The organism is Dankookia sp. GCM10030260 (genome assembly GCF_042666655.1).
GTDB lineage: Bacteria > Pseudomonadota > Alphaproteobacteria > Acetobacterales > Acetobacteraceae > Paracraurococcus.
The window spans coordinates 55,481-166,617 of the sequence record NZ_JBHTDE010000004.1; the positions used below are offsets into that span (position 1 = coordinate 55,481).

Here is a 111,137-nt window from a genome sequence, read left to right on the forward strand (position 1 = left end):
TGCCCGGCCGCCTGGCCGCCGCCCTGCGCGCCGCCGGGCAGGCCGGGACGCCGCGCGTCGTCCTGCTCGAACGCGGTCCCGCGATCGGCGCCGGCATGGGCGCCGCGGCCCCGGCGATCCGCACGGCCCTGGCCGCGCTGGGCGTCGAGGTGCGGACCGGGGCCGCCTTGCGCGCGGTCGAGCCGGACGCGGTGGTGCTGGAGGACGGCGGGCGCATCCCGGCGGCGACCGTGGTCTGCGCCACCGGCATGCAGGCCAGCCCGCTGGCGGCCACGCTCGGCCTGCCGCGCGATGCGCTCGGCCGGCTGCCGGTGGATCCCTGGCTGGCGGTCGCCGGCGCGGACGCCATCTACGCCGCCGGCGACATCGCCGCGGCCGAGGCGGCGCCGGGCCATGCCACCGTCATGTCCTGCCAGCATGCAAGGCCGATGGGCCGGATCGCCGGCCACAACGCCGCCTGCGACCTGCTTGGGCGGCCGGCCGAGCGGGTCCGCTTCGCCGCGCCCGATTATGTCACCATCCTCGACCTCGGCCCCTGGGGGGCAGCCTATACCAGGGGCTGGGACCGCGCCGCCCTGGTGCTCGACGGGGCGGCGGCCAAGGCGGTGAAGCGGAGCATCAACGGGACGCGGATCTATCCGCCGCCGGGCGGCGACCGCGCGGCGATCCTGGCCGCCGCGGCGCCGGTCATCCAGGCGTCGCCTGCGCCGGCCCCGGGCTGAGCGCCGGCGGAACATCCGGGCCACACCTGCGGCATCGCCGCAACATCGCCCCCTGCTGCCGCTTTCCCCGGCCCCCCGCCGCCGCTAGGGTGCCGCCGACCCCATGACCCGGCTCGACAGTTACATCTTCCGCCAGCTGGCCGCCGCCCTCCTCGCCGTGACCATCGGGCTCGCGGCGCTGGTATGGCTGACCCAGTCGCTCCGCTTCATCGAGCTGGTGCTCGACCGCGGGCTGTCGTTCCTGGTCTTCATCGAGCTCACCGGCCTGCTGCTGCCGAGCTTCTTCGCCGTGATCCTGCCGATCACCACCTTCGTGGTCATCCTGTTCGTCTATGTCCGGCTTTCGGCCGACCGCGAGCTGGTGGTGATGCGGGCCGCCGGGATCTCGCAATGGGCGCTGGCCCGGCCGGCGCTCGGCCTGGCGGGACTCGCGGTGGTCACCTGCTACGCGCTGAACCTCTGGCTGGTGCCGGCCACCCAGGCCGCCTTCCGCGCCTGGCAGTACGAGATCCGCAACCAGCTCGCCGCCATCCTGGTGCAGGAAGGGGTGTTCTCCTCGGTCGGCGACGACCTCACCGTCTATGCCCGCTACCGCGACCGGGACGGCACGCTGCGCGGCATCCTGGTGCACGACGCGCGCGAGCGCGGCGCCCCGGTCACCATCCTGGCCGAGGCCGGCCGCATCACCCCCGGCCCGAACGGCCCGCGCGTCACGCTGGAGAACGGCGAGCGGCAGCAGGTCGAGCGCCTGCCCCCGCCGCCCGGCAGCCCGCCCGGCACCCCGGCCAGCACCCGGCTTTCGGTGCTGTCCTTCACCGAGAACAGCATCGACCTGGCGCGATCCGGCCGCGCCCCCGGCGATGGCGGCGACCGCTACCGCAACGCCCAGGAGCGGACCATCGACGAGCTGCTGAACCCCGACCCGGCCGACCATGTCCCCGACCGCGACCTGCGCCGCTTCAAGGCGGAGGCGCACCAGCGGCTCGCCTCGCCGCTGAATGCCCTCGGCTTCGGCTTGGTGGCGCTGGCCACCGCCCTGACCGGGCAGTTCCGCCGGCATGGCGGCGGCCTGCGGCTGTTCACCGGCATCGTCGTGGTGGTCGCGCTGCTGGCGATCGGGCTGATGACCAGCAACCTGGCGGCGCGGCAGAATGCCATGATCCCGCTGATCTGGGTGAATGCGCTGGTCCCCGGCCTGGTCGCCGCCTGGGCGATCGGCGGCCTGCCCGGCCTGCCGCACTGGCGCCGGCCGCGCCCGCCGCAGCCCGGCCCGGCGACCGCGGCATGACGCTGGCCACCACGCTCACGCTCTATGTCGCCCGCCGCTTCCTGGCGGCGACCTTCGCCATGCTGGCCGGGCTGACCCTGCTGGTGGCGCTGTTCGACTTCATCGAGCTGCTGCGCCGCGCCGCGACGCGCCCCGATGCCGGCTTCGCCCTGGTCGCCACCATCGCCGGCCTCCGGCTGCCCTTCGTCGCGCTGCAGATCCTGCCCTTCGCCATCCTGCTGGGCGGCATCCTGGCCTTCTGGCGGCTGACCCGCTCCTCCGAGCTCGTGGTGGCGCGGGCTGCCGGGATCTCCGCCTGGGGGTTCCTCTCCGGGCCGTTGCTGGTGTCCATGCTGTTCGGCGTCATCGGCACGGTGGCGGTCTCGCCGCTTTCCTCGGTCATGCTGGCGCGGGCCGAACGGCTGGATTACGCCTATCTGCGCGCCAGCGCCGGGCTCACCGCCATCGCCGGCGGCAGGCTCTGGCTGCGCCAGGCGGACCGCGAGCTGGACCCGCAGGGCGTCGCCATCCTGTCCGGCCGGCCGGCGGCCAGCCGCCCCGGCGAGAAGCCCGGCGACTTCGTCCTGACCGATGTCAGCCTCTGGCGGCTCGCCGCCAACGACCGCCCGCTGGCGCGGATCGAGGCGCCGCGCGCCCGGCTGCAGCCCGGCCGCTGGGCGCTGGAGGACAGCGTGACCTTCAACGCCGACCGCAGCGCCGGGCCGCGCGCGTTGATCTACTTCCCCACCGACCTGACGCCCGACCGGATCGAGAACAGCTTCGCCTCCCCGGACACGCTGTCCTTCTGGGCGCTGCCCGGCTTCATCGCGGTGCTGGAGGCGGCCGGGTTCTCCGCGGTGCGGCACCAGCTGCATTTCCAGAGCCTGCTGGCCCTGCCGGTGCTGGCCGCCGCCATGGCGCTGCTCTCGGCCGGTTTTTCCATGCGCACCTCCCGCCGCGGCGGGGTGGCGCAGATGATCGGCGCCGGCGTCGCCGCCGGCTTCCTGCTCTTCGTGCTCGACAAGATCACCAGCGAGTTCGGCGAGGCGGGCACCCTGCCGGTCGAGCTCGCCGCCTGGGCGCCGACCATCGCCGGCCTCATGCTTGCCCTCGCCTTGCTCCTCCATCTGGAGGACGGATGATGACCCTGGAGAACGGATGAGCCTCGCTCGCACCGCCATGCGCTGCGCCCGTGTCGTCCTGCTGGCCGGGCTGGTCGTTGGCCTGCCCGGCCTGGCTGCGGCGCAGTACGACCAGCCGAGCATCACCCCGCGCGACCCGACGCCGATGACCAGCGGCACCGCGCCCGCCGGCGGCGGCCCGCGCGTGACGCCCTTCGCCGGGATGGGCGGCGGCGGCGGCCCGCAGCAGGACCCCAACGCCCCGGTCACCTTCACCGCCGACGAGGTCGAGTACGACCGCGAGCGCGGCCTGGTCACCGCCCGCGGCAAGGTCGAGGCCTGGCAGGGCGAGCGGCTGCTGCGCGCCGACCTGTTCACCTACGACCGCAACACCGGCATCGTCACCGCCACCGGCAACGTGCAGCTGCTGGAGGCCGACGGCAGCGTGCTCTTCGCCGACCGCGCCGAGCTGAAGGACCGTTTCCGCGACGGCGTGCTGGAAGGCGTCCGCGCGCTGCTGGCGGCCAACGGCAAGATGGCGGCGAACGGCGCCCAGCGCACCGGCGGCACGGTGAACGAGCTGTCGCGCGTGGTCTATTCCTCCTGCGACCTCTGCAAGGACGACCCGACCGCGGCGCCGCTCTGGCAGGTGGAGGCGCGGCGGGCGACGCAGGACAAGGACGCGCTGCGGATCTCCTACCGCGACGCCAAGGTGCGGATGTTCGGCGTGCCGGTGCTGTACACGCCCTATCTGTCGCACCCGGATCCCTCGACCCCGCGGGCCTCGGGCTTCCTGTTCCCGACCTTCGGCTATACCCGCTTCCTCGGTGCCTTCTTCGAGACGCCGTATTTCTGGGCGATCGACCAGACCTCGGACCTGACGATCACCCCGATCGTCTCCACCCGGCAGTATCCCAACCTCGGGCTCGAATACCGCAAGCTGTTCAATTCGGGGGAGATCCTCGGCAGCGCCTCGATCGGCGGGCTGAACGGCAAGGATACCGGCGGCAAGGAGGAACTGGCCGGCCACATCTTCCTGAAGGGCCGCTTCACGGTCGACGAGAACTGGCGCGCCGGCTTCGACCTGAACCGCGCCACCTCCGAGATCTACCTGCGCACCTTCCGCTACGAATACCGCCGGGTGCTGACCAGCCAGGTCTTCACCGAAGGCTTCTGGGGCACCGAGGGCTATGCCCGGATGGACGCCCGCGCCTACCAGGGGCTGCGCAGCTCGGACGACACGCGGCAGGTGCCCTACGTGCTGCCGAACATCTTTGCCGAGAAGGCGCCGCGGGAGAAGGTGCTGGGCGGCCACCTGACGCTCGATGCCGGCCTGCTCGGCATCTACCGCGACATCGGCAGCCAGTCCCAGCGCATCGCCACCCGGGCCCGCTGGGAACGGCCGGAGGTCGGCCCGCTCGGCGATCTCTGGACCTTCAAGGTGGATGCCACGGCGATCGGCTACAACGCCCGCGGCCAGCAGGAGCCGCCGACCAACCTGCCGGACGCCAACGGCACGCGCGGCGTCGGCAATGTCCGCGCCGCGGTCGATTGGCGGATGCCCTTCATCCGCTACGCCGGCGAATACGGCAGCCAGACCATCGAGCCGCGCGTGCAGTTCGTCACCGGCCCGCGCATGGGGCCGCAGAGCAGCGTGCCGAACGAGGACAGCGTCGACTTCGAATTCACCGATGCCAATCTCTTTGCCCTGAACCGCTTCACCGGGCGCGACCGGCAGGAGGGCGGCAGCCGGGTCGACACCGCGATGCGCACCGCCTGGGACTTCCCCAATGGCGGCCAGGTCGAAGGCCTGGTCGGGCGGTCCTTCCGCTTCGACGACGACTTCAAGGATGCCAACCCCTATGCCGGCTCGGGACTCGACCGCCGCGCATCGGACTATGTCGCGCGGATGCGGGTGGCGCCGGTGCCCTGGCTGGAGACCATCGGCCGCGTCCGCACCGACGGCGAGCAGATCTTCCAGCGCAAGCTGGCCGACACGGTGGCGAACGTCACGGTCGCGGGCGTCACCGTCTCCGCCGGCTACCTCTATTCGGTGCCGCTGCCCTACCTCGTGCCGTCCCGCACGCGGGAGGAGGTCTCGGCCGGCATCGCCGGCCGGATCAACGATTTCTGGCGTGCCGGCGTGTCCACCAAGTACGACCTCGGGCTTGGCCGCCTGGTGCTGATCCAGGGCTTCGCCGGCTACGAGGACGAGTGCTTCATCCTCGAGGGCCGCTTCATCAAGCGCTTCGCCGAGGACCCGACCTCGCAGACGCTCTACCCGGCCAGCACGATCCTGCTGTTCCGGGTCGGCTTCAAGACGCTGGGCGAGTACTTCTTCCGCGCGCTGTAGCCTGGCGATCGCCGCGGGTGGAAACACGCGGGACCTGAACCGCCGGCGCGACGCGGCCCGGGGGTGGTTGCGCAACCCCGCCGGGTTGCGCAGTCTCCGGTGAAAGACCGGAGGAATCGCATCCATGAATTCGCTCATCGGCCGGCGCGGCGCATTGGCGCTCGGCGCCGCGGCCCTCGCCAGCCCCGCGCTCGCCCAGGCCGGATTCCCCAACCGTCCCATCCGCATGATCGTCCCCTGGCTGCCCGGCGGGTCGTCCGACACCCAGTTGCGGATGCTGTCGGACCTGGCGACGAAGACGCTCGGCCAGCCGGTGCTGGTGGAGAACAAGGCCGGCGCGACCGGCACGCTCGGCGCCCTCGCCATGTCGCAGGAACGCAGCGGGGATGGCTACCTCATCGGCCAGATGCCGATCAGCGTCTTCCGCCTGCCGGCCATGTCGCGCCGGCCGACCTTCGACCCGATCGCCGACTTCAGCTACATCCTGCACCTCACCGGCTACACCTTCGGGGTGGTGGTGCGGGCCGACCAGCCCTGGCAGACCTGGCAGGAATTCGTGGCCTACGCGAAGGCCAACCCGGGCAAGGTGACCTACGGCACGCCCGGCGTCGGCAGCACGCTGCACATCACCATGGAACGCATCGGCACGCAGCTCGGGATCGACTGGCTGCACGTGCCCTTCCGCGGCGGCGCCGACAACATCCAGGCGGTGCTGTCCGGCGCGACCGTGGCGAACACCGACAGCACCGGCTGGGCGCCCCTGGTGCAGGACGGCAAGCTGCGGCTGCTGGTGGTCTGGACCGCGGAGCGCACCAAGCGCTTCCCCGAGGTGCCGACGCTGCGCGAGATGGGCATCGATATCGTCGCCGACAGCCCCTATGGCCTGGCCGGGCCGAAGGGCATGGACCCCGGCGTGGTCCGCGTGCTGCACGACGCCTTCAAGGCGGCGCTGTTCGAGCCGCAGCACGTCTCGACGCTGGAGCGCTACGACATGCCGGTGCGCTACATGGGCACCGAGGAATACGCGGCCTTCGCCCGCAAGGTCTATGCGGAGGAGAGCGCGGTCATCCGCAAGCTGGGGCTGAAGATGGACTGAGAAGGCCGGGGAGGAGGCATCCTCCCCGGACCTCTCCGCTATTCTCGTGGGTTGGTGCCCGCCGCGCGGCGAGACCCGACTCTCAGGGCAGGATGAAGTCGCTGGCGCGCAGGTGGTGGACGCCGGCCAGTTCGATCTCGCCGCCCGGGCCTTCCGGCACCGCCGGCGGCGTGCCCGGCTCCGGGGTGCCGAGCGGGGCGAGGAACCGCACCACCGTGTCGCCCTCCTCGATGTCGTAGCGCACCTGCAGGGCGTTGCTGGCGACGAAGGGATCGGTGCCGAGGAAGCGCGGCGGCGGCAGGTCCGGCCCGCCGAGGAAATTGCGCAAGCCGCTGAGGTCGAGCACATCCCGCCCCTGGCGGAAATCCAGCACCAGGTCGCGCGTCCCCGGCCCGCTGCCGGTATCGATGCCGAGGTCGAAGGCGAAGGGCTCCAGCCCGCGGCCGAACAGGAAATGGTCCCGGCCCGGGCCGCCGCTCAGCGTATCGGCGCCGGTGCCGCCGACCACGGTGTCGTCGCCATGGCCGCCCAGCAGCACGTCGCGCCCGCCGCCGCCGCGCAACTCGTCGCGGCCCGCGCCGCCGAGCAGCAGGTCCGGCCCGTCGGCGTCGATGAAGAGGCCGGTGGCGCTCGGGCTGCCGCCGAACAGCCCATAGCCGATCAGCGTGTCGTCACCGCCGCCGCCGAGCACCGTGTCGGCGCCGAAGCCGGCCCGCACCGGGTCGTCCCCGCCGCCGGCGAGGATCAGGTTGTGCAGGTCGAGCGGCTGCGGCCCGCCCGGCCCGGTCGCCGGCAGCGGGCCGAAATCCGGGCCGTCATTGTCGCCGTCGATGGTGTCGGCCCCGGCGCCGCCGAGGATGACGTCGTCGCCCGCGCGGCCGACGACCCGGTCGTCCCCGCCGCGCGCGAGGATCAGCTCCGTCCCCGCCGTGCCGGTCAGCGAATCCGCCGCGGCGGTGCCCTGGATGATGGCCATGCCCGGGTTCCTCCCCAGTCCGGGAAGCCCGCGGCGGCAGGCCTGTCGCCCGGCCAGGTCACAAGCCTGCGCGACGTCGCTGCCGCCGGCGCCGTGCCCGGTTGGCCCGGGCCGGCGTCTCGGCTAACCCGCGCCGCAGAACCGGGAGAGAAAACACATGTCATATGCAATCGGCCGTCGTGCCGCGCTGGCGCTCGGCGCCGGCATGCTCGCCGCGCCCGCCATCGCCCAGGCCGGCTTCCCCAGCCGGCCGATCCGCATGTACGTCCCCTGGGGCGCCGGCGGCACCACCGACGTGCAGATGCGCGCGCTCTGCGACGCCGCCGGCCGCCGCCTCGGCCAGCCGGTGATCATCGAGAACAAGTCGGGTGCCGGCGGCATCCTCGGCGCCCAGGCGATGCTGACCGACAAGCCGGACGGCTATACGCTGGGGCAGATGCCGGTCAGCGTCTTCCGCACGCCGCTGATGTCGAGCCGGCCGCTGTTCGACCCGCTGGTCGACTTCACCTATGTCGTGCACCTGTGCGGCTACCTGTTCGGCGTGGTGGTCCGCGCCGATGCGCCGTGGAAGACCTTCCCGGAATTCCTCGATTACGCGAAGAAGAATCCCGGCAAGATCAATTACGGCACGCCGGGCATCGGCACGTCCCTGCACCTGACGATGGAGCGCATCGCCACCGAGCGGTCGCTCGACTGGACCCATGTGCCGTTCCGCGGCTTCGCCGAGAACATGAACGCCCTGCTCGGCGGCACCATCGACGTGCTGGCCGACAGCAGCGGCTGGTCGCAGCTGGTCGAGGACGGCAGGTGCCGGCTGCTGGTCACCTGGGGCGAGCAGCGGGCCAAGCGCTTCCCCGACGCGCCGACCCTGCGGGAAGTCGGCATCGATATCGTCAGCGCCTCGCCCTACGGCATCGGCGGGCCGAAGAACCTCGACCCCGGCGCGGCGAAGGCGATCCACGAGGCCTTCCGCGAGGCGCTGAACGACCCGGCCCATCTGGCGGTGCTGGACCGCTTCGACATGCCGCTGATGTACAAGGGGCCCGAGGAATACACCGCCTTCGTCCGCCAGCAGATCGAGGAGGACCGGGTGATGATCCAGCGGCTGGGGCTCAAGCTGAACTGAGCCCCTGGCGCCGGCCGGGCCGGCTGGCGCATGCTCCGCGGCAGACCGGCCCAAGCCGGCACGCCGCAGGAGGATCGTCCATGCCCCCCAGCCTTGCCCGCCGCACGCTGCTGGGCGCCACCCTGGCGCCGCTGGCCGCGCCCGCCCTTGGCCAGTCGCGCTTCCCGGACCGGCCCCTGCGCGTCTTCGTGCCCTGGACCCCGGGCGGGGCGACCGACATCCAGATGCGCTCGGCCTGCGAGATCGCGTCGCGGCACCTGGGCCAGCCGATCGTGGTGGAGAACCGCCCCGGCGCCAGCGGCTCGCTCGGCGCCGTCGCGCTGAAGGATGCCAAGCCGGACGGATACACGCTGTCGCAGATGCCCAACAGCGTCTTCCGCATGCCGGCGATGCAGGCGAAGCCGCAATGGGACCCGCTGCGCGACTTCACCTGGATCATCCGCCTGGTCGGCTACATGGGCGGCGTGGTGGTGCGGCCCGATGCGCCCTGGCAGACCCTGCCGGAGCTGATCGCATACGCCCGCGCCAATCCGGGGAAGATCAGCTACGGCACGCCCGGCGCCAACACCACGGAGGTGCAGATGCAGCGGCTGGCCAAGCTGGCCGGCATCGACTGGGTGCCGGTCGCCTTCCGCGGCGCCGCGCCCAACCTGCAGGCGCTGCTGTCGGGCGACATCCACTTCTCCGCCGAGACCAGTGCCTGGGCCGACATGGCGCTCGAAGGCCGGGTGCGGCCGCTGGCGGTCTGGATGTCGGGCCGCGTGGCGCGCTTCCCCACGGTGCCGACCTTCCGCGAGCTGGGCTGGGACGTGCTGGGCGAGAGCACCTACGGCATCGCCGGGCCGCGCGGCATGGACCCGGCGGTGGTGCGGACGATCCACGACGCCTTCCGCCTGGCGGTGCACGACCCCGCCCACCTGGCGGTGCTGGCGCGGTTCGACATGCCGGTGCGCTATCTCGGCCCGGAGGAATTCGCCACCGAGGCGGCGGCGCTGATGGCCGAGGCGCGGCGGATCGTCCAGGAACTCGGGCTGCAGCCGGTGTGAGCATCCTGCATCTCCGCTGCGGCGACGACCTGCGGGCGGCGCTGCCGCGGGCCGGCCTGGCGGGCGGCTATCTCTGCTTCGCCGATCCGGTCTGCCAGGGCCCGGCGCGGGACGATGGCGACCTGCTTGCCTGGCTCGGGCTGCGGGCGCGCTTCGTCGCGCAGCATGCAGGGATCGACGTGGCCGATGCGCGGCAGCGGCTGGGCCGCGAATATGCCGCCCTGCAGGCGCTGCACCGCTACGAGGCCGTGCATCTCTGGTTCGAGCACGACCTGTGGGACCAGGCGGCGCTGATCCGCGTGCTGTCGCTGCTGGCGGAGAAGCGGCTGCTGCGCGACCGGCTGTGGCTGATGCCGGCGGACGGGGTGCGCAGCTTCCCCGACCTGGCCGATGCGGAATTGGCCGCGCTGCTGCCGGCGCCGTTGAGCGCGCTACAGGTCCAGCAGGCGGCCGAGGCCTGGGCAGGCTTCGCCGCCGCCGACCCGCGCCCGCTGGATGCGCTGGCGCGGCGCGCCCTGGCGCTGCCCTTCCTGGGGGCGGCGATGCGGCGGCATCTGCGCGACCTGCCCTGGACCACGGATGGGCTGGGCGAGACGGAACGCCGCCTGCTGCGGGCGGTGGCGGCGGGGGCCGTGACGGAGCCCGAGGCGCTTGCGGTGCTGCGCGCCACCGACCCGATCTTCCATGTCACCGACCTGATCGTGCGGGACCTGGTGCGGCGGCTGCGGAGCGGCCCGCACCGGCCGCTGCATGCGGGCGACCCGCTACGGCTTTCGGCGCGCGGCGAGGCGCTGCTGGCAGGCGCGGCGCGGCATCGGCCCTTCCCGCGGGCGCATGCCGGGGTCGCCGTGCTGCCGGACCCGCCCTGGCTGTGGGATCCGGAGATGGGGGGGGTGGTGGAAGGGTAAGGCCGGGGAGGAAGCATCCTCCCCGGACCTGCCTTTATATCTGTGGGTTTCGGCCTGCCGCGCGGCAGGTGCCGGACTCGGAAACAGGAGGGATTGGGCCTGGGGAGGGGATACCTTCCCCTCCCCAGCCTTCCCTCAGCCGCCGACGCGCGCCGGCCGGCCGGCCAGCATGCCGGAGCCGCGTGCCTCACTCGGCGTGCGGTAGGCGATCTCGCGGTTGCCCGCCTCGCCGGTGATCTCGGCGATCAGGCCGGTCGGCGGCAGGGTGGCCGGGGTGCCGCCATAGGCGAGGCGCTGGTCGTTGGCGCCGCCGATGATGCGGGCAAGGCCGCCGCCGACGACATTGTCGCTCGGGGCGTCGTAGACCACCTGCGCGTCCGGACCGCCGCCGACCATGCGGGGGCCGCCCTGGGCATGGGCGGCGCCGGCCAGCGCGACGGCGAAGGTGGAAGCGAGGAGGATGGAGCGGAACATGATGCAAGGCGTCCTGTGTGTTGGGGCGGCGAGGTGCCGTCCTGTCCCAGCACCAGATGGCCCCATCCCCGGCATCATCCCAATACGGATCGTGGATAGACGTGATTTGCCGGGCTGATGCCCGCATGGGTGCCGTGCGTTGGGCGCGTGCGGGCGCAACGGCCGGATGGCGGCGCGGGGAGGGGCGATGCGAGGCTCCGCCCGCCACAGGAGCCCGCCGCATGCCGCCCTTCCGCTGTGTCGCCATCCCGACAGAAACCGCCATGCGCTGGCGCGCCACCGGCCAGGACGACCGCGGCCAGGCGCTGCACCGCCGCGTGGTGGACGGGCCGGGCTTCCCCTGCCGGCATTGCCTGCAATTGGGCGAGGCGGGGGAGGCGATGCTGCTCGGCAGCCATGACCTGCCGCATCCACGGGGCGTCTACTGGACACCGTCGCCGATCTTCGTGCACGCGCGCGACTGCGCCCGCTTCGCGGCGAGCGACGTGATCGCGCCCACGGTGCTGGCGAACGGCCTGGTGTCCGTGCGCAGCTACGACGCGGCGGAGCTGTGCCTCTATGACCTGGGCGCGGTCGGCGAGGGCCGCGACGTGGCGCCGCTGCTGGCCCGCGCGCTCGATGATCCACGCACGCGGTTCGTCAATATCCACACCGCCCGGCCGGGCTGCTGGCTGGCGGCGGTGGAGCGGCGCCAGGGCGGATCGCCATAGGGCGGCATCGCCCGGCGGCGCGACGCTGCGCCGCGGGCAACAGGCCGGCACGCCGCGCCCGCCCGAAGGCGGGGCGCGTCAGGCCGCCTCCAGCTTCTCCTGCAGCTCCAGCCACTCGGTCTCCAGCGTCGGCAGGATCCGGCCGATCACCGCGCGGCGGGTCGTCGCGCGGTTGATCAGCTCGGTCTTGTTGCCGGCATAGAGCCGCGGGTCGGCCAGCGCCTTGTCGATCGTCTTCGCCTCGTCCTGCAGCTTGGCCATCTGCGCCTCGATCTGCTTGGCGCGTTCGCGCAGCGGGGCGAGGGCCTGGCGGCTCTCCGCCTTGCCGCGGCGGTCGGCCTGGCGCGGCGCGGCGCCGGGCTCGGCGCGGTTGGCCGACTTGCGGTTGCCGCCGCCCAGCAGCGCCCGGTAGTCGTCGAGGTCGCCGTCGAAATTGGTGACCTTGCCGCCGCCGACCAGCCAGAGCCGGTCGGCGACCAGTTCGACCAGATGCGGGTCGTGGCTGATCAGGATGACCGCGCCGTTGTAGTCCGCCAGCGCCTTCACCAGCGCGTCGCGCGCATCGATATCCAGGTGGTTGGTCGGCTCGTCCAATATCAGCAGCTGCGGCGCCTCGCGGGTGCAGAGCGCCAGCAGCAGCCGCGCCTTCTCGCCGCCCGAACAGGCCGAGATCCGCGTCGTCGCCCGTTCCACGTCGAGCCCGAAGCGGGCGAGCTGGGAGCGGCACTGCGTGACGGTCGCCGCCGGCATCACCGCCTGCATGTGCGACAGCGGCGTGCCGTCCATGTCCAGCTCGTCGGTCTGGTGCTGGGCGAAGTAGCCGACCTTCAGCTTGGGCGAGCGGAACTGCGTGCCGCCCATCAGCCCCAGCCGCCCGGCGAACAGCTTTGCCAGCGTCGACTTGCCGTTGCCGTTGGCGCCGAGCAGGGCGATGCGGTCGTCCTGGTCCAGCCGCAGGTCGAGCCCCTTGAGCACCACCCGCTGGTCGTAGCCGATGCTGCCGCCCGAGATCGACAGCACCGGCGGCGCCAGTTCCGCCGGCTCGGGGAAGGCGAAGCGCGTCGCATGGTCCTCGACCACGCTCTCGATCGCCGGCATGCGCTCCAGCGCCTTGATCCGCGACTGCGCCTGGCGCGCCTTGCTGGCCTTGGCGCGGAAGCGGTCGACGAAGGACTGGATGTGGGCGCGCTCGGCCGAGAGCTTCTCGTTCTGCGCCGCCTGCTGCGCCTGGCGTTCTGTCCGCACGCGGACGAAATTGTCGAAGGCGCCGGGGTAGAGCGTCAGCTTCGAGCGGTCGAGGTGGACGATGGCATCGACGCAGCGTTCCAGCAGGCCGCGGTCGTGGCTGACCACGATGGCGGCGCCCGAGAAGCGCTGCAGCCAGCCCTCCAGCCACATCGTGGCCTCGAGGTCGAGGTGGTTGGTCGGCTCGTCCAGCAGCAGCAGGTCGGGTTCCAGGAACAGCACCCGGGCGAGGGCCACCCGCATCCGCCAGCCGCCGGAGAATTCCGTGCTCGGCCGCGCCTGGGCGGCGGCGTCGAAGCCGAGGCCGGCGAGGACGGTGGCCGCCCGCGACGGCGCGCTGTCTGCGCTGATGGCGATCAGCCGCTCGTGGATCTCGGCCATGCGGTGGCCGTCGGGGTGGTTCTCCGCCTCGGCCAGCAGGGCCGCGCGTTCGGTATCCGCCGCGAGGACCGTCTCCAGCAGGGATTCCGGCCCGCCGGGGACCTCCTGGGCGACATGGCCCATCCGGGCGCGGGCGGCCAGGCGGATCTCGCCGCCATCCGGCTGCAGCTCGCCGGTGATGGCCTTCAGCAGGGTGGACTTGCCGGCGCCGTTGCGCCCGACCAGGCCGACCTTGCGGCCGGGGTCGACCACCAGGTCGGCGGAGTCCAGCAGGGCGCGCCCGGCGATGCGGAGCGTGAGATCGCGGATGGTGAGGACGGTCATTGCCGCCTCTCCTACCGCCTGGCGGCCATCTTCGCTACTGCGGCATGAGCAGGGGAGGGCTCACCCCGGCGCGGGCTTGTCCTTCGGCGTGTCCCCGTCCGGGGCCGGCTCGGCGGCCCATTCGTCCGCGATCATGCCCTGCTGGCCGCTGACGAGGTCCACATCCGCCTGGCTCGGCGGGCGCGGGATGTAGCCCTGCTTCGGGGGCAGGTCTTCCGGGGGTGTGTCATCGCTCATCCCGGCCCAACGCGGCACGGCCCGCCGGGTTGGGCTTGCATCCGCCCGGAACCCCGCCTATCCGGCCCGCGACTCTTTCATTCGTTAAAGGACCGCCGCCATGGCCATCGAGCGCACCCTCTCCATCCTCAAGCCCGACGCGACCCGCCGCAACCTGACCGGCAAGATCAACGCCGTGTTCGAGGCCCAGGGCCTGCGCATCGTCGCCCAGAAGCGGCTGCAGCTGTCGGACGCCCAGGCCGGCGCCTTCTACGCCGCCCACGCCGCCCGCCCCTTCTACAAGGACCTGGTCTCCTTCATGACCTCCGGCCCGGTGGTCGTGCAGGTGCTGGAAGGCGAGGGCGCGGTGCTGAAGAACCGCGACATCATGGGCGCCACCAACCCGGCCAATGCCGCCCCGGGCACCATCCGCAAGGAATTCGCCGAGAGCATCGAGGCGAACAGCGTGCATGGCTCGGACAGCCCCGAGGCCGCCGCGGCCGAGATCGCCTTCTTCTTCGCCGGCACCGAGATCGTCGGCTAAGGCAAGCATGGCCGGGGAGAAGGTATTCTCCCCGGACCCCTCATCTGTTTCTGTGGGTTGGGACTCGCCGCGCGGCGAATGCCAAGCCCACGAAAAGGAAGGGTAGGGTTCGGGAAGGGAATACCTTTCCCTCCCCGGCCTGCCTCAGCCCAGCGCCGCGGTCCGGTACAGCGTCACCCGCAGCCCGCCATGCGGCACCGGCGCGCCGGGCGCGACGAAGGGCAGCCCGGTCGCCTGCGCCAGGCTTCCCTCGCTGGTCACCAGCCCGACCCGCCAACCTGAAAACCGCTGCCGCAGCACCTGGCCCAAGGCGCGGTACAGCGGGACCAGGTCGCCCTTGTCGCCCATCCGAGTCCCATAGGGCGGGTTGACCATCACCAGGCCGGGCGGGCCCTCCGGCGGGACCGCGTCGCTGATCGTGCATTGCCGGAAGGCGGTGTGCTCGGCCACGCCGGCGCGGACGGCATTGTCGCGGCTCATCGCCACCGCCCCGGCATCCCGGTCGCTGCCGTGACACAGGGCCGCAGGCGGGCGGCGGCTCTCCACCCCCCGCATCCGTGCCCAGGCCTCGGCATCGAAATTGGCGAATTGCTCGAAGGCGAAATGCCGCAGCCGGCCGGGGTTGAGCCGGGCCGCGATCTCCGCCGCCTCGATCACGAAGGTCCCGGCGCCGCACATCGGGTCGACCAGCGGCTCCCGCCCGTCATAGCCGCATTGTTGCAGGAACAGCGATGCCATGGTCTCCCGCAGCGGCGCCGGGTTGACCGCTTCCTTGTAGCCGCGCTTGTGCAGCGGCGCGCCCGAGGTATCCAGGCTGATGGTGCAGCGGTCATGCTCGATCCGCGCCATCACGGTGACGGCGTCCGGGATGCCGCCCGCCGGTGCCTCCGGCGCGCCCAGCGTCTCCCGGATCGCGGTGGCGATCCGCTGCTCCACCGCCCCGCTGTGATAGAGCTTGGAGGCGGCGCAGGTCGCCTCCACCCGGAAGGGGATGTCGGGCCGCAGCACATCGGCCCAGGGGACATGCCGGGCGCGGAGGTCGAGCTGCGCCAGGTGGGTGACGTGGAAATGGTCGAGCCGCGCCAGCACCCGGCCGGCGCCGCGGATCCAGAGATTGGCCCGCCAGACCTCCGGCCAGCCGCCCTCGATGACGACGCCGCCGGGGACGGCCTTCGGCTGGCGGAAGCCCTTGCCGCGCACCTCGGCGAGGAGCGTGGCCTCGAGGCCGGGGGCGGTGGTCAGGAAGATGTCGAAACGGGGCGGAGTGGTCATGCGGAGGGCATAGCAGGTCGCGCGGGGTCGCGGAGGTCAGGCCCATGCCCCGCGGTGCCATGCGCCGGTCGCCGGGAAAGGCCGGGGAGGCGGTATCCTCCCTGGACCCGCCTCTGTTTCCGTGGGTCGGCACCCGCCGCGCGGTGAGGGGAGGGAACGGTTTCCCCTCCCCGGCCTTGCCTCAGGCGGGCTGACCCACCGCGCCACCGGCCGGCCGCAGCCGCGGCAGCGGCGGGAAGCAGAAGGCGATCGCCACCGCCCCCAGCCCGATCGCCAGCGAGCTGAGATGCATCCCCGCATAGCTGCCGAAACGGTCGAAGATCCAGCCGCCCACCGCCGGCCCCGCCGCCATGCCGAGGCAGGAGACCATGGTCGCGGCGCCGAACACCGTGCCCATGATGCGCGGCCCGAAATACTCCCGCGTCAGCACCGCATAGAGCGGCATCACCCCGCCATAGGCCAGGCCGAAGACCGCGGCGACGGCATAGAACTCGCCGAGCGCGCTGGTCGGCAGGAAGGCGCCGATCGCCAGCGCCTGCAGCAGCAGGCCGCCGATCAGCACCGGCTTGGCGCCGTGCCGGTCGGCCAGCAGGCCCAGCAGCAGCCGCCCGCCCAGCCCCGCCAGCCCCTGCAGGCTGTAGACGCTGACCGCCGCCATGGCCGGCAGGCCGCAGACCATGGCGTAGCTGACGACATGGAAGATCGGCCCGGAATGCGCCAGGCAGCAGGCGAAGAAGGTCGCCGCCAGCACCAGGAATTGCCGCGACCCGAGCGCCTGCCGCGCGCTCATCGCCTCGCCCGCCGGCGCCGCGGCCAGGGCCGCCGCCACGGCCGCGGCCGGCGGCCGGCGCAGCAGCAGCGCGGCCGGCAGCAGCACCGCCCAGGCCACCAGCCCGAGCACGAATTGCGCGCTCCGCCAGTCGTGCCCCGACTGCAGCAGCCATTGCGCGAAGGGGGCGACGGTGACCGGCGCCATGCCGAGCCCGGCCGAGACCAGGGACACGGCCAGCGCCCGGTTGCGCTCGAACCAGGCGCTGGCCGTCGCCATCATCGGCGCGAAGAAGGCGCCGACCGCGGCGCCGAGGAACAGGCCATAGGCCAGCTGGAAGCCGGCCAGGCTGGTCGCCCGGCTGGCCAGCAGCAGCCCGGCGCCCAGCAGCAGCCCGCCGGCGAGGCCGACGATGCGCGGGCCATGCCGGTCGCTGACCCAGCCCCAGCCGAAGGAGCCGAGCCCCATCGCCAGGAAGGCGACGGTCATCGAGCCGGAGATGCCGGCGCGCGACCACCCGGTCCCGGCGGCGATGGGGTCGAGGAAGACGGCGAGGGAGAACAGCGACCCCATGCCGATGCAGCCCATCAGCGCGCCGACGGCGACGATGACCCAGCCATAATGCCTGTGCATGGTCGTTTCTTTCCTCCCGCCGGGCCGCGGCCGAAAGCCGGCGGCCCCGCCTTGGCCGGCATCGTCCCAGATCGGCGCCGCGACCGCCATGGCCGATCGCCGGCGAATCGACGGCGGAGCGCGCCACCCGGGCGGCATGCCGGCGTTGAGGCCCGGCCCCGCAACCGCGTCCTGCCGCAAGCGGCGACAAGGCCGCCATTTCTGGAGACTGCCGATGAGCCTCGCCTCCGGGCGTCATGCCGCGCGGGCGGCGCTGCTGGCGCTTGCCCTCCTGCTGCCCGCCCAGGGCAGCCGGGCGGATGCCCTCGCCGATCTCGACCAGGCCTTCAAGGCGACCTATCGCCAGGCCGCGACGCAGACGCTCGACCGGCTGCGGGCCAGCGTCCCGGTGCTGGTCAACCGCTTCGAGCAACTGGCGCTGTACCGGCCGGGCATCGCGCAGCCCGAGCTCTTCGCCATGGATACCGGGCTGTACCTGCAGGCCAGCGCCGTGTCGCACACCGCGGCGGCGCTCGACGCGCGGCTGCTGGCCGGGGGGCTGGGGCGGCTGGATGCCGAGGCGCTCGCCTGGCTGGCGCGGTACGCATCCCTGCTGGCCGCGGCCGAAGCCGAGATCGCCGGGCGGCAGGACATGCCGGAGGCGCTGCGGGTGGTGCAACGCGACATGCTGGCGGAGGTGCGGCGCTTCACCCAGCGCATCCAGCAGCAGGGCGCGGTCGACCAGGCCATGCTCGATGCGCTCGGTGCCGCGGTGCGGCCCGCCATCCAGCGGAACCTCACCGCCGCCGCGGTGTCGCAGCTCGACCAGTTCCGTGCCCAGCTGGCGCGCTGGCAGGCGGCCTATCCCGGGCTCGCCTGGGACCGCGCCCTGGCCGTCGTCATCGGCGTCCACCAGGCGCGCGACGGCAACCTGCAGCGGCAGTTCTTCGACCGGATGCTGGGCGACCGGCCGGACCGGCAGGACCGCGTGGTCTTCGCCGAGACGCTGGCCCCGCCCGCCCCGCTGGACCAGGCGCCGCCGACCGAGGCGCTGATGCTGCTGGCCAAGGTCGTGCTGGACAAGGGCCTCGCGGCCAGCCTGTTCGGCGATCCGCTTGCGCTGCAATCCGACGTGCTGGGCCCGGCCGCGGCGGCGGCCATCGCCGGCTGGCGTTAGCGTGCGATCGTCCGGGCCGGACTCAGCGAAGGAGGTGAATCGCACGACGGACCTCGGGGCCGCAACGCCCGAAGGCGTGAATCGGCCGCGCCGGCAGGCCCCTGGCGCAGCCCCGGGCTTTCCGGCAAGCCTTGGGCAGGCGCCGGCCATCCGGCAAGGGATGGCGGCGCCGGCGCCAGGGGGAGGGACCGCGATGCGGCGACGCAGGCTCGCAACATGTCTCGCCGGCTTGGCGGCGGCGCCCTTGCGTCCGGCTGCGGCGGCCCCGCCGGGCTTGCGCATCGGCGTGCTGAAATTCGGCACCGTGGCCTGGGAACTGGCCATCATCGCCCGGCACAACCTGGCGGAGGCGGCCGGCATCCGCATCGAGACGCTGGAATTCGCCTCCAGCGAGGCGACCCGCGTCGCCCTGCAGGCGCGGACCGTCGACGTGATCGTCGGCGACTGGCTCTTCGTCTCCCGCCTGCGCGCCGAGGGCCAGCCGCTGGTCTTCGCGCCCTTCTCCACCGCGGTGGCGGCGCTCATGGTGCCGCCGAACTCCCCGGTCACCTCGCTGGCCGAGCTGCGCGGCCGCCGCATCGGCGTCTCCGGCGGGCCGCTCGACAAGGCCTGGCTGCTGCTGGTCGCCGCGGCGCGGCGGCAGCGGATCGACCTGGCGACCGAAGCCCGGCCGGTCTACGGCGCGCCGCCTTTGCTGGCCGAGCAGCTGCGCCGCGGCGAACTCGACGCCGCGCTGCTGTTCTGGAATTTCGCCGCGGCGCTGGAGGCCGAGGGCCACCGCGAATTGCTGCCGATGGAGGCGGTCGAGACGGCGCTCGGCGCCAGCGCGCCGGTCGCCATGATCGGCCATGTCTTCGACGAGCGCTGGGCCCAGGCGAACCGCCCGGCGATCGACGGCTTCCTCCGCGCCAGCGCCGCCGCCAAGGCGATCCTGGCGACCGAGGACGCGCCCTGGGAGGCGGTGCGGCCGATGATGCGGGCGGAGTCGGAGGTGATGTTCACCCGGCTGCGCGACCGCTTCCGCGCCGGCATCCCGCGCCGGCCGGTCGCGGCGGAGGAGGCCGATGCGGCGCGGCTCTACGCCGTGGTCGCCGAGCTCGGCGGCGCGCGGCTGGTCGGCCGCGCCACCACGCTGTCGCCCGGCAGCTTCTGGCGCGGCTCGGAGTGAGCCGGCGCGGCCTCCATGCCGTGCGGGCGGTCTCGGCGCTCGGCTTCCTGGCCCTGTGGTGGCTGGCGGCGGCGCGCCTGGCCGACCGCATGCTGCCCGCCCCGCCCGCCGTGCTGGCGGCGCTGGCCGAGGAGCTGGCCGCCGGCGCCCTGCTGCCGGCGCTGCTGGTCACCCTGGCGCGGGTCGCCGCGGCCTTCTCCCTGGCGATGGCCTGCGGCGCCGCGCTCGGCTACGCCATGGGCCGGTCGCGCTTGGCCGATGCCGCCTGCGACCCCTGGGTGCTGCTGCTGCTGAACATCCCGGCCCTGGTCATCATCCTGCTGGCCTATGTCTGGTTCGGCCAGACCGAGGCGGCGGCGATCGGCGCGGTGGCGCTGGCCAAGCTGCCCAATGTCGTCGTCGTGGTGCGCGAGGGCGCCCGCACGCTCGACCCGCAGCTGGACGAGGTTGCGCGGGCCTACCGGCTCGGCCCCTGGGTCCGGCTGCGGGAGGTCGTGCTGCCGCAGCTCGGCCCCTTCCTGGTCGCCGCGGCGCGGTCGGGGCTGGCGATCGTCTGGAAGATCGTCCTGGTGGTCGAATTGCTCGGCCGGCCGAGCGGCGTCGGCTTCGAGCTGCACCTGCGCTTCCAGGTCTTCGACGTCGCCGGGCTGCTGGCCTATTCGCTGGCCTTCGCCGCGGTGATGCTGGCGGTCGAGGCCAGCCTCATGCGGCCGATCGAGCGGCGGGCCCGGGCCTGGCGCCATGCCGACGCTTGAGCTGGCGATCCGCCGCAAATCCTACCGCCGCCCCGGCGCCGCGGCGGTCGAGGCGGTGCGCGACCTGGCGCTGAGCTTCCCGCAGGGCTCGGTGACGGCGCTGCTCGGCCCGTCCGGCTGCGGCAAGACCACCGCGCTGCGCATCCTGATGGGGCTGGATGCCGATTTCGAGGGCGAGGTGCGGCACCGCCCGGCCCGGCTCGGCGTGGTGTTCCAGGAGCCGCGGCTGCTGCCCTGGCGCAGCCTGGGCGACAACCTCTGCATCGTCGCCCGGGCGGCAGGCCTGCCGCCGCCGCCGGTGGAGGCGCTGCTGGCCCGCGTCGGCCTGGCCGGCTGGGGCGCCCGGCTGCCGGGCGAGCTGTCGCTGGGGATGGCGCGGCGGGCGGCGCTGGCGCGGGCGCTGTCGGTGCAGCCGGACCTGCTGGTGCTGGACGAGCCCTTCGTGTCGCTCGATGCGGCGACGGCGGCGCAGCTGCGCGGCCTGGTCGGCGAGGTGCTGGCGGAATGCGGCGCGACCACGGTGCTGGTGACGCATGCGCTGGAGGATGCGGCGGCGCTGGCCGACCGCATCGCGGTGCTGACCCCGCGCCCGGCCGGGCTGGCGCGGCTGGTCGAATGGCCGTGCGACGGCCGGCCGCGGGACGTCGCCGCGCTGCAGGCGGCGCTGGACATCGGGCGCAGTTCGATATAGGATCAAATTCCTTGAAGGCCCGATCCTTGAACCGTGAATCCGCATCCCTCTTCCAACCGCCATCCCCTGGCCGGAGCCGGGCTTTGTCCGAAAGCCGCGGCTGCCGCGGACGCCTCAATCGCTGAAATCCTCAACCTGCGGCGCCGCCCGCCGGCGGAAAGCCCAGCCCGGCCAATCGCTTGCCGCCGGACCGCCGCTGGCCGGGCCCGAGATTTCCCGCGGGTTTAGCCGGCTCAAATCCTCAAGCTGCCGCCCCGGCCGGTTCCCCTCCGCCCGAATCCCTGCCACGCTGCCGCTTGCCAGAGGAACGCCGGTCCCAGCCTTCCAGGAGACCGCATGACCGTCATCTCCCGCCGCGCCCTTTTCGGCGCGGCCGCCGGCCTGTCGCTGGCCGCGCCCGCCCTGGCCGCCTATCCCGACCGGACGCTCCGCATCGTCTCGGGTTATGCCCCGGGGGGCCTGAACGACATCGTCAGCCGCGCCATGGCGCAGGCGTTGACCCCGATCCTCGGCCAGTCCGTGGTGGTGGAGAACCGCCCCGGCGCCAATGGCAGCCTGGGCGCCACCTTCGCCGCGCGCGCGGCGCCGGACGGCCACACGCTGTGGATGGGGATCGTCGACACCCAGGCGATCAACCCCTCCGTCTACCGGCAGCTCCAGTACGACCCGACGACCGACTTCGCGCCGATCAGCCTGGTCGCCAAATTCCCCTTCGCCCTGGTCGTCGGCCCGTCGCGGCCGGAGCTCGCCAGCTTCGAGGCGCTGATGGCGGCGGCCAAGGCCGCCCCCGGCAAGCTCACCTATGCGTCATGGGGCGTCGCCAGCACGCCGCATCTGGCGACGGAACGGATGCTGCGCGCCCGCGGCGTCGAGATGCTGCACGTCCCCTATACCAGCCAGGCGCCGGCGATGCAGGCGGTGATGGCTGGCCAGGTGGACTGCTTCGCGCTGCCGGCCGGCGGCGCCGAGAGCATGACCCGGGACGGCCGGACCCGCGCCGTCGCGGTGATGGCGCCAAGGCCGCTCGAGATCATCCCCGGCGCGCCGATGATGCGGGACATGGGCGTGGACCTGACCTCTGGCCTCTGGAAGGCGATCTACGCCCCGGCCAGGACCCCGCCGGCGATCCTCGAGCGGCTGAACCAGGCGGTGCGGGAGGCGATGGGCGCCCCGGCCTTCGTCGAGGTGGTCCGCCAGCAGGGCACGGTGCCCGAGCCGACCACGCCCGAGGCGCTGGCCGCCTTCGGCCGGGCGGAGCGGCTGGCCTGGGGCGAGGTGGTAAAGGCCACCGGAGCCACGCTGGACTGAACCGGTCGGCGGGGAACGAAGCCCCGCCCGCTGCGCTCGGCATGCTGCATACGCCAGCGCAGCGAAAATCCGGCCGGTGGATCGTCGGCCGGGCGCGTTGGCGACCTGCGACACCACGCAAGGAGACCAGCGGTATGGACGAAGATCGGATCGGCGGCACCGTGAAGCAGGCGGCCGGCAAGGTGCAGGGCGCCGCCGGCGACCTGCTCGGCGACAGCAAGACCCAGGTCGAAGGCGCGGCGCGGGAAGTCGCCGGCCGCGCCCAGGAGGCCTATGGCCAGGCCAAGGACGTGGCGCGCGGCGCGGCGGAACAGGTCGGCCGCGGGGTCGAGCAGCAGCCGGTGGTGGCGCTGCTGATCGCCGGCGTCATCGGCTATGCGCTCGGCCTGCTGACCAGCCGGCGCTGAGGGCGGATCGCGCCTGGGCCCGCGGGCCCGGCCGCGTCGGCCTGCGAGGAAGACGAGACCCCCGGGCGGCCCTTTGGCCGCCCGGGACGGGGTTTCAGGCGACGAAGAGCAGCAGCAGCAGCAGCACCACCACGACGCCGACGACGCCGTAGGTCAGGAACTGGGTGAAGCCTTCCCAGCCGCGCTCGTGGGTGGCGATGATGTCCTTCGCCTCGACCGCGGAGAATTCGTAGTGCGTCTGCTCGGCCACGGTTGCTGTCCCTCTGCGATCCGGTGCCAGGGTGTAGGAAGCGCCGGCCTTTCCGGCAAGGGTGTTTGGACCGGGGCGGTTAACCCAGGGACGTTCAAGGTTGGGGGTTGCGCAGGGCACCGTCCGGCGCGGCGGCGCCGTCCACCAGGGCCCGGCCGGCCGCGACGTGCACCCGGCCCGCCGCCAGCCAGCCGAGCGCCGCGGGGTAGAGCCGGTGCTCCTCCGCCAGCACCCGGGCGGCGAGCGTGGCCGGCGTGTCGCCCGGCAGCACCGGCACCGCCGCCTGCGCCAGGATCGGCCCCTCGTCCACCCCGGCGCTGACCAGGTGCACGGTGCAGCCGTGCAGCCGGACCCCGGCGGCGAGTGCCCGCTCATGCGTCTCGAGCCCCGGGAAGGCCGGCAGCAGGGAGGGGTGGATGTTGACCAGCCGGCCTTCCCACCGCCCGACGAAGCCGGCGGTCAGCACCCGCATGAAGCCGGCCAGGGCGATCAGCCGGATGCCGTGCCGCGCCAGCGCCGTTTCCATCGCCGCCTCGAAGCCCGGCCGGTCGCCGGGGAAGTGGCGGCTCTCGACCACCGCGGTCGGGATGCCGGCCGCCGCGGCGCGGGCCAGGCCCGCGGCATCGGCGCGGTTGGCCAGCACCAGGGCGATCTCGGCCGGGTAGGCCGGGTCGGCCGCGGCCGCCAGCAGCGCCGCCATGTTGGAGCCGCGGCCGGAGATCAGGATCGCGGTGCGGGCGCGGGGCATCTCAGCGGGGCCAGGCGGGGGCCAGGTTGTCGATGCGCAGGCCGGCCGGGCCCTGGCCGGCCTCGATCGCGCCGATGCGGAACACCGACTCGCCGGCCGCGGCGAGCTGCGCCATCGCCGCCGCCGCATCTCCGGCGGCGACCACCACGACCATGCCGATGCCGCAGTTGAAGACTCGCAGCATCTCATCGGCGGCGACGTTGCCGGCGGCCGCCAGCCAGGCGAAAACCGGCGGCACCGGCCAGGCGGCGCCGTCCAGCACCGCGGTGGTGCCGGCGGGGAGCACCCGCGGCAGGTTGCCCGGCAGGCCGCCGCCGGTGATGTGGGCGGCGGCCTTCAGCAGCCCGGCGCGGTGCAGCGCCAGCAGCGGCTTCACGTAGATCCGGGTCGGCGCCAGCAGCGCCTGCCCCAGCGTCGTCCCAGGCGCGAAGGGCGCCGGGTCGGCGAGCGTCAGCCCGGCCGCCGCCACCACCCGCCGCACCAGCGAGAAGCCGTTCGAATGCACGCCGGAGGAGCCGAGGCCGAGCAGCACGTCGCCGGCGCCGATCGCCTTCGGCAGCAGCGCGTCGCGTTCCGCCGCCCCCACCGAGAAGCCGGCTAGGTCGTAGTCCTCGGCGGCATACATGCCCGGCATCTCGGCGGTCTCGCCGCCGACCAGGGCGCAGCCGGCCTGGCGGCAGCCCTCGGCGATGCCGGCGATGACGTCGCGCGCCTGGTCCAGCCGCAGCTTGCCGCTGGCGAAGTAATCCAGGAAGAACAGCGGCTCGGCGCCCTGCACCACCAGGTCGTTGACGCACATGGCGACGAGGTCGATGCCGACCGTCGCATGGCTGCCGGCGTCGATGGCGACCCGCAGCTTGGTGCCGACGCCGTCGGTGGAGGAGACCAGGACCGGGTCGCGGAACCCCGCCGCCTTCAGGTCGAACAGCGCGCCGAAGCCGCCCAGGCCGCCCATGGTGCCGCTTCGGCTGGTGGATTTCGCCAGCGGCTTGATCGCCTCGACCAGCGCGTCGCCGGCGTCGATATCCACCCCGGCCTCGCGGTAGGTCAGGCTGGCGGGGGCTGGGATCGGGGCGGTGGGGTCGGGCGAGGTGGTCAAGGCGGCCTCCGATCGGCAAGGGGGGGCAGGGCAGTATGACGGCCGTGGACGCCGCGCCCTACGCGGGCGGCGCGCGCAAGTCCAGACCGGCGGGCTGTTGAAGCCGCTCCGCGGCGATGGGATTCGCCCAAACCCGCCGCTTCCTGCTAACCGTCCGGTACGATCTCCATGCCAGGCTCCGCGCGCGCCGGGACCTGACGGGAGACAGCGCAACGCCGGGTCCACCCGGAAGCAGGAGGGGCCGATGCCGGCAAGCAGCAGGGGTGCCAGGCTGGCGCTGACCTTGGGCCTGGTGCTCGCCATCCCTGCCGGGGCCCCGGCCTTCGCGCAACTCCCGCCGCCCTCCGCCGGCCAGCCTGCCGCCGCGGCGGCCGAGCCGCCCGCCGTCACCCTCAACCTCACCCAGCGCGGCGTCCCGGCCGAGGCCAGCGCCGAGAACGGCGTGCTGGCCAAGGAAAGGGCGCTCGCCGCCGGCCGCCGCGCCGCCTGGGCGAAGCTGCTGGCCGAGGCCGGGACCAGCGGCCCCAGCCTTTCCGACCAGCAGATCGACGACATGGTGAGTTCCATCGTCATCGAGGAGGAGCGGCCGTCCCCCACGCGCTACAGCGGGCGGATCACGGTGAACTTCAACGCCGGCCGGGTGCGCGGCGCGCTCGGCGGCCGGGTCCCCGGCCTGGCCCCGGTCGCCGCGGCATCCGGCGCGCCGGCGCCGGGCGTCCCGGCCTCGAATTGGGTCGAGGCCGTCGCCACCTATCGTTCCATGGCGGAATGGCTCGACCTGGTGCGGCGGCTGAAGGGGGCGGGGCAGGTGGCCTCGGTCGATGTCCAGGCCATCGCGGTGGATGCGGCGCGCATCCGGCTCGGCCTGCGCGGGCCGACGGACACCGTGATCGGCGACCTCGCGGGCCTCGGTATCGCGCTGGTGCCGGCGGTGGGGCCGCGGCCGGGCGAATCCTGGCGCGTCGGCCTTGCCGGGGGCGGCTGACCCGCCGCCGGCGGATGACGGACCGCCCCCCGAGGCGGATCCGCCCGCCGTGCTGGTTACCCTGCCCAACCTGATCACCCTCGCGCGGCTCTGCGCCGTGCCGGCCGCCATCTGGCTGATCCTGCAGCACCGGCTCGACCTCGCCTTCCTGGTCTTCGTCGGCGCCGGGATCTCCGACGGCGTCGATGGCTGGTTGGCCCGCGTCACCAATTCCCGCAGCGCGCTCGGCGCCATCCTCGACCCGGTGGCGGACAAGGCGCTGCTGGTCTCGGTCTACGTCACGCTCGCCGGCATCGGCGTGCTGCCGGATTGGCTGGCGATCCTGGTGGTGTTCCGCGACGTGGTCATCGTCGGCGGCATCCTGGTGCTCTGGGTGCTCGGCCAGCCGCCGGCGATCAAGCCGCTGCTGGTCTCGAAGCTCAATACCCTGCTGCAGATCGCGCTGGCCGCGCTGGCCCTGCTGCTGGCCGGCTTCGGCCTGGCGGCGGAGGGGCTGCTGGTGGCGATGATCTGGGCCGTCGCGCTCTCGACCCTGGCCTCCGGCGTGGCCTATGTGGCGGCGACGCTCCGCCGCCCCTGGTCGGCGCCGGATCCCGGGCCATGAGGCGCGCCGCATGAAGCTGCTGCCGTCCCGCCCCGTGGCCCCGCCGCCGGCGGCGAAGGCCGAGCCGCCGCTGCCGCCCCCCGCGCCGCGGCCGCCGCCGGCCGCGCCCCGCGTCGCCACGCGCGGGCAGCGCCTCGCGCTGTTCGCCGGCGTGGCCGGGGCGCTGCTGCTCGGCCTCTGGCTGTTCTCGCCGATCCTGACGCCCTTCGTGCTGGCCGGCGTCATCGCCTATTTCCTCGACCCGGTGGCGACCCGGCTTGCCCGCATCGGCCTGCCGCGCGGCCTTGCCGCGCTGCTGCTGGTGCTGGGCATGGTGGCGATGGCGCTGCTGGCGCTGCTGCTGCTGTATCCCTTGCTGATCTCGCAGGTCACCGTGCTGCTCCAGCGGCTGCCGAGCTACGTGCTCGGCGTCGGCCAGGCGATGCGGGATGCGCTGGTGGCGCTGTCGGAACGCCTCGGCCCGGATGTCTTCGACCAGCGGCTGCAGGACCTGGCGGTGGGCCAGGCGGGGGCGATCATCTCCTGGATCGGCACCTCGCTGGCCCGGCTGGTCGGCGGCGGCGTGGCGCTGTTCGCGGTGTTCACGCTGGTCACCGTGACGCCGGTGGTCGCCTTCTACCTGCTGCGCGACTGGCCGCGGATGCTGCTGCGGATGGATGCCTGGCTGCCGCGGCGCTCGGCCGCCACCCTCAGGCAATTGGCGCGCGACACCGACCGGCTGCTCTCGGCCTGGCTGCGCGGGCAGTTGCTCTGCTGCGCGCTGCTCGCGGTCTACTACGCCGCGGCGCTGTCGGCGATCGGGCTCGAGCTCGGCCTGACCGTCGGGCTGGTCTCCGGCATCCTGTCCTTCATCCCCTATATCGGCTCGATCACCGGGATGATCACCGCGCTCGGCCTCGCCCTGGCGCAGTTCGGCACCTGGAACGGGGTGCTGGTGGTGCTCGGGGTCTTCGTCACCGGCCAGGTGATCGAGGGCTACATCATCTACCCGCGGCTGCTCGGCGACCGGGTCGAGCTGCACGCGGTCTGGGTGATCTTCGCGCTGTTCGCCGGCGGCATCGCCTTCGGCTTCCTCGGCGTGCTGCTGGCGGTGCCGATCGCGGCGGTGATCGGCGTGGTCGCGCGCTACTGGCTGCGCCGGTACCTGGATAGCCCGCTCTACCTCGACCCGCCGCGCACGGGGCTCTGATGTCCGGCGCGGCGCCTTCCCGGCAGCTTGCCCTGCCGCTGCCGGTCGCCGCCGGCTTCGACCTCGGCGACCTGCTGGAGGATGCCAGCAATGCCGCGGCGCTGGCCTGGCTGCGCCGGCCGCCGGCCTGGCCGGGCGGCAGGCTGGCGCTCTATGGGCCGGCGGCGACCGGCAAGACCCACATGCTGCGCGGCCTGGCCGCGGCGCGGGCCTGGCCGGCGATCGACGGGCTGCTGCTGCGTGGCCTGCCCGAGCCCGCCGACGGCGCCGGGCTGGTGGTGGACGATGCCGATTGCGCGCCGGAGGAGGAGGCGCTGCTGCATCTGCTGAACCTGTGCGCCGAGCGCGGCCAGGCGGTGCTGCTGGCGGGGCGGGAGGCGCCGGCGCGCTGGCCGGTCGCGCTGCCCGACCTGCGCAGCCGGCTGCGGGCGATGACCGCGGTCGCGGTCCGCCCGCCCGGCGATGCGCTGCTGGCGGCGCTGCTGCGGCGGCATTTCCTGCTGCGGCAGCTGCGGGTGGACCGCGCCCTGCAGGACTGGCTGCTGACCCGCCTGCCGCGCGAGGCCGCGGCGATGGCCGAGGCGGCGGCCCGGCTGGACCGTGCGGCACTGGCCGCCGGCGGCCGGGTCACCCGCGCCCTGGCCCGCGCCGCTTTGGCCGAATTGCCCGGCTTCGGCGACGCGGCGGAGGATGACGATTCGATGGCGGACCGGGAAGCCGGTTGGCCGGAGGCCCCAACCCTGCTTTAGGCTGGCGGCAAATCCGCAGGAGGCCTTCGCCATGTCGCTCGTCGAGATGAAGCCGCCCGTCGAGGCCGCGCCGGAGGCCGGCATCGGCCTCGACCAGCCCGCGCGCTTCATCAACCGCGAGCTGTCCTGGCTGGATTTCAACACGCGGGTGCTGGAAGAGGCAGCGAACCCGCACCACCCGCTGCTGGAGCGGCTGCGCTTCATCGCCATCTCGGCCTCCAACCTCGACGAATTCTATTCGGTCCGGGTCGCCGGGCTGATCGGCCAGGAACGCGCCGGCATCGCCACCCTGTCGCCGGATGGCCGCACCCCGTCGCAGCAGCTGACCGACATCCTGGCCCGGGCCCAGTCGCTGATCGAGGGGCAGCAGCACGAATGGCGGGTGCTGCGCGGGCGGCTGGCGGAGGCCGGGATCGCCCTGGCAGGCGGCGAGGAGCTGAGCGACGCCGAGCGCGACTGGCTGGGCGCCTGGTTCATGGACCGGGTCTTCCCCGTCCTGACACCCTTGGCCGTGGACCCGGCGCATCCCTTCCCCTTCATCCAGAACCTGGCGCTCTGCATGGTGCTCAAGCTGGTGCGGGAGGAGGATGGCGGCACCATGCGGGCGCTGCTGCCGCTGCCGCCCCAGATCGACCGCTTCATCCGGCTGCCGGTGGCGGAGCCGGGCGCCGCGATCCGCTTCGTGCTGCTGGAGGACGCGATCAACCTCTCGCTCGGGCGGCTGTTCCCCGGCTTCATCCCGGCCGAGCACGGGCTGTTCCGGCTGATCCGCGACACCGACGTGGAATTCGAGGAGGAGGCCGAGGACCTGGTGCGGTCCTACGAGACCGCGCTGAAGCGCCGCCGCCGCGGCCGGCCGATCCACCTGACCGTCACCGCGGCGACGCCGGCCGACATGGTCGACTTCGTGGTCGAGGAGATGGACGCCTCGCCCGACAGCGTGGTGGTGGTGGACGGGCTGCTGGGCATCGCCGACCTGAAGCAGCTGATCGTCGACGACCGGCCGGACCTGCTGTTCACCCCGTACACGCCGCGTTTCCCGGAACGCATCCTCGATTTCGGCGGCGACTGCTTCGCCGCGATCCGCGCCAAGGACATCGTCGTCCACCACCCCTACGAATCCTTCGACGTGGTGGTGCAGTTCCTCCGCCAGGCGGCGCGCGACCCGAACGTGGTCGCCATCAAGCAGACGCTGTACCGGACCTCGCGCGACAGCCCGATCGCCCGCGCCCTGATCGAGGCGGCCGAGGCCGGCAAGAGCGTCACCGCGATGGTCGAGCTCAAGGCCCGGTTCGACGAGGAGCGCAACATCGCCCTGTCGCGCGAGCTGGAGGCCGCCGGCGTCCAGGTGGTCTTCGGCTTCGTCGAGCTGAAGACCCATGCCAAGGTGTCGCTGGTGGTGCGGCGGGAGGGCCAGGTGCTGCGCAGCTACGCGCATTTCGGCACCGGCAACTACCACCCGATCACCGCGCGGATCTACACCGACCTGTCCTTCTTCACCGCCGATCCGGGGCTGACGCGGGACGCCTCCAAGCTGTTCAACTACATGACAGGCTATGCGAGGCCGGAGGCGATGGACCTGCTCGCCTTCTCGCCGCTGACCACCCGGCCGACGCTGCTCGGGCTGATCGAGCAGGAGATCCGCTTCGCCCGGGACGGCAAGCCGGCGGCGATCTGGATCAAGATGAACAGCCTGGTCGACACCCAGCTGGTCGATGCGCTCTACCGCGCCAGCCAGGCCGGGGTGCGGATCGACTGCGTGATCCGCGGCATCTGCTGCCTGCGGCCCGGGGTGCCCGGCCTGTCGGACCATATCCGGGTCAAGTCGATCGTCGGGCGGTTCCTCGAACACTCCCGCATCATCGCCTTCGGCAACGGCCACCGGCTCCCCTCGCGCCGCGCGCGGGTCTATATCTCCTCGGCCGACTGGATGGCGCGGAACATGGACTGGCGGGTGGAGACCCTGGTGCCGATCGAGAACCCGACGGTGCACGCCCAGATCCTCGACCAGATCATGGTGACCAACCTGAAGGACACGGCGCAGAGCTGGCAGCTGCAGCCGGGCGGCGACTGGAAGCGGATCGGCCGCGGCGAGGCGCCGGTCTCGGCGCATGAATATTTCATGACCAACCCCTCGCTCTCCGGCCGGGGCAGCGCGTTGCGACGGACATCGTCGGCCAGCCGCCGCACCCGCCAGGACCGCGTGACACAGGACTGAACCGTTTGCACCTTACGGACCACACCCCTGCGGACGGCGCTTCGCCCTCCCCCTGCCGCAGCGGGATCGTCGATCTCGGCTCGAATTCCGTCCGCCTCGTCATCTTCGAGGGCCTGGGCCGCAACCCGCAGGCGATCTTCAACGAGAAGGCCGTGCTCGGGCTCGGCCGCGGCCTGCAATCGACCGGCCGGCTGAACGAGGAGGCGATCGCCCAGACCCTGACGGTGCTGGACCGCTACCATGCCGTGGCGCGGGCCATGCGGGCCGACCCACTGGAGGTGCTGGCGACGGCCGCGGTGCGGGATGCCGCCAACGGGCCGGATTTCGTCGCCGCGCTGGAGGCGCGGATGCCCGGCGTGCCGATCCGCATCCTGGCCGGCGAGACCGAGGCGGAACTGTCCGCCGACGGGGTGCTGCTGGGCTTCCCCGGGGCCGACGGCATCCTGGGCGACCTCGGCGGCGGCAGCCTCGAGGTCGTGCGGCTGGAGGCCGGGCGGGCGACGCGCGCCGCCTCGCTGCCGCTCGGCGTGATCCGGCTGGCGGAGCGCGCCAATGGCGACGTGGTCCGGGCGCGGGCCATCGCCGAGCAGGAACTGGCCCGCACCCCCTGGCTGGCCGAGGGGGCGGGGCGCGACCTGTACCTGGTCGGCGGCGCCTGGCGGGCCATGGCGCGGATGCACATCGCCCAGACCGGCTACCCGCTGGCGATCGTGCACCACTACGTGCTGCGGCGGGAGGAGGCGCGCGACCTCTGCGGCGTGGTCATGGCGGCGTCGCGCCGCACCCTGGAACGCATGGCCGGGGCGCCGCAGAAGCGGCTGGGCGACCTGCCCTTCGCCGCGGTGGCGCTGCGCCGGCTGCTGCGGGCGACCGGGGCGGGGCGGGTGGTGTTCTCCGCCAACGGGCTGCGCGAGGGCTGGTACGCCCGGCTGCTGTCGCCCGCGGTCCGCGCGCAGGAGCCGCTGCTGGCCGCCTCGCACGAGCTGGCCTTCCGCTGGGGCCGCGATCCCGGACTGCCGCCGGCGCTGCTGGCCTGGACCGACCCGGTCTTCGCCGACCAGGATTCCAACCAGCGGGCGCTGCGGGAAGCGGCCTGCTGGGTCTCCGACATCGGCAGCCACGACCATCCGGAATACCGCGCCGAACAGGCCTTCCTGCGGGTGCTGCGGCAGCATGGCGTGGGGCTGGACCACCATGCGCGGGCCTTCCTCGCGCTGGTGGCGGCGCTCCGCTACGAGGCCGAGCCGAACGCGCCCTACCTGGCGCCGACCCGGGTGCTGCTGGACGTTCCCACGATCCGCCGGGCGGAAGCGCTGGGGGCAGCGCTGCGGCTGGCCTACACGCTGTGCGGCGGGACGCCGGCGCTGCTGGCCGGCACCACGCTGCGGCGCGATGGCAGCCGGCTGGTGCTGCAGCTGGCCGAGGGGACCGGGGTATTCGCCGGGGAGAGCGTGCTGCGCCGGGTCGAGGCGCTGGGCGCGACCATGGGCCTGGAGGCGGTGGTCCAGGTGGCGGAGGGCTGATCGCTACCCGGAGATCAGCTAGCCGCCTTGTCGCACTGGCCGCCCGCCTGGGTGGCTTCGGGTAGAGTGATGCCGGGGCGAGGCCCCTCCGTCGTTCAGGGATAGTCTCGTCGACGCGGATCACCCTGCCGTCCGGCAAGGCTATCGCGATCCTGGGCGACGCCGCCGGCGCAGCCTCAGCCCGAGGGGCGGCAGGCCCGCTGCCACCTGCAGCGGCACGAACATCGGCGCGGGCTCGGCCACCAGCACGCCCTGCCGCGCCTGCTAGCGCCAGGCCCATGGCACGCCCCGGCTCACCTCATGCCGGCGGGCTACCTCGACGAAAGGCGCGCCGGGACGCCCAGCCCCCGCCACACTCCGCAGCTTGTCCGCCACCCGCCATTGCCGCCGGCGCTCAATGCCGCTGCTGATCTCAATGTCCCAAGCCGCCCCGTTCTTTGAGGCGGTTTTCACATCTACCTTTGGTGGGGTTGGTTCTCCCAGGTGCAGCCGTATGTGCATATCTGGCTGGCATCAAAGAACGGGCGTGCCCGGCTCCAAACCGAGCAGGACACGGCCTGCGGTTTCGAAGCCCGCACTCTGGATTTGGACGTGCTGTGACGCCGTATGTACGTCGCGGAAGCAGCGCTGCAGGGGGCAACTATCGTAGACCGAGCTGCCACCTCCAATGTCGTAGGCGATCTGGACGACCGCCTTCGCGGCCTCCCCGGCTTGTGCCAAGGCCAGCCGCACCGCGGCGCGCTGCTCCAGGGTTGCCGGGGCGCCATTCGAGGCAGCGCTCCAGGCCTCTTCGCAGGCCTCGAACAGGAAGGCCCGCGCCGCCCGCAACTGCGCCTCTGCCCGCCCGACCGCCGCCTGAACCACGGTCCTGTCCCGTAGCAGCGCCGCGCCGATCCGCGGGGTCTTGCCAGCGCTCATTTCCTTGACCGTGTCCAGAGCGGCCCGCGCGATGCCGAGCGGCACCGCTGCGATCGTGGTCCCAAGGACAGTAGGCGGCGGGAGGGCGTAGAGGGGGCCGGACACCACTGGATCTTGGCCCAGCGCGGCGGCATGGGACTCCGGCACGAAGAGGTCGGTCATACGGTAGTCGTGGCTTCCGGTTCCCCGGAGGCCGCCGACATGCCAGGTGTCAATGATCTCCACTGCGGTGGTCGGGACGAACAGGATGCGCGTTTCGGGCGTGCCATCCGGCTTTCGGCGAGGAGCGTCGCCGTCCATCACCATGCACCCCGAGGCGATCCACACGCTATGCATGATGCCACTGCCGAAGGGCCAGTGTCCGGTCACACGGTAGCCGCCAGGCACGGACACGGCTCGGCCGATCGGCCCGAGGTTTCCGGCCACCAGGGACCGGTCTTCCACGAAGATCCGACGCCCGACGGCTTCGGGCAGAAAGCCCGAGAGCCAAGGAGGGGCGCCGCCGCCGATGGTCACGCACCAGCCCACCGAACCGTCCAACCGGCTCACCGCCTCCACGACCTTGATGTAGTCGGCCAGGCTCAGTTCGAGTCCGCCGAAGCGCCGGGGCAGGAGGAGCGAGAAGAAGCCGAGATCCCGCAGCCGCTCGAAGAGGCTCGCGGGCAACTGGCGCTCGCGGTCGATCTCATCGCGCATGCCTACGATGGTCGGGCCGAGATGCCGCGCCGCCTCTATGAGCTTGGCCGCCTCAAGCCCGATAGTCGCTGCGGTAGACATGATCGCTCCCCCAACAGTCGCTTTCCCGTTGAGCATATGCTTCGCCGGCCAGCGCTTGAGTGGCAAAGAAAATCAGCAGCAACGGCCCCTTCGAAGTCATCACGGAAGCCCGTATTCTTGCTTCCCCGTCATTCGTGCGAAAGCGGGAGCGCCAGTGATGCATTGTGCCGGCGAACGCTCATGACCGCTTTTGGTTGAGGAGGATCAATCGGCGGTCCTGTGCTGCGGCTACCCATGTGTGTGGCAGCAGAAAGGGGCAGGCACTTCGGACTTCAGACTTCTGCACCTCATTGCCACGGTGATCGACGCCTGTGATCGCCCGCCGGATCGCGGCCCTGGCCACCCGCCGACCGAGACCATCCGAAGCGTGGCGACGCTGCGCCGCTTTCTGCGCGAGGGCACGCCCTGGCGCAGCCTGACCGCCACCGAGGAGCAGGCCAGCGGCTCGACCCTGCGCCGCTTTCTGGCACGCTGGTCCGAGACGGCCGTGCTGGCGAAGGTGCACGCCCTGCTGGTTGGCATGCTGCGTGGCCATCCCGACCTGATCCTCGACACCTGTTCCGTGAGGGCCAAACGCGGTGGCGACCTCACCGGCCCGAACCCAACGGACCGCGGCAAGCAGGGCAGCAAGTATCACAGCGCGGCCGACGGGAACGGTGTACCGGTGGCCTGTGCGGTGACCGCGGCCAACGTCAATGACACGCTCGTCTTCGAACTTCCATTCCTGGCCGCCTTCGCGGTCATGGCCCGGATCCGCACGGTGTTCGCAGACAAGGGCCACGATGCCGAGCATCATAGCGATCTCTGCCGCCAGTTTGACGCCGAACCCCATATCCACAAGCGCGGTCAGCCCCGCAGATCAGGGCCTGGCCAACGGCGCCGGCCGGTCGAGCGCAGCAATGCCTGGGTGCTCGAGAACAGGCGCCTCGCGCTGCGCTATGACCGCCTCGGCTTTGTCATCCAGTCGCTGCCACAGACTGCCTGCGTATTCCTGGTTGCAGGGCGGCTTGCCCACGAATTCTGAAAACCGCTTCTTAACAACGCTCCTGCGAGCGCCGACAGGATCAGCAGACAGGTTCAGCACCAGGCCGGAAGGCGGTCCTCACCGGAGGGGTACTGTTCACCAACGACCGTTGACCGGTGGCGAACAGGAGAGGCTGAGGTCCGATTTTGTTGTAGGCGGGCGACGGTCGCTTTCGGAGTTGGACCGAATACGGTCCCCCGCCGCCGCGCGCTGCTCGCCCGAGTTCGGCCGAACGCAAACGGGCGCCTTCAGAGATCAGTTGTTCTGCACGTCCAGCTTGCTCAGAATCGGCCGCCAGAGCCGGTCCTGGTCGCGCAGGAATTGGGCGAATTCCTCCGGCGTGCTGCCGACGATGAACTGGGCATCCCGCGTCAGCCGTTCCTGGATGCGCGGATCCTTCAGCGACCCTGCCGCGGCGTCGTGCAGCTGCTGCACCCGGGCGGGCGCGGTACGCGCGGGGGCGAGCAGGCCGAACCAGCTCAGCGCCTCGGTCCCCGGGGCGAATTCGGCCACCGTGGGCACATCGGGCGTGGTCGGCATGCGCTGCAGGCTGGTCCAGCCGATCAGTTGCCCCTGGCCATTGCGGAAGACCGGCACGGCGGTGCTCCCAGCGACCACCAGCACGTCGAGGTTGCCGGCGACGAAGTCGTTCAGTGCCGCCGAATCGCCGCGATAGGTAACGTCCTGCATGCGGATGCCCAAGCGCTCCATCACCAGCAGCATGGCGACGTTGGTCAGCGTGGTCGGGCCGTTGGTGCCGTAGGTGATCCCTCCAGGATCAGCCTTGGCCGCGGCGACGAGGGCCGGGATGTCGGCCGGGCCCTTATTCTGAGTGAGGATGCCGAAGGGGTAGGTGGTCGCCAGGGAGATCGGCGCGAAGTCCTCGAGCTTGTAGGGCAGGTTCTTCACCACGACGGGGTTGATGCTCAGCGTGGTGCCGGCCGCCATCAGCAGCGTGTTGCCGTCTGGCTGGGCACGGCTGACGTATTCAGCACCGACGATGGTGTTGCCGCCGGCCCGGTTCTCGACCAGCACCGTCTGCCCAAGGGTCTGCGTCATCCGCTCCGCCATCAGGCGCGAGAGTACGTCGGTGCTGCCGCCGGCGGCGAAGGGCACAACGATGGTGACGGGCCGCTGCTGCTGGGCACGCGCGATGGCGGGGGCGGCAAGCGTCGCGGCGAGCACGAGGCGGCGCGAGGTAAGGATCATGGCGTCCTCCAGGACTGGTTGGCGCCTCTTTGCCACCGGACGTCGGACGCAGCCACCCCCGTATCCGCGCTGCCGCTGTCGCGAAGAAGGCAGGTCCACCGCGCGAAGTCGGCCAGCCTCCCTGTTCGGCCGTTTGACCGGAATGGTCAGGCGGTCGCTCCGGGGGGGGGCGGGTCGATGGCGCTTACGGGCCTACGCATGGCGACGCAAACGTCGGTTGCCGATATCGCATCATGCTTCGGGTGGGCCGATCCAGCCCCTTCGCGCCTGCCGGCGTTGCGGCCACCGGGCCGCCTCAGCCGCGCCGCTGCGCCAGCCAGATCCCGCTGCCGATCAGCACAATCCCCAGGCCGTGATAGGCGCGCGGCACCTCGCCCAGCAGCAGCACCGCCAGCAGCGTGCCGAAGACCGGCACCAGGTGCACCGCCAGCCCCGCGGTATTCGCCCCCAGCAGCGCCACCGCCCGGTTGAAGCAGAGATAGGCCAGCACCGAGGCGAAGAGCGCGACATAGAGGACCGCCCCCGCCGCGACCGGGGTCAGCGGCAGCGGCCGGCCGGACAGCGTCTCCGCCAGGTAGAAGGGCAGCAGCAGCGCCGCGCCGGCCAGGAAGGTGGCGGCGACGAAGCTCAGCCCGTGCACCGCGGGGCGGCGCCGCAGCAGCGCGGTGTAGAAGGAATAGCTGACGATGCCGCCCAGCATCCAGACATCGCCGCGGTTGAGGTCCAGCCGCGCCAGCAGGCCGGGGTCGCCGCGCGTCACCAGCATCACCGCCCCGGCCATCGAGACCGCGATGCCGAGCGCCTGGCGCCCCGTCACCCGTTCCCGGAACAGCAGGAAGGAGGCGGCGACGATCAGCACCGGCATGGTCGATTGCAGCATGACGATGTTGAGCGCGGTGGTGCTCTGCGCCGCGATGTAGAGCGTGGAATTGAACACGGCGATGCCCAGCACCGACAGCGCCAGCATCACCCGCCAGGCCCGCAGCATGGGAAACAGGTCCCGCCGCAGATGCGGCCAGGCGAAGGGCAGGATGATCGCCGCGCCCACCACCCAGCGCCAGAAGGCCAGCGCGAGCGGCGGCACCTGCCCGGCCACGGCGCGGCCGAGGATGGCATTGCCGGCCCAGAACAGTGCGGTCAGCCCCATCAGCAGCCAGGGCAGGTCCTGGAGGCCGCGGCGGGGCGCGGCGCTATTCAAGCCAGGGCGCCTCGACGAACAGCGCCCCGTCGTAGTTGTTCGGCTGGCCAGGTGCCACCACCAGTTCCAGCATCAGGCCGGTCGCCTCGGCATGCGGCCAGAAGGCCCGGCGGACCAGCCGCCGGGTGCCGGGCGGGATTTCGATCAGCGGGGTGTCCAGCACATGGCCCTCGGCGGTGACCAGGCCGATCCGCAGCACCAGCGGCGGTGCCTCGGGCGCAGTCATCAGCATCGCCTGGAACAGCCGCCGGCCGGCCCGCAGCCGCGGCAGCCCGGCATAGACCAGCCGCAGCGCCGGCTCCCAGGGGGAATTGGGATGCAACTGCAGGCCGGCGGCCTTGGCATGCGTCCAGGGATTGGCATTGGTCAGCGTGACCGTGCCGCCGGCCGGCAAGGCCAGCGGGCCGTCCGGCGCCGGCGCGGCCTCCTGCCCGAAGGGCAGCAGCAGCGGCAGCGGGTCGGCCGGCGGCGCCGGATGCCCGGCCAGCCCGGCCCATGGCGCGGGATGCACCAGCCGCATCGGCAGCCCGGGCGCGGCATGCCGCAGCAGGGCCGCCTCCGCCGCGCTGCCGGCGCGGGCAAACAGCAGCGTGTTCTGCGCGTACCACCAATCCACCTCGGGGTGCAGCCAGAGCGCCGGGCGCAGCAGGTCGAAGCAGCGGAAGCCCTGGGCCGCGAACAGCGCGGCCCAATGGTCGGGCCACTGCTCGTTCACATGGTGCTCGCCGCCCTGGTGCGGGATGGCGGCGGAGAACAGCACCGCATCGGCGAGGCCCGCCAGCAGCCCGACGAAGCCGGCGGCCTGGTGCGGGTGCAGGTGCTCGGCGACCTCGAGGCTCATCGCCAGCCCGGCCGGCAGCGGCAGGCGCGCGGCGATCGCCGCCGGGTCGGGCGCGGCGAAATCGGCGGCGAGGAAGCGGTCGGCGGGGATCAGCAGCTGGTCGCGCGGCACCCAGTCGCCATCGAGGCCGAGGATGCCGCGCGTGCCGAGCTCCTGCGCCGCCTGCAGCCAGGCGCCGGTGCCGCAGCCGAGATCGACCACGCTGGCGGGCACGCCGAGCAGCGCGAAGGCCTGCGCCAGGACGCAGCGGGCGGAGCGCAGCGAGGCCTCTGCGTGCGATTCGTAGAAGGCGGCGGCATAGGGTTCCGCCATGATGGGGTCACCCCGCCGGGATCAGCTTGATGCGCCGGCCATCGACGCCGAGCGCCAGCCTGCCGGATTTCAGCGCGAGCGCCGCATCGCCGAAGACCTCGCGCCGCCAGCCATGCAGCGCCGGCAGGTCGGGATGCGCCTCGGTCGCCAGGCGTTCCAGGTCGTCGGAGCTGGCCAGCAGCTTCGGCGCCACGTTGTGCTCCTCGGACTTGGTCGCCAGCAGCACCTTCAGCAGCGCGACCAGGGCCGGGGAGGGGGAGGGGCCGCCGCGTTCCTTCGGCGGCTCCGGCAGGGCGCTGTCGGGCAGCGCCTTGGCCTCCTTGACCGCGGCCAGCAGCCCGGCGCCGCTGCGGCCCTTGGCGAAGCCCTCCGAGATCCCCCGCGCGCGGGCCAGGTCGGCCGCGGTCTCCGGCGCCGTCGCGGCCAGCTCCAGCAGGGTCTCGTCCTTCACCAGGCGCTGGCGGGGGATGTTGATGCGCTGCGCCTCCTTCTCCCGCCAGGCGGCGATGGCCTGCAGCATGCCGAGGAAGCGGCGGTTGGTGGTGCGCGGCTTGAGCCGTTCCCAGGCATTCCCGGGCTCGGTCCGATAGGTGCCGGGCTCGTTCAGCACGGCCATCTCCTCGGCCACCCAGTCCAGCCGGCCTTCCTTGGCCAGGCGGGCGGTCAGCGCTGTGTAGATCTTCCGCAGATGGGTGACGTCGGCCGCGGCATAGGCGATCTGCGAGGCCGAGAGGGGGCGCGCCGACCAGTCGGAGAAGCGGTGCGCCTTGTCGATCTGCGCATTGGCCAGGGCCCGGGCGAGGCCGTCGTAGCTCACCTGGTCGCCGAAGCCGGCGACCATGGCGGCGACCTGGGTGTCGAACAGCGGGGTCGGCACCGCGCCGTATTTCAGCAGGAAGATCTCCACGTCCTGGCGGGCGGCGTGGAAGACCTTGGTGACCTTCGGATCGGCCAGCAGGGTGCCGAGCGGGGCGAGGTCCAGCCCCTCCGCCTGGGCATCGACCACGGCGGTCTCATGCGTGCCGCCCAGCTGGACGACGCAGAGCTCGGGCCAGTAGGTCCGCTCCCGCATGAATTCGGTATCGACGGTGACGAACTCCTCCGCGCTCAGGCGCTCGCACAGGGCCGCCAGCTCGGCGGAGGTGGTGACGAGGGCGGGGGTATCGGCATCGGCAGGCGGGCGACGGCTCATGTCCATGCTTCTACCGCCGGGGGAGCCGGGGGGAAAGCCGGGGCGGCCGCGTCAGGCCTCGGCCGGGACCAGCGCCAGCCCGAGCGCCGCGGCAGCGGCCGCCTGGCGCTGGTCGACGCTCAACAGCGGCAGGCCGAGCCGGGCACAGGTGGCCAGGTGCAGCGCGTCCGGTGCCCGGAGGCCGAGCTCGAAGCGGCGGACATAGGCCGCGGCGGTGCGGTGGTCGGCGGCGTCGACCTCCAGGGTGGTGGCCTGGGCGGCGACCCAGGCATCGGCCTGCAACAGGATCGTGGCGGCCTGTCCGGCGGCCAACCGGCCGGCCCGGTCCCGGGTCGCGACCGTGGCGGCGAATTCCACCAGGCCAAAGGTGCTGACCGCGACGGCGGGCCGCCGGGCGCGCATCAGGCCACGGATGCGTCCGCTATGCGCATCCTCCACGAACAGCGACACGAAGGCGCTGGCGTCGAGGTAGATCAATCCTCGTCGTCCGCATCCCGCATGGCCCGGACATAGCTGCCGGCATCGACATCCTGGGACGGGAAGGCCCCGAGCACCCGCTCCAGCGCATCGATCGATTCCGGGCTGACCCGCTTCTCCGCCACCGGCTGCACCGGCTTGAATTCGACAATGGGCTTGCCGCGACGGGTGATGGTCACCGCCTCCCCGCGTTCCGCGGCGGCGAGCAAGGCGGGCAGGCGGTCCCTGGCTTCGGCGACGCTATAGCTGGCCATCCGGCCCACTCCGGCTGAGATGGCCATCGATATGGCCATCGGCGCGGCCGATGTCATCGCCGGACCATCGCGGGGTTGACAGGACGCATCCCCGGCGCCTCAAACCCGCCCATCCCAGATATTCCAGGTCCCCGCCCCATGCACGCCTACCGCACCCATACCTGCGGCGCCCTCCGCGCCTCCGATGCCGGCAAGACCGTGCGGATCTCCGGCTGGGTGCACCGCAAGCGCGACCATGGCGGGCTGCTCTTCCTCGACCTGCGCGACCACTACGGCCTGACCCAATGCGTCGTGGCCCAGGGGTCCCCGGTGTTCGAGGCGGCCGACCGGCTGCGCGCCGAGAGCGTGGTCACCGTGACCGGGGAGGTGGTGAACCGCGAGGCCGGGACGGTGAACGCCAAGCTGCCAACCGGCGAGGTCGAGCTGCGGGTGCGCGAGCTGGTGCTGCAATCGGCCGCCGAGGTGCTGCCCTTCCAGATCGCCGGCGAGCAGGAGGCGCCGGAGGAGATGCGGCTGCGCTACCGCTTCCTCGACCTGCGGCGCGAGCGGCTGCAGCGCAACATGATCCAGCGCGCGCAGATCATCCAGGACATCCGCGAACGGATGATCGCCGCCGGCTTCAACGAATTCCAGACGCCGATCCTGACGGTGAGCAGCCCCGAGGGCGCGCGCGACTTCCTGGTGCCGGCCCGGCTGCACCCCGGCAAGTTCTACGCCCTGCCGCAGGCGCCGCAGCAATACAAGCAGCTGACCATGGTGGCGGGCTTCGACCGCTACTTCCAGATCGCCCCCTGCTTCCGCGACGAGGCCGGCCGCGCGGATAGAACGCTCATGTTCTACCAGCTCGACGTCGAGATGAGCTTCGTGACGCAGGAGGACGTCTTCACCACCATGGAGCCGGTGATCCGCGGCACCTTCGAGCGCTTCGCCGCCGGCCGCCATGTCGATGCCGGCCCCTGGATCCGCATCCCCTATGCCCAGGCGATGCTGGACTATGGCTCGGACAAGCCGGACCTGCGCAACCCGCTGGTGATCCGCGACGTCACCGCGCAATTCGCCGGCTCGGGCTTCGGGCTGTTCGCCAAGATCGCCGCCTCCGGCGGCGTGGTGCGGGCCATCCCGGCGCCGGGGGCCGGCAAGAATCCCCGCAGCTTCTTCGACAAGATGAACGAATGGGCGCGCGAGCAGGGCGCCGGCGGGCTCGGCTACATCACCTTCGAGGCCGACGGCGCAAAGGGCCCGATCGCCCGCAACCTGGAAGCGGACCGCGCCGAGGCGATCCGCGCCGCCTGCGGCCTCGCCCCCGGCGACGCGGTGTTCTTTGCCGCCGGCAAGCCGGCCGAGGCCGCCAAGCTGGCCGGCCAGGCGCGGCTCAAGCTCGGCCACGACCTCGGGCTCTCGGAGAAGACCGGCTTCCGCTTCTGCTGGATCACCGACTTCCCCTTCTACGAGCTGAACGAGGAGACCGGGCAGGTCGACTTCAGCCACAATCCCTTCTCCATGCCGCAGGGCGAGATGGCGGCGCTGGAGGGCCAGGACCCGCTGACCATCGGGGCCTATCAGTACGACGTGGTCTGCAACGGCTACGAGATGGCCTCGGGGGCGATCCGCAACCACAAGGCGGAGATCATGGTGAAGGCCTTCGGCATCGCCGGCTACCCGCCGCAGGCGGTCGAGGACCGCTTCGGCGGCATGCTGAACGCCTTCCGCTACGGCGCCCCGCCGCACGGCGGCATGGCGGCCGGCATCGACCGCATCGTCATGCTGCTGGCGGAGGAGCCAAACCTGCGCGAGGTCAACCTCTTCCCGATGAACCAGCAGGGCGAGGAACTGATGATGGGTTCGCCTTCCGTGGTGGAGGAGGCGCGGACGCGCGAGCTGCATATCCGCACCGTGCTGCCGCCGGCCCGGCAAACCGGCGAAAAGCCGGCCGCGAAGGATGCGTCGCCGGCCAAGGCGCCCTAATTGCTGCGCATGCACCCAAGGACCCGCGCCATGCCGTTGCGCCGCCACCTGATCGCCGCCCTGGCCACCCTGGGCGCGGCGGTCGCCTTGCCGGCCCCCGCTGCGGAGCCGGGGGCGGAGGCCATGATCGGCCATCGCGCCGCCTATCGGCTGACGCTCGACAAGGTGCGGGACAATTCCGACATCGCCCGGGCCGAGGGCGTCATGCTGTACGAGGTGATCGACAGCTGCGACGGCTGGGCGACCCGGCAGCGCTTCCAGCTGCGGCTGACCGACCGCGACGGCCAGGATGTCGAGACCACCTCGGACTACTCGACCTTCGAGACCAAGGACGGCAGGTCCATCCGCTTCAGCCTGACCCAGACCAGCCAGGGGGCGGTCTCCCAGCGGATCGCCGGCGATGCGGATATTACGGATGCCGGCGGCACGGTGCGCTACACCGAGCCCGAGGCGAAGCAGGAGGAATTGCCGAAGGGCACCCTGCTGCCGATGCTGCACACCATCCGCAGCCTTGCCGCGGCCAAGGCGGGCACGCGGATGCTGGTGGTGCCGCTGTTCGACGGCACCAGCGCCGACGGCGCGCAGGACACCACCACGGTGATCTCCGCCTGGCAGCCGCCGGCGGCGAGCGGCAAATTCCCCGACCTCGCCAGGCTGGGCAGTGCGCGGATGCGGGTCGCCTTCTTCGACCGCAAGGACAGCGGCGCCGGCGGCGGCGCCAGCGCGCCCGACTACGAGGTGGGGCTGCGCTACTTCGAGAACGGCGTGGCCGACGAGCTGAAGATGGATTTCGGCGAGTTCAGCGTCGATGGCCGGCTGCAGGAACTGGCGCTGCTGCCCAACCCCTGCTGAACGGCGGCGGTCCCCGGCAAGGCCCCGGTCACCGCCGGGGCCTTTCTGCTGCCCGGCGGTTTGACCCGGCGGCGGCGGCCGTGATTAGCTTGGGTCAAGAACGCGCAAGCCGGCGCATGGCACCCGACCCCGCCCCGCCTCCCGCAGGAGAGCCGCCATGGCCGCCGACGCCACGCCCGCGATTCCGATCCTCGACCTCGGGCCCTATCTGGCCGGCGCGCCCGGCGCGCTGGAGGCGACGGCGGCGACGCTCCGCCACATCAATGAGACCATCGGCTTCCTGACCATCGTCAACCACGGCGTCCCCGCCGCGCTGGTCGAGGAGGCCTTCGCCGCCTGCGCCCGCTTCCACGCCCAGGGGCTGGACGAGAAGCTGGCGGTGAAGGCCAATCCGCAATTGCAGGGCTACGTGCCGCTGCGCGGCAGCACCACGCGGCATTCGCAGATCAACCCGAACAACAAGCCGAACGAGAACGAGGCCTTCTTCATGAAGCGCGCCGGCGGCGATGCCGGCGGCCCGGAGTGCTGGCCCGCCGGCCTTCCCGGCTTTCAGGACACCGCGCTGCGCTACTACGACGCGCTGGATGCGCTGGCCCAGGCGATGCTGCCGCTCTACGCCACGGCGTTGGATCTGCCGCCCGGATATTTCGGCCCGCTCTGCGACCGGCCGCTGACCAACCTGCGCTTCACCCACTACCCGCCGGCCAGCTACGGCGCCAACGAGTTCGGCATCGCGCCGCATTCCGACAGCAGCTTCTTCACCCTGCTGGCGCAGAACAAGGTGCCCGGCCTGCAGCTGCGCACCACCGACGGCACCTGGTTCGACGTCCCCGTCATCCCCGACAGCTTCGTGGTGAACACCGGGGACGTGCTGCACCGCTGGACCAATGGCCGCTTCCTCTCGACGCCGCACCGCGCCTTCAACACCTCGGGCGGCCCGCGCTACGCCATCCCCTATTTCTTCCACCCGAACCCGGACACGCTGATCGACGTGCTGCCGGGCTGCGACGCCGAGCCGCCGCGCTTCCCCGCCCTGACCACCGGCGACTACATGGCCTGGTTCCGCAACCAGAATTACGACCATGTCCGCCGCGCGAGCGCCGCGTGATGCGCGCGCCCTTCCTCGCCGCTGCGCTGCTGGCCGCCACGCTCGGCACCGCCGCGGCGCAGCCGAGGACGCTGCGCGTCTCGCTGAACACCGAACTCCAGGTGCTCGACCCGATCGTCACCACGATCAACGCGACCCGCGTCTTCGCCTACATGGTCTTCGACACCCTCGTCGGCATCGACAACCAGGGCAACCTGAAGCCGCAGATGCTGGAGGGCTGGGAGGTCTCCGACGACCGCCTGACCTGGCGCCTCACCTTGCGCGAAGGCCTGGAATTCTCCGACGGCACGCCGGTGACGGCCGCCGACGCCGTCGCCTCCATCCGCCGCTGGGGGAAGCGGGAGGCCTTGGGCGGCCAGCTCATGCGCTCGACCGCGGCGCTCGAGGCGGTGGACGACCGCCGCTTCACCCTGGTGCTGAACCGCCCCTTCGCCTTCGTCATCGAGGCACTGGGCAAGCCCGGCCACACCATCCCGGTGATGATGCCGGCGCGGCTGGCCAACCTGCCGGCCGACAAGGCGGTGCCGGAGATCGTGGGGTCCGGCCCCTTCCTGTTCCGCCGCGCCGAATGGCGGCCGGGCGACCGCGCCAGCTTCGACCGCAACCCGCGCTACCGGCCGCGGCCCGAACCGGCCGATGGGCTCGCGGGCGGCAAGCGCGTGCATCTCGACCGCGTCGAGCTCATCAGCATGCCGGACCAGGCGACGCGGGTCTCGGCCCTGCTGGCGGGCGAGATGGACCTGCTGGAGATCGTCCCCTTCGACTTCATCGCCGCCCTCAGGCGCGACCGCAACGTCACCATCGCGTCGCAGCGCGGCGTGCAGCAGATGGTCTCCATCCTCAACGTCAACCACGTGCAGCCACCCTTCAACGACCCGCGGCTGCGGCGGGCGCTGCAGGCGGCCATCCAGCAGCCGGACGTCATGGCCGGGCTCGGCCTGCCGGCCGACATGGCGCAGCCCTGCCTGTCGATCTACATGTGCGACGCGCCGCTGACCAACGACGCCGGCACCGAATACCTCCGCGGCGCCGGCCCCGAGCGCGCCCGCGCCCTGCTGCAGGAGGCCGGCTACAAGGGCGAGAAGGTGGTGTTCTTGCACTCCGCCAGCTCGGCGCTGCTGAACCCGATCGGGCTGGTGATGGCCGACCAGATCAAGCGCGCCGGCTTCAACGTCGATGTCTTCACCACGGACTACGCCACCGCCGCGCAGCGAAGGCTGAGCCGCGCGCCGGTCGAGCAGGGCGGCTGGAGCGTGATGCCGATCGTCTGGAACGGCATCGACCTGATCAACCCGCTGTCCAATCCTTCGGTGTCGAACAACTGCTCGGAGTTCAATCCGGGCTGGCATTGCGACGAGGAAACCACCGGCCTGCTGCGGCAGATGGCGGAGGCCGCCGACCCGGCGCAGCAGAAGGCGCTGGCGGCGAAGCTGCAGGCGGCCTTCCATCGCAACGTGAACTATGCCCTGGGCGGGCAATTTTCGGCGCCGGCGGCCTACCGGGCGGATGTGAAGGGCGTGGTGCCGTTTGCCTTCCCGGTGTTCTGGAACATCGAGCGGAAGTAGCAAGGCCAGGGAGGACGTATCCTCCCTGGACCCTCCTCTATTTTTGTGGGTTTGGCACTCGCCGCGCGGCAAAGGCCAAGCCCATAGAATGGAAGGGAGTGGTTGGACGCATGCGTCCAACCGGGGGGGGGGGATACTTTCCCCTCCCCAACCTTGCCTGCCTATTCCCGCTTCAGGTTCCACAGGAACGGGTTCGGCCCTTGCAGCACCCCGCTCAGGTCGCGCCGAAACGCGGTGCGCAGCCTGAACAGCCCGGTCGGCGCGAAGGGCACGCTGTCCCAGGCCGCCTCCTGCAGGGCCGCCATGGCGCGGACTTGAGTCGCCGCGTCGCCGGCGCCGATCCAGGCCTCGACCTCGGCCTCGGAAGCAGCATCCGTCGGCCAGCCGAACCAGGCGCGCTCCCCATGGCCGCGGATGATGGGGCTGACCGCGGGGTTGGCGATGGCGGCGGCGGGGAAGTTGGTGTTGTGCAGGCTCCAGCCGCCCTGGGCCGGTGGGCCCTTGTTGGCGCGGCGGGCGATGGTGGTGGCCCAGTCGCTCTCGACCAGCTCGATATTGACGCCGAGCCGCCGCATCAGGTCGGCCGAGACGCGGCCCTGCTGGGTCACCGCGGGGAAGTCGCTGGGGTTCACCAGCACCACCGGCTCGCCCTTGTAGCCCGCCTCGCGCAATGCCGCGCGGGCGCGCTCCATCGCCGCCTCGCCGCGCGGCGCGGGGGGGAACTCCTTCACCCCCGGCAGGCCGCAGGGGAAGACCGCATGGCATTCCTGCCAGTCACCCGGCAGCGCCACCGCCTGCATGTAGTCGGACTGCACCAGGGCGTCGCGGATGGCGCGGCGGACCCGGACGTCGTTGAACGGCGCGTGCAGGTGGTTGAACCGGAGGAAACCGAGGAAGCCGTTCGGGTCGTAGACCTGCGTCGCGATGTTGCGGTCGCGCGCCAGGACCGGGACGAGATCCGGCAGCGGGTATTCGATCCAGTCGATCTCGCCGGTCTGCAGCGCCGCTGCCGCCGTGCCGCCATCGGGGATCCAGACCAGCTCCAGCCGGTCGAAATGCACCCGCTTGCCGCCCGCGGCCGCCTCGGCCGGCTCGTCGCGCGGGACATAGGCCTCGTTGCGGGCATAGGCCGCGCGGGCGCCCTGGACGAACTCGCCCGCCAGGAAGCGCCAGGGGCCGCTGCCGATCATCCCGTCCACGCCGATGGGCTTGTCGGCCGGGGTCGCGGCGATCCGCGCCGGCATGATGAAGGCGGGGCTGGCGGCCGGCTTGGCCAGCGCGTCCAGCAAGGCGGGGAAGGGGCGGCGAAGCCGGATGACCATCACCTGGTCCTCCGGCGCCGACCATTCCGCCACCGCCCGGGCCAGCACCTGGCCGAAGCCGTCCCGCACCGCCCATCGCTGGAGGGAGGCGACGCAATCGCTGGCCCGCACCGGCGCGCCGTCGTGGAAGCGCAAGCCCTCGCGCAGCCGGATGGTCCAGGTCAGCCCATCGGCCGAGACGGTATGCCCCGCCGCCATCTGCGGCCGCGGCCGCAGCTTCGCGTCGCAGCCGTACAGCGTGTCGAAGACGCAGTAGCCATGCGTGGTGACGATGGTGGTCGGGTTGAAGATGGGGTCCAGCACCGCCAGCGCCGCCTGCGGCATGAAGCGCAGGCTGCGCGCCCGGACACCCTGGCCGAGGGCGGGCAGCGGCAGGGTCGCGAGGCCCGCGGCCTTCAGGATGGTGCGTCGTTGCATGGCGTCGGTCTCCCCTGGCCTGCGCGATAGGGCAGGATGCGCGGCGGCGGAAGGGGCGCGGGGTTTGCGGCGCCGGGAAGGCTGGGCCATGCTGCGGGCAACACGCCAAGCCCACGGTCGTCCTCGCAGGAGCCTGCCAGAGATGAGCGCTGCCCTATCCTCCGCCACCCGCGTGGCGACGCACCCGCTCGACGCCAGCTTCGGCGCCGAGCTCACCGGCCTCACGGTCGCCGGCGATGCGCCGGCCGCCGATGTCGCGGCCTTCCTGGCGGCGCTGCACCGCCACCACGTGGTGCTGATCCGCAACGTGGCGAACGACCCCGGCGCGCAGGTCGCCTTCAGCCGGCGGCTCGGCCCGCTCGAGCTGCATTCGGGCACCACCCATACCCACCCGCAGCACCCGGAGATCTTCTGCGTCGGCAATTACGACGCGGATGGCATCAAGGCCAACTTCGCCACCGGGGTCGAGCAATGGCACGCCGACAGCAGCTTCCGCGCGGTGCCCAGCGCGGCGTCGCTGTTCTACGGCGCGATCTGCCCGCCGGAGGGCGGCGAGACCTGGTTCCTCGATGCCCAGGCCGCCTATGACGACCTCGACGAAGCGACCAAGGCGCGGATCGAGGGGCTGGTCGCGGTGCACGACCTGGCGACGCTTTATGACTGGAACGCCAGGCACACGCCGGGCCGGCCGCCTTTGTCGGAGGAGACGCGGCGGAAATTCCCGCCGATGCCGCAGCCGCTGGTCCGCATCCATCCGGTGACCGGCCGGCGCTCGCTCTTCCTCTGCCCCGCCGTGATCAGCCACATCGAGGGCATGGACGTGGCCGAGGGCCGCGCGCTGATCGAGACGCTGATGCGGCATGCCGGGCAGGAGCGCTACCTCTACCGCCACCGCTGGCAGGCGGGCGACCTGGTGGCCTGGGACAACCGCTCCGTCCTGCACACGGCCTCGTTGTTCGACCATACCCGCTAGACGCGCTTGATGTTCCGCACGACGGTGGCCGGCAACGCCTGACCATCCGGAGGTGACGGACCAGGAATGACCGAGCTACGGCTGCTGCTGGACCTGGCGGGCGAGGCGGCCCTGCTGCTCTGGGGCCTGCACATGGTGCAGAGCGGCGTGCAGAAGGCCTTCGGCAGCCGGCTGCGGCATGCGCTGGGCATCGCGCTCGGCGGCCAGCTCAGGGCCTTCGCCGCCGGGCTCGGCGTCACCGCCGCCTTGCAGTCCAGCACCGCGACGGCGCTCATGGTCGGCTCCTTCGCCGCCTCCGGCGCGGTGGCGCTGGCGCCGGCACTTGCGGCGATGCTGGGGGCCAATGTCGGCACCGCGCTGATCGTGCAATTGCTTTCCTTCGACGTGGCGGCGGTCTTCCCGGTGCTGGTGCTGATCGGCGTGCTGGCCTTCCGCCGGGCGAGGCGGGCCCGCACGCGCGACCTCGGCCGCGTCTCGATCGGGCTCGGGCTGATGCTGCTGGCGCTGCACCTGATGGTGGCCAGCATGGCGCCGGTCGAGACCTCCCCCACGCTCCGCGCGTTGCTCGCGGCGCTGGCCGACCAGCCGCTGCCCAACCTGCTGCTGGCCGCCGCCATCGCCTGGGCGGCGCATTCCAGCGTCGCCGGCGTGCTGTTCGTGGCGTCGGTGGCCGGCAGCGGCGTGGCGGCGCCGGCGGCGGCCTTCGCGATGGTGCTGGGCGCCAATCTCGGCAGCGCGGTGAACCCGCTGCTGGAAGCCGGCGGCGACCGCGAGGACACGGCGCGGCTGCGCGTCCCGGCTGGCAACCTCATCAACCGCGTGCTGGGCGCGGCGCTCGGTCTGGCGCTGCTGCCGCAGGCGGTGGGCTGGCTGCAGGTGGTGGATGCGGCGCCGGCACGCTTCGTCGCCAATGCGCATCTCGCCTTCAACCTGGTCACCGGCCTGCTGGCGCTGCCGCTGCTGCCGGGGTTGGCGCGGCTGCTGGTGCGGCTGCTGCCGGACCGCACCGCGGCCGATCCCGGCGCGCCGCGCTACCTGGACGAGGCGGCGCTGCGCACCCCGTCCGTCGCCCTGGCCAATGCGGCGCGCGAGGTGCTGCGCATCGCCGACCGGGTAGAGGCGATGCTGAAGGCCTCGGCCGAGGCCTTCCGCGCCGCCGACCGCGACGCCGCCCGCGCCGCCGGCAAGCTGGACGACGAGGTCGATCGGCTGCACCGCGCGGTGCACGACTACCTGTCGAAGATCCCCCGCGACGCCTTGGGGGAGGAGGAGATCCGCCGGCTGGAGGAGGTGCAGGCCTTCGCCATCGCACTCGAGCATGCGGCCGACGTGATGGAGCGCGACCTGCTGCGCCATGCCGGCCGCCGGCTGCGCCGCGGCGCCCCGCTGGAGGAGGCCGGGCTGCAGGAGATCGCCGAGCTGCACGCGACGTTGCAGGAACAGCTTCGCCTGGCGATCGCCGTCTTCATGCTGGAGGACGCCGAGGCGGCCCGGCAACTGGTGCGCGGCAAGGAAGGCCTGCGGGTGGCGGAACGCGATGCGGCCCGCCGGCTGGCGGCCGGCGAGGGCGACGCCGCCGGGCTGTTGCTGGATGCGGTGCGCGACCTGCGCCGGGTCGGCGGGCATATCGCCCTGGTGGCGCACCCGCTGCTGGAACGGCGGGGCGAGTTGCTGCCGAGCCGGCTGGCAACGGAAGCGGCACTGGCGGATGGCGATTCCACACCCAGCGGGTAATCTGCGGCCCGAGACGGAGACCCGACCAATGGATGCCATGACCCAGCCGCCCATCATCCGCCTGCACCCGGAGGACGACGTGGTCATCGCCCGCCAGGTCCTGCCGCCGGGCACCTCGATCGGCGACAACGTCGCGACCCTCGCGCGCATCCCGGCCGGGCACAAGATCGCGGTGAAGGCGCAGGCGAAGGGTGACCCGGTGCGGCGCTACGGCCAGATCATCGGCTTCGCCACGGATGCGATCTCGCCCGGCGCCTGGGTGCATACCCACAACCTCGGCATGGGCGACTTCTCCCGCGACTATGCCTTCGGCCGGGATGCGAAGCCGACCCAGCCGGTCGCCGCGCCGGCGACCTTCCAGGGCATCATCCGCGCCGATGGGCGGGTGGCGACGCGCAACTACATCGGCATCATCACCTCGGTGAACTGCTCGGCGCATGTGGCCGAGCTGATCGCCATGGCCTTCCGCCGCAACCCGCTGACCGGGGAGGACCCGCTGGCGGCCTGGCCGAACGTCGACGGCGTGGTGGCGCTGACCCACAAGACCGGCTGCGGCATGACGGCGGGCGAGCCGCTGACGCTGCTGCGCCGCACGCTGGGCGGCTTCGCCCGGCATGCCAATTTCAGCCATGTCATCGCCATCGGCCTGGGCTGCGAGGTGAACCAGATCGGCGGCCTGCTGGACGAGCAGCGGCTGTCAGGGCGCTTGCGCAACATGGACATCCAGGAGATGGGCGGCACGCGGAAGACGGTGGCCGCCGGGATCGCCTTCGTGAAGGAGGTGCTGGACGAGGCCAACAAGGTCTCCCGCGTGCCGGTGCCGGCGAGCGAGCTTTGCGTCGCCCTGCAATGCGGCGGCTCGGACGGCTATTCCGGCATCACCGCGAACCCCTCGCTGGGCGCGGCCTCTGACCTCGTCGTGCGGCACGGCGGCACGGTGATCCTGTCCGAATCCCCGGAGACCTATGGCGCCGAGCACCTGCTGACCCGCCGCGCGGTCTCCCCCACGGTCGGCCAGAAGCTGGTCGACGTGATGCACTGGTGGGAAGCCTACTGCGAGCGCGAGGGCGCCGAGATGGATGCCAATCCGTCCCCCGGCAACAAGCTGGGCGGGCTGACCACCATCCTCGAGAAGTCGCTCGGCGCCATGGCCAAGGCGGGGTCCACCAACCTGGTCGAGGTGGTGCGCTATGCCGAGCCGGTCACCGCCAAGGGCTTCGTCTTCATGGACACGCCCGGCTACGACCCGGTCGGCGCGACCGGCCAGGTGGCGGGCGGCGCCAACCTGCTCTGCTTCACCACCGGCCGCGGCAGCGTCTTCGGCTGCAAGCCGACGCCGTCGATCAAGCTGGCGACCAACACGCCGATGTACCAGCGCATGGAAGACGACATGGACATCAACTGCGGCACGGTCGTCACGGGAGAGGAGACGGTGCAGCAGGTGGGTGAACGCATCTTCGCCAAGATGCTGGAGACGGCGAGCGGCGGACGGACCAAGAGCGAGAGCTTCGATTTCGGCGCGGCGGAATTCGCGCCCTGGGTGCTCGGCGCGACGATGTAGGGCAGGCAAGCCTGGGGAGGAAAGCGTTTCCTCCCATCGGACGCATGCATCCGGCGCCGCCTTCGTTCATGCAGGCCTGACACCTGCCGCCCGGCGTGCCAGGCCCACGAAAAGAGAGGCGCGGCCTGGGGAGGATGCTTCCTCCCCAGCCGTTCTCTTCACGCCGCTGAGGTCAGCGCCTCGCCGAGCTGCTTGACCTTCTCGGCATTCTTGCTGTCCGCCTTGCCGGCCAGGGTCACGGTTTCCTTGCCCAGCTTGCCGACCAGCGTCTTCACCGCGTCGCCGTCGATCTGCTCCGCCTGGATGAGCTTCTTCAGCTTCTCCAGATCGCGCACGATGGTCTTGGCGCCGGGCGTCTCCAGCTTGCCGAGGGTGTCTTCCCAGCCCTCGATGTTCTTCACCGCGGCGCTGATGGTGAAGCCCTTCACCCCGTCCTGGATGTGCTTGATGGTGGCTGCGAACTGCGGCATGCACGTCTCCTGTTGCGCGGCGCTTGCTGCGCCGCTCGGAGGAGTAGCGCGCGGAACGCCGCGGGTTTCCCGAACAGGACGAGAACAAACTTCCATGACGCCGCGTTGGCGGGGCCTTGCGCCGGGCCGTTTCCGCCTATCCGGCGATGCGGTTGCTCGCCTCGAACAGCCGCTTCGCCTTCTCCACGTCGTAGCGGCCTTCGGTCAGCGTCTCCGGGTCCCACTCGCTGCGGTCGGCGGCGAAGAAGTCGCCGCCATAGATGTGGATCGCCCCGGTCAGCTTCAGCAGCGGGTTGGTGACGGAATGGACGATGTCCTTCCCCAGCACCGCGCAGTCCCGGGCGCGGACGGCTTGCGCGCCGGCGGCCTCCAACCGGCCGTCGGGTAGGCGGCGCCAGTAGATGTTGTCCTCCCCGCCGGTATAGACGCCGATCACCGCCCACATGCGGTGGTTGTGCGGCATGATGGTCATCCCCGGCCCCCAGACCACGTTGAGGATGGTCAGGTCGTCGGCGCGGTGCAGCGTGGTGATCCCGGCCCGCTGCGGCTCGCCCAGCCCGGCCATCACCTGGCCGGGGTCGGCGACGGTGCGGCCCAGCAGCGCCCGCACCGCGCGGGACCCGCCGGCATCCTGCGCCAGGGCGATGCGGCAGGCTTCGATGAAGCCGTCGGTTTCGAACATGCGGGATGCCTCCTGTTTCGACGGGGCGCGGGCAGGCTACAGCGGCGTGCGTTCGAAAGTGAACGCAAACCGCTGTAGCTCCATGGTTTCTGCGCAGATTCATGCGTCCGGGCGCGCACGCCCTCCCGCGATATGCTCCAGCGGCAGTGGCACCCGCGCGGCAAAGCCTTCTTCGCCGCGCCAGGGCTCAGGGTAACGGGCCCCGGGTGATCCGGGACTGCGGCGCGTTGACCGCGCGGTAGGTCACCTCGATGCCGGTGACGCCGACCCGGCCCAGGCGTTCCGCATGCATTCGGTGATAGGCCTCGGCCGCGGCGCGGCTTTCGAACAGGTAGACCCCGCCGGCGCGGTGCTCCGCCGCGCTCTCGGTCCAGATCTTCCAGACCAGGCCAGGCTCCTGCGCGATGCTCTCGGCCAGCGCGCGCAACGCCGCCGCCTGTTCCGGCCCGCCGGGAGGGCGGGCCGGGAAGTCGAGGATCAGCAGGATCGGTGCGTCAGGCGGCAGCGTAGGCGACCGTCTTCTGGGTCTGCTCGCCCAGGCCCTGGATGCCCAGGTGCATGGTCTGCCCTGCCTTCAGGAAGACCGGCGCCGGCTTGACGCCGAGCCCGACGCCCGGCGGCGTGCCGGTGAAGATCACGTCGCCCGGATGCAGCGTGATCATGTGCGAGACATAGGAGACGATGGTCTTCACCCCGAAGATCATCGTCCGGGTCGAGCCGTTCTGGTAGCGCTTGCCGTCCACCTCGCAGAACATGGTCAGGTTCTGCGGGTCGGGGATTTCGTCCTTGGTGACCAGCCAGGGGCCGACCGGGCCGAAGGTGTCGCAGCCCTTGCCCTTGTCCCAGGCGCCGCCGCGCTCAATCTGCCACTCGCGCTCGGAGACGTCGTTGCCCAGCGCATAGCCGGCGACATGGTCCAGCGCCGCCTCCTCGCTGACGCACTTGGCCTTGGTGCCGATGATGATGCAGAGCTCGACTTCCCAGTCGGCCTTCACCGAGTTCTTCGGGATGATGACGTCGTCGTTCGGGCCGCACAGCGCGCCGAGCGACTTGAGGAAGACGATCGGCTCCTTCGGCACCGGCGCGCCGGTCTCGGCGGCGTGGTCGGCATAGTTCAGGCCGATGCAGATGAGGTTCTTCATCCCCGTGGTCGGCGGGCCGAGGCGCGGGTTGCCCGGCACCGCGGGCAGGGAGGCCGGGTCGAGCGCGGCGATCTTGGCCAGGCCGGCGGCGGACAGCGCCTCCCCGGCCAGGTCGGGGATGACGCCGGACAGGTCGCGGATGGTGCCGGATGCATCGAGCATCCCGGGCTTTTCCTGGCCGTCGGGGCCGTAACGCAGCAGCTTCATGATGGGTCCTCCAGAAAACGGCGCGCCGGCACGAAGGGTTGGTGTGGCGGCTTCGTGCCGGCGCGGAAACTCACAACATCCAGCCGCCGTCGATGACCATGGCCTGGCCGGTGACGAAGGTGCTCTCGGGCGCGGACAGGTAGACCACCAGCGCCGCCATCTCCTCGGCGGTCGCCAGCCGGCCCATCGCCTGCCGGGCGACGAAGGCGGCGCGCGCCGCGTCCATCCCGCCCGCGGCCGCGGCATTGGCGGCGATGCGGTCGCCGAGGCTCGGGGTATCGACCGTGCCCGGGCAGACCGCGTTGCAGCGGATGCCCTTCGAGACATAGTCGGTGGCGACCGACTTGGTCAGCCCGATCACCGCCGCCTTGGTGGTGCCATAGACGAAGCGGTTCGGCGCGCCCTTCAGGCTGGAGCAGGCCGAGGACATGTTGACGATCGACCCGCCGCCCCTGGCGACCATGCCCGGCAGCGCGGCGCGGATGGTCTGCCACATGGCGCGGACGTTCAGCGCGAAGGCGAAGTCCCATTCGTCGTCGGTGCAGGTCTCGATCGAATTCTGGTGGACGAAGCCGGCGCAGTTGAACAGCACGTCGAGCGGCCCGGCGCCCTGCACCGCGGCGGCGACGGCCTTGTCGTCCAGCACGTCGAGCGTCAGCGTCTCGATGCCGTCGAGGCCCCGCAGCTTGTCGGCGTCACGGTCGGTGGCGACGACGCTGGCGCCTTCCGCCGCATAGGCCAGCGCGGTGGCGCGCCCGATCCCCTGGCCTGCGGCCGTCACGAAGCACCGCTTGCCCTGCAGCCTGCCGGCCATTGGTCGCCTCCCGCCCTGATTGCGGGCGCCATCTTCACGGCGGCGGGCCGGGCGTCAATGCCCCGGGGGCGGGAAGAATTCTCTCCCCCGGACCCCCTCTCACCTTTTTCTCCGGGTCGATGCCCACCGCGCGGCAGGCCCCGGCCCACAAAAAAAGGCGGGGCGCGGGGAGGTTCACCTCCCCGTCTTGCTTTCCTTCTTAGGCCGTCGCCGGCGGCACGGGGTGGCTCAGCGCGCCTTGTCGGCCAGGATCATGCGGCGCACGGGGGCCTGGGGCAGGCTGGCCGCGACCGGCTTGTCCTTTGCCGCGGCGGCCTGCGCCGGGGCGGGCAGGGGCGCGACATAGGCACGCTGGTTCTGCTCCAGCGTCCGCGTCGAAGCGGCCGCGCTCTGGGCGAGGGCGGGTGCCGCAGCCAGGCCCGACAGCAGGGCCGCAGCGGCAAGCAGGTTGCGCATCATGGAACATCGACCTCGTTGGATCGGGCGGCCATCGCGCCGCCCTTTGCCGGCAAGATGGGGTTATCCCCCCATGCTTGCCAATCCGAAGTCCCGATACGTCCTATTCGCCACGCTGATGGACGTCAGTGGTTGTGCCGGCTCTCGCCCCGAGTCTCCAGGATGTTGAGATAGGCCGTCGCCGGCTCCAGGCAGCCGCCGGTGCCGAGCTGGCCGACCATGCTGCGCTGGATCTCCTCCCAGGGCGTCTTGTTCGGCAGCACCGGGGGCTTCCAGGCGGCGCGGCGGGCGGCGAGCTCGGCCTCCGGGATCATCACGTCGACCTTCCGGGTATTCAGGTCGATGCGGATCGGGTCGCCCGACCTCAGCAACGCCAGCCCGCCGCCGATCGCGGCCTCGGGCGAGATGTTGAGGATCGAGGGGCTGCCCGAGGTGCCGGATTGCCGCCCGTCGCCCATGGTCGGCAGGGTGTCGAGGCCTGCTTTGATCAGCGTGGCCGGCGGCTGCATGTTCACCACCTCGGCGCTGCCGGGATAGCCGACCGGGCCGGAGTTGCGGATCACCAGCACGGTGTGGTCGTCGATGCCGAGGGAGGGGTCCTCGATCCGGTCGTGGTAGTCCTCCGGCCCCTCGAAGACGACGACCTTGCCATTGAAGACGCCCGGCGGCTCGGACAGGTACCGGCGGCGGAATTCCGCGTCGATGACGCTGATCTTCATCACCGCGCTGTCGAAGATGTTGCCGGACAGGATGGCGAAGCCGGCATGCGGCTTCATCGGCTCATTGTAGGCGCGGATCACCTCGCGGTCGGCAGGCTCGAGGTTCTCGAGGTTCGCCGCATAGGTCCTGCCGGTCACCGTCATCGCCTGGCCGCGCAGCTTGCCGGCCTCCAGCAGCTCCCGCATCACCGCCGGCACGCCGCCGGCGCGGTGGAAGGCTTCGCCCAGGAAGCGGCCGGCCGGCTGGCAATCGACCAGCAGCGGGATGTCGTGGCCGATGGTGTCCCAGTCCTCGATCTTCAGCTCGACGCCCATGTGCCGGGCGATGGCGATGATGTGCGGCGGGCAGTTGGTGGAGGCACCGATCGCACTCGCCGCGAGGATCGCATTCTCGAAGGCCGCGCGGGTCATGATGTCGGACGGGCGCAGGTTCTCGTGCACCATCTCGACGATGCGCCTGCCCGTCGCATAGGCCATCTGGCCGCGTTCGCGGTAGGGCCCGGGGATGGCGGCGCAGCCGGGCAGGGACATGCCCAGCGCCTCGGCCAGGGAGTTCATCGACAGCGCCGTGCCCATGGTGTTGCAGTGGCCGACGCTGGTCGCGGAGGACGCCACCAGCTCCATGAAGTGGTCGTAGTTGATCTCGCCCGCGGCCAGTTGCTTCCGCGCCGCCCAGACGATGGTGCCGCTGCCGGTGAGCCGGCCCTTGTGGTGGCCGTCCAGCATCGGCCCGCCGGACAGCACGATGGCCGGGATGTTGACGGTCGCCGCGCCCATCAGCACCGCCGGCGTGGTCTTGTCGCAGCCCGCCGTCAGCACGACGCCGTCGAGCGGGTAGCCGTGCAGGACTTCCACCAGGGAAAGATAGGCCAGGTTGCGGTCGAGCGCCGCGGTCGGCCGCTTGCCCGTCTCCTGGATCGGGTGGATCGGAAATTCCAGCGGGATGCCGCCGGCGGCGATGATGCCGTCCCGCACCCGCTTCGCCAGGTCGAGGTGGTGGCGGTTGCAGGGCGACAGGTCGGAGCCGGTCTGGGCGATGCCGATGATCGGCTTGCCCGACTGCAGCTCACCCCGCGTCATGCCGAAATTCAGGTAGCGCTCGGTATAGAGCGCGGTCATGCCCGGGTCTTCCGGGTCGTCGAACCAGCGCTGGCTGCGCAGCTTGAAGGGCTTCTTGGTCTGGTCGGATCCGGCCATGGCATTCACTCCCGCTCGGCGAAGGCTTAGACCCGTGAGTTGGGGTGTCAACAACGTGGGCGCAGGCCTAGCCTGCGCGAAAATGCCGCCTGGGACCGCCGCCATGCCGCGCCATCGCCTGCTCGCCGCGCTTTTCGCCGTCGCGCCCGCCTTTGCCGGCCAGGCGGAGGAACCGCCGCTGGCGCTGCGCGGCATGGGCAGCTTCCATATCGGCGGGCGGGAGGCCGTGGTCGCCGGCAAGCCGGTGCGGGAGGTGCTGCTGGTCCCGGGCGGCGTCCCCGCCCGGATCGACGCCAACGGCACCTACCAGGTGGAGGCGATGTACGTGCAGTACCACCTGCCCGCGGCCGAGCGCGGCGCGGTGCCGCTGCTGCTGTGGCATGGCGGCGGCCTGACCGGCGTGACCTGGGAGACGACGCCGGACGGGCGGGAGGGCTGGCAGCACTATTTCCTCCGCCGCGGCTGGGCCACCTATGTGAGCGACGCGGTGGAGCGCGGACGCTCCGGCTGGGCGATGTCGCCGGAGATCTTCCAGGGCGAGGCGATCTTCCTGACCAAGGGCGACCCCTGGGAACGTTTCCGCATCGGTGCCGGGCCGGGCAGCTGGCGCACCCGCACGGCGCTGCCGGGGACGCAATTCCCCGTCGAGGCCTACGACAACTTCATGCGCCAGGTGGTGCCGCGCTGGACCACGACGGATACGGCGCAGCTGGCCGCCTACCGCGCGCTGCTGCGCCGGGTGGGTCCGGCGGTGGTGCTGGCGCATAGCCAGGGCGGCATGTTCGCCTTCCGCGCCGCCCAGGCGGAACCCGCCCGGGTGCGCGCCCTGGTGCTGGTCGAGCCCGCCGGCTTCGGCGAGGCGACGCCGGAGGCGTTGGCGGCACTGCGCGGTGTCCCGGTGCTGGCCTTGTACGGCGACTTCATCGACCGGGATGGGCGCTGGCCGGCGATCCGCCAGCGCGGGCTCGACTTCTACGCCAGGCTGCGGCAGGCCGGCGCCGAGGTCGACGTCGTGGCGCTGCCGGAGCGCGGCATCATGGGCAACAGCCACATGATGATGATGGACCGCAACAGCCAGGCCGTGGCGCAGGTGGTGCAGGACTGGCTGGCGGTGCGGGGGCTGTGGCGATAGCCGCCCCCACCTTCGACGATTACGGGAAGACCAGGTCGGTCACGCTGCAGGTGTTCACCCGCCGCCGCTCGGTCGCCTCGCCGCTGCCGTAGACCACGCGGATGTCGTTGACGCATTGCCCGCTCGGCAGGCGGATGGTGTAGCTGCCGCCGGAATTCAGCGCCCGGTCGCCCAGCCGGTCCGGCCCCCAGGAATTCACGCCGGAGGAGGAGACGTAGATCTCGTTGATCTTGCCCGAGCTGTTGTTGGTCAGCCGGAAGGACGGGTCATTGGTCTGCGCCTCGGCGGCGCAGCCGACGAGGAGGACGATCGCCGCTGCGGCGAGCGGCGCGGTGGAACGGGGGGTAGGCATGCCGGGATATCCCTTCCTCGGGGCGGCCCGGGGCGGGCCGCGGCAAGCGAGCGATGTCGCGGCGGCATTGGAAACCGGATCGGGTAAGGGAAGGGTGAAGGCAAGGACGCGGCGGGAAGAAGCACGCCCTCCCCGTCGCCGCGCGGCCGTCGCCGACCCTGAAAAATGGAGAGGGGCCCGGGGAGGATACAGTTTCCCCGGCCTTTCAGGCCGCCGCTTCCTCCAGGAACACCTGCACCGCCTGGAACAACGCCCCGCGGTTGCGCTCCATGACGATGCTGTGCGTCCCCTCCGCCAGCACCACCAGCCGCTTGCCCGGGCTGTTCAGCAGCAGCGGGAACAGGGTGGAGGCCATGGAAGGCGGCGTGTCGCGGTCCCATTCGGCCACCACCAGCAGCACCGGGGCGCGGAGCTTCGCCGGGTCGTAGAACGGCTCCTTGCCCGGCGCCCAGTAGTCCGCCAGGTCCTGCAGCACGCCGTTCGGCGCCCGCAGCGCCGGCGGGTTCTGCCGCTGCCCGTCCGGGTCGGTCGCCCAGGTGACGCCCGCCCAGTGCTCGAACCAGCCGGGCGGGATCAGCCCGGCCGCCTTGTCCTGCGGCACCCCCGCCACCCAGCGCTGCTTCGCCGCGGCCTGGGTGACGCGGCGATAGGCGCCCAGCGGCCCGCTCGCCGGCCCGATCGGCGGCGGCCCGCCGAGCGTCCAGAGCGGCGCGTAAAGCACGACACGCTCCACCACCGAGGGGTTGTCGGCGGCGAAGCGCCCGGTCAGCCCGGTGCCCCAGGACCAGCCCATATGGACGATCCGCGGCAGGCCGCGCTTCTGCCGGATGAAGGCGTTGACCGCGCCGATATCGGCCACCGCCGTCTCGCCACGGACCAGCGGCGGGTTGGCTTCGGGCGGCTGGGCCATCTCGGCCGGGCGGGTGCTGCGGCCATAGCCGCGGATGTCCATGCACCAGACATCGAAGCCGCGGCCGGCGATGTAGTCCATCCAGGACAGCCCGCCGAGCGGCAGGTCGAAGGCGGTATGCGCCGGATAGGTCGCGCCGTGCACGAACAGCAGGGTGCGGCCCGGGGTGAAGGCGGCCAGGGTCTCGGGCCGCTTGTTGCGGACGAAGAGCTCGATGCCCGGGTCCTTCGACGGGACCATGAATTCCTCGGTGGCGAGCGCCGTCGCCTGGGCCTGGGCCTGGGCGGGCATGGCCAGCAGCGGGGCGGCGAGCGGCGTGGCGAGTAGCGCGCGGCGGTGCATGACGTCACTCCGGATTGTGGCTTTCGCGGCAGCCTAGCGCGGAAGCGGCGCCGCGCCAGCCACCGGCGCGGCCGCGATGCGGCGGCGCACGCGACCGCGGCGCCCGGCTGCGCTAAAGCCCCGCCCATGCAGTCCATGGCACACACCGCCGGCGGACCTCCCTGGCGGGCGGAGGTGCGCGCGACCCTCGCCCTGGCCTGGCCGCTGGCGCTGACCAACCTCAGCCAGCATGCGCTGGCGCTGACCGATGCGATCGTGCTCGGCTGGCTCTCGACCGAGGCGCTGGCGGCGGCGACGCTGGGGGCCAACCTCTATTGGGCGGTGATGGCCGCGCCGCTCGGCACCGCGCTGGCGGCGACGCCGCTGCTGGCCCAGGCGCGCGGGGCCGGGCAGCGGCCGGGCGGGGCCGGGCGCGGCTGGGTGCGGCAGATGCGGCGCGGCGCGCGCAGCGCGCTCTGGGCGTCGCTGGTCATGCTGATCCCGGCGCTGCTGGCGCTCTGGTTCGCCGAGGCGGTGCTGCTGGCCACCGGGCAGGAGCCGCGCCTGGCGGCGCTGGCGGGGACCTATGTCCGTGCCCTGATGTGGGGCCTGCTGCCGTTCTGCGGCTTCGTCGTGCTGCGCGGCTTCCTGGCCGCGATGGAACGCCCGGCGCCGGCGCTCTGGATCGCCGCCGGCGGCATCGGGGTGAATGCGGTGCTCTGCATCGGCCTGGTCTTCGGCGGCTTCGGCTGGGATGGCCTGGGCATCCTCGGCGCCGGCATCGCCAGCAGCCTGGCCAACCTGCTGATGCTGCTCGGCCTGCTCGGGCTGATCGCCCGCGACCGGGCGCTGGGGCGGTTCCGGCTGCTCGGGCGGTTCTGGCGGCCGGACCGCGGCAAGCTGGCCGAGGTATTGCGGCTCGGCCTGCCGATCAGCGGGACCATGCTGCTGGAGATCGGCGTGTTCAGCGCCGCGGCCATCGCCATGGGCTGGTTCGGCGCGGTGGCGGTGGCGGCGCATGCCGTCGCGCTGCAGGTGGCGGCGATGACCTTCATGGTGCCGATGGGCATCGGCCAGGCGGCGACGGCGCGGGTCGGGCTGTTCGCCGGCGCCGGCCAGCCGCGGGCCGCGGCGCGGGCGGGCTGGGCGGCGGTGGCCTTGGGCGCCGGCTTCATGGCGGCGATGGCGCTGTTGCTGGTCCTCGGCGGCGGGGCGATCGCCCGCGGCTTCCTCGGCGGCGGCGACCCGCTGGCGGCGGAGGCCGCGGCGCTGGCCGCCACGCTGCTCACCGTCGCCGGGGTGTTCCAGCTGGCGGATGGCGTCCAGGCGGTGGCGGCCGGGGCGCTGCGCGGGCTGAAGGACACGCGGGTGCCGATGCTGCTGGCGGGCTTGGGCTATTGGGGGATCGGCATGCCGGTCGGGCTGGTGCTGGCGGCCTGGCTGGGGCTGGGGCCGGTCGGGCTGTGGATCGGCCTGGCTTCGGGGCTGGGCGGCGTCGCGCTGCTCATGCTGCGGCGCTGGCAGCGGCTGTCCGCGGCGCCGCCGGGCCTGGTGCGGGTGGCGCGGGCCTGAGGCGGGGACCCGCCGGTGCGCGGGCCGCCCGCATGGCCCCTCAGTCGCTCTCGGGCGGGATCACGTTGGTCCGCCGCCCCTCGACCAGCACGTCGCGCATCGTCTCCACGCCCTTGCGGCGGATGTCGTCCCAGGCTTCCGGCGAATGGAAGGCGATGTGCGGGGTGATCACCAGGCGGCCCTGCAGCCAGTCTTCCCGGTCGCGGTAGGCGCGCAGCAGGTTGGGGATCGGGTCCTTCGGCGGCTCCTCCGGGATCACGTCGAGCCCGGCGCCGGCGATGTGGCCGTCGCGCAGCACGCGTTCCAGCGCATCGATGTCGAGGATCGGGCCGCGCGCGGTGTTCACCACGACCGCGTTCTTCGGCAGCAGGCGCAGCTCGCGCTCGCCGATCAGCCCGCGGGTCGTCCGGGTCAGCGGGCAATGGATCGACAGCACGTCGGACTGCGCCAGCAGCGCGTCCATGGACCGCGCGCGGTGGATGCCGAGCGCGCGGTCCCAGCCGTTCGGCTGGTTCGGGTCGAAGAACACCACCCGGTAGCCGAAGGCCTTGGCCCGCAGCGCCGCGGCCGAGCCGATCCGCCCGAGGCCGAGGATGCCGAAGGTCTGCACCTCCTGCCGCCGCACCAGGGGGGAGGGCCGCACCGCCCAGGGCGCCGGGTCCGGCCCGCGCTGGGTCTCGTGGTACAGGATCAGGCCGCGGCGCAGCGACAGCGCCAGCAGCACGGCGAATTCGGCGACCTCCTGCGTGCCGTAGTCGGGCAGGTTGGCGACCAGGATGCCGCGCGCGGCGCAGGCGGCGCGGTCGACCCGGTCGTAGCCGACGCCCATGCGGACCACGACCTTCAGCTTCGGGAAGCGAGCGATCTGCTCGGCCGGGACCCACATCCGCAGGGTCATCAGCCCCTCGACCTCGGCCAGCAGGCTGTCCGGCAGCTCGGCCAGCGAGGCCTTCGCATTGCCCTGCAGGATACGGACGCTCGGCCCGAGGATCTCCTGCTCGAGCTTCGTGTCCGGATAGAGCCCTTCCGGCTCCAGCACCGTCAGCATCCGCGATTCCCTCCCCCGATCTGGCGGGGAAGGGTAGGGGTGGGGGCTGCGGCCGCAAAGCCCCCCGCCCCGCGCTACAGGATCGCGGTCGGCGCCACCGTGCTGCCGGTCGCCCCCTTCAGCTTCAGCGGCTGGACGTTCAGCACGAATTCCGACCGCCGCTTGGCCGCCAGCTCGTCCAGCTTCAGGTTCTCCAGCAGGTGCACGCCGTTCACCACCAGCGCGATCTGGTGGATCGGCAGGCTGGCCGCCGGCATGGTCTTGGACGGCGAGACCTCCACCGTCGCCACGTCGGCGCCCATCAGGATCGGCCCGCGCCGGATGACGAACTCCGCCGCGGCGACGCCGATCCCCGGGTTGCTGTTCAGGTAGCGGGCATTCTCCTTGCCCCACAGCGCGCCCCAGCCGGTGTGGAACAGCACCGCATCGGCCTCGGCCAGCGCCACGTCCTGCCGCCGCAGCGCGGCCTCGACATCGGCGACGCTGATCTCGTAGCCCGCCTCCAGCATCGGCACGCCCTTCAGCGCCGCGATGTCCAGCAGCACGCCGCGGGTGAAGATGTTGCCGACGGTGTGCACCCCCATCTCGGTGAAGCCGTTGCGGGTGGCGATCCTGTCCACCTCGACGCAGTTGTAGGTATGGTTGCCGATGGTCTGGTGCGGGAACATGTCGAACTGGGTGCCGACCTGGCCCATCTCGGCGATCACCATCTCCTCGTTCGAGCCGCGCCGGTTGGCCTGCGGGTTCATCGCCAGCGGTTTCAGGTGGATGTGGAATTGCCGGGTGGATTGCAGCGGCATGCCCTGCTCCAGCACCTGGCCGAGCTCGACGATCTCGCCGCTGCGGATCAGCCCGGCGGTGCGCTTCACCGTGTCCGGCGTCTGCCGGTTCATCGCCCCGCGCCGGTCGGCGGCACCCCAGGGGCCGGGGCAGCGCTGGGCCGGCTCGGGCGGGGTCCAGGATTGCTGCGCGGCGGCCGGCACTGCGGCGGCCAGGCCGGCGGCGGCGGCAAGCGCCCCGCGGCGCGAGACTATGGTCATGGCGTTCCTCCGATGGTCTTCTTCGCCCTGGCAGGCGCGCCATGCTGGCACGCCGGCGTTTCGCAGCGGGGCGTTTATTCCATGACGGTGCGGCGATACCTGATCACCGGCGCGGCCAGCGGCATCGGCGCCGCCTGCTGCCGGATCCTGGCCGGCCCCGGCGTGGCGATCGCGCTGCACACCCGGAAGAACCGCGACGGCGCCGAACGCATGGCGGAGCACGTGCGCGGCACGGGCGGCACCGCGCATGTCCTGCTCGGCGACCTGGCCGAGGCGGAGGCGCCGGCCCGCGCGGTCGACCAGGCGGTGGCGGCGCTCGGCGGGCTGGACGTGCTGGTCTCCAATGCCGGCTTCGCCGACCGCACGCCGCTGGCCAGCCTGAGCGACGCGGCCTTCGCCGCCAGCCACGACGCCATCGCCTTCGCCCTGCTGCGGCTGGCACGCGCGGCGAAGCCGCATCTGCTGGCGGGGCGGGACCCACGGCTGGTCGCGGTCTCCTCCTTCGTCGCTCACGTCTTCCGGCTGGAGCACCCGGTCTTCCCGGCCTCGGCCGCGGCCAAGGCGGCGCTGGAGGCGCTGGTGCGGGCGCTGGCGGTGGAATGGGCGCCGGACATCGCGGTGAACGCCGTGGCGCCGGGCTTCACGCAGAAGGACCCCGGCGCGCATGCGGCGCTCGACCCCAAGGCCTTCGAGGAGCGGATCGCCCGCATCCCGATGCGGCGGCTCGGGTCCACCGAGGACGTCGCGGCGGCGATCGGCTTCCTCGCCTCGCCGGCGGCCGGCTACATCACCGGCCAAGTGCTGCATGTGGATGGCGGCATCACGGCGTGACGGTGCCGCCCCGCTTCGGGCTTGCTTTTTTGTGACATTTTTCCTATGACGACCGGCCGTGTCGGAGGCCGGCCCATGGGTCCAGGACCCGTCGCTTTCCCGTCCCGCGCCGGCCGCCTTCTCGGCGGCGCGCCCGGCGCTGGATCGCCCCCGGGATTTGTCCGAATCCCGCCGATGCGACCGCGCCCGTCGCATGCCTCGCCGACCCCTTGCCCCGATCCCGGGTCGCCGCGGCATGCCGCCCGCCGCTTGCCGCTGCTGCTGCTGTTGGCCCTCCTCCTTGCCCCGCCCATGGTCCGGGCGCAGGAGCTCGCCGGGCATGGCGGGCCGGTGCGGGCCCTGGCCGTGCTGGCGGGCGGTGGCCTGGCCTCGGCAGGGTTCGACCAGGCGGTGATCCTCTGGGACCCGGCGGCGGGCCAGGCGCGGCGGGTGATGCGCTGGCATGCCGGCGCGCTGGCGGCGCTCGCGGCCCTGCCGGATGGCGGGTTGGCCAGCGCGGGGGAGGAGGGGCGGATCGCCCTTTGGCCCACCGGCGGGGCCGAGATCCCGTCCAAGGTGCTCGAAGGCCATGCCGGGCCGGTCACCGCGCTGGCGGTGGCGGCGGACGGGGGGCTGGCCTCGGCCGGCTGGGACGGCACGGTGCGGATCTGGGCCGCCGACGGCACCGCGCGGGTGCTGCAGGGCCATGCCGGGCCGGCCGCCGCCCTGGCCTGGACGCCGGCGGGCCTGGCCAGCGCCGGGGCGGATGGCACCGTCCGGCTGTGGGAGACCGCCGGCGGCCGGGTGCTGGCCGAATTCGGCCTGCCGCTGAATGCGCTGGCCGCGCTGCCCGGCGGCGCGCTGGCGGCGGGCGGGGCGGATGGATTTGTCCGAATCCTGCAACCCGGTGGCACCGTCCGCGAATGGGCCGCCGGCCCGAGCCCGGTGGTCGCCCTCGCCGTGGCGCCGGATGGCGGGCGGCTTGCCGTCGCCTCGATGGGCGGCAGCGCGGCGCTCTGGTCGGTCGCCGACGGCAGGCTGCTGCACGGGCTGGACGGGCCGGGCCTGCCGCTTTGGTCGGTGGTGTTCGCGGCCGATGGGCGCAGCCTCTGGACCGGCGGGCAGGACCGCCGGGTGCGGCGCTGGGATGCGGCGACCGGCGCGCCGCTCGGCCCGCTGGCCGGGGCGGCCGAGCCGGCGCCGCCGGAGGGCGCCGATGCCGAGGGCGCCCGGGTGTTCCGCGCCTGCAGCGCCTGCCACGCGCTGGGCGCCGATGCCGGGCCGATGGCGGGCCCCAGCCTGCACCGGCTCTTCGGCCGGCGGATGGGGTCGCTGCCCGGCTATGCCTATTCGCCACGCCTCGCCCGCGGCGACATCACCTGGACGCGGGAGACGGTGGCCGACCTCTTCACCCGCGGCCCGGACGTGGTGACGCCGGGGACCCGGATGCCGGTGCAGACGGTGGGCGAGCCGGGCGACCTGGCGGCGCTGCTCCGCTTCCTCGAGGTGGCGACGCGGTGAGCCGCCTATCCCAGCAGCCGGCAGATGGTGACCAGCCGGTGGTCGCGGTCCTCCAGTTCCCGCGTCACCGGCACGTCGAAGCGGGCCAGCTCCGCCATGCCGTCCTGCGGGACATAGGCGCGGCCGGGATCGGCCAGCCAGACCTCGGCACCAGCCGCCGCCATGGCGCGCAGCCAGGGCAGGATATGGCGGGTCATCGGCGCCTCGTAGCAGACGTCGCCGGCGAGGATGAGGTCCCAGCGGCAGTCGGCGCCCACCACGTCGCCCTCCGGCGTGGCGACGGCAACGCCGTTCAGCGCGGCGTTCAGCCGGGTCGCGGCGAGCGCCAGCGGGTCGATCTCGGCCGCTTCCACCGTGGCGGCGCCGGCCCGGGCCGCGGCGATCGCGGCCAGGCCGCAGCCGGCGGCGAAGTCCAGCACCCGGCGTCCCGCGACATGCGCCGGCGTATCCAGGATCAGCCGCGCCATGGCCTGGCTGCCGGGCCAGGCGAAGGCCCAGAAGGGCGGCTCGATGCCCTCCCTGTGCAGCCAGGCCTCGGTCGCCTGCCAGATCGGGGTGATCTCGGTCGCCAGGTGCAGCGCGATCTCCGGCACTATGTCCGGCCGGGCGATGGCGGTCTGGGTGCGGATGAAGGCTTCCGGGTCGCTCACAGCCGGCCCAGCAGGAAGGCGAGGGCGATGGCCAGCCCGACCTCCCGGTTCGCCTTGAACAGGCGGAGGCAATGGCCGGGGTCGTGGATGTCGAGCGTCAGCACCTGCCGCGCCAGCAGCGCCGCCGGCAGCAGCAGGCCGGGCAGGAAGGCCCAATGAAGCCCGGCGACCCAGCCAGCCGCCGCCAGGAAGGCCAGGGTCGCGCCGTAGCAGGCCGCGAGGAAGGGCTGCGTGTCCTCGCCGAAGCGCAGCGCGGTGCTGCCGATGCCGACCGCGGCGTCGTCCTCCCGGTCCTGGTGGGCGTAGATCGTGTCGTAGCCGAGGATCCAGCAGAAGCCGGCGGCCCAGAGCAGCAAGGCCACCGCATCGATCCGCCCGGTCGCCGCGGCGATCCCCTCCGGCCCCGCCCAGGAGAAGACCAGGCCCAGCATGGCCTGCGGCCAGTTGGTCACCCGCTTGGCCAGCGGGTAGAGCAGGATGGGCACCAGCGCCGCCAGGCCGAACAGGATGGCGGTCAGGTTGAGCTGGACCAGCACCAGCAGCCCGACCGTGCAGAGCCCGGCGAGGAAGCACAGCGCCTGGAAGGGCGTGACGGTGCCGGCGGCCAGCGGCCGGCCGCGCGTGCGTTCGACCTTGCGGTCGATGTCGCGGTCCCAGAGATCGTTCACCACGCAGCCGGCGCCGCGCATGGCGACCGCGCCGATGCCGAACAGCAGGGTCAGCCGCAGCCCCTCCGCCCAGTCCGGCGCGGCGATGGCGAAGGCCCAGAGCCCCGGCAGGAACAGCAGCCAGGAGCCGATCGGCCGGTCCAGCCGTGCCAGCAGCGCGTAGGGGCGCCAGCCGGGGGGCAGAAGGGCGACCAGTCCGCCGGTCCTGATGTCGGTGTAGCCTTGCACGCCTGCTCCGTGTCAGCGAAAGGGCCGCATGTCCACCCCGCGCCTGTATCTGGACCAGCCCCTGGCGGAGGGGGCCGAGGTTCCCGCCACCGCCGGCCAGGCGCATTACCTCGGCGGGGTGATGCGCCGCGCCGCGGGCGATGCGGTGCTGCTGTTCAACGGCCGGGACGGCGAATGGGCGGCCTCCATCGCCGGGCTGCGCAAGGACCGCTGCAGCTTCCGGCCGGAACGGCAGACCCGGCCGCAGGAGCCGATGCCCGGCAGCCGCCTGCTGGTCGCCGCGGTGAAGCGCGACGCGATGGACTGGATCGCCGAGAAGGCGACCGAGCTCGGCATCGGGCTGATCCAGCCGGTGCTGACCCGGCGCAGCATCACCGACCGCGTGAACGTCGCCCGCCTGGCCGCGATCGCCCAGGAGGCCGCCGAGCAATGCCGCCGGCTGACCGTGCCGGTCGTAGTGCCGGCCGCCCCCTTGCATGCGGTGCTGGATGCGTGGGATGCCACGCCGTTGCTGGTCGGCGACGAGCGGCGGGAATCGCCGCCGCTCGCCGAGGTCGCCCGGGCCATGCCCGCCGGCCCCTGGGCCTGGCTGGTCGGGCCGGAAGGCGGGTTCGAACGGGTGGAGCTTGACGATCTCCGCCGCCGTGCCTTTGTTTCGACGGTTTCCCTCGGGCCCCGCATCCTGCGGGCGGAAACCGCGGCGGTGGCAGGGCTGGCGGTGCTGCAGGCACTGGCCGGCGACTGGAACAGGGTTTGATCGTGCGCCGGGCGTCCTGCCCAGGCCCCGACGATATGGAAGGGCAGGATGTCTAATCCCGGCGAGGCGGACCTGACGCCGATCACCTCCACACGGCAACTGGCCGAGTGGTTCGCCGCCGGCAGCAAGCCGCGCGCGGACTGGGGGGTCGGCACCGAGCACGAGAAATTCGGCTTCCACCGGGCCGGCCTGGCGACCCCCGAATACGAGGGGCCGGGCGGCATCCGGGCCATCCTGGCCGGGCTGCAGGCGGAGGGCTGGGAGCCCATCCTCGACGGCGCCAACCCGATCGGGCTGAAGCGCGGCAGCGCCTCGGTCAGCCTGGAGCCGGCCGGGCAGCTCGAACTCTCGGGCGGCATACTGCCCGACCTGCACGGCACCTGGCTGGAACTGCAGCAGCACCTGCGCGAGGTGCATGCGGTGTGCGGGCCGATGGACGTCGGCTTCGCGCCGCTCGGCTTCCACCCGCTGCATACGCGGGAGCAGATGCCGTGGATGCCGAAAGGCCGCTACGCCATCATGCGGCGCTACATGCCGACGGTGGGCAGGCTCGGGCTCGACATGATGCAGCGGACCTGCACGGTGCAGGCCAACCTCGACTACGGCGACGAGGCCGACATGGTCGAGAAGCTGCGTATCTCCCTGGCCCTGCAGCCGGTGGCGACGGCGCTCTTCGCCAACTCCCCCTTCACCGAGGGCAGGCCGAACGGCTTCCGCTCCATGCGCGGCCAGGTCTGGACCGACACCGACGCGGCGCGCACCGGCATCCCCGGCGTGGTCTTCGAGGACGGCTTCGGCTTCGAGCGATTCGCCGAATGGCTGCTCGACATGCCGATGTATTTCGTCATGCGCGAAGGCCGGTGGCTGGACGCGGCCGGGCGGAATTTCCGGCATTTCCTCGATGGCAGGCTGGATACGCTCCCGGGCGAGCGCGCCACCATGGGCGACTTCGCCGACCATGTGACGACCGCCTTCACCGATGTGCGGCTGAAGCGCTTCCTCGAGATGCGCGGCTCGGACGCCGGCTCTGCGGCGATGATCGTCGCCCAGCCGGCGCTGTGGGTTGGGCTGCTCTACGACGCGGCGGCGCAGAAGGCGGCAGCGGCGCTGGTCCGTGACTGGGACGTGGAAGAGATCCGCGCGCTGCGGCTCGCCGCCCCGCGCGAGGCGCTGGGTGCCACCATCCGCGGCCGGACGCTGCGCGAGGTGGCGCGGGACGTGCTGGCCATCGCCCGCGACGGGCTGCGGGCGCGGGCCTTGGGCGAGGATGTCTACCTGGCGCCGCTGGACGAGATCGTCGCCAGCGGGCTGACCCAGGCGGACCGGCTGCTGGCGCTGTACCACGGCGCCTGGGGCGGGGATGCCGGGCGGGCGCTGCTGCACGCGGAGGTCTAGCGGTGACCGCCCCCTCCCGGCCGGTGCGCCTGCGGCCGGAGGAAATCGCCGCGGTGAAGCGGATCGTCGCCGGGCATTTCGGCCCGGCGGCGGAGGTGAGGGTCTTCGGCAGCCGGGCGCGGCCGGACGCGCGGGGCGGCGACCTGGACCTGCATGGGCTGGTGCCGGGGACGTCGCCGGAGGCACGCGCGGCGCCCGGCCCGAGGCTGCGCCGGACGACCTGCATGTCGATCCGCTGGTCCTCGGGACGGGGGATGCACGGCGGCGGGTCGACGACGTGGCCCAGGCGACCGGGGTGCTGCTGTGAGCCTCCGGGAAGTGGTGCGGGTGCGCAACCGCCTGTCGCATGTCTATCCGGACGATCCGGCCCGGCAGGCCCGCCGCCTCGCGGAATGCATCGGCGCCTCTGCGTCGCTGCCGGATTGCGTGGGGCGGATCGAAGCCTGCGCTGTCGCGCGCGGCATTACCCCAGCCGCTTCGCCATGAACACGCGGGCGAATTCCCGCTCCGCCCGCCGCTCGGTCTCGACATAGCCGCGCTTCGCATAGAGCGCGATGTTCCGCTCCATCAGCACATTGGTGTAGAGCCGCACCTCCGCCAGCCCGCGCCGCCGCGCCTCGGCCTCGGCGAAGTCGAGCAGCAGGCGGCCGTCGCCCTTGCCCTGCCGGCCCGGGTCGACCGCGATGTTGTCGAGCATGAGGTGTTCGGGATGCGTCTCGATCACCAGCAGGGCGTGGATGGCGCCGGCCTCCTCCAGGACCCAGGCCTCGCCGGCTTCGATGCGGGCGGCATAGTCGTCCTGCATCGGGAAGGGACGGCGGCCGATGATGGGGACCCAGGGGCCGTAGGCCGCTTCGACGATCGCCGCCAGGCGCGGCGCCTCGCCGGGCCGCGCCTGGCGGATCGTCATACCGCCGTGCCGCCCACCGTCAGCCCCGCCAGCTTGAGGGTCGGCTGCCCGACGCCCACCGGCACGCCCTGGCCCTGCTTGCCGCAGGTGCCGATCCCCGCGTCCAGCGCCATGTCGTTGCCGACCATCGTCACCTTGGTCAGCGAATCCGGCCCGTTGCCGATCAGGGTCGCACCCTTCACCGGCGCGCCCAGCCTGCCGTCCTCGATCATGTAGGCCTCGGAGGCCGAGAAGACGAACTTGCCGGAGGTGATGTCCACCTGCCCGCCGCCGAAATTCACCGCGTAGAGGCCGCGCTTCACGCTGCGGATGATCTCCTCCGGCACCTGTGCCCCGCCCAGCATCACCGTGTTGGTCATCCGCGGCATCGGCGCATGCGCGTAGCTCTGCCGGCGGCCGTTGCCGGTCGGCGCCACGCCCATCAGCCGCGCATTCTGCCGGTCCTGCAGGAAGCCGACGAGGACGCCGTCCTCGATCAGCACGGTGCGGTTGGTCGGCGTGCCCTCGTCGTCCACCGTCAGCGAACCGCGCCGGTCGGGCATGGTGCCGTCGTCGATCACCGTGACGCCGGGGGCTGCGATCCGCTGGCCCAGCAGGCCGGAGAAGGCGCTGGTCTTCTTGCGGTTGAAGTCGCCTTCCAGGCCGTGCCCGATCGCCTCGTGCAGCAGGATCCCCGGCCAGCCCGGGCCGAGCACCACCTCCATCTCCCCGGCCGGGGCCGGCACGCTGTCGAGGTTGACCAGCGCCTGGCGCAGCGCCTCGTCCACCGCCGCCTTCCAGCTTTCCTCGCCGAGGATGCGGGCATAGTCGAACCGGCCGCCCATGCCGTGGCTGCCGGTCTCCCGCCGGCCGTCCTGTTCCACCACCACGGCGACGTTCAGCCGCACCAGCGGGCGGATATCGGCGACGCGGGTGCCGTCGGCACGCAGGATCTGCACCGCCTGCCATTCGCCGTACATGGACGCCATGACCTGCTTGACCCGCGGGTCGCGCGACCGGGCGAAGGCGTCGATCTCGCCCAGCAAGGTGGTCTTGGCGCCGAAGTCGAGCCGCGCAAGTGGGTTGGCATCCTCGTACAGCCGCGCATTGGTCGCCCGGGGTGCCACGTCCAGCGTGCCGGACCGGCCCTGCCGCACCGCGCCGACGGTGTCGGCGGCACGCGCCAGGGCGGCCTCCGACAACTCGCCGGAATGGGCATAGCCGGCGGCCTCGCCGGCCACCGCGCGCAGGCCGAAGCCCTTGGTCGCGTCGAAGGTGGCGGAGCGGATGCGGCCGTCGTCGAGCGAGATCATCTCGCTCTCGCGGTATTCGAGGAACAGCTCGCCGTCCTCGGCGCCGTCCAGCGCCTGCTTCAGGATGCGCTCCGACCCGGCGCGGTCGAGCTCGGCGAAGAACAGGCGGTCGGTGACGGAAAGCGGCGTGTCGAGCGGCATGAAAAAACCTTTCCGTGAATGCCGGCGGCCTCAGGCAGCGAGCGAGGTGATCAGCCGGGACTTGGGGAAGCGCAGCATGGCGGTGGTGCCGGCGCCGGGGACGGATTCCAATGTCAGCGTCGCGCCCTGCGCCTCGGCCAGGGCTCTCGATAGATATAGGCCGAGGCCGGAGCCGGGGAAGCGGCGCGACAAGGATGAATCGAGCTGGGTGAAGGGCTCGAAGGCGCGCGGGATGTCCTCCGGCTTGATGCCGATGCCGCTGTCGGTCACCCGCATCACCAGCCCGCCCTCCGCCGGCGCCTCGGCCGAGACCGTGACCAGCCCGCCCTGCGGGGTGAATTTCACCGCGTTGGAAACGAGGTTCAGCAGCACCTGGCGCAGCCGCAGCGCATCCGCCCGCAGCAGCGGCAGCGCCGGCGGCAGCGCCGCCACCACCGCCACGCCGGCGGTGGAGGCCGTCGCCTGCATCACCCGCACCACCCCCTCCAGCAGCGGGATCGGCGGCACCTCGGCCTCCGTCGTGCTGAAGCCGATCGTCTCCGCCCGCGTCACGTCGAGGATGTCGTCGATCAGCGACAGCAGGTGCCGCCCGGCCTCGTGGATCGAGCGGACGTATTCCCTGCCGCGCTCCGGGTCGGGGTCGGCCGAGATCGCCTCGGAGAAGCCGATCACCGCGTTCAGCGGGGTGCGCAGCTCGTGGCTCATCGTCGCCAGGAAGCGCGACTTGGTGCGGTTCGCCGTCTCGGCGGCGTCCTTGGCGGCCTCCAGTTCGCCGCGGATGCGGCGGTCCTCGGTCACGTCGGTCAGGGCGAGCACGAAGCCGCCGCCGGGCACGGGTTCCGAGGCGATCTCCAGCACCGTCCCGTTCGGCCGGGTGCGGGTGCTGCGCACCGGCTCCCGCCGGTCGCGGCCCTTCAGCCGCGCGGCCACCGCGCGTGCCGCCTCGCCCTCGCCGTATTCGCCGCGGTCCAGCAGGTAGTCGATGAAGCCGTCGAAGCTGCCGCCGGTCCGCATGATCTCCTCGGGCAGGTCGAGCAGCGCCAGCAGGATCGGGTTCACCGCGAGGATCCGCCCCGCGGCGTCGAACAGCACGATGCCGTGGCGGATGTTGTCCAGCATGGCCTGCAGCACCGTGGCGCGCTGCTGGGTTTCCGCCTCGGCCCGGGCCAGGGCGCTGATATCGGCCATGGTGATGACGAAGCCGCCGCCCGGCGTCGGGTCCGACGTCACCTCGATGATGCGGCCGTCGCGGTGCGGCCGGACGTAGCGGGCGGGCCGGGTCCGGTCGATCGCCAGCGCCATGGTCCGCAGCGCCGAAGCATCGCCGTGAACCGCGCTGGCGGCGAACTGCGTGTCGATGAGGTCGGCCAGCCGGATGCCCTCCGGCAATTGGGCGGCCGGATAGCCGGTCAGGTCGGCAGCCAGCCGGTTGGCGGCGACCAGCCGCTGGTCGGCATCGAACAGCTGGATGCCGTGCCGCAGGTTGTCCAGCATCACCTGCAGGATGCGGGCACGCTCGCGCGCCTCCGCCTCGGCTGCGGTCAGCGCGGTGACGTCGCTGTAGGTGGCGACGAAGCCGCCGTCCGGCGTCGGGTCGGTGAAGATCTCGATCACCCTGCCGTCCGGCCGCACCCGGCTGCGGCGCTGCGGCCTGGTGTAGTCGTCGGCCAGCCCGGCCTGCACCGCCTCGGCCGTGATCATCCCGGCCCGCATCGAGGCCAGCGCGAGCTCCGCCGCATCCACGCCCGGCTGCAGCAGCGCCGGGTCGAAGCCGTTGAACTCGGCGGCCAGCCGGTTGGCGGTGACCAGCCGCTTGTCGCGGTCGAAATGCGCGATGCCGTGCCGCATGTTGTCGAGCATGAGCTGCAGCACCGCGGCCCGCGCGGTGGCCTCGTCCTGCGCCCGGGCCAATTCGGTGACGTCGGTATGGGTGACGACGAAGCCGCCGTCGGGCGTCGGGTCGGAGCCGATCTCGATCACCTTGCCGTCCAGCCGCCGCCGTCGGTAGCGCTGCGACCGGCTGCGGTCGAGCCGCATGACCTCCTCGTGCAGCGGGCCGGTCGTCGGGGTGCTGCCGGGGCCGAACTCGCCGGCCCGGTCCTGCTCCGCGACCAGGACCTCGAACGGCGTCCCCTCGCGGCCGCGCAGGTCGGGCAGGCCGTAATCCGGCCCGGCCAGCCGGTTCGCGGTCAGCAGCCGGCGGTCGGGGCCGAACAGCATCAACCCGTGCCGCATGCTGTCGAGCGCATCGCGCAGCAGCCCGGCGCGCTGCTTGGCATCGGCCTCGGCCCGGGCGCGGGCGGTGATGTCGGTGAAGCTGATGACGAAGCCGCCATCCGGGGTCGGGTCGGTGAAGACCTCGACCAGCCTGCCATCCGCCAGCGGCCGCATGCGCCGGCCGCGCAGGGTGCGGTCGGCCGCCAGCAGCCGCCGCAGCACCGCCGTCGCCTCCGGCTCCGCGCCGAACAGTCCGGCCGCATGCTGCCGCCGCAGCAGGTCGTCGAAGGCGGCGCCCGGCGTGACATCCTCGGGCGCCAGGGCGGACAGCTCGGCCGCCAGGGCATTCGCCGCCAGCAGCCGGCGGTCGGCGCCGTAGATCAGCAGCCCGTGTCGCATGTTGTCGAGCGCCGCCTGCAGCGTCGCGGCGCGCGACGCCGCGGCGGCCTCGGCCGCGGCCAGCGCGGTGATGTCGGAATAGGTGAGGGCGAAGCCGCCGTCCGAGGTCGGGTCGGACACCACCTCGATCAGCCGCCCGTCGGGCGCGCGGCGATGGTAGCGCAGCGTCTGCGCCCGGTCGGCGGTCAGCGCGCGCTGCAGGATCGTCTCGTTTTCGGTGCCGAAGACGCCGGTGTCGTGCTGGTACTGCACCGCGTCGTCGAACCGCATGCCGGTGGTCAGGAAATCCGCCGGGACGCCGCTGAGCTCGGCGGCCAGCCGGTTCGCCGCCACCAGCCGCCGGTCGGGGCCGAACAGCGCGATGCCGTGGCGGATCACGTCCAGCATCACCGCCTGGGTCGCGGCGCGCCGCTTCGCCTCCGCCTCGGCCCGCGCCAGCGGGGTGATGTCGGACAGGGTGATGACGAAGCCGCCGTCCGGCATCGGGTCGGAGAAGACTTCCAGCGTCCGGCCGTCCGGCAGCGGCCGGGTATAGTGCAGCGGCCGGCGGCGGTCGGCGGTCATTGCCTTTTGGCCGAATTCCGCGTCGAGCGCCGCATCGCCGGTTGCGCCGCGGCTGAACAGCTGCGCCGTCATCTCGGCGAAGCCGGCGCCCGGGACGGCCATCGCATCCGGCATCCCGGCCAGTTCGCGTGCCAGGCGGTTGTCGGCGATGAAGCGATGGTCGGGGCCGAACAGCACCACGCCATGGTGCATGGTGTCGATCATCGCCTGCAGCGTCGCGGTGCGGTCCGCCGCCGCCGTCTCCGCCGCGACCTGGGCGGTCACGTCGGTCCAGGTGATGACGAAGCCGCCGTCGGGCGTCGGGTCGGACACACTGTCCACCACGCGGCCGTCCGGCATGCGGCGGCGCACCGGATGCGACCGGCTGCGGTCGCGCTGCGCCACGTCCAGCGCCTCGGCCTCGGCGTCCGGGCCCTGGCCGAAGACGCCGTGCCGCAACTGCCACATCGCCAGGTCGCGCGGGGTGATGCCGGGGACCATCTCCTCGGCCGGCATGCCGGCGAGGTCGGGGGCAAGCCGGTTGGCGACGATCAGCCGCTGGTCGGGGCCGAACAGCGCGATGCCGTGCCGCATCGAATCCTGCATCGTCTGCAGCAGCAGGGCGCGGTGCTGCGCCTCGGCCCTGGCCGCGTGCACCGCGGTGGTATCGACATAGCTGATGACGAAGCCGCCATCCGGCAGCGGGTCGGAGGTAACCGACACCATCCGGCCATGCGCATTCGGCCGTTCCCGCCGATGCGGCTGCTGGCGGTCGAGCCCGAGATCCTCGGCAACCGCCGCCGCCGCCGCGTCCGGCTCGAAGGGGCCGTTGGCCGCGACCCGTTCGGCGACCAGCTCCGGCAGGCCGCGGCCGGGCCGCACCGTCCCCGGTGCCATGCCTCCCAGTGTGCTGCACAGGTCGTTGGCCGCCAGCACGCGGTGGTCGGCACCGAACACCACGATGCCGTGCCGCATGTTGTCGAGCATCGCCTGCAGCAGGTTGGCCCGCTCGCGCGCCGCGGCCTCCGCCTGGGCCAGGGCGGTGACATCGGTCAGGGTGACGACGAAGCCGCCCGCCGGCGTCGGCGCCGAGCGCATCTCCATCACCCGTCCGTCGGGCAGCGGGCGGCGGGTCTCGAAGGGTTGGCTGCGGTCGAGCCCGAGCAGCATCCGCCGCGTCGCCTCGGCCGCCTCGCCCGTGCCGTAGACGCCGGCGGCAAGCTGCCGCCTCAGCACCTCGTCGAGGCTGCGGCCGGGGGCCACGTCTTCCGGCGCCAGGCCGCAGCAATCGGCGGCGATCGCATTGGCGGCGACCACGCGGGCCTCGGCATCGTACAGGATGAAGCCGTGCCGCATCGATTCCAGCGCCACCTGCAGCAGCGTGGCCTGGGCCTGCTCCGCCGCCTGGGCCCTGGCGCGGGCGGTGACGTCGCCGAAGGTGACCACATAGCCGCCATCCGGCGTCGGGTCGGTCACCACCTCGATGACGCTGCCGTCGGGCCGGTGCAGGATGCGCTGGGTGGGCCGGCGGCGATCCATCGTCACCGCCGTCGCCAACGCCCGCGCGGTCGCCTGCGGGTCGCCGAACACGCCGCGGTCGGCCTGTTCCTGCACCAGGTCGAGGATATGCCGGCCGGGCACCATCGACTCCGCCGGCAGGCCGGTCAGCCGGTTGGCCAGTTGGTTGGCGACGACCAGCCGCATCTCCGCGTCATACAGCGCGATGCCGTGCCGCATGTTGTCGAGCATGACCTGCAGCTGCGCGGCGCGGCCGGTCGCCTCGGCCCGGGCGGCGTGCAGGGCGGTGATGTCGGTGGTGACCTGGACGATGCCGCCATCCGGCAGCGGCGCATAGCGCAGGTCGAGCACCCGGCCATCCGGCCGGGTCCGCTGCAGCGGTGCCATCGACTGCGAGATCGCCTGGGGCTGCAGCAGGGCCAGCATCGCCGGCGCCTCCGCGCCGTATTCGCCCTGTTCGGCGCGGCGGCGGGTGATCTCGTCGCGGTGCTCGCCGACCGCCAGCTCGGCCCCCGCCATGATCGCCTGGTAGGCGGCGTTGACCATCGCGACGCGGCCATCCGCGCCATAGACGACGACGCCGTGCGGCAGCGAGGCGAGCACGCCATCCAGCAGGGCTGCCCGTCGCCGCGCCTCGGCCTCGGCCCGCCGCGCCGCGCTGATGTCGATCAGCTCGACCAGGTAGCCGCCCTCGGGCAGCGGCTGGCTCTCGATCCGCAGCGCATCGCCGTTCGGCCGGACGCGCTGGTAGGTGGTGGGGCGGGTGCGGTCGATCCGGCGGCGGTCGGCGATCACCGCCTCGGCGTCGAGATTGGCGAATTCGCCACGTTCGGCCAGCATGGCGAACAGCGTCTCGTAGGAGGTGCCGGGGCGCAGCGTGCCGCGCGGCAGGCCGAGCAGGTCCTCATAGGCCGGATTGTTGAACAGCACGCAGCGCTCCGCGTCATAGGCGGCGACGCCGCCATGCAGGTGCGCGAGCAGGGTCTCCAGCCGCCGGGCGCGGCCCTGCGCCTCCTGCGTCAGGGCGACGTAGCCGGTCACCTCGACCACCGCGGCGACATAGCCTCCCGCGGCCAGCGGCATGCCGACCTGCTCGAAGCTGGCGCCGTCGGTGCGGCGGAACAGACGGCGGAAGGGGCGGCTGCGGTCGATCGCCAGATGCTCGGCGGCCAGGCTGTTCGGGTCGCCCTCCCCATAGATGCCACGGAAGGCGTAGCGGCGTACCAGATCGGCCACCGGCAGGCCGGGCGGGGTCTCGGCGGGGTCGATCCCGGTGACCTGCCGGGTCGCCGCATTGGCCAGGACCAGGCGCTGGTCGGCGCCGACGACCCAGACGCCCAGCGGCATCGCGGCGAGGGCTTCGTCCAGCGCCGCGGCACTGGCCCCGTGGTCTGTCATGTCGCCCTCCCCGCAGTGTCCGCGGCAGGATCGCGCAGGCCGTGCAGCGCGACCAGGGCGGCGGTCAGCACGAGCACGGCGCAAGCCTGGTGCAGCGTGCCGAGCCAGGCCGGCACCACCAGCAGCAGGGTGGCGATGCCCAGCGCGTATTGCAGGCAGACCGCCGCGCCGAGGCCGAGGCAGGCGCGGCGGGCGAAGCCCGGCGGCAGCCGCCGCCAGCCGGCCAGCGCGGCGCCCAGCGCGGCCAGGGTGGCCAGCGTCGCCAGCAGGCGATGATTGAACTGCACCGCCGGGATATTGAGGGTGAGGTTCCGCCAGGCCGGCTCCAGCCGCCAATAGCCGTCCGGCACCCAGGCCCCGTCCATCAGCGGGAAGGTGTTGTAGTCGAACCCCGCGCGGATCCCGGCGACGAAGCCGCCAGCCAGCATCGCCGCCACCAGCAGCCAGGCCGCCGCCTTTGCCTGGCGGCGGACGGTGCCGGCCGCCGCCGGCAGCGCGCCCGCAGGCCCGCGCAGCAGCGAAAGCCCGGTCCAGAGCAGCGCGGCGTAGAGGCCGAGCGCCATCGAGAGGTGCAGCACCAGCCGGTAGGGCGAGACCGCGGTGCGGTCGGCCTCGAAGCCGGAGGCGACCATGAACCAGCCGATCGCCCCCTGCATGCCGCCCAGCAGCAGCAGCAGCAGCAGGCGGCGCTTGAGCCCGGCGGGGATCCGTCCGCGCAGCCAGAACCAGGCCAGCGGCAGGGCATAGGCCAGGCCGATCAGCCGGCCCCAGAGCCGGTGCGCCCATTCCAGCCAGAAGATCTGCTTGAAGCCGTCCAGCCCGAAGCCCTGGTTGACCAGGGCATATTGCGGGATGGTCTGGTACAGCGCGTAGAGCCGGCGCCACTCGGTCTCGGACAGCGGCGGCAGGGTGCCGGACAGCGGCGCCCATTCCATGATCGACAGGCCGGAGCCGGTGAGGCGGGTGGCGCCGCCGAGGGCGACCATGGCCCAGACCATGCCGGCCACCGTGAGCAGCCAGAGCGCGATGGGACGGGGCTTCGGGCCCTGGTCCGGGGTGTGGCGGAGGGCGGCTTCGGCCTTGGCATCGAATGGCATACCGCGAGTATAGGATGCCCCCGGCCATCCTGCATCCGCAGGCGTCACGTCTTGCAGGGGGTGCGCCTTGCTGCTACCCGCGCCGCCATGCCCCAAGCCGATCATCCGGCGCCCGCGGCCGACGTGCCGGCGCCGCAGGGTGCCGCGGGCCGGCCGGGCGCCGCCGCGCCCCTGCCGCTGTCCGTCGTCATCCCGGTCCGCAACGAGGCGCCGAACATCGGCCCCCTGGTGGCCGAGATCGAGGCGGCGCTGGCCGGCATCCGGCACGAGATCGTCTATGTCGACGACGGGTCGTCCGACGACACCCCGGCGGCGCTGCGGGCGGCGGCCGCCACCGCGCCGCTGCGGGTGCTGCGGCACCGCGCCAGCTGCGGCCAGTCGGCCGCGGTGGTCAGCGGGGTGCGGGCGGCGCGCGGCACCTGGATCGCCACGCTGGACGGCGACGGGCAGAACGACCCGGCCGACATCCCGCGCATGCTGGCCCGCGCCCAGGCCGAGGGCGGCCAGATCCTGGTCGCCGGGCACCGGGTGACGCGGAAGGATAGCTGGGTGAAGCGGCGGTCCAGCCGCATCGCCAATGCCATCCGCGCCCGGCTGCTGCGGGATGCGACGCCGGATACCGGTTGCGGGCTGAAGGTGTTTCCGCGCGCGCTCTTCCTCGACCTGCCGGCCTTCGACCACATGCACCGCTTCCTGCCGGCCCTGGTGCTGCGCCAGGGCGGCCGGGTTGTCAGCGAGCCGGTGAACCACCGGCCGCGGGTGCGCGGCATCTCCAACTACGGCACGCTGGACCGGCTGGCGGTGAGCCTGTTCGACCTGGTCGGCGTCGCCTGGCTGCAGCGGCGCTGGAAGCGGCCGATCTTAGACCCGCAGGAATGACGGGCGCGCGGCTGCGGTCGGTCGGCAAGCTGCTGGTCCTGGCGGCGGGGCTGATCCTGGGCGGGCTGCTGCTGCGGGCGCTGGGCGCCGCGCCGGGCACCGACTGGGTGGACCGCTACATCCGTGGCCAGGGCATCCTGGGCGAGACGCTGTTCCTGCTGGCCGGGACGGCCGCTGCGGCGGCGGGACTGCCGCGGCAGGGCGTGGCCTTCCTCGGCGGCTATGCCTTCGGCGCGGTGATGGGCACCGGGCTTGGGCTGGCGGCGCAGCTGCTGGGCGCGGCCATCGCCTTCGCCTGGGCCCGGCTGGTCGGGCGGGACTGGGCGGAACGCCGCCTGGCTGGACGCTTCGGCCGGCGGCTGCGGCCGCTGCGCGACGCGCTGGCGGAGAACCCCTTCGACACCACCCTGGCGCTGCGGCTGCTGCCGGTGGGGAACAACCTGGCGCTGAACCTGCTGGCCGGGATGGCGGGGATCGCCGCGGCGCCGTTCCTGGCGGCCTCCGCCATCGGGTATCTGCCGCAGACGCTGGTCTTCGCGCTGCTGGGCAAGGGCGTGCGGGTGGATGGCGGGTGGCAGATCGGGCTGGCGGCGGCGATGCTGCTGGGATCGGTGCTGCTGGGGCTCAGGCTGCTGCGGCGGCATCGGGCCGGGCGGGCGCTGGAGGAGGATTAGGCGAGGAAGGTTGGGGCCAGGGAGGATGCTTCCTCCCTGGCCTTTTGCCTTCCGTCAGCCAGCCGCCGCGGGCTTCGGCGCCACCACCGCCGCCTCCGTCACCGCCGCGGCGCCCAGCGCCTCGCCCGCGGCGAATTTCGTGCAGTTCCCCAGGGTGATCGCGGCGATCGCCCCCAGCGCCTCCCGCGTGAAGAAGGCCTGGTGGCCGGTGACCAGCACGTTGGGGAAGGTCAGCAGCCGGGCGAAGACGTCGTCGGACAGGATCTCGTTCGACAGGTCCTCGAAGAAGAGGTCGGCTTCCTGTTCGTAGACATCGATCGCCAGGCCGCCGAGCCGGCCGGCCTTCAGCGCTTCGATCGCCGCTTCCGCGTCGATCAGCCCGCCGCGGCTGGTGTTCACCAGCACCAGGCCGGGCTTGGCCAGGGCGAGCGTTTCGGCCCGTACCAGGTGCCGGGTCTCCGGCGTCAGCGGGCAGTGCAGGGTGAGGATGTCGGCCGCGGCCATGATGGTCGGCAGGTCGGTGTAGGTGACGCCGATCGCGGCGAGGGCAGGGTCGGGGAACAGGTCCTGCGCCAGCACCCGGCAGCCGAAGCCGAGCGCCAGGCTGCGCGCCACCAGCGCGCCGATCTTGCCGGTGCCGATGACGCCGACGGTCCGGCCGTGCAGGTCGAAGCCGAGCAGCCCGTCGAGCGCGAAATTGCCGTCCCGGGTGCGCTGGTAGGCGCGGTGGATGCCGCGCACCAGGGACAGCAGCAGGCCGATGGTGAACTCCGCCACCGCATGCGGCGAATAGGCCGGGACGCGCGCGACCGCGATGCCGAGCCGTGCCGCCGCCTTCAGGTCGACGTTGTTGAAGCCGGCGCAGCGCAGCGCGACCAGCCGCGTGCCGCCGGCGGCCAGCGCTTCCAGCACCGGGGCCGAGAGGTCGTCGTTGACGAAGGGGCAGACCGCCGCGGCGCCCTGCGCCAGCACCGCGGTATCAATGGTCAGCCGCGGTTCCAGGAAGACGAGATCGTGCCCCGCGCCGTTCGCCGCCTCGAAGGAGCGGCGGTCATAGGGCTTGGTGCTGTACATCGCGACTTTCATCGGCGGTCCCCTGGTGCGGCAGCCCGGCACGGCGATGGTCATGGCCGTGCCGAGGATGGCACGGCGGATGGCCGCCGGTCGCCCCGGGGCTGCATGCGCGATGCCTGCCGCGCTACCGCGCCGCGGCGCCGAGGAAGCGGCCGATCTCCCGGTCGAGGAATTCCACGTCCGCCGGGAAGACCCCGCCGGCCGATGCGTGGCCGGTCACCGTGCCCGGGCTGATGGTCACGAGCTGCGCGCCGCGAATCAGCTTCGCCGCCGCGGCCGGTTCGTATTCCGGGTTCAGCAGGTCCTTGGTGCCGGTCAGGATCAGCGTCCTCGCCTGGATGGACCCCAGCGCCTTGGCCATGTCGCCGCCCATGCCGGGCGTTGCGCCCACATCGTGCCTTTCATAAGCCCAGGTCTGGTACAGCCAATCGTTGGCGTCGAAGATGGTGAGCTGCGCGTCCTCCTGGGCCTTCAGCCAGGGCAGCACGGCCAGCGGGTCGGCGGCGAATTGCGTCCCGTACATGTCGGGTGTCCGCGCCGACAGGAAGGACAGGATGTCGCGCCACAGCCGGATGCCGGCCAGTGGCGGCGCGGTGTAGTTGCCGCCCTGCCAGGCTGGGTCGAGCATGATCGCCTTGCGGCTGGCCTCCAGCACCGCGACCGTCCAGGCCGGCGTCCGGGCCAGCGGCACCATGGCGACCAGGCTGTCCATGAAGCCGGGCTGGCTGACGCCCCATTGCAGCACCTGCATCCCGCCCATGGACGGCCCGACCACGCTGACGACGTGGTTGATGCCCAGGTGGTCGACCAGCAGCCGGCGCTGCGATTCCACCATGTCGCGGATGGCGAAGCGCGGGAACTGCATGCGCGGCTGCGCGGTGCTGTTGGACGGCGAGGTGGTGAGCCCGTTGCCGATCGCGTCGGTGGCGACGATGAAGTAGCGGTCGGTGTCGAGCGCCTTGCCCGGGCCGATCAGGAAGTCGATCCGGTGGTGGTTGCCGCCGATCGCGGTGACCATGAGGATGGCGTTCGACTTCGCCGCGTTCAGCGTGCCGTGGGTGACATAGGAGATGCCGAAGTCGCGGATCACCTCGCCGCTTTCCAGCCTGAAGTCGCCCAGCTTGAACATCTGGTGCGGCGGCTGGGCCGGCGTGTGCGCGGCGGCCGGGTGCAGCAGCAGCGCGAGGCCGAGTGCGGCCAGCGCGAATGTTCTGCGGATCATGAATCCCACCCCCCTGTGTTGCTTTGCTTCAGGCTAGGGGTGGGGTGCGGAGGAGGGCAAGTTTGGGGAGGAAAGCATTTCCTCCCTGGCCTGCGCTTCAGGCCGCGGCCAGTTGCTCGGCATACTCGATCGCCTCGACCAGGCTGCGCTCGCTGGCGATCCCCTGGCCGGCGATGTCGAAGGCGGTGCCATGGTCCACGCTGGTGCGGATCACCGGCAGGCCCAGCGTGATGTTCACCCCCGACAGCGCATCCCACTTCCCCGTCGCCGGGTCGACATGGAAGCCCAGCAGCTTCACCGGGATATGCCCCTGGTCGTGGTACATCGCCACCACCGCGTCGAACTGCCCGGCGCGCAGCTTCACGAAGACCGTGTCGCCCGGCACCGGGCCGGTGACGCGCAGCCCGTCGCGCACCGCCTCCGCGATGGTCGGCGCCACCACGTCGATATCCTGCCGGCCGAACAGCCCGCCCTCGCCGGCATGCGGGTTCAGCGCGGCGACGGCGATGTGCGGCGCGGCGATGCCGAGGTCGCGCAGCGCCTTGTGCGTCAGGTCCAGCACCAGGCGGATGCGGGCCGGGGTGACGCGCCGGGGTACGTCCTCCAGCGCGCAATGGGTGGTGACGTGGCTGACCCGCATGTTGCCGTGCGCCAGCAGCATCACGCTGCCCTTCACGCCGGTGAGGTCGGCCAGCATCTCGGTATGCCCGGCATAGTGGTGGCCGGCGTTGTTCAGCGCCTCCTTGTTCAGTGGCGCGGTCACCAGCCCGCCGACCCGGCCGGCCTGGGCCAGGCGGACGCCGTGCTCGATGGCCAGGTAGGCGAAGCGCCCGGCCTCCGAGGACAAGACGCCGGCCTCGATCGGCGCCGCCTCCTCGCCGGCCTGCAGGAAGGCGAGCGCCGGCCAGTCGTTGCCCAGCGCGACGGCGGGGATGGACAGCTCCGGCGCGAAGGCGGCGCGGGCACGTTCCAGGGCGCTGCCATGGCCGATCACCAGCAGCTTCAGCGTCCCGTCCGCCAGGCGCGGCGCCAGCGCCCGGCAGGCCTTGACGATGATCTCGGGGCCGATCCCGGCCGGGTCGCCCATGGTGATGGCCAGATGCCGCGTCATGCGTCGATGCTCCCGAGGGAAAGGCCGTTGCCGGCGAGAAGGTCGCGCCACAGCGCGTCCGGGCCGAAGGCGCCGGATTTGGAGACGACGGCGAGGCCGTCCCAGCCGCCGCCCAGCAGCCGGGACCGCGGCACCCCGGGCGTCACCAGCCCGGTCGCCAGCAGGCCCCGGGCGCCGAGCCCGTCGCAGAGCGCGCGCAGCGTCTCCCCGCCGGCGACGATCAGCGTGCCGGGGCGGGGCAGGGATCGGGCGAGCGCGGCGAAGCCGGCGGCGATCCGCCCCGCTGCGGTGGCGCGGTCGAGGCCGGGCGGCAGGTCGAGGCTGACCAGCGCCAGCCCCGCCGCCAGCCGGCGCGCGACCGGCGCCGCGTCGCCTTCCGGCACGCGCAGCCAGGTCTCGCCGCAGGCCGCCAGTTGCCGCGCGGTGACCGCATGGTCGGAGCCGAACAGGCCGAGCACCGGGCGGGCGAGCCGCGTGTCGGGCGGCAGCACCGCATCGCCGGCCAGGGCGCGGGCCAGGCCGCCGCTGCCGCACCACAGCACCGGCCCCGGCGCGGCACGGCCGAGCGCGACGATGCAAGCGAGGTCGGCCTCGGTCTCGGCATCGAACAGGCTGATGCCCGGCGGCAGCGGCCGGTCCAGGCACCCTGGCTGCGCATCCAGTCCTTCCGCCGCCAGCGCCGCCACGGGGTCGACTGGCGCGGTGTCCCAGCCGCCCTCCGGCCGGCCGACCAGCACCCTTCCGCCGCGGGTGATGCGGCGCTGCGCCGGGAAGGCCGGGGCCAGCACGCAATGCGCCCAGGCGCCGCTGGCAAGGCAGGCGGCCAGTTCCGCCGCCGGCTGGCCGCGCCAGAGGCTGTCGAGCTTCTTGTAGGCGATGTCGGCGCCGGCGAGCGCCGGGGCCAGGGCGGCGACCCGGGCGAAGGCCGAGTCCCGCCCGGCTTCCCGCGTGCCGCTGTCGATCGCCAGGCTGCCCGCAGCCGGGCCCGCATCCTGCCAGGCCACCGGCATCGGGCCGCAGCGCCCGGCCAGCTCGGCGGCGCTGTCGAGCGCCCCGGTCAGGTCGTCGGCCAGCAGGCGGAGGCGTGGGGGGCCGAAGCCGTGCGGCTGCATCCGGGTCCTCGGGGGCTCATCCGGCCGATGCCGCCGCGGGCCGGCAGTGTCAAGCCGCGCCGGGCTTCCCGGCCCGGCCGGTGCCGCCCATCATCCGGCGCGGAACCGTCCAGGGCAGGAACCCGCGCCATGAGCCGCTTCGACAGCTATGCGACCAAGTATGCCTGCCTGCGGATGCGGCGGGAGAACGGCATCCTCGAGATGCGGCTGCACACCAATGACGGGCCGCTGCGCTGGGGCCTCGGCCCACATGGCGAGCTGCCGGACGCCTTCGCCGATGTGGCGCGCGACCGCGACAACCGGGTGGTGATCCTGACCGGGACGGGGGAGGAATTCTCCGGCATCCGGGCGACGCCGGGGACGCGCTCGCTCGCCCAGGGGCTGACGGCGGATGCCTATGACCGGGTGCACTGGGAAGGCCGCGCCCTGCTGATGAACCTGCTGAACATCGAGGTGCCGGTGATCAGCGCGGTGAACGGCCCGGCCTGGCGGCATTGCGAGATCCCGCTGCTGTCCGACATCGTCCTGGCCGCGGACACCGCCGCCTTCCAGGATTCCGGGCATTTCCAGGCGGGGATGCTGCCGGGCGACGGCATGCATATCGTCATGCCGATGCTGATGGGGATGAATCGCGGCCGCTACTTCCTGCTGACCGGGCAGACGCTCTCGGCGCAGGAGGCCAAGGAACTCGGCCTGGTGAACGAGGTGCTGCCGCCCGGCCGACTGCTGGCCCGGGCCTGGGAACATGCCGAGCGGCTGGCGGCGCAGCCGACGCTGCTGCTGCGCTACACCAGGCTGATGTTCACCGAGGTGCTGAAGCGGCGGATGCAGGAGCTGCTGGGCTATGGGCTGGCGATGGAGGGGCTGGCGCTGATGGAGAAGGCCGAGGCGCCGCAATAGCGCCCTATCGCCCCCGCGCGCGTTCCCACAGCATCAGCGCCGCGTCGTAGGGCATCGCCGGCATCTCCCGCAGCCGCCAGTACCAGCGCTGCAACAGGCCGACATTGCCGGAGGCGCCGATCGGCACCGGCCGCGCCGGCAGCCCGCCCAGGCGCAGCAGCAGCAGGCAGCGCGGCAGGTGGTAGCGGCTGGTCGCGGCGAAGACCGGGCCGGCATGGCCGAGGCCGCGCAGCAGCACCCGGCAGGCGAGGACGGAGGAGAAGGTATCCGTCCCGGTCGGCTCCTCGAGGATCGCCGCGGCCGGCACCCCGGCCTGCCGCAATTGCGTGGCCATCACGGCGCACTCGGCCTCGCCGAACCGGCCCTGGGCGCCGGTCGGGATGTAGAAGGCGTCCGGCCGCCGGGCGCCGAAGCGCAAGGCGGCCTCGACCCGGCGGCGCAGCGCCGGGCTCGGGCTGCCGTCCGGGCGGACTGCGGCGCCGAAGATGATGATCGGGGTCATGCGGGCGTCGCCGGGGCGGGCGGGTGCCGGTCGCCGCGCCCATCGGGCCGCCTCACGCCCGCGGCGCCGCGATCAGCAGCCGGTTCATCGCCTCCATCGACCGCCGCAAGGCCGGCAACTCGCGCCAGACCTGCTCGCGCGGCACGCTGTTCGCCGCCAATTCGTCGGCGATGGCGCCGAAGCTGCGGCGCCCATCGACCCGCTGCAGGATGGCGTTCGCCAGCCGCGGCAGCGGCAGGCTCACCCGCAGCCCGTCGAAGGAGCAGGGCAGGGTGCCATCCTTCGGCAGGCCCTTCGCCAGGGTCGGCCCGTCCATCTCGCGCAGCACCGGCACCGCCTCCGGGTCGGTCCAGGGCTGTTCCGCCACCGGGTCCCCGGCTCGGACGCAGTAGACGATGTGGATGCCCATGTTGCCGGTGATCGCCTCGGCCAGGGCGGCGCGCTGCACCGGGTCGAGCCCGGCGGTGCGGGCCCGCAGCTTCGGGTCGGGCAGGTAGACGTCCGGGTCGTAGCGGACGGGCTCCACCCAGCAGGCGATCCGCAGCCCGGCGGCGCGGACCAGCGCATCCAGCGCCGGGACGCTGAAGGCGACGTCGCGCGGGTTCAGCAGCAGGTCGTACAGGCCGGCATCGCCGCCCGAGACATGGTCGGTCAGCCAGGGGTTGCGCTTCAGCCAGGCGGTCTCCGGCACCTGGCGCCACAGCCGCCGCGCGGCATCCACCCGCGCGGCCGGGGCTTCCTCCGCCGGGGCCAGCAGCCGCAGCGCGTCCTGCAGCATGTAGACCCCGGTGCGGCCATGCGGCGCATAGACCATCAGCCCGAGGCCGCCACCCGGCGCCAGGACGGAGACCAGCGACCGCAGCCCCGCCAGCGGGTCCGGCAGATGGTGCAGCACGCCGCAGCAGTCGATGTAGTCGAAGGGGCCGAGGCCGGAGCCGGCGAGTTCCAGCAGCGAGCCCTCCGCGAAGCGGATGTTGTCCAGCTTGCGGGCCGCCGCCCTTGCCTCGGCTATTCCCTTCGCCGCGCCGCTGCGGTCCAGCCAGGTGACGCTGCCCGGCCGCCCGGCCCAGGCCATCTGCTGCGCCAGCATGATGGTGCCGTCGCCGGTCCCGCCGCCGGCGACCAGGGCGCGCAATGGCGTGGTCGCGGGCCGTCTGCTCCCGAAGATCCAGTGGTCGATCTCGCGCAGGTGGCTCGGGCTGCCGACGATCAGGCGCCTCGACTCCTCGCGCGGGTCGCGGGCGGGGTAGGGGTAGGCCTCGTACTGGGCGGCGAGCTGGCGGTCGGCGGCATCGGTCATGGCTGGGGTGCATAAAGCGGGGCAGGCCGGGCGGCCAGACCGGTTGCTGGCGGGGCTGCGGCCCCGTATCTAGCGGGGATGCGTATGCAATGCCGCCTTGCCCTGCTCGCCGCCCTTGTTGCCGCCCCGATCGTTGCGGAGGCGCAGCCGCGCCCGCAGAAGCTGGGCGAGTTCCAGTCCTGGACCGCGGCCAGCTTTTCCGAGGGCGGGCAAAAGACCTGTTACGCCTTCGCCCGGCCGAGCAAGTCGGAGCCCGCCCGGCAGGGCGTGTTGCTGACCGTCACCCACCGCCAGGCGGCGCGCGACACCGTGACCGTCTCCGCCGGCTATGCCTTTCCGCGCAATGCGGAGGCGACGGTGACGGTGGGCGGCACCGACCTGAACTTCTATACCGCCGGCTCCACCGCCGCGGCGCGCGACGGGGCGGCGGCGGTGCGTGCCTTCCGCAACGGCCGCGACGCGGTGATGAAGGCGCCCGGCGCCAACGGCAAGGGAACGGTGGCCGACAGCTTCCCGCTGGCCGGCTTCAGCGCGGCCTATGACGCCATCTCGAAGGAATGCCCGGCCGCGGGGGGCAAGCGATGAACGCCATCACCCCCGCCACGGCCGAGCTGACGGCGGCCGAGCGCGACCGGATCCTCGCCAAGACCGCCATCTTCAACCCGCCGCCGATCACCACCGCGGACGGCCGGCGCGAGCTGGTCGGCCTGTCGCGCGAGGAGCTCGCCGCCGAGCTGGCGGCGATGGGCGAGAAGGCCTTCCGCGCCAAGCAGCTCTGGCACTGGATCTACCACCAGGGCGTCACCGACTTCGCCGCGATGACCTCGATCGCCGGGCCGCTGCGCGCAGCACTTGCCGAGCGCTTCGTCATCGGCCGGCCGGCGGCGACGACGGTGCAGACCAGCGCCGACGAGACCCGCAAATGGCTGTTCCGCTGGCGCGACGGGCAGGAGGTGGAGACGGTCTACATCCCCGACCGCCACGCCGACCGCGGCGCGGTCTGCATCTCGACCCAGGTCGGCTGCACCCTGTCCTGCCGGTTCTGCCACACCGGCACGCAGAAACTGGTGCGCAACCTGGGCGCCGCCGAGATCGTCGGCCAGTTCATGGCCGCCCGCGACAGCTACGGCGAATGGCCCAGCCCGAAGGACGACCAGCCGCGGCTGCTGTCCACCATCGTGGTGATGGGCATGGGCGAGCCGCTGTACAATTACGAGAACACCGCGAAGGCGCTGCGCATCATCATGGACGGCGAGGGCATCGGCCTGTCCCGCCGCCGCATCACGCTGAGCACCTCGGGCGTCGTGCCGATGATGGACCGCTGCGGCGAGGAGTTGGGCGTCAACCTGGCCGTGTCGCTGCATGCTGTGACCGACGAGCTGCGCAACGAGATCGTGCCGCTGAACCGCAAGTATCCGATCAAGGAGCTGCTGGATGCCTGCCGCCGCTATCCCGGCGCCAGCAACGCCCGGCGGATCACCTTCGAATATGTCATGCTGCGGGGCGTGAACGACAGTGAGGCCGAGGCGCGCGAGCTGGTGCGGCTGCTGGCCGGGCTGCCGGCCAAGATCAACCTGATCCCCTTCAACCCCTGGCCGGGCTCGCCCTACCAGACCAGCAGCTACGAGCAGACCGGCCGCTTCGCCGCCATCCTGAACGATGCCGGCTATTCCAGCCCGATCCGCCGGCCGCGCGGGCGGGACATCCAGGCGGCCTGCGGGCAGCTGAAGACGGAGAGCGAGCGCGAGCGTAAGTCGGCCGAGTAGCATACCCTCCCGGCCTGGGCGTATAAGGCGAATATCGGGTCGCATTACGCTACCCTGGGTCGCGGCCTTGCCGGGGGAATGCCGATGCCGTTCAAGTTCCTGCGCCACGCGGTGCTGCTGGCCGCGCTCTGGGCCGCGCCCGCGCTTGCCGAGCCTGCCGGCGCCGCCTTCTACCTGCCGCCGGACCCGCTGCCGCCCGGGGCGCGTGGCGCGGTCATCCGGTCCCGGCCGCTGGCGGCCGAGGCGGCGCTGCCCTCTGCGGCGCGCAACCTGCTGGTGCTGTACCGCTCCACCGATGCCCAAGGGAAACCCGCGGCCGTGTCCGGCACCGTGGCGATCCCGCCCGGCACGCCGCCCGCCGGCGGCTGGCCGGTGATCACCTGGGCGCATGGCACCACCGGCCTGGCCTCCGCCTGCGCGCCGTCGCTCGACACGCCTGAGGGGCCAGAGCATCCCTACCTCGCCGGGCTGCGCCGGCTGCTGGATGGCTTCGTCCGGCGCGGCTATGCGGTGGTGGCGACCGACTACATCGGCCTCGGCACGCCCGGGCCGCACCCTTTCCTGCAGGGCGGCCCGACCGGGCGCAACACGCTCGACATGCTGCGCGCGGCGCGGCGGATCGAGCCGGCGATCGGTACCCGCTACGCGGTGATGGGGCATTCCCAGGGCGGTCAGGTGGCGCTGTTCGCCGGCGCGCTGGGGCCGGAGGTGGTGCCGGAGCTGACCCAGGTCGGCACGCTGGCCTTTGCGCCGGGCTCGCAGATCATGGACCGGCTGGCGCTGGTGCGGCAGGCGGCCGACGTGCAGCTCTCGGTGCCCTACGTGCTGTACGCGCTGCAATCCTTCGCCGCGACCTATCGGGACATCGACCTGCGACGGCTGCTGACGCCGACGGCGCTGGTGCACCTGCCGGACCTGCAGCAGGGCTGCATGACCCATGCGCTGACCAGCGGCTACTGGGCCGGCGCCATCGCCCGTGACCAATTCCTGGCCGATGCCGACGACACCGCGCTGGCCCGGGCGGCGGCGGCGAACGAGCCGGGCGGCCTGCGCCTGCCGGCGCCGGTGCTGATCCTGCAGGGCACCGCGGACGTCACCGTGATGCCGGCGGCGACCGACATCCTCGCCGGCCAGCTTTGCGCCCGGGGGACACGGCTGGCCTATAGCCCGGTGGCCGGGGCGGACCACAACGGCTCGATGGTCGCCGGGGAGGGCGAGGCCGCGGCCTGGATCGACGCGCGCTTCGCCGGCGCGGCGGCGGCGGAGCAGTGCGGGGCGCTGCCGAAGGCGGGGAAGTAAGGGAAGCTTGGGGGGGGAAAGGTATTCCCTCCCCGTTGGACGCACGCGTCCAACCCCACTCCTCCTTTTTCTGGGTTTGGCACCTGCCGCGCGACAAGTATCGACTCAGAAAAACAGATGAGGGGTCCGGGGAGAATACCTTCTCCCCGGCCTTGCTTACTCCGCCGTCGCCCCGCTCTCCTGCACCACCCGGGTCCAGAGCGCGATCTCGGCGGCGAGGAATTTCGCATAATCCTCCGCCGTGCCGCCGGTCGCCCAGGCGCCCATTCCGGCCAGCCGCGCCGTCACCTCCTCGTCCCGCAGCGCGGCGTTCACCGCGGCGTTGAGCCGGGCGATCGCCGCCGGCGGGGTGCGGGCCGGCGCCAGGATGCCCTGCCAGATCCCGGTGTCGCTGCCCGGCGGCAGCAGGCCGCTCTCGGCCATGGTGGGCACGTCCGGCAGCTGCGCCGCGCGCTTCAGGGTGGAGACGGCGATCGGCCGCACCAGCCCTTCGCGCGCCAGCGGCAGGGCGGTGTTGAAGGCATCCGACATGAACTGCACGTTGCCCGAGGCGGTGTCGGTCAGCGCCGCGGCGGTGCCGCGATAGGGCACGTGCACCGCCTCCACGCCGAGGTGCCGCATCACCATGAAGGCCTGCAGGTGGGAGACGTTGCCGACCCCGCCGGAGCCGTAGCTGATCTTACCCGAATTGGCCCGCGCCCAGGCAGCGAATTCGGCCGGGCTGCGCACCGGCAGGGCCGGGTTCACCACCAGCAGCGACGGCGCCGAGGCGGTGAGCGCCACCGGCACCAGGTCGCGCAGCAGGTCGTAGCCGAGCTTGCGGTAGAGCGCCCGGCTGATGGCGATGGAGGAGGTGTTGTAGAGCAGCACGCTGCCATCGGCATCCGCCTTGGCCACCGCATCGGCGGCGATGTTGCCGTTGGCGCCGCCGCGGTTCTCGATCACCACGGTCTGGCCGAGGGCGCGGCCCATCTTCTCCCCCACCAGGCGGCCGATGACGTCGGTCGGGCCGCCGGCGGGGAAGGCGATGACCAGGCGGATCGGCCTGCTGTCCTGGGCGCGGGCGAGGCCAGGGGCGGCGAGCGCCGCGCCCAGCAGCATGCGGCGGCGCATCAGGGCCGGCCCGCCAGCAGGCGCTTCACCGTGTAGTCCATCACCGTTTCTCCCCTCTGGTTCCTGATCGTGATCTCGCTCGTCACCACGGCGCGGTTGCCGGTGGAGGTCGGGCGCAGGCCGGTGAGCACCACCTCCGCCCCGATCGTGTCGCCGACCCGGACCGGCGCGCGCGCCCGGATATGGGTCTCCAGCAGGGCGAGGCCGGTGCCATGCGCCATGCCGGAAAGGACGATGCCCTCGATCAGGGCATGGGTCAGCGCCGCCGGCACCGGCCGGGCGCCGAGCGCGCCGGCCAGCGTGGCATCGACGAAGAGCGGTTCCTGCATGCCGGTGAGGCCGACGAAGCCGATCAGGTCGGCCTCCGTCACGGTGCGGCGGAAGGTGCGGAAGCGCTGGCCCTCCGCCAGGTCCTGCCAGTGGAAGCCCTGGCCGAGCAGGGGCGGCGTTTCGTCCATGCGGCAGGCTCCCCGGCCGGTGCCGCGCTGTCAACGCGGCGGCGGAACCGGCCGCCCCCGCCGGGGTTGATGGCCGGCGCCGCCACACGGAGAAAACGCATGCCGGATGCCGCCACCATCGTCGGCGGGATTGCCACGCTGTGCTCGGCGACCAGTTTCCTGCCGCAGGCCTGGAAGGTGATCAAGACGCGGGACACCGAGGCGATCTCGGCCGGCATGTATGCGGTGACCGTCGTCGGGTTCTCGCTCTGGCTGGCCTATGGGGTGCTGCTCTGGCAATGGCCGCTGATGATCACCAACGGCGTCTGCCTGGTGCTGTCTGCCTTCATCCTGCTGATGAAGGTGCTGCCGCGGCCGCAGAAGGAGAAGGTGGCGGAGGTGCTGGACCCCGCCGCCGGCTGACGCGGCCGGCTTGACGCGGCGCGGCGGGGGCCGCCCTATCCGCCGGGCATGCCACCCGCCATCCCCATCGCCCTGTTCGCCCTGGCCGGCTTCACCACCGGCGCCGGGATGCGGATGCTGGACCCGCTGCTGCCGCTCGTCGCCGCCGATTTCGGCGTGCGGGTGGCGCAGGCGACGATCCTTGTTGCCGCCTTCGTGCTGCCCTACGGGCTGGTGCAGCTGGTTGCCGGGCCGCTCGGCGACCGGTTGGGCAAGGTGCGGATCGCGGTCTTCGCGGTGCTGCTCTTCGGGCTGGGGCTGGTCGCCAGCTACTTCACCACGCGCTTCGCCGGGCTGGTCGGGCTGCGCGCCTGGTGCGGGTTGTTCGCCGGCGCGGTGATCCCGCTGCTGATGGCCCATGTCGCCGACAGCGTCCCCTATGCCGAAAGGCAGGTGACGATCAGCCGGTTCCTGACCGGCATGGTCATGGCGCAACTGCTGGCCGGGCCGGTCTCCGGCGTGCTGGCCGAATTCGCCGGCTGGCGGGCGCCCTTCCTGGTGCTCGGGCTGCTGGCGATCGGCGTCGGGCTGGTCCTGGCATCCCGCCTGGGGCCCGGGCTGTGGCGGGCCGATGAGGGGCGCGCGGGCGGGCGGGGGATGGCGGCCTATCTGGACCTGCTGCGCCGGCCGTCGGGACGCTGGCTGATGGCGGTGGCCTTCCTCGACGGCTTCCTGCTGTTCGGTGGCGCCTTCCCCTTCACCGGGTCCTTCCTGATCGAGGTCTTCGGCCGCAACGCCGCCGAGGCCGGGCTGGTGGTGGCCGGCTTCGGCCTCGGCGCCTTCGCCTATACCCGCGGCGCGCGGCCGCTGCTGACGCGCTTCGGCGAATCGGGGCTGCTGACGGTGGGCGGCATCGGCCTGGCAGGGCTGCTGGCGGTCCTCGCCTTCGCCCCGTCCTGGCCGGTGGTGGCGCTGGTGCAGGTGGCCTTGGGCCTGGCCTTCTACATGTTCCACGGCGTGCTGCAGACCATGGCGACCGAGGCGCTGCCGGAGGCGCGCGGCACCGCGGTGGGCGCCTTCGCGCTGGCCTTGTTCCTGGGTCAGAGCGGCGGGTCGCTGGCCTTCGGGCTGGGGCTGACCGTCGTCGGCTACCGCGGCGGCTTCCTGGCGGCGGCGGTGGGCGTCTTCGCCTTGGCGCTTTGGGCGCGGCGCGGGGCGAAGGTAGGCTGAGCGGGTGAGCGAGGGAGGGCCGCGCCGATGGACCGCATGTACCTGGAGGATTTCGCCGCGGGGCAGGTTTTCCGCTCCCCCGCCTACACGGTGACCGAGGCCGAGATCCTGGCCTATGCGGCGCAGTACGACCCGCAGCCCTTCCACCTGGATGCCGAGGCGGCCAAGGCGACGTTGTTCGGCGGCCTGGCGGCGAGCGGCTGGCACACGGCGTCGATCACCATGCGGCTGATCGTCGACAGCGACTTCCGCCCGGCCTGGGGGGTGATCGGCGGGCGGATGGAAAGCGTCGAATGGCCGCGGCCGACCCGGCCGGGCGACGTGCTGCGGGTGGAGTCCGAGGTGCTGGAGGTGAAGCCGAGCCGCAGCAAGCCGGAGCAGGGGATGCTGCGGGTGCGGTGCACGACCTTCAACCAGCAGGACCAGCCGGTGCAGGTGATCGTGCCGAACATCATCGTCCCGCGCAGGCCCGCCCAGCGCACGACATCGGGCTGATGTTTCCCGCAGCAGGCGGGCCGTGTCGGGTGCAGCGCAGGCCTCAGGCGCCGGTCCGCAGGATGTAGCGCTTGCTGACGCGATCGACGGGGGTGCCGTCGCGGAGCGGCACCGCACGACGGATCGCATGATCCGTGAAGCCCAGCCGGCTGTAGAAGGCGAGACCGCCCGCATTGTCGGCGCGGATGGTCGCGTTGATCGCGGCCAGTCCTTGCTGTCTGGCCGCCTCTCGTGTCGCCGCGAAAAGTCGGGAGCCCGTGCCCTGCTGCACCCATCCGACGCGGCTGAAGGTGGCGATGTCGCCGATGCCGTCCGGCAAGCCTTCGACCCGAACGAGCGACTGGAAACCCGCCGGGCTGCCGCCGTCATCCTGCGCCACGAAGCAGCAGATCACGTCGGGACCCGTCAGCATGGCGTCGGCCAGGGCCCGCGGGGTGAAAGGCTCCTCCAACGCGGTCGTCCCGCCACGAGCGATGATCTCGTTGAGCAGATCGGCAAGGGCGGGGGCGTCCAGATCCTGCACCGGCCTGATGTCCATGTCGTGTCCTCGCTGAACCCCGGGGATTGGCCACGGGCGGCGCGATGCCCGGTGCCATGGAACAGCGCCACCTCCGCCCTGGGTCGGGAGCGGCGATGGCGCCCTGGGTACCAGGCGCCAGGTTCCGGCCGCTCAGGTCTTTGCCTCGTCCTCCGCCGGCTTCCGCACCGGCGGCCCGACCAGCCGCCGCACCGCCGCCAGCATCGCCGGCGCATCCCAGGCCGCCGCGCCTTCCAGCCGCGCCGTCTCCCGCCCCTGCCGGTCCACCACCACCGTGGTCGGCAGGCCGCGCACGCCCATCGCCCGCCCGGCCGCGCCGCGCGGGTCGAGCCAGAGGCCCAGCCGGGCGATCTTCTTGTCGCGCAGGAAGGGCTCCACCACCGCCTTCCCGCCGCGGTCGGAGGACAGGGCCAGCACCTGGATGCCGTCCGGCAGCAGCGCCGCCTGGGCCCGGTCCAGCGCCGGCATCTCCTCGACGCAAGGCGCGCACCAGGTGGCCCAGAGGTTGATCAGCAGCCCGGTCCCGGCGAAATCCGCCACCCGCCGCTCCTGCCCCTCGGCATCCAGGAAGACGAATTCCGGCAGCGGCTTCGGCCCGTCCTCGGCCAGCTTGCCCATCGCCCCCGCCGCCCGGGCTTTGCGCCCTCCCGGTGCGGCGGCTAGGGTCGCGCCCGCCGCCAGCAGCAGGCCCCGGCGGGGCATATCGAGACCGGAAAGCATCGTGACCAGCAACTCCCAATGGGGCGGCCGCTTCGCCGCCGGGCCGTCCGCCATCATGCAGGCGATCAACGCCTCGATCGGCTTCGACCGCAAGATGTGGCGGCAGGACATCGCCGGCAGCCTCGCCCATGCCGCCATGCTGGCCCATGTAGGGATCATCGAGGCGGCTGACGAGGCCGCCATCCGCGAGGGGCTGGGCGCCATCGCCGCCCGGATCGAGGCCGGGGACTTCGCCTGGGACGAGGGCCTCGAGGACATCCACATGAACATCGAGGCCCGGCTGACCCAGGCGATCGGCGAGGCGGGCAAGCGGCTGCACACCGGGCGCAGCCGCAACGACCAGGTGGCGCTCGACGTGCGGCTCTGGGTGCGGGACGCGATCGACGGCCTGTCCGGCCAGGTCGAGGACGTGATGCGCGCCCTGGTGGCCCGGGCCGAGGAGCACGCGGCCACCGTGATGCCCGGCTTCACCCACCTGCAGCCGGCCCAGCCCGTCACCTTCGGCCACCATCTGCTGGCCTATGTCGAGATGCTCTCGCGCGACCTGTCCCGCCTGCGCGACTGCCGCGCGCGAATGAACGAGAGCCCGCTCGGCGCCGCGGCACTCGCCGGCACCGGCTTCCCGATCGACCGGCACATGACGGCGGCCGCGCTCGGCTTCGATGGGCCGACGCGCAACAGCCTCGACAGCGTGGCGTCGCGCGACTTCGCCGCCGAATTCCTGTTCGCCTGCGCCATGTGCGCCACGCATCTCTCCCGCTTCGCCGAGGAGATCGTGATCTGGACCAACCCCTATTTCGGCTTCGTCAAGCTGTCGGACGCCTTCACCACCGGCTCCTCCATCATGCCGCAGAAGCGGAATCCTGACGCTGCCGAGCTGGTCCGCGGCAAGACCGGCCGCATCACCGGCGCGCTGGTCGGGCTGCTGACCGTGCTGAAGGGCCTGGCGCTGACCTATTTCAAGGACATGCAGGAGGACAAGGAAGGCATCTTCGACGCCGCCGAGAACCTCACCCTCTCGCTCGCTGCCGTCGCCGGCATGGTGCGCGACATGCAGCCGAACGTGGCGCGGCTCGAACAGGCCGCCGGCGCCGGCTTCTCCACCGCGACCGACCTGGCCGACTGGCTGGTGCGGGAGCTGCACATGCCGTTCCGCGACGCCCACCACGTCACCGGCCGGCTGGTCGCCAGGGCCGAGGCCAAAGGCAGCGACCTCGCCGGCCTGACGCTGGCCGAGATGCAGGCCGAGGAGCCGCGCATCGGGGAGGCCATCTACGGCGTGCTGACGGTGCAGGCCTCGGTCGCCTCCCGCCGGTCCTATGGCGGCACGGCGCCGGCCAATGTCGCCCGCATGGCGGCCGAGTGGCGGGAGCGGTTGGTATGACCGCCGGCATGACCCGGCCGCTGCTCGCCCTGTTGGCCCTGGCGGTGCTCGCCGGCTGCGGCCGCGCCGGGCCGCCGCGGGTGCCGGGCCCGAAGGAGGCGGTCACCTTTCCCCGCAGCTATCCGCGTTACGACGCGCTGCCGAAGCCGGACCCGGCCACCGGCATGGCACCGGCCTCCCAGCCGCGGTAGGGGCTTGCCAGCGACCCGGGTTTTCGTGACACCTTGGCAGTGATGCCCGGCACCAAGCCGGCACGTCGAGGGAATGTCGGGATGGATCGGTTGACGCGCCGCAATGCGATTGCAGCGGGACTGGCGGCGCTGGCGGCGCCCGCCGTGGCGCAGGGCATCTGGCCGAACGGGCCGATCCGCTTCATCGGCATCTTCCCGCCCGGCGGCGGCACCGACATCCTCTCGCGCATCTGGTGCCAGCGCATGGCGGAGATCACCGGCGAGCAATTCATCGTCGAGAACCGCAGCGGCTCGGCCGGCAACATCGGCACCGAGGCCATCGCCCGCGCCACGCCCGATGGCCGCAGCATCGGCCTGGCCTCGGTCGCCCCGCTGGCCATCGGGCCGACGCTCTACAAGCGGCTGCCCTTCGACGTGAACAAGGACTTCATCTATCTCGGCGGGCTCTGGCAACTGCCGAACCTGCTGGTGGTGCATCCGTCCGTGCCGGCGAAGACGGTGCCGGAGCTGATCGCGCTGGTGAAGGCCAACCCGGGCAAGCACTCCTATGCCTCCTCCGGGTCGGGCACGACGGTGCATCTCTCGGGCGCGATGTTCGCGGCCATGGCGGGGCTGGAGATGATCCACGTGCCCTACCGGGGCGGCGCGCCGGCGCATATCGACCTGATCGCCGGCCGGGTCGACATGATCTTCGACAACATCCCGCAGGCCCTGCAGGAGGCGAAGGAAGGCCGCGTGCGGGCGCTGGCCGTCACCGGCGCGATGCGCAGCCCGCAGGCGCCCGAGATCCCGGCCATGGCGGAATTCCTGCCCGGCTTCGAGATCACCTCCTGGGGCGGCGTCATGGCCCCGGCCGGCCTGCCGCCGGCGATGGCCGAGCGCATCACGGCACTGACCCGCCAGGCCGTGCAGAGCCCCGAGGTGGCGGGTCGCTATGCCGAGAACGGCGCCATCGTCTGGCCGGTCACCGGGGCGGAGCTGGTCCGCTTCCGCGCCGCCAACGAGCAGGTCTTCGCGCCGATCATCCGGGCCTCGGGCGCTCAGGTGGATTGAGCCTCGACCGCCGGCGCCGCTGCGCTACCCTGTACCATCACCCGGACGCAGAGCCGGGAGGGAGGAATGCCATGCCGAACAGCCGACCCCGTCCGGGCCTGCCGCGCCGCGCCCTGTTGGCCGCCGCGCTGGCCGCCCCCGCCCTGGCGCGTGCCCAGGCCCCGGGCGCCGACTGGCCGAACCAGGCGATCCGTTACATCAACCCCTACCCGCCGGGCGGGTCCACCGACACGCTCTCGCGGCTGTGGTGCCAGAAGATGACGGAGATCACCGGCCAGCAATTCGTCGTCGAGAACCGCGGCGGCTCCGGGGGCGACATCGGCGTGGAGGCGGTGGCGCGGTCGCGGCCGGACGGGCTGACCATCGGGCTCGGCGGCATCGCCTCGCATGCCATCTCGCCGACCTTGAAGGCCAGCCTGCCCTTCGACCCGGCCAAGGACTTCACCTTCGCCACCGGGCTGTGGAAGCTGCCCAACCTGCTGATCGTCAACAACGACCTGCCGGTGCGGACGGTGCCGGAGCTGATCGCGCTGCTGCGCGCGAACCCCGGCAAGTATTCGTACGGCTCGGCCGGGCCGGGGACGACGCTGCACCTCTCGGGCGCCATGCTGGGCCAGCTCGCGGGGCTCGATATCCAGCACGTGCCCTATCGCGGTGCGGCGCCGGCGATGATCGACCTGCTGGCCGGACGGGTACAGTTCATGCTGGACAACATCCCTGGCGCCATCGCCCAGGCGCGCCAGGGCAAGGTGCGCGCCCTGGCGGTGACCAGCGCGAAGCGCAGCCCGGTGGCGCCCGAACTGCCGAGCCTGTCGGAATTCCTGCCCGGCTTCGACATCGTCTCCTGGACCTGCCTGATCGCGCCGGCCGGCCTGCCGCCGGCGATGGTGGCGCGGATGAACGCGCTGTCGAAGCGGGCGCTGGAGAGCGAGGACCTGAAGAAGGCCTATTTCGACCAGGGCGCCGAGACCTGGTGGGCGACGCCGGAGCAGGTCGCCGACTACCGCGTGCAGCAGTACGAGAAGCTCCGCCCATTGATCATCGCCTCCGGCGCGCAGCAGGGCTGAGCGGGCCGGCTTCGGCCGGTCGGCCTCGCCGGCCCGCCCTTGATGCGCGGCGCTGGCGCCCGGGGCGGGTTCGTCTCCGCCGGCGGCAGCCGATCGAAGGCGTTGCCCTCCCCTTGCAGCGGAAGGCTTCGCAGCCGTCATCCCCCCGCATCCACCGGTAAACCGGCGACGCCTCCCGGTAGGTCGGAAAGACCCGGGTCACGGTCGATCCAGAGAAAAAACACTGGCCAAGCAATGAAAGCCGCCGGCCCGAAATCTGCGCGCCACCGACCGTGGCGCGCTTGCACGGATCCGGGAAAGACCGGTTCTGCTCGCCGGACCGGACGTGCAATACTCGCGTCATGCGGAGGACAGGCAGACCCCGGAGATGACATCGCGCATCCTCGTCGCTGCTGGTGCGATCACGGCTCTCGGTGTCCTTCTCATCGCCGCCGGGGTGGCTCGGGACGCCCTGGTCAACCCGGCTGGCTATGTCCATCCCAGGCCCCGGGGCTTCCGCTACCATGACGATCCCTGGACCAGGCATCGGCTGGCTTTCGACGACGTCACACTGACGGATAACGGCCGCGGGGCACTCCGCGGCTGGTTGGTCCCCGGGGCTGCCGATGCGACCCGGGCCGTCGTATGGCTCCATGGTACGGGCAGCGACAGGACGCATGCATTGCCCTTCCTGCCGGCGCTGCACGAAGCCGGCGCCGCGGTCCTCGCCGTCGACCTGCGGGAGAACGGCCTGAGCGACGGAGCCGGCCGCGGCTCAGGCCTGGGGATGCGGGAAGCCGAGGATGCCGATCGCGCAGTCGCCGAGCTATGGCGCCGGGGCTACCGGACCATGGTGTTGATGGGCGTCTCGCTGGGTGCCACGGCGGCGATCATCGCAGGCGCGCAAAATCCGCGGGTGGCAGCGGTGATCGCGGAGGATCCGGTGGCCAGCTTCCTTGCATTCCGCGCAGCCATTCTGCGGCGTCGGTTCGGACGCCTGGGGCTCGATCCGCCCGCGGCGTTGGTGAACTGGTGGGGCGACGCGGTGGTCAGGCTAGCCATGGCGCACCAGGGTATGCAGACCCTGGTCGATGCGGAGGCGGCGGCAGGGCATCTCGGGCCGCGCCCTCTCCTGATCATCAACGGCGCGGCGGATACGGTGGTGCCGCCGGAGCATTCGACGCGCATCTTCCTGGCCGCGGCGGGACCGAGGGACCTCCTGCGCATCCCCGGCGCGGATCACGGACAATCCATTGTCGTCGCGCCGCAACTGGTCACCGACAGAATCGTAGCGTTCATTCGCTCGCTGCCCGAAGGAAGGCCCGTCATGTCGGTTGCCGATTAGAGCGCGATGGCCTTGGGGCGGACTCGCCGAAACGCTTGAATCGCACGATCCAACAGAGGCCAGCGCACTGGTTCCGATGCCTTGCGTCGTCCCCGAAGCCGGCGGGGCGGCCTGGGTTGCGACGGCCGGACAGGCGCTGCGGTCCGCGCCGGGACGATGGCTGCCACCCGCCAGGTTTTGCCCACCGGCATCCTGGCCCCCTCCCCAAGCGTGCCCCCAACTGCGATGCTCCAGCCTGGCGCCGAGACGCCGGGAGGAACGCATGCCTGTCACGCACCACGCCGAGGCTGGCGTGGACAGCCGTTATGCCTGGATGCGGCTCGCCGCCTCCGTCCTGCTCAGCACGCTGGGCGGTGTCGGGCTCTGGTCCATCGTGGTGGCGCTGCCGGCGGTGCAGGCGGAGTTCGGTACCGCGCGGGCCGATGCGGCGCTGCCCTATACCCTGACCACGCTCGGCTTCGCCGTGGGCGGCATCCTGATGGGCAAGCTGTCCGACCGCTTCGGCGTGCGGGTGCCGGTGCTGATCGGGATCTTCGCGCTCGCGGCCGGCTACGTGCTCGCGGCGCAGGCGACCAGCATGACACAATTCGCCATCCTGCACGGCGGGCTGATCGGCCTGCTCGGCAGTTGCGCGACCTTCGGGCCGCTGGTCGCCGATACCTCGCTGTGGTTCCGCCAGCGGCGTGGCTTCGCCGTCTCGCTGGCCGCCAGCGGCAACTACTTCGCCGGTGCCGTCTGGCCGCCCCTGGTGCAGGCCGGCATTGCCGAATACGGCTGGCGGCACACACATGTGGTGATCGGCATCGCCTGCCTCGTGCTGATGCTGCCGCTGGTCCTCGTCCTGCGCCGGCCGCCGCCGCGGCAGGCGCCGGTGCGGGTCGTGGCCGATGCGGCGGCGGCCAGCCCGCTCGGCCTCAAGCCCAACACGCTGCAGGCGATGCTGGGCATCGCCGGCATCGCCTGCTGCATCGCCATGGCCATGCCGCAGGTCCATATCGTCGCCTATTGCGTCGACCTCGGCTACGGCCCGGCGCGGGGGGCGGAGATGCTCTCGGTCATGCTGGCCTGCGGCGTGGTCAGCCGGCTCGGCTTCGGCGTCATCCTCGACCGCATCGGCAGCACGGCCACGCTGCTGCTCTCGGCCTCCCTGCAGGCGGTGGCGCTGGCGCTGTTCCTGCCCTTCGACGGGCTGGTGTCGCTGTACATCGTGTCCGGCATCTTCGGCCTGTTCCAGGGCGGGATCGTGTCCACCTACGCGGTGATCGTGCGGGAGAACGTGCCGGCGAGCCAGGTCGGCGTCCGGGTCGGCATCGCGCTGTCGGCGACGCTGGTCGGCATGGCGATCGGCGGCTGGATGTCGGGGCTGGCCTTCGACCTGACCGGGTCCTACCGCGCGGCGGTGGCGAACGGGATCGCCTGGAACATGGTGACGATCGTCATCGCCGGGCTGCTGGTGCTGCGGCGGCGCGGCCGGGAGCGGCCGGCCTACGCCTGATCGAGGGCGGGATGCGGTCGGTGCTCACGCGCCGCTTGTCCCGCCCCCCTCCCGCGCCGCACAATGGGGCATGGCCGCCCCGCTCCCGCTCCCCTCCGCCGACCCCGATCCCAGCTTCGCCGAGCTTCTCGCCGCGCGGCCGCACCTCTCCATGCACGCGATGGATGGGCTGGTGGTGGAGGGCGTGCCGCTCGCCCGCATCGCCGCCGTCGCCGGCTCCCCTACCTGGGTCTATTCAGCCGGCGCGCTCCGCCGCCGCGCCCGCGCGCTCAAGGCCGCGTTGACCGGCGCCGGGCTGCAGGCCGGCATCCACTATGCGGTCAAGGCCAATACCAGCCTCGCGGTGCTGCGGGTCCTCGCCGCCGAGGGATTGGGCGCCGACGTCGTCTCGGAGGGCGAGCTGCGGGCCGCCCGCGCCGCCGGCATCCCCGCCGCGGCCATCGTCTTCTCGGGCGTCGGCAAGACCGAGCGGGAGCTGCGCCTGGCGCTCGCCGAGGACATCGCCCAGATCAACATCGAATCCGCCGAGGAAGCCGCGATGCTCTCGGCGCTGGCTGCCTCGCTCGGCCGCACCGCCCGTGTCGCGCTGCGGGTCAACCCCGACGTCGATGCCCGGACCCACGCCAAGATCACCACCGGCCGGTCGGAGAACAAATTCGGCGTCGCCATCGACGACGCCCCCGCCCTCTATGCCCGGATCGCCGCACTCCCCGGGCTCGAGCCGGTCGGCGTCGCCACCCATATCGGCAGCCAGATCACGAGCGGCATGGCCGCCTACCGCGCCGCCTATGCAAGGCTGGCCGAGCTGGTCGAGACGCTCTGGGCCGCCGGGCTGCCGGTGAAGCATGTCGACTGCGGCGGCGGCCTGGGCATCCCCTACCGCGACGAGCCGGCGCCTTCGCCCGAGGCCCTGGCCGGCGCCATCAAGGCCAGCCTCGGCCACCTCGACCTGCCGGTAATGCTGGAGCCGGGCCGCTGGATCGCCGGCCCCCCGGGCCTGCTGCTGGCCTCGGTCATCCTGCAGAAGCAGGGGGCGGACCGCCGCTTCCTGGTGCTGGACGCCGCCATGAACGACCTCATCCGCCCGGCGATGTACGAGGCCTGGCACGGCATCCTGCCGGTCGGCCCGGTCGATTTCGTCGCCCCGGTCTCGCCGGCGGACGTGGTCGGCCCGGTCTGCGAGACCGGCGACACCTTTGCGCGCGGCCGGGCGTTGCCATCTATGACCCCGGGCGCACTGGTCGCCTTCCTCGATGCGGGAGCCTATGGCGCGGCGATGAGCAGCACCTACAACATGCGGCCCCTGGCGGCCGAGGTCCTGGTGGACGGCACCCGCTTCGCCGTCACCCGCGACCGGCAATCCTACGAAGCCCTGCTCGCCGGGAACCGGATCCCGGCCTGGCTCGAGGAGAGCTCCCCCTGAGCCCCGCCGGGCCGGCAGCCCCGGGGGGCAACACCCCCGAAGGGCTCGCCGCGGCGCTCCGGCGCCGGCGCCGCCTCGCGCGGCTCGCCCTGTTCTGGGAGGCCGTATGGCCAAGGGCTTGGCCGGTCCTCGGCATCATCGGCCTGTTCCTCGTCGTCGCCCTGCTCGACCTGCCGCAGCAGCTTCCCGGCATGGTCCACATCCTGTTCCTGCTGGGCGTCGCCGGGCTGCTCGGCTGGGCCGGCCGGCAGGCCTTCCGCGGCTTCCGCCTGCCCGACGACAGCGGCGCGGAGCGGCGGCTGGAGCAGATGTCGGGGCTGCGGCACCGGCCGCTGGCGGCGCTGTCCGATCGGCCTTCGGGCAATGACCCGTCCGGCCTCGCGCTCTGGCAGGTGCACCAGCAGCGTGCCGCGGCGCAGATCCGGCGGCTGCGGATCGGCACCCCGCGCCCCGGCCTGCCCACCCGCGACCCACGCGCGCTGCGCGCCGCCGTGGTGCTCGGCATGATCGCCGCCCTGACCGTCGCCGGCGCCGAGGCGCCGGAGCGCCTGCGCCGCGCGGTCACCCCGGCCTTCGCCGGCCCGGCGCCGACCCCCGTCCTGAAACTGGAAGCCTGGGTGACGCCGCCGGCCTATACCGGCGCCGCGCCGATCTTCCTCGACCCCGCCGGCGGCGCCGCCACCGCGCCGGTCGGCAGCAAGCTGCAGGTCAGCGTCTCCGGCGGCCAGGGCGCGGCGCCCGACCTGCTGCTGGATGCCGGCGCCACGCCGTTCCGTGCGCTGGATGCCGCCAGCTTCACCGCCGAGGCGGTGCTGGAGCGCGGCGGCCGCCTCGCGGTCCGCCGCCAGGGGGCCGAGCTCGCCCATTGGGCACTGACCGTGCAGGCCGACGCGCCGCCGACCATCGCCTTCACCGAGCCGCCCGGCCGCGCCGCCCGCGGCCTCGGCACGCGGCTGCCCTGGAAGGCGGAGGACGACTGGGGCCTCGCCGCGCTGCGCGCCGAACTCCGGCTGAAGGCGCGGCCGGAAGCGCCGCCGCTGCTGGTCGACCTGCCCTTGCCCTCGGGCCAGGCGAAGCAGGCCAAGGGCGCGGCGACGCCCGACCTGTCCTCCCATCCCTGGGCCGGGCTGGACGTGCAGGCGCGGCTCTTCGCCAAGGACGGCGCAGGACAGGAGGGCGCCTCCGGGGTGGCCGGGCTGACCCTGCCGGAGCGCAGCTTCAACCACCCGGTGGCGAAGCGGCTCATCGCGCTGCGCAAGGAGCTGTCGATCGAGCCCGAGCGCCGCGCCCCGGCCCGGCGCGAGTTGGAAGCGGTGGCCGCGGCGCCCGAGGCCTTCGAGCACGACACTACCACCTACCTGGCGCTGCGCACCGCCCGGACCAGGCTGATCGTCGACCGCCGGCCCACTGCGGTGCCGGAGGTGCAGGAGATCCTCTGGCAGGTCGCCATCGCGCTGGAGGAAGGCCGCGACGGCCGCACCGCCCGCGCCCTGCAGCAGGCGCGCGAAGCCCTGCGCCAGGCGCTCGATCAGGCCGAGCAGAACAAGGCGCAGGACCAGCCGGCGACGACGCCGGAGGAGCAGCAGAAACAGGGCGAGGAACGCGCCGAGCTGCAGCGCCGCATCCAGGAGCTGCGCGACGCCATCCGCCAGCACCTTGAGGCGCTCGCCGAAAAGCTGCAGCGCGAGAATGCCGAGGCCATCCCCTTCGACCCGCAGTCGCGGATGCTCGACCAGAAGGAGATGGACCGGAAGACCAAACGGATGGAACAGGCCGCCAAGGAAGGTCGCCCCGAGGACGCCAAGAAGGAGCTGGCCGAGCTGGAGGAGATGCTGAAGGCGCTGGAGGAGGGCCGGGTTGCCCGGGCCGAGAGCCCGGAGCGGCAGCAGAAGCGCGAGAAGGGCCAGCAGCAGATGGGCGTGGTCCAGGACATGGTGAAGCGCGAGTCGGACATGCTCGACCGCAGCCACCAGCGGGCCGAGGGCGCCGAGCGCGACCGGGCCGCGCAGACCCGCCAGCAGCGGCTGAACCCGCAGAGTTTCCGCTGGCCGCCGGATGCCCAGCAGGGCCAGCAGCCGGGCCAGCCCAACGCGCAGGACCAGGCTCAGCGCGATCAGGACGCGCGCCTCCAGCGGGCGCTCCGCCGGGCGCTGGGCGAGCTGATGCAGCAGTTCGGCGACCTGACCGGGGAGGTGCCGGAAGGCCTCGGCCGCGCCGACCAGGCGATGCGGGAGGCGCAGGAGGCGCTCGGCCAGGGCGGCGATGCGCGGGACGCGCAGCAGCGCGCACTGAAGGCCCTGCAGGAGGGCGGCAAGCAGATGGCCCAATCCATGCAGCGCCAGTTCGGCCAGCAGGGCCAGGAGGGCGAGGGCGAGGGCGACCCGCAGGACATGGCAGGCGAAAACCAGCCCGGCGGCAACGGCCAGGACCAGGCGCAGGGCCAGGGCGAAGGGCGCGACCCGCTCGGCCGGCGCTCGCGCGACGTGAACGGCAATGCCGACAACGGCGCGGATACTCGGGTGCCGGAGGAGGCGGAGCTGCTGCGGACGCGGCGGCTGCAGGAGGAACTGCGCAAGCGGGGCGGGGAGCGCGAGCGGCCGGCGGAGGAGCTGGAATACATCGACCGGTTGCTGAAGCGGTTCTGAGGCGCACCGTCTTCACCCTTCCGCAAGCCTGCATCGCCTAACCCTGTGGCCAGCGGGCCATCCTCCGGCCCGCGGCTGGAGGGACATGGCGACGTTGCTCGGCACCGCGGAGAGCGACCTGCTGGAAGGCGGCGACGGCGCGGATACCCTGCTTGGCGGGGGCGGCGCCGATACGCTGGTCGGCGGCCCGGGCGCCGACGTCTTCGTCCTGCAGGGCATCGCCGGGGTCGAATCCAGCCTCGGCGCGCCCGACCGCATCCTCGATTTCAACCTTGCCGCGGGCGACCGCCTGGTGCTGCGCGCCCAGCCGGTCGGCGCCGATCTCTGGCCGATCGCCACCGGCACCTGGGGCCTGCCCGGCCAAGCGCCGCTGCCGGTCGGCTGGGGCGGCGTGCTGGCGCCGGCCGCGGCGCCCGTCGCCAGGCTCGCCCTGCCGGATGTGACCGGCGGCCTTGGCGTCCTGTTGCGCTGGCTGCCCGGCCTGGCCGGCGGCGGCTGGCTGCTGCTGGATGCCGACCGCGACGGGCTGCTCGGCGCTGCCGACCTGGTGGTGCGGCTCAAGGTTGCGATCGGCCCGGCCGCCTTTTTTCCTGGCGGCCTGGCGACGCTCGGCACCACCGGCGCCGACAGCCTGGACGGCACCATCGCCGACGACCGGCTGCACGGCTTCGCCGGCAATGACAGCTTGGCCGGCGCGGAGGGCGCCGACACGCTGGCGGGCGGCGCGGGCGCCGACAGCCTCTCGGGCGGCGCCGGCTTCGACAGTATCGACGGCGGCGAGGGCAGCGACGCGCTGGACGGCGGCGCCGGGCCGGATGCGTTGGTCGGCGGGGCGGGGAACGACACGCTGCTGGGCGGCACCGGCGACGACCTGCTGCAGGGCGGCCTCGGCAACGACAGCCTCGCGGGTGGCGAGGGCAACGACAGCCTGGAGGGCGGCCTCGGCGCCGATACCATGCTGGGCGGCGCCGGCGCCGACGGCTTCCTGTTGCAGGCGATGGGGGAGGCGGCCTGGTCCACCCAGCCCGGCATGGACCTGCTGCTCGGTTTCTCCCGTGCCGAGGGCGACCGGCTGCGGCTCAGCGACGCCTTATTGGATATCGATGCCGGGACCTATGCCGGGGCCGACGGCATTGCCCGCGCCCTGCTGTGGGGCGGCACCACGCGGCCGCTGTCGTCCCTGCCGCTCGGCACCCTGCTGCCGGCGCAGCCGACCGGGGTGACCGGCGCCTATCAGGTCTTCTGGGTCCCGGCCTTGGCGGGCGGCACCGTGCCGGCCGGCGGCTGGCTGGTGCTCGACCTCGACCGCAACGGGCGGGTGGATGCCGCGGATGCGGTCTGGCGCATCGGCTCCTCGACCCAGCCGGTAGCGATCGGGCCGGAGGATTTCGCGGCCGGCACCTTCCTCTCGATCCTCCGCCCCGGTGTCGAGCGCGCCGGCACCGGGGGCGACGACACCCTGACCGGCGGCAGCGTGATGGAGGCCTTCCAGGCGAGCGCCGGCAGCGACCGCATCGCCGGCGGCGCCGGGGCGGGCAATGCGCTGAGCTACGCCGGGATCGGCGGCAGCGTCGTGCTGGTGCTGACCGGGCCTGGCACCGGCACCGTGGCGAAGTCGGCCGGCGGCACGGATACCGTCAGCGGCATCCAGGCCTTCATCGGCACCGGCGGGGCCGACCGGCTGGACGCCGCCGCGGCCGGCATCGGCTTGTTCACCACGAGCCTCGAAGGCCGCGCCGGCGACGACACCCTGGCCGGCGTCAACGGCGCAGGCGTCCAGGCCAGCTACGCCACGAGCCCGGCGGCGGCGCGGATCGACCTCGCCGCCGGCACCGCGCAGGACGGCTGGGGCGGCACCGATACGCTCGTCTCGATCCGCCGGGTCGCCGTCACCTCCGCCTTCGCCGATACCGTGCTGGGCTCGATCGGCGACGACATCTTCCTGTCGGGCGCCGCCGGCGACAAGGTCTTCGACGGCCGGGCCGGCACCGACGAATGGCGCTATGCCGGCAGCGGCACGGTCGTGATCGACCTCGGCGCCGGCACGGTCACGAAGCCGCTCGGCACCGACAGCCTGACCGCGATCGAGGCCGTGGTGGGCGGCGCTGGCGACGACAGCATCCGCGGCGGGGCGGGGAACGACCGGCTGGCCGGGGCCGCCGGCAACGACACGCTGGATGGCGGCGCCGGCAAGGACATTGCCGCCTATGACGCCATCGCCCCGGGCTCCGACCTGCCGCTGCGTGGTGCGGTGGTGGACCTGACCGCCGGCGTCGCCACCGACCCTTGGGGTGGCCAGGACCTGCTGCGCGCCATCGAGGGCGCCTGGGGCTCGCGGTTGGGCGATGACCTGACCGGCCTCGCCTTGGCCGGAATCTACACCCTGCTGCGCGGCCTGGCCGGGGACGACACGCTGCGCGGCCCCGGCCCTGGGACCAAGGTCATGGCGGACTATGGTGGCGACCCGGCCGGAGTGGCGCTGGATTTGCTGGCCGGCTCGGCGCGGGACGGCTGGGGCGGCACCGACCGGCTGCTCTTCATGGACCACGCCCGCGGCACGCCCTTCGCCGACAGCCTCGCCGGCCACAACGGCGCCAACCTGCTGCAGGCGGGCGCCGGCAACGACACGCTCGCGGGCGGCGGCGGCAACGACACCCTGCAGCCGGGGCTGGGGGCCGACCTGGTGCAGGGCGGTGCCGGCGACGACCTGGTCTCGCCCGATGCGGATGGCCGTTTCAGCGGCAGCCTGGTGCTCGACCTCGGCGACGGCAGCCAGCACAGCCTGGCCCTGGCCAACGTGGCCAGCTTCACCGACCGCCTCGACGGCGGCGGCGGGCTGGACCGCTGGGTGGCACCGGCCGGGCCCAACCTGCTCGACCTGCGGACGCACGCGCCGGTGGCGATGGAGCGCTTCGAGGGTGCCGCCGGCGCCGATGCCCTGCTGCTGCCCGCCGGCCTGGCCACGGCCGCGACCCTGCTGGGCGCCGGCGGCGACGACACGCTGTCCGGCGGCGCGGCCGGCGACGTGCTGGAGGGCGGCGACGGCCGGGACCTGCTGGCCGGGCAGGCGGGCAACGACACGCTGCGCGGCGGCGCCGGCGACGACACGCTGGCCGGCGGCGCCGGCAACGACGCGATGGACGGCCATGCCGGGCTCGACGCGCTGTACGGCGGCGCCGGCAACGACACGCTGATCTCCTCCGACCGGGGGGTGCTGCTGGATGGCGGGCCGGGGGAGGATTTCGCCTCGGTCAGCCGGGCGGCCGCGACGGTGCCGCTGCGGCTGGATTCCAACGGGGCGGAATTCGTCCTGTCGGGCGGCGGCCTGACCACCCTGCTGCGCGGGTTCGAACGCGAATCGATCGTCGGCGGGGCAGCCGGTGACTGGCTGCTCGGCCTGAACGGCGCGGATACGCTGCGCGGTGGCGGAGGGGCGGACACGCTGTTCGGCGCCGGCGGCAATGATCTGCTGGATGGCGGCGCCGGGGCGGATCTGGCGGTGCTCGGCGGGGCGCGGGCCGCAACGGTGCTGGTGCGGCAGTCGGACGGCAACTGGCTGGCGGTGGGGCCGGCGGGGACGGACCGGCTGGTGGGCATCGAACTGGTACGGTTCACCGACCAGGATGTGGTGCTGCGCTGAGGGCCGGGATCGGGTGTCCCGCCGGACTTCCCGCCGGGCGAGCTTGGCGGGGAAGCAGCATTTCCTCCCCCGATCCTGCCTACTCGCCCGGCTTCGGCGCCGTGCCGGCGGCCGGTGGTGGTGGCGTCGGCTCGGGCCGGCCGCCGGCGTTCCGGTAAGCGTCCAGTTCGCGCTCCGTCGGCAAGGTCGCGGTCCGCCCGGCGCCGTCGCGGAATTCCAGCACCACCAGCCCAAGCGCCGGATCCAACCGCAGCGACGGGTTCGGCAGGCCAGGCGAGGCAGCCGGCGTGGAGTCGCTGGACGCACGCGCCGCGGCCTGCGGCGGGACTGCTTCGCTCGGGGGGGCCGCCGCGCGGGGCGGCGGAAGGGGGGTGAGGGGGGTCATGGCTGCTCCGTCCCGATTTTCTGGACAAAGCATGAAGGAAGCCTGAAGCGGCGGCGGTTTGACGGATCGGGGCGCCGGCGCGAAGGTCGGCGGACCTTGCGGACCCTCCCGACCCAACTCCTCACCACCGCGATCGCCGCGCTCGGCGGCGGGCTGCTGGCGCTGCTGCACGTGCCGCTGGCCTGGATGATCGGCGCGATGCTGGCGACGGCGACGCTCGCCTGGCACCGGCCGGTGGCGGTGATCGGCTGGGCGCGGCCGACCGGCCTGGTCTTCCTCGGCCTCGGGCTCGGCGCCACCTTCTCCGGCCCGGTGCTGGCCGCGGTCAGCGGCGCGTTGCCGGTGCTGCTGCTGGGCGGAATCGTTGCCATCGCCACCGGCTTCGTCGTGGCCCGGCTGTTCACCCGGCTGGCGGGGA

The 111,137-nt window shown here is 72.7% G+C and carries 100 protein-coding genes (2 of these 100 running past the window's edge); 55 read left to right on the forward strand and 45 right to left on the reverse strand.

The window, feature by feature from the left end:
• The 5 genes from ACFQS7_RS15875 to ACFQS7_RS15895 all read left to right on the forward strand — a co-directional run.
• Positions 1–722, forward strand: partial view of an NAD(P)/FAD-dependent oxidoreductase gene (locus ACFQS7_RS15875; protein WP_380068078.1) — the 3' portion only. It extends 502 nt beyond the left edge of the window; only the last 722 of its 1,224 coding nucleotides appear in the window; its start codon lies beyond the left edge, outside the window; its stop codon occupies positions 720–722.
• Positions 723–825: 103 nt separating this feature from the next.
• Positions 826–2,010, forward strand: a complete 1,185-nt coding sequence (gene lptF, locus ACFQS7_RS15880; protein ID WP_380068079.1) for an LPS export ABC transporter permease LptF — start codon at positions 826–828, stop codon at positions 2,008–2,010.
• Complete coding sequence (gene lptG / locus ACFQS7_RS15885) at positions 2,007–3,131, forward strand: LPS export ABC transporter permease LptG (RefSeq protein ID WP_380068080.1); 1,125 nt, start codon at positions 2,007–2,009, stop codon at positions 3,129–3,131. The genes lptF and lptG overlap by 4 nt, the downstream gene beginning before the upstream one ends.
• 16 nt (positions 3,132–3,147) lie before the next feature.
• On the forward strand, positions 3,148–5,463 hold the full coding sequence (locus tag ACFQS7_RS15890) for an LPS-assembly protein LptD (protein ID WP_380068081.1): 2,316 nt from the start codon (positions 3,148–3,150) through the stop codon (positions 5,461–5,463).
• Positions 5,464–5,587: 124 nt separating this feature from the next.
• A complete protein-coding gene (locus ACFQS7_RS15895; protein WP_380068082.1) occupies positions 5,588–6,559 on the forward strand; it encodes a tripartite tricarboxylate transporter substrate binding protein in 972 nt (323 codons plus the stop codon).
• An 82-nt stretch (positions 6,560–6,641) separates the two neighbouring features.
• Here the strand turns inward: ACFQS7_RS15895 and ACFQS7_RS15900 are convergent, their stop codons facing one another.
• Positions 6,642–7,535 (reverse strand): calcium-binding protein, encoded by an 894-nt coding sequence (locus ACFQS7_RS15900; RefSeq protein ID WP_380068083.1) that lies wholly within the window; start codon positions 7,533–7,535, stop codon positions 6,642–6,644.
• Positions 7,536–7,692: 157 nt separating this feature from the next.
• Between ACFQS7_RS15900 and ACFQS7_RS15905 the strand changes: the two genes are divergently transcribed.
• From ACFQS7_RS15905 to ACFQS7_RS15915, 3 genes are all read left to right on the forward strand, one after another.
• Positions 7,693–8,661 (forward strand): Bug family tripartite tricarboxylate transporter substrate binding protein, encoded by a 969-nt coding sequence (locus ACFQS7_RS15905; RefSeq protein ID WP_380068084.1) that lies wholly within the window; start codon positions 7,693–7,695, stop codon positions 8,659–8,661.
• Between the two features lie 80 nt (positions 8,662–8,741).
• Complete coding sequence (locus ACFQS7_RS15910; RefSeq protein ID WP_380068085.1) at positions 8,742–9,707, forward strand: tripartite tricarboxylate transporter substrate binding protein; 966 nt, start codon at positions 8,742–8,744, stop codon at positions 9,705–9,707.
• Complete coding sequence (locus ACFQS7_RS15915; protein WP_380068086.1) at positions 9,704–10,615, forward strand: DUF1835 domain-containing protein; 912 nt, start codon at positions 9,704–9,706, stop codon at positions 10,613–10,615. The genes ACFQS7_RS15910 and ACFQS7_RS15915 overlap by 4 nt, the downstream gene beginning before the upstream one ends.
• A gap of 135 nt (positions 10,616–10,750) precedes the next feature.
• On the opposite strand, the gene ACFQS7_RS15920 is transcribed toward ACFQS7_RS15915, so the two are convergent.
• The gene (locus tag ACFQS7_RS15920; RefSeq protein ID WP_380068087.1) at positions 10,751–11,089 is read right to left on the reverse strand and encodes a hypothetical protein; all 339 of its coding nucleotides are present in this window, start codon (positions 11,087–11,089) and stop codon (positions 10,751–10,753) included.
• 221 nt (positions 11,090–11,310) lie between these two features.
• On the opposite strand from ACFQS7_RS15920, the gene ACFQS7_RS15925 reads away from it, so the two are divergent.
• Positions 11,311–11,799 (forward strand): DUF1203 domain-containing protein, encoded by a 489-nt coding sequence (locus ACFQS7_RS15925; RefSeq protein ID WP_380068088.1) that lies wholly within the window; start codon positions 11,311–11,313, stop codon positions 11,797–11,799.
• A gap of 78 nt (positions 11,800–11,877) precedes the next feature.
• On the opposite strand, the gene ACFQS7_RS15930 is transcribed toward ACFQS7_RS15925, so the two are convergent.
• Both ACFQS7_RS15930 and ACFQS7_RS15935 read right to left on the reverse strand, forming a co-directional pair.
• Entirely contained in the window at positions 11,878–13,749 is a 1,872-nt protein-coding gene (locus tag ACFQS7_RS15930) for an ABC-F family ATP-binding cassette domain-containing protein (protein WP_380068089.1), read from the reverse strand.
• Between the two features lie 60 nt (positions 13,750–13,809).
• Entirely contained in the window at positions 13,810–13,986 is a 177-nt protein-coding gene (locus tag ACFQS7_RS15935; protein ID WP_380068090.1) for a hypothetical protein, read from the reverse strand.
• A 100-nt stretch (positions 13,987–14,086) separates the two neighbouring features.
• Between ACFQS7_RS15935 and ndk the strand changes: the two genes are divergently transcribed.
• Positions 14,087–14,509, forward strand: coding sequence for a nucleoside-diphosphate kinase (ndk, locus tag ACFQS7_RS15940; RefSeq protein ID WP_380068091.1), 423 nt, complete (start codon positions 14,087–14,089; stop codon positions 14,507–14,509).
• A gap of 144 nt (positions 14,510–14,653) precedes the next feature.
• Here ndk and ACFQS7_RS15945 read toward each other — a convergent pair whose 3' ends face one another.
• Together ACFQS7_RS15945 and ACFQS7_RS15950 are read right to left on the reverse strand one after the other, a co-directional pair.
• The gene (locus tag ACFQS7_RS15945; RefSeq protein ID WP_380068092.1) at positions 14,654–15,781 is read right to left on the reverse strand and encodes a class I SAM-dependent RNA methyltransferase; all 1,128 of its coding nucleotides are present in this window, start codon (positions 15,779–15,781) and stop codon (positions 14,654–14,656) included.
• A gap of 181 nt (positions 15,782–15,962) precedes the next feature.
• Positions 15,963–17,183, reverse strand: a complete 1,221-nt coding sequence (locus ACFQS7_RS15950) for an MFS transporter (protein WP_380068093.1) — start codon at positions 17,181–17,183, stop codon at positions 15,963–15,965.
• A 214-nt stretch (positions 17,184–17,397) separates the two neighbouring features.
• Between ACFQS7_RS15950 and ACFQS7_RS15955 the strand changes: the two genes are divergently transcribed.
• The 6 genes from ACFQS7_RS15955 to ACFQS7_RS15980 all read left to right on the forward strand — a co-directional run bounded on the left by ACFQS7_RS15955 (position 17,398) and on the right by ACFQS7_RS15980 (position 22,668).
• A complete protein-coding gene (locus tag ACFQS7_RS15955) occupies positions 17,398–18,339 on the forward strand; it encodes a hypothetical protein (RefSeq protein WP_380068094.1) in 942 nt (313 codons plus the stop codon).
• Positions 18,340–18,532: 193 nt separating this feature from the next.
• Positions 18,533–19,507 (forward strand): ABC transporter substrate-binding protein, encoded by a 975-nt coding sequence (locus ACFQS7_RS15960; RefSeq protein ID WP_380068095.1) that lies wholly within the window; start codon positions 18,533–18,535, stop codon positions 19,505–19,507.
• Positions 19,508–19,527: 20 nt separating this feature from the next.
• Entirely contained in the window at positions 19,528–20,262 is a 735-nt protein-coding gene (locus ACFQS7_RS15965) for an ABC transporter permease (RefSeq protein ID WP_380068096.1), read from the forward strand.
• Positions 20,249–20,953 carry an ATP-binding cassette domain-containing protein gene (locus tag ACFQS7_RS15970; protein WP_380068097.1) on the forward strand — a complete coding sequence of 235 codons (705 nt, stop codon included), beginning with the start codon at positions 20,249–20,251 and terminating at the stop codon, positions 20,951–20,953. Before ACFQS7_RS15965 ends, ACFQS7_RS15970 begins: the two co-directional genes overlap by 14 nt.
• 336 nt (positions 20,954–21,289) lie before the next feature.
• Positions 21,290–22,261 (forward strand): Bug family tripartite tricarboxylate transporter substrate binding protein, encoded by a 972-nt coding sequence (locus tag ACFQS7_RS15975; RefSeq protein WP_380068098.1) that lies wholly within the window; start codon positions 21,290–21,292, stop codon positions 22,259–22,261.
• 134 nt (positions 22,262–22,395) lie between these two features.
• Positions 22,396–22,668: a CsbD family protein gene (locus ACFQS7_RS15980; RefSeq protein ID WP_380068099.1), complete on the forward strand. Its 273-nt coding sequence runs from the start codon at positions 22,396–22,398 to the stop codon at positions 22,666–22,668.
• Positions 22,669–22,762: 94 nt separating this feature from the next.
• Here ACFQS7_RS15980 and ACFQS7_RS15985 read toward each other — a convergent pair whose 3' ends face one another.
• From ACFQS7_RS15985 to purM, 3 genes are all read right to left on the reverse strand, one after another.
• Positions 22,763–22,918: an aa3-type cytochrome c oxidase subunit IV gene (locus ACFQS7_RS15985; RefSeq protein ID WP_380068100.1), complete on the reverse strand. Its 156-nt coding sequence runs from the start codon at positions 22,916–22,918 to the stop codon at positions 22,763–22,765.
• Between the two features lie 94 nt (positions 22,919–23,012).
• The gene (gene purN, locus ACFQS7_RS15990; RefSeq protein WP_380068101.1) at positions 23,013–23,666 is read right to left on the reverse strand and encodes a phosphoribosylglycinamide formyltransferase; all 654 of its coding nucleotides are present in this window, start codon (positions 23,664–23,666) and stop codon (positions 23,013–23,015) included.
• A gap of 1 nt (position 23,667) precedes the next feature.
• On the reverse strand, positions 23,668–24,765 hold the full coding sequence (gene purM, locus ACFQS7_RS15995; protein ID WP_380068102.1) for a phosphoribosylformylglycinamidine cyclo-ligase: 1,098 nt from the start codon (positions 24,763–24,765) through the stop codon (positions 23,668–23,670).
• 244 nt (positions 24,766–25,009) lie between these two features.
• Between purM and ACFQS7_RS16000 the strand changes: the two genes are divergently transcribed.
• From ACFQS7_RS16000 to ACFQS7_RS16025, 6 genes are read left to right on the forward strand one after another with little or no spacing between them, the layout of a single operon-like run.
• A complete protein-coding gene (locus ACFQS7_RS16000) occupies positions 25,010–25,750 on the forward strand; it encodes a hypothetical protein (protein WP_380068103.1) in 741 nt (246 codons plus the stop codon).
• A 49-nt stretch (positions 25,751–25,799) separates the two neighbouring features.
• Positions 25,800–26,354, forward strand: coding sequence for a CDP-alcohol phosphatidyltransferase family protein (locus tag ACFQS7_RS16005; RefSeq protein ID WP_380068104.1), 555 nt, complete (start codon positions 25,800–25,802; stop codon positions 26,352–26,354).
• 10 nt (positions 26,355–26,364) lie between these two features.
• The gene (locus ACFQS7_RS16010) at positions 26,365–27,543 is read left to right on the forward strand and encodes an AI-2E family transporter (protein WP_380068105.1); all 1,179 of its coding nucleotides are present in this window, start codon (positions 26,365–26,367) and stop codon (positions 27,541–27,543) included.
• Complete coding sequence (locus tag ACFQS7_RS16015; protein WP_380068106.1) at positions 27,543–28,292, forward strand: chromosomal replication initiator DnaA; 750 nt, start codon at positions 27,543–27,545, stop codon at positions 28,290–28,292. The genes ACFQS7_RS16010 and ACFQS7_RS16015 overlap by 1 nt, the downstream gene beginning before the upstream one ends.
• 46 nt (positions 28,293–28,338) lie before the next feature.
• Entirely contained in the window at positions 28,339–30,510 is a 2,172-nt protein-coding gene (locus tag ACFQS7_RS16020; RefSeq protein WP_380068384.1) for an RNA degradosome polyphosphate kinase, read from the forward strand.
• A 5-nt stretch (positions 30,511–30,515) separates the two neighbouring features.
• Entirely contained in the window at positions 30,516–32,033 is a 1,518-nt protein-coding gene (locus ACFQS7_RS16025; protein WP_380068107.1) for a Ppx/GppA family phosphatase, read from the forward strand.
• Positions 32,034–32,546: 513 nt separating this feature from the next.
• On the opposite strand, the gene ACFQS7_RS16030 is transcribed toward ACFQS7_RS16025, so the two are convergent.
• Positions 32,547–33,647, reverse strand: a complete 1,101-nt coding sequence (locus tag ACFQS7_RS16030; protein WP_380068108.1) for an acyl-CoA dehydrogenase family protein — start codon at positions 33,645–33,647, stop codon at positions 32,547–32,549.
• Positions 33,648–34,026: 379 nt separating this feature from the next.
• Between ACFQS7_RS16030 and ACFQS7_RS16035 the strand changes: the two genes are divergently transcribed.
• Positions 34,027–34,752, forward strand: coding sequence for an IS5 family transposase (locus tag ACFQS7_RS16035; RefSeq protein WP_380068109.1), 726 nt, complete (start codon positions 34,027–34,029; stop codon positions 34,750–34,752).
• Positions 34,753–35,007: 255 nt separating this feature from the next.
• On the opposite strand, the gene ACFQS7_RS16040 is transcribed toward ACFQS7_RS16035, so the two are convergent.
• From ACFQS7_RS16040 to ACFQS7_RS16065, 6 genes are all read right to left on the reverse strand, one after another.
• Positions 35,008–35,961 (reverse strand): Bug family tripartite tricarboxylate transporter substrate binding protein, encoded by a 954-nt coding sequence (locus ACFQS7_RS16040; RefSeq protein WP_380068110.1) that lies wholly within the window; start codon positions 35,959–35,961, stop codon positions 35,008–35,010.
• A 295-nt stretch (positions 35,962–36,256) separates the two neighbouring features.
• On the reverse strand, positions 36,257–37,159 hold the full coding sequence (locus tag ACFQS7_RS16045) for a DMT family transporter (RefSeq protein ID WP_380068111.1): 903 nt from the start codon (positions 37,157–37,159) through the stop codon (positions 36,257–36,259).
• Positions 37,152–38,312, reverse strand: a complete 1,161-nt coding sequence (locus ACFQS7_RS16050; protein WP_380068112.1) for a hypothetical protein — start codon at positions 38,310–38,312, stop codon at positions 37,152–37,154. The genes ACFQS7_RS16045 and ACFQS7_RS16050 overlap by 8 nt, the downstream gene beginning before the upstream one ends.
• Before the next feature lie 7 nt (positions 38,313–38,319).
• Entirely contained in the window at positions 38,320–39,504 is a 1,185-nt protein-coding gene (rnd, locus tag ACFQS7_RS16055) for a ribonuclease D (RefSeq protein WP_380068113.1), read from the reverse strand.
• Positions 39,505–39,555: 51 nt separating this feature from the next.
• The gene (locus tag ACFQS7_RS16060; RefSeq protein WP_380068114.1) at positions 39,556–39,981 is read right to left on the reverse strand and encodes a type II toxin-antitoxin system VapC family toxin; all 426 of its coding nucleotides are present in this window, start codon (positions 39,979–39,981) and stop codon (positions 39,556–39,558) included.
• Positions 39,978–40,235: a type II toxin-antitoxin system Phd/YefM family antitoxin gene (locus ACFQS7_RS16065; protein WP_380068115.1), complete on the reverse strand. Its 258-nt coding sequence runs from the start codon at positions 40,233–40,235 to the stop codon at positions 39,978–39,980. The genes ACFQS7_RS16060 and ACFQS7_RS16065 overlap by 4 nt, the downstream gene beginning before the upstream one ends.
• Positions 40,236–40,373: 138 nt before the next feature.
• Between ACFQS7_RS16065 and aspS the strand changes: the two genes are divergently transcribed.
• The 4 genes from aspS to ACFQS7_RS16085 all read left to right on the forward strand — a co-directional run bounded on the left by aspS (position 40,374) and on the right by ACFQS7_RS16085 (position 45,725).
• Positions 40,374–42,200 (forward strand): aspartate--tRNA ligase, encoded by a 1,827-nt coding sequence (gene aspS / locus ACFQS7_RS16070; protein ID WP_380068116.1) that lies wholly within the window; start codon positions 40,374–40,376, stop codon positions 42,198–42,200.
• Between the two features lie 9 nt (positions 42,201–42,209).
• Positions 42,210–43,052 carry a cell envelope integrity EipB family protein gene (locus ACFQS7_RS16075; RefSeq protein ID WP_380068117.1) on the forward strand — a complete coding sequence of 281 codons (843 nt, stop codon included), beginning with the start codon at positions 42,210–42,212 and terminating at the stop codon, positions 43,050–43,052.
• A 157-nt stretch (positions 43,053–43,209) separates the two neighbouring features.
• Entirely contained in the window at positions 43,210–44,160 is a 951-nt protein-coding gene (locus tag ACFQS7_RS16080) for an isopenicillin N synthase family dioxygenase (RefSeq protein ID WP_380068118.1), read from the forward strand.
• Positions 44,160–45,725, forward strand: coding sequence for an ABC transporter substrate-binding protein (locus ACFQS7_RS16085; protein ID WP_380068119.1), 1,566 nt, complete (start codon positions 44,160–44,162; stop codon positions 45,723–45,725). The genes ACFQS7_RS16080 and ACFQS7_RS16085 overlap by 1 nt, the downstream gene beginning before the upstream one ends.
• A 161-nt stretch (positions 45,726–45,886) precedes the next feature.
• Here ACFQS7_RS16085 and ACFQS7_RS16090 read toward each other — a convergent pair whose 3' ends face one another.
• Positions 45,887–47,464 (reverse strand): ABC transporter substrate-binding protein, encoded by a 1,578-nt coding sequence (locus tag ACFQS7_RS16090; protein ID WP_380068120.1) that lies wholly within the window; start codon positions 47,462–47,464, stop codon positions 45,887–45,889.
• 142 nt (positions 47,465–47,606) lie between these two features.
• Between ACFQS7_RS16090 and ACFQS7_RS16095 the strand changes: the two genes are divergently transcribed.
• The 3 genes from ACFQS7_RS16095 (at position 47,607) to ACFQS7_RS16105 (ending at position 51,732) form a co-directional block, all read left to right on the forward strand.
• A complete protein-coding gene (locus ACFQS7_RS16095; RefSeq protein ID WP_380068121.1) occupies positions 47,607–48,437 on the forward strand; it encodes a TauD/TfdA dioxygenase family protein in 831 nt (276 codons plus the stop codon).
• 66 nt (positions 48,438–48,503) lie between these two features.
• The gene (locus ACFQS7_RS16100; protein ID WP_380068122.1) at positions 48,504–50,171 is read left to right on the forward strand and encodes a Na/Pi cotransporter family protein; all 1,668 of its coding nucleotides are present in this window, start codon (positions 48,504–48,506) and stop codon (positions 50,169–50,171) included.
• 28 nt (positions 50,172–50,199) lie between these two features.
• The gene (locus ACFQS7_RS16105; protein ID WP_380068123.1) at positions 50,200–51,732 is read left to right on the forward strand and encodes a UxaA family hydrolase; all 1,533 of its coding nucleotides are present in this window, start codon (positions 50,200–50,202) and stop codon (positions 51,730–51,732) included.
• 158 nt (positions 51,733–51,890) lie between these two features.
• On the opposite strand, the gene ACFQS7_RS16110 is transcribed toward ACFQS7_RS16105, so the two are convergent.
• The 7 genes from ACFQS7_RS16110 to ACFQS7_RS16140 form a co-directional block, all read right to left on the reverse strand.
• Entirely contained in the window at positions 51,891–52,202 is a 312-nt protein-coding gene (locus ACFQS7_RS16110; protein ID WP_380068124.1) for a hypothetical protein, read from the reverse strand.
• 136 nt (positions 52,203–52,338) lie between these two features.
• Entirely contained in the window at positions 52,339–52,884 is a 546-nt protein-coding gene (locus ACFQS7_RS16115) for a hypothetical protein (RefSeq protein ID WP_380068125.1), read from the reverse strand.
• Between the two features lie 187 nt (positions 52,885–53,071).
• Positions 53,072–53,311: a YdhR family protein gene (locus tag ACFQS7_RS16120; protein ID WP_380068126.1), complete on the reverse strand. Its 240-nt coding sequence runs from the start codon at positions 53,309–53,311 to the stop codon at positions 53,072–53,074.
• 67 nt (positions 53,312–53,378) lie between these two features.
• The gene (locus ACFQS7_RS16125; RefSeq protein ID WP_380068127.1) at positions 53,379–54,233 is read right to left on the reverse strand and encodes a fumarylacetoacetate hydrolase family protein; all 855 of its coding nucleotides are present in this window, start codon (positions 54,231–54,233) and stop codon (positions 53,379–53,381) included.
• Positions 54,234–54,303: 70 nt separating this feature from the next.
• Positions 54,304–55,047, reverse strand: coding sequence for an SDR family oxidoreductase (locus tag ACFQS7_RS16130; protein ID WP_380068128.1), 744 nt, complete (start codon positions 55,045–55,047; stop codon positions 54,304–54,306).
• A 228-nt stretch (positions 55,048–55,275) separates the two neighbouring features.
• Positions 55,276–55,506, reverse strand: coding sequence for a hypothetical protein (locus ACFQS7_RS16135; protein WP_380068129.1), 231 nt, complete (start codon positions 55,504–55,506; stop codon positions 55,276–55,278).
• A gap of 122 nt (positions 55,507–55,628) precedes the next feature.
• Positions 55,629–57,419, reverse strand: coding sequence for an IlvD/Edd family dehydratase (locus ACFQS7_RS16140; protein WP_380068130.1), 1,791 nt, complete (start codon positions 57,417–57,419; stop codon positions 55,629–55,631).
• Between the two features lie 103 nt (positions 57,420–57,522).
• On the opposite strand from ACFQS7_RS16140, the gene ACFQS7_RS16145 reads away from it, so the two are divergent.
• Positions 57,523–58,551: an alpha/beta fold hydrolase gene (locus tag ACFQS7_RS16145; RefSeq protein ID WP_380068131.1), complete on the forward strand. Its 1,029-nt coding sequence runs from the start codon at positions 57,523–57,525 to the stop codon at positions 58,549–58,551.
• 19 nt (positions 58,552–58,570) lie between these two features.
• On the opposite strand, the gene ACFQS7_RS16150 is transcribed toward ACFQS7_RS16145, so the two are convergent.
• Together ACFQS7_RS16150 and ACFQS7_RS16155 are read right to left on the reverse strand one after the other, a co-directional pair.
• The gene (locus tag ACFQS7_RS16150) at positions 58,571–58,903 is read right to left on the reverse strand and encodes a hypothetical protein (RefSeq protein ID WP_380068132.1); all 333 of its coding nucleotides are present in this window, start codon (positions 58,901–58,903) and stop codon (positions 58,571–58,573) included.
• A gap of 205 nt (positions 58,904–59,108) precedes the next feature.
• Positions 59,109–60,155 carry an alpha/beta hydrolase gene (locus ACFQS7_RS16155; protein WP_380068133.1) on the reverse strand — a complete coding sequence of 349 codons (1,047 nt, stop codon included), beginning with the start codon at positions 60,153–60,155 and terminating at the stop codon, positions 59,109–59,111.
• Positions 60,156–60,329: 174 nt separating this feature from the next.
• Here ACFQS7_RS16155 and ACFQS7_RS16160 point away from each other — a divergent pair, with 174 nt between their 5' ends.
• Complete coding sequence (locus ACFQS7_RS16160) at positions 60,330–61,706, forward strand: MATE family efflux transporter (RefSeq protein ID WP_380068134.1); 1,377 nt, start codon at positions 60,330–60,332, stop codon at positions 61,704–61,706.
• Positions 61,707–61,746: 40 nt separating this feature from the next.
• On the opposite strand, the gene ACFQS7_RS16165 is transcribed toward ACFQS7_RS16160, so the two are convergent.
• A complete protein-coding gene (locus ACFQS7_RS16165) occupies positions 61,747–62,754 on the reverse strand; it encodes a C-terminal binding protein (protein ID WP_380068135.1) in 1,008 nt (335 codons plus the stop codon).
• A 74-nt stretch (positions 62,755–62,828) separates the two neighbouring features.
• On the reverse strand, positions 62,829–63,794 hold the full coding sequence (locus ACFQS7_RS16170) for a cyclase family protein (protein WP_380068136.1): 966 nt from the start codon (positions 63,792–63,794) through the stop codon (positions 62,829–62,831).
• Positions 63,795–63,875: 81 nt separating this feature from the next.
• On the opposite strand from ACFQS7_RS16170, the gene ACFQS7_RS16175 reads away from it, so the two are divergent.
• Both ACFQS7_RS16175 and ACFQS7_RS16180 read left to right on the forward strand, forming a co-directional pair.
• A complete protein-coding gene (locus ACFQS7_RS16175; protein ID WP_380068137.1) occupies positions 63,876–64,625 on the forward strand; it encodes an SDR family NAD(P)-dependent oxidoreductase in 750 nt (249 codons plus the stop codon).
• A gap of 249 nt (positions 64,626–64,874) precedes the next feature.
• Complete coding sequence (locus ACFQS7_RS16180) at positions 64,875–66,125, forward strand: hypothetical protein (protein ID WP_380068138.1); 1,251 nt, start codon at positions 64,875–64,877, stop codon at positions 66,123–66,125.
• A 5-nt stretch (positions 66,126–66,130) separates the two neighbouring features.
• On the opposite strand, the gene ACFQS7_RS16185 is transcribed toward ACFQS7_RS16180, so the two are convergent.
• Both ACFQS7_RS16185 and ubiA read right to left on the reverse strand, forming a co-directional pair.
• Positions 66,131–66,775, reverse strand: a complete 645-nt coding sequence (locus tag ACFQS7_RS16185; protein ID WP_380068139.1) for a class I SAM-dependent methyltransferase — start codon at positions 66,773–66,775, stop codon at positions 66,131–66,133.
• Positions 66,772–67,671, reverse strand: coding sequence for a 4-hydroxybenzoate octaprenyltransferase (ubiA, locus tag ACFQS7_RS16190; protein WP_380068140.1), 900 nt, complete (start codon positions 67,669–67,671; stop codon positions 66,772–66,774). The genes ACFQS7_RS16185 and ubiA overlap by 4 nt, the downstream gene beginning before the upstream one ends.
• 28 nt (positions 67,672–67,699) lie before the next feature.
• Between ubiA and ACFQS7_RS16195 the strand changes: the two genes are divergently transcribed.
• Positions 67,700–68,428 carry a 16S rRNA (uracil(1498)-N(3))-methyltransferase gene (locus tag ACFQS7_RS16195; protein WP_380068141.1) on the forward strand — a complete coding sequence of 243 codons (729 nt, stop codon included), beginning with the start codon at positions 67,700–67,702 and terminating at the stop codon, positions 68,426–68,428.
• 48 nt (positions 68,429–68,476) lie between these two features.
• Complete coding sequence (locus ACFQS7_RS16200) at positions 68,477–69,823, forward strand: glutamate--cysteine ligase (RefSeq protein WP_380068142.1); 1,347 nt, start codon at positions 68,477–68,479, stop codon at positions 69,821–69,823.
• Positions 69,824–70,286: 463 nt separating this feature from the next.
• Here ACFQS7_RS16200 and ACFQS7_RS16205 read toward each other — a convergent pair whose 3' ends face one another.
• Genes ACFQS7_RS16205 through ACFQS7_RS16220 form a run of 4 tightly spaced genes read right to left on the reverse strand, consistent with a single transcriptional unit; the run spans position 70,287 to position 79,338 of the window.
• Positions 70,287–70,733, reverse strand: coding sequence for a GNAT family N-acetyltransferase (locus tag ACFQS7_RS16205; RefSeq protein WP_380068143.1), 447 nt, complete (start codon positions 70,731–70,733; stop codon positions 70,287–70,289).
• Positions 70,730–72,166 carry a metalloprotease TldD gene (tldD, locus tag ACFQS7_RS16210; protein ID WP_380068144.1) on the reverse strand — a complete coding sequence of 479 codons (1,437 nt, stop codon included), beginning with the start codon at positions 72,164–72,166 and terminating at the stop codon, positions 70,730–70,732. The genes ACFQS7_RS16205 and tldD overlap by 4 nt, the downstream gene beginning before the upstream one ends.
• Before the next feature lie 30 nt (positions 72,167–72,196).
• On the reverse strand, positions 72,197–78,241 hold the full coding sequence (locus tag ACFQS7_RS16215) for a PAS-domain containing protein (RefSeq protein ID WP_380068145.1): 6,045 nt from the start codon (positions 78,239–78,241) through the stop codon (positions 72,197–72,199).
• Positions 78,238–79,338 (reverse strand): COX15/CtaA family protein, encoded by a 1,101-nt coding sequence (locus tag ACFQS7_RS16220; protein ID WP_380068146.1) that lies wholly within the window; start codon positions 79,336–79,338, stop codon positions 78,238–78,240. Before ACFQS7_RS16220 ends, ACFQS7_RS16215 begins: the two co-directional genes overlap by 4 nt.
• Before the next feature lie 87 nt (positions 79,339–79,425).
• On the opposite strand from ACFQS7_RS16220, the gene ACFQS7_RS16225 reads away from it, so the two are divergent.
• Entirely contained in the window at positions 79,426–80,217 is a 792-nt protein-coding gene (locus ACFQS7_RS16225) for a glycosyltransferase family 2 protein (RefSeq protein WP_380068147.1), read from the forward strand.
• Positions 80,214–80,891, forward strand: a complete 678-nt coding sequence (locus ACFQS7_RS16230; protein WP_380068148.1) for a TVP38/TMEM64 family protein — start codon at positions 80,214–80,216, stop codon at positions 80,889–80,891. Before ACFQS7_RS16225 ends, ACFQS7_RS16230 begins: the two co-directional genes overlap by 4 nt.
• A gap of 54 nt (positions 80,892–80,945) precedes the next feature.
• On the opposite strand, the gene ACFQS7_RS16235 is transcribed toward ACFQS7_RS16230, so the two are convergent.
• The 4 genes from ACFQS7_RS16235 to ACFQS7_RS16250 all read right to left on the reverse strand — a co-directional run bounded on the left by ACFQS7_RS16235 (position 80,946) and on the right by ACFQS7_RS16250 (position 85,410).
• On the reverse strand, positions 80,946–81,977 hold the full coding sequence (locus tag ACFQS7_RS16235) for a 2-hydroxyacid dehydrogenase (RefSeq protein ID WP_380068149.1): 1,032 nt from the start codon (positions 81,975–81,977) through the stop codon (positions 80,946–80,948).
• Between the two features lie 112 nt (positions 81,978–82,089).
• The gene (locus ACFQS7_RS16240) at positions 82,090–83,187 is read right to left on the reverse strand and encodes an alpha/beta fold hydrolase (protein WP_380068150.1); all 1,098 of its coding nucleotides are present in this window, start codon (positions 83,185–83,187) and stop codon (positions 82,090–82,092) included.
• A 97-nt stretch (positions 83,188–83,284) separates the two neighbouring features.
• Positions 83,285–84,298: a 4-hydroxythreonine-4-phosphate dehydrogenase PdxA gene (gene pdxA, locus ACFQS7_RS16245; protein WP_380068151.1), complete on the reverse strand. Its 1,014-nt coding sequence runs from the start codon at positions 84,296–84,298 to the stop codon at positions 83,285–83,287.
• Positions 84,295–85,410, reverse strand: coding sequence for a four-carbon acid sugar kinase family protein (locus tag ACFQS7_RS16250; RefSeq protein ID WP_380068152.1), 1,116 nt, complete (start codon positions 85,408–85,410; stop codon positions 84,295–84,297). Before ACFQS7_RS16250 ends, pdxA begins: the two co-directional genes overlap by 4 nt.
• Positions 85,411–85,539: 129 nt before the next feature.
• On the opposite strand from ACFQS7_RS16250, the gene ACFQS7_RS16255 reads away from it, so the two are divergent.
• Positions 85,540–86,310, forward strand: a complete 771-nt coding sequence (locus tag ACFQS7_RS16255; RefSeq protein ID WP_380068153.1) for an enoyl-CoA hydratase/isomerase family protein — start codon at positions 85,540–85,542, stop codon at positions 86,308–86,310.
• A gap of 4 nt (positions 86,311–86,314) precedes the next feature.
• On the opposite strand, the gene ACFQS7_RS16260 is transcribed toward ACFQS7_RS16255, so the two are convergent.
• Together ACFQS7_RS16260 and ACFQS7_RS16265 are read right to left on the reverse strand one after the other, a co-directional pair.
• Positions 86,315–86,812 carry a YdcF family protein gene (locus ACFQS7_RS16260; RefSeq protein ID WP_380068154.1) on the reverse strand — a complete coding sequence of 166 codons (498 nt, stop codon included), beginning with the start codon at positions 86,810–86,812 and terminating at the stop codon, positions 86,315–86,317.
• A gap of 52 nt (positions 86,813–86,864) precedes the next feature.
• A complete protein-coding gene (locus ACFQS7_RS16265) occupies positions 86,865–88,112 on the reverse strand; it encodes a class I SAM-dependent methyltransferase (protein WP_380068155.1) in 1,248 nt (415 codons plus the stop codon).
• Between the two features lie 78 nt (positions 88,113–88,190).
• On the opposite strand from ACFQS7_RS16265, the gene ACFQS7_RS16270 reads away from it, so the two are divergent.
• The 3 genes from ACFQS7_RS16270 to ACFQS7_RS16280 all read left to right on the forward strand — a co-directional run bounded on the left by ACFQS7_RS16270 (position 88,191) and on the right by ACFQS7_RS16280 (position 91,177).
• A complete protein-coding gene (locus tag ACFQS7_RS16270; protein ID WP_380068156.1) occupies positions 88,191–88,697 on the forward strand; it encodes an invasion associated locus B family protein in 507 nt (168 codons plus the stop codon).
• A complete protein-coding gene (gene rlmN, locus ACFQS7_RS16275; RefSeq protein ID WP_380068157.1) occupies positions 88,694–89,878 on the forward strand; it encodes a 23S rRNA (adenine(2503)-C(2))-methyltransferase RlmN in 1,185 nt (394 codons plus the stop codon). The genes ACFQS7_RS16270 and rlmN overlap by 4 nt, the downstream gene beginning before the upstream one ends.
• A gap of 84 nt (positions 89,879–89,962) precedes the next feature.
• Positions 89,963–91,177, forward strand: a complete 1,215-nt coding sequence (locus tag ACFQS7_RS16280) for an alpha/beta fold hydrolase (RefSeq protein WP_380068158.1) — start codon at positions 89,963–89,965, stop codon at positions 91,175–91,177.
• Between the two features lie 156 nt (positions 91,178–91,333).
• Here the strand turns inward: ACFQS7_RS16280 and ACFQS7_RS16285 are convergent, their stop codons facing one another.
• Entirely contained in the window at positions 91,334–92,290 is a 957-nt protein-coding gene (locus tag ACFQS7_RS16285; protein ID WP_380068159.1) for a Bug family tripartite tricarboxylate transporter substrate binding protein, read from the reverse strand.
• Positions 92,290–92,748 carry a MaoC family dehydratase gene (locus tag ACFQS7_RS16290; RefSeq protein ID WP_380068160.1) on the reverse strand — a complete coding sequence of 153 codons (459 nt, stop codon included), beginning with the start codon at positions 92,746–92,748 and terminating at the stop codon, positions 92,290–92,292. The genes ACFQS7_RS16285 and ACFQS7_RS16290 overlap by 1 nt, the downstream gene beginning before the upstream one ends.
• Before the next feature lie 99 nt (positions 92,749–92,847).
• Between ACFQS7_RS16290 and ACFQS7_RS16295 the strand changes: the two genes are divergently transcribed.
• The 3 genes from ACFQS7_RS16295 to ACFQS7_RS16305 are packed head-to-tail and all read left to right on the forward strand — an operon-like array spanning position 92,848 to position 94,854.
• A complete protein-coding gene (locus ACFQS7_RS16295; RefSeq protein WP_380068161.1) occupies positions 92,848–93,150 on the forward strand; it encodes a SemiSWEET family sugar transporter in 303 nt (100 codons plus the stop codon).
• Positions 93,151–93,198: 48 nt separating this feature from the next.
• A complete protein-coding gene (locus ACFQS7_RS16300) occupies positions 93,199–94,359 on the forward strand; it encodes an MFS transporter (RefSeq protein ID WP_380068162.1) in 1,161 nt (386 codons plus the stop codon).
• 27 nt (positions 94,360–94,386) lie between these two features.
• Complete coding sequence (locus tag ACFQS7_RS16305; protein ID WP_380068163.1) at positions 94,387–94,854, forward strand: MaoC family dehydratase; 468 nt, start codon at positions 94,387–94,389, stop codon at positions 94,852–94,854.
• Between the two features lie 43 nt (positions 94,855–94,897).
• On the opposite strand, the gene ACFQS7_RS16310 is transcribed toward ACFQS7_RS16305, so the two are convergent.
• Complete coding sequence (locus tag ACFQS7_RS16310) at positions 94,898–95,392, reverse strand: GNAT family N-acetyltransferase (protein WP_380068164.1); 495 nt, start codon at positions 95,390–95,392, stop codon at positions 94,898–94,900.
• Positions 95,393–95,524: 132 nt separating this feature from the next.
• Complete coding sequence (locus ACFQS7_RS16315) at positions 95,525–96,094, reverse strand: TlpA family protein disulfide reductase (RefSeq protein ID WP_380068165.1); 570 nt, start codon at positions 96,092–96,094, stop codon at positions 95,525–95,527.
• A 19-nt stretch (positions 96,095–96,113) separates the two neighbouring features.
• Between ACFQS7_RS16315 and argH the strand changes: the two genes are divergently transcribed.
• The 9 genes from argH (at position 96,114) to ACFQS7_RS16360 (ending at position 110,334) form a co-directional block, all read left to right on the forward strand.
• Positions 96,114–97,496 (forward strand): argininosuccinate lyase, encoded by a 1,383-nt coding sequence (gene argH / locus ACFQS7_RS16320; protein WP_380068166.1) that lies wholly within the window; start codon positions 96,114–96,116, stop codon positions 97,494–97,496.
• Positions 97,493–97,687 (forward strand): hypothetical protein, encoded by a 195-nt coding sequence (locus tag ACFQS7_RS16325; RefSeq protein WP_380068167.1) that lies wholly within the window; start codon positions 97,493–97,495, stop codon positions 97,685–97,687. The genes argH and ACFQS7_RS16325 overlap by 4 nt, the downstream gene beginning before the upstream one ends.
• An 81-nt stretch (positions 97,688–97,768) precedes the next feature.
• On the forward strand, positions 97,769–98,740 hold the full coding sequence (locus ACFQS7_RS16330) for a Bug family tripartite tricarboxylate transporter substrate binding protein (protein ID WP_380068168.1): 972 nt from the start codon (positions 97,769–97,771) through the stop codon (positions 98,738–98,740).
• Between the two features lie 71 nt (positions 98,741–98,811).
• Positions 98,812–99,807 carry a Bug family tripartite tricarboxylate transporter substrate binding protein gene (locus ACFQS7_RS16335; RefSeq protein WP_380068169.1) on the forward strand — a complete coding sequence of 332 codons (996 nt, stop codon included), beginning with the start codon at positions 98,812–98,814 and terminating at the stop codon, positions 99,805–99,807.
• A gap of 367 nt (positions 99,808–100,174) precedes the next feature.
• Positions 100,175–101,131 (forward strand): alpha/beta hydrolase, encoded by a 957-nt coding sequence (locus ACFQS7_RS16340; protein WP_380068170.1) that lies wholly within the window; start codon positions 100,175–100,177, stop codon positions 101,129–101,131.
• A gap of 262 nt (positions 101,132–101,393) precedes the next feature.
• Complete coding sequence (locus ACFQS7_RS16345) at positions 101,394–102,626, forward strand: MFS transporter (RefSeq protein ID WP_380068171.1); 1,233 nt, start codon at positions 101,394–101,396, stop codon at positions 102,624–102,626.
• A gap of 70 nt (positions 102,627–102,696) precedes the next feature.
• Complete coding sequence (lysA, locus tag ACFQS7_RS16350; protein ID WP_380068172.1) at positions 102,697–104,049, forward strand: diaminopimelate decarboxylase; 1,353 nt, start codon at positions 102,697–102,699, stop codon at positions 104,047–104,049.
• Positions 104,046–106,694 carry a DUF4175 domain-containing protein gene (locus tag ACFQS7_RS16355; protein ID WP_380068385.1) on the forward strand — a complete coding sequence of 883 codons (2,649 nt, stop codon included), beginning with the start codon at positions 104,046–104,048 and terminating at the stop codon, positions 106,692–106,694. The genes lysA and ACFQS7_RS16355 overlap by 4 nt, the downstream gene beginning before the upstream one ends.
• Positions 106,695–106,779: 85 nt before the next feature.
• Positions 106,780–110,334, forward strand: coding sequence for a hypothetical protein (locus tag ACFQS7_RS16360; protein ID WP_380068173.1), 3,555 nt, complete (start codon positions 106,780–106,782; stop codon positions 110,332–110,334).
• A gap of 79 nt (positions 110,335–110,413) precedes the next feature.
• On the opposite strand, the gene ACFQS7_RS16365 is transcribed toward ACFQS7_RS16360, so the two are convergent.
• Complete coding sequence (locus ACFQS7_RS16365) at positions 110,414–110,581, reverse strand: hypothetical protein (protein ID WP_380068174.1); 168 nt, start codon at positions 110,579–110,581, stop codon at positions 110,414–110,416.
• 234 nt (positions 110,582–110,815) lie between these two features.
• Here ACFQS7_RS16365 and ACFQS7_RS16370 point away from each other — a divergent pair, with 234 nt between their 5' ends.
• A protein-coding gene (locus ACFQS7_RS16370; RefSeq protein WP_380068175.1) for an AbrB family transcriptional regulator crosses the window boundary here: on the forward strand, positions 110,816–111,137 show its start. The gene runs 713 nt beyond the window's last position; 322 of the gene's 1,035 nt are visible here — the first part of the coding sequence; its start codon is at positions 110,816–110,818; its stop codon lies beyond the right edge, outside the window.

What these genes read in the sequence shown, in the direction of transcription:
- lptF (WP_380068079.1), top strand. Translation starts at nt 826, where the DNA reads ATGACCCGGCTCGACAGTTACATCTTCCGCCAGCTGGCCGCCGCCCTC.
- lptG (WP_380068080.1), top strand. Translation starts at nt 2,007, where the DNA reads ATGACGCTGGCCACCACGCTCACGCTCTATGTCGCCCGCCGCTTCCTG.
- ACFQS7_RS15890 (WP_380068081.1), top strand. Translation starts at nt 3,148, where the DNA reads ATGAGCCTCGCTCGCACCGCCATGCGCTGCGCCCGTGTCGTCCTGCTG.
- ACFQS7_RS15895 (WP_380068082.1), top strand. Translation starts at nt 5,588, where the DNA reads ATGAATTCGCTCATCGGCCGGCGCGGCGCATTGGCGCTCGGCGCCGCG.
- ACFQS7_RS15900 (WP_380068083.1), bottom strand. Translation starts at nt 7,535, where the DNA reads ATGGCCATCATCCAGGGCACCGCCGCGGCGGATTCGCTGACCGGCACG.
- ACFQS7_RS15905 (WP_380068084.1), top strand. Translation starts at nt 7,693, where the DNA reads ATGTCATATGCAATCGGCCGTCGTGCCGCGCTGGCGCTCGGCGCCGGC.
- ACFQS7_RS15910 (WP_380068085.1), top strand. Translation starts at nt 8,742, where the DNA reads ATGCCCCCCAGCCTTGCCCGCCGCACGCTGCTGGGCGCCACCCTGGCG.
- ACFQS7_RS15920 (WP_380068087.1), bottom strand. Translation starts at nt 11,089, where the DNA reads ATGTTCCGCTCCATCCTCCTCGCTTCCACCTTCGCCGTCGCGCTGGCC.
- ACFQS7_RS15925 (WP_380068088.1), top strand. Translation starts at nt 11,311, where the DNA reads ATGCCGCCCTTCCGCTGTGTCGCCATCCCGACAGAAACCGCCATGCGC.
- ACFQS7_RS15930 (WP_380068089.1), bottom strand. Translation starts at nt 13,749, where the DNA reads ATGACCGTCCTCACCATCCGCGATCTCACGCTCCGCATCGCCGGGCGC.
- ACFQS7_RS15935 (WP_380068090.1), bottom strand. Translation starts at nt 13,986, where the DNA reads ATGAGCGATGACACACCCCCGGAAGACCTGCCCCCGAAGCAGGGCTAC.
- ndk (WP_380068091.1), top strand. Translation starts at nt 14,087, where the DNA reads ATGGCCATCGAGCGCACCCTCTCCATCCTCAAGCCCGACGCGACCCGC.
- ACFQS7_RS15945 (WP_380068092.1), bottom strand. Translation starts at nt 15,781, where the DNA reads ATGACCACTCCGCCCCGTTTCGACATCTTCCTGACCACCGCCCCCGGC.
- ACFQS7_RS15950 (WP_380068093.1), bottom strand. Translation starts at nt 17,183, where the DNA reads ATGCACAGGCATTATGGCTGGGTCATCGTCGCCGTCGGCGCGCTGATG.
- ACFQS7_RS15955 (WP_380068094.1), top strand. Translation starts at nt 17,398, where the DNA reads ATGAGCCTCGCCTCCGGGCGTCATGCCGCGCGGGCGGCGCTGCTGGCG.
- ACFQS7_RS15960 (WP_380068095.1), top strand. Translation starts at nt 18,533, where the DNA reads ATGCGGCGACGCAGGCTCGCAACATGTCTCGCCGGCTTGGCGGCGGCG.
- ACFQS7_RS15970 (WP_380068097.1), top strand. Translation starts at nt 20,249, where the DNA reads ATGCCGACGCTTGAGCTGGCGATCCGCCGCAAATCCTACCGCCGCCCC.
- ACFQS7_RS15975 (WP_380068098.1), top strand. Translation starts at nt 21,290, where the DNA reads ATGACCGTCATCTCCCGCCGCGCCCTTTTCGGCGCGGCCGCCGGCCTG.
- ACFQS7_RS15980 (WP_380068099.1), top strand. Translation starts at nt 22,396, where the DNA reads ATGGACGAAGATCGGATCGGCGGCACCGTGAAGCAGGCGGCCGGCAAG.
- purN (WP_380068101.1), bottom strand. Translation starts at nt 23,666, where the DNA reads ATGCCCCGCGCCCGCACCGCGATCCTGATCTCCGGCCGCGGCTCCAAC.
- ACFQS7_RS16000 (WP_380068103.1), top strand. Translation starts at nt 25,010, where the DNA reads ATGCCGGCAAGCAGCAGGGGTGCCAGGCTGGCGCTGACCTTGGGCCTG.
- ACFQS7_RS16010 (WP_380068105.1), top strand. Translation starts at nt 26,365, where the DNA reads ATGAAGCTGCTGCCGTCCCGCCCCGTGGCCCCGCCGCCGGCGGCGAAG.
- ACFQS7_RS16015 (WP_380068106.1), top strand. Translation starts at nt 27,543, where the DNA reads ATGTCCGGCGCGGCGCCTTCCCGGCAGCTTGCCCTGCCGCTGCCGGTC.
- ACFQS7_RS16020 (WP_380068384.1), top strand. Translation starts at nt 28,339, where the DNA reads ATGAAGCCGCCCGTCGAGGCCGCGCCGGAGGCCGGCATCGGCCTCGAC.
- ACFQS7_RS16030 (WP_380068108.1), bottom strand. Translation starts at nt 33,647, where the DNA reads ATGCGCGATGAGATCGACCGCGAGCGCCAGTTGCCCGCGAGCCTCTTC.
- ACFQS7_RS16040 (WP_380068110.1), bottom strand. Translation starts at nt 35,961, where the DNA reads ATGATCCTTACCTCGCGCCGCCTCGTGCTCGCCGCGACGCTTGCCGCC.
- ACFQS7_RS16050 (WP_380068112.1), bottom strand. Translation starts at nt 38,312, where the DNA reads ATGGCGGAACCCTATGCCGCCGCCTTCTACGAATCGCACGCAGAGGCC.
- rnd (WP_380068113.1), bottom strand. Translation starts at nt 39,504, where the DNA reads ATGAGCCGTCGCCCGCCTGCCGATGCCGATACCCCCGCCCTCGTCACC.
- ACFQS7_RS16065 (WP_380068115.1), bottom strand. Translation starts at nt 40,235, where the DNA reads ATGGCCAGCTATAGCGTCGCCGAAGCCAGGGACCGCCTGCCCGCCTTG.
- aspS (WP_380068116.1), top strand. Translation starts at nt 40,374, where the DNA reads ATGCACGCCTACCGCACCCATACCTGCGGCGCCCTCCGCGCCTCCGAT.
- ACFQS7_RS16075 (WP_380068117.1), top strand. Translation starts at nt 42,210, where the DNA reads ATGCACCCAAGGACCCGCGCCATGCCGTTGCGCCGCCACCTGATCGCC.
- ACFQS7_RS16080 (WP_380068118.1), top strand. Translation starts at nt 43,210, where the DNA reads ATGGCCGCCGACGCCACGCCCGCGATTCCGATCCTCGACCTCGGGCCC.
- ACFQS7_RS16085 (WP_380068119.1), top strand. Translation starts at nt 44,160, where the DNA reads ATGCGCGCGCCCTTCCTCGCCGCTGCGCTGCTGGCCGCCACGCTCGGC.
- ACFQS7_RS16090 (WP_380068120.1), bottom strand. Translation starts at nt 47,464, where the DNA reads ATGCAACGACGCACCATCCTGAAGGCCGCGGGCCTCGCGACCCTGCCG.
- ACFQS7_RS16095 (WP_380068121.1), top strand. Translation starts at nt 47,607, where the DNA reads ATGAGCGCTGCCCTATCCTCCGCCACCCGCGTGGCGACGCACCCGCTC.
- ACFQS7_RS16100 (WP_380068122.1), top strand. Translation starts at nt 48,504, where the DNA reads ATGACCGAGCTACGGCTGCTGCTGGACCTGGCGGGCGAGGCGGCCCTG.
- ACFQS7_RS16105 (WP_380068123.1), top strand. Translation starts at nt 50,200, where the DNA reads ATGGATGCCATGACCCAGCCGCCCATCATCCGCCTGCACCCGGAGGAC.
- ACFQS7_RS16110 (WP_380068124.1), bottom strand. Translation starts at nt 52,202, where the DNA reads ATGCCGCAGTTCGCAGCCACCATCAAGCACATCCAGGACGGGGTGAAG.
- ACFQS7_RS16115 (WP_380068125.1), bottom strand. Translation starts at nt 52,884, where the DNA reads ATGTTCGAAACCGACGGCTTCATCGAAGCCTGCCGCATCGCCCTGGCG.
- ACFQS7_RS16125 (WP_380068127.1), bottom strand. Translation starts at nt 54,233, where the DNA reads ATGAAGCTGCTGCGTTACGGCCCCGACGGCCAGGAAAAGCCCGGGATG.
- ACFQS7_RS16130 (WP_380068128.1), bottom strand. Translation starts at nt 55,047, where the DNA reads ATGGCCGGCAGGCTGCAGGGCAAGCGGTGCTTCGTGACGGCCGCAGGC.
- ACFQS7_RS16135 (WP_380068129.1), bottom strand. Translation starts at nt 55,506, where the DNA reads ATGATGCGCAACCTGCTTGCCGCTGCGGCCCTGCTGTCGGGCCTGGCT.
- ACFQS7_RS16140 (WP_380068130.1), bottom strand. Translation starts at nt 57,419, where the DNA reads ATGGCCGGATCCGACCAGACCAAGAAGCCCTTCAAGCTGCGCAGCCAG.
- ACFQS7_RS16145 (WP_380068131.1), top strand. Translation starts at nt 57,523, where the DNA reads ATGCCGCGCCATCGCCTGCTCGCCGCGCTTTTCGCCGTCGCGCCCGCC.
- ACFQS7_RS16150 (WP_380068132.1), bottom strand. Translation starts at nt 58,903, where the DNA reads ATGCCTACCCCCCGTTCCACCGCGCCGCTCGCCGCAGCGGCGATCGTC.
- ACFQS7_RS16155 (WP_380068133.1), bottom strand. Translation starts at nt 60,155, where the DNA reads ATGCACCGCCGCGCGCTACTCGCCACGCCGCTCGCCGCCCCGCTGCTG.
- ACFQS7_RS16165 (WP_380068135.1), bottom strand. Translation starts at nt 62,754, where the DNA reads ATGCTGACGGTGCTGGAGCCGGAAGGGCTCTATCCGGACACGAAGCTC.
- ACFQS7_RS16170 (WP_380068136.1), bottom strand. Translation starts at nt 63,794, where the DNA reads ATGACCATAGTCTCGCGCCGCGGGGCGCTTGCCGCCGCCGCCGGCCTG.
- ACFQS7_RS16175 (WP_380068137.1), top strand. Translation starts at nt 63,876, where the DNA reads ATGACGGTGCGGCGATACCTGATCACCGGCGCGGCCAGCGGCATCGGC.
- ACFQS7_RS16195 (WP_380068141.1), top strand. Translation starts at nt 67,700, where the DNA reads ATGTCCACCCCGCGCCTGTATCTGGACCAGCCCCTGGCGGAGGGGGCC.
- ACFQS7_RS16200 (WP_380068142.1), top strand. Translation starts at nt 68,477, where the DNA reads ATGTCTAATCCCGGCGAGGCGGACCTGACGCCGATCACCTCCACACGG.
- ACFQS7_RS16205 (WP_380068143.1), bottom strand. Translation starts at nt 70,733, where the DNA reads ATGACGATCCGCCAGGCGCGGCCCGGCGAGGCGCCGCGCCTGGCGGCG.
- tldD (WP_380068144.1), bottom strand. Translation starts at nt 72,166, where the DNA reads ATGCCGCTCGACACGCCGCTTTCCGTCACCGACCGCCTGTTCTTCGCC.
- ACFQS7_RS16215 (WP_380068145.1), bottom strand. Translation starts at nt 78,241, where the DNA reads ATGACAGACCACGGGGCCAGTGCCGCGGCGCTGGACGAAGCCCTCGCC.
- ACFQS7_RS16220 (WP_380068146.1), bottom strand. Translation starts at nt 79,338, where the DNA reads ATGCCATTCGATGCCAAGGCCGAAGCCGCCCTCCGCCACACCCCGGAC.
- ACFQS7_RS16225 (WP_380068147.1), top strand. Translation starts at nt 79,426, where the DNA reads ATGCCCCAAGCCGATCATCCGGCGCCCGCGGCCGACGTGCCGGCGCCG.
- ACFQS7_RS16230 (WP_380068148.1), top strand. Translation starts at nt 80,214, where the DNA reads ATGACGGGCGCGCGGCTGCGGTCGGTCGGCAAGCTGCTGGTCCTGGCG.
- ACFQS7_RS16235 (WP_380068149.1), bottom strand. Translation starts at nt 81,977, where the DNA reads ATGAAAGTCGCGATGTACAGCACCAAGCCCTATGACCGCCGCTCCTTC.
- ACFQS7_RS16240 (WP_380068150.1), bottom strand. Translation starts at nt 83,187, where the DNA reads ATGATCCGCAGAACATTCGCGCTGGCCGCACTCGGCCTCGCGCTGCTG.
- pdxA (WP_380068151.1), bottom strand. Translation starts at nt 84,298, where the DNA reads ATGACGCGGCATCTGGCCATCACCATGGGCGACCCGGCCGGGATCGGC.
- ACFQS7_RS16250 (WP_380068152.1), bottom strand. Translation starts at nt 85,410, where the DNA reads ATGCAGCCGCACGGCTTCGGCCCCCCACGCCTCCGCCTGCTGGCCGAC.
- ACFQS7_RS16255 (WP_380068153.1), top strand. Translation starts at nt 85,540, where the DNA reads ATGAGCCGCTTCGACAGCTATGCGACCAAGTATGCCTGCCTGCGGATG.
- ACFQS7_RS16260 (WP_380068154.1), bottom strand. Translation starts at nt 86,812, where the DNA reads ATGACCCCGATCATCATCTTCGGCGCCGCAGTCCGCCCGGACGGCAGC.
- ACFQS7_RS16265 (WP_380068155.1), bottom strand. Translation starts at nt 88,112, where the DNA reads ATGACCGATGCCGCCGACCGCCAGCTCGCCGCCCAGTACGAGGCCTAC.
- ACFQS7_RS16270 (WP_380068156.1), top strand. Translation starts at nt 88,191, where the DNA reads ATGCGTATGCAATGCCGCCTTGCCCTGCTCGCCGCCCTTGTTGCCGCC.
- rlmN (WP_380068157.1), top strand. Translation starts at nt 88,694, where the DNA reads ATGAACGCCATCACCCCCGCCACGGCCGAGCTGACGGCGGCCGAGCGC.
- ACFQS7_RS16280 (WP_380068158.1), top strand. Translation starts at nt 89,963, where the DNA reads ATGCCGTTCAAGTTCCTGCGCCACGCGGTGCTGCTGGCCGCGCTCTGG.
- ACFQS7_RS16285 (WP_380068159.1), bottom strand. Translation starts at nt 92,290, where the DNA reads ATGCGCCGCCGCATGCTGCTGGGCGCGGCGCTCGCCGCCCCTGGCCTC.
- ACFQS7_RS16290 (WP_380068160.1), bottom strand. Translation starts at nt 92,748, where the DNA reads ATGGACGAAACGCCGCCCCTGCTCGGCCAGGGCTTCCACTGGCAGGAC.
- ACFQS7_RS16295 (WP_380068161.1), top strand. Translation starts at nt 92,848, where the DNA reads ATGCCGGATGCCGCCACCATCGTCGGCGGGATTGCCACGCTGTGCTCG.
- ACFQS7_RS16300 (WP_380068162.1), top strand. Translation starts at nt 93,199, where the DNA reads ATGCCACCCGCCATCCCCATCGCCCTGTTCGCCCTGGCCGGCTTCACC.
- ACFQS7_RS16305 (WP_380068163.1), top strand. Translation starts at nt 94,387, where the DNA reads ATGGACCGCATGTACCTGGAGGATTTCGCCGCGGGGCAGGTTTTCCGC.
- ACFQS7_RS16310 (WP_380068164.1), bottom strand. Translation starts at nt 95,392, where the DNA reads ATGGACATCAGGCCGGTGCAGGATCTGGACGCCCCCGCCCTTGCCGAT.
- ACFQS7_RS16315 (WP_380068165.1), bottom strand. Translation starts at nt 96,094, where the DNA reads ATGCCCCGCCGGGGCCTGCTGCTGGCGGCGGGCGCGACCCTAGCCGCC.
- ACFQS7_RS16325 (WP_380068167.1), top strand. Translation starts at nt 97,493, where the DNA reads ATGACCGCCGGCATGACCCGGCCGCTGCTCGCCCTGTTGGCCCTGGCG.
- ACFQS7_RS16330 (WP_380068168.1), top strand. Translation starts at nt 97,769, where the DNA reads ATGGATCGGTTGACGCGCCGCAATGCGATTGCAGCGGGACTGGCGGCG.
- ACFQS7_RS16335 (WP_380068169.1), top strand. Translation starts at nt 98,812, where the DNA reads ATGCCGAACAGCCGACCCCGTCCGGGCCTGCCGCGCCGCGCCCTGTTG.
- ACFQS7_RS16340 (WP_380068170.1), top strand. Translation starts at nt 100,175, where the DNA reads ATGACATCGCGCATCCTCGTCGCTGCTGGTGCGATCACGGCTCTCGGT.
- ACFQS7_RS16345 (WP_380068171.1), top strand. Translation starts at nt 101,394, where the DNA reads ATGCCTGTCACGCACCACGCCGAGGCTGGCGTGGACAGCCGTTATGCC.
- lysA (WP_380068172.1), top strand. Translation starts at nt 102,697, where the DNA reads ATGGCCGCCCCGCTCCCGCTCCCCTCCGCCGACCCCGATCCCAGCTTC.
- ACFQS7_RS16360 (WP_380068173.1), top strand. Translation starts at nt 106,780, where the DNA reads ATGGCGACGTTGCTCGGCACCGCGGAGAGCGACCTGCTGGAAGGCGGC.